The 111,679-nt window shown below is 64.0% G+C and carries 111 protein-coding genes, 1 other RNA gene and 1 riboswitch (1 of these 113 running past the window's edge); of the genes, 72 read left to right on the forward strand and 40 right to left on the reverse strand.

Annotated elements, in window-relative coordinates; genetic code table 11:
- Positions 1-729 carry the 3' portion of a glycolate oxidase subunit GlcE gene (gene glcE, locus NRS07_RS04865; protein ID WP_259211534.1) on the forward strand. Its footprint begins 318 nt before the window's first position, so 729 of the gene's 1,047 nt are visible here — the last part of the coding sequence; its start codon lies off the left edge, out of view; its stop codon occupies positions 727-729.
- A complete protein-coding gene (gene glcF, locus NRS07_RS04870) occupies positions 729-2,003 on the forward strand; it encodes a glycolate oxidase subunit GlcF (RefSeq protein WP_259211537.1) in 1,275 nt (424 codons plus the stop codon). The genes glcE and glcF overlap by 1 nt, the downstream gene beginning before the upstream one ends.
- Here glcF and NRS07_RS04875 read toward each other — a convergent pair.
- Positions 2,000-4,096 (reverse strand): TonB-dependent siderophore receptor, encoded by a 2,097-nt coding sequence (locus NRS07_RS04875; protein ID WP_259211539.1) that lies wholly within the window; start codon positions 4,094-4,096, stop codon positions 2,000-2,002. The genes glcF and NRS07_RS04875 overlap by 4 nt on opposite strands.
- Positions 4,097-4,286: 190 nt before the next feature.
- On the opposite strand from NRS07_RS04875, the gene NRS07_RS04880 reads away from it, so the two are divergent.
- Positions 4,287-4,592, forward strand: coding sequence for a hypothetical protein (locus NRS07_RS04880; protein WP_259211540.1), 306 nt, complete (start codon positions 4,287-4,289; stop codon positions 4,590-4,592).
- A gap of 27 nt (positions 4,593-4,619) precedes the next feature.
- Here the strand turns inward: NRS07_RS04880 and NRS07_RS04885 are convergent, their stop codons facing one another.
- Complete coding sequence (locus NRS07_RS04885; protein ID WP_259211542.1) at positions 4,620-5,099, reverse strand: glutathione peroxidase; 480 nt, start codon at positions 5,097-5,099, stop codon at positions 4,620-4,622.
- Between the two features lie 171 nt (positions 5,100-5,270).
- Between NRS07_RS04885 and NRS07_RS04890 the strand changes: the two genes are divergently transcribed.
- Complete coding sequence (locus NRS07_RS04890; protein ID WP_259211543.1) at positions 5,271-7,520, forward strand: TonB-dependent receptor domain-containing protein; 2,250 nt, start codon at positions 5,271-5,273, stop codon at positions 7,518-7,520.
- Between the two features lie 67 nt (positions 7,521-7,587).
- On the opposite strand, the gene NRS07_RS04895 is transcribed toward NRS07_RS04890, so the two are convergent.
- The 3 genes from NRS07_RS04895 to NRS07_RS04905 form a co-directional block, all read right to left on the reverse strand.
- Positions 7,588-9,291, reverse strand: a complete 1,704-nt coding sequence (locus NRS07_RS04895; protein WP_259211544.1) for a methyl-accepting chemotaxis protein — start codon at positions 9,289-9,291, stop codon at positions 7,588-7,590.
- Between the two features lie 301 nt (positions 9,292-9,592).
- Positions 9,593-10,729: a PilT/PilU family type 4a pilus ATPase gene (locus tag NRS07_RS04900; protein ID WP_259211545.1), complete on the reverse strand. Its 1,137-nt coding sequence runs from the start codon at positions 10,727-10,729 to the stop codon at positions 9,593-9,595.
- Between the two features lie 9 nt (positions 10,730-10,738).
- Positions 10,739-11,782 carry a type IV pilus twitching motility protein PilT gene (locus tag NRS07_RS04905; protein ID WP_259211546.1) on the reverse strand — a complete coding sequence of 348 codons (1,044 nt, stop codon included), beginning with the start codon at positions 11,780-11,782 and terminating at the stop codon, positions 10,739-10,741.
- A 77-nt stretch (positions 11,783-11,859) separates the two neighbouring features.
- Between NRS07_RS04905 and NRS07_RS04910 the strand changes: the two genes are divergently transcribed.
- Both NRS07_RS04910 and proC read left to right on the forward strand, forming a co-directional pair.
- Positions 11,860-12,561, forward strand: a complete 702-nt coding sequence (locus NRS07_RS04910; protein WP_259211547.1) for a YggS family pyridoxal phosphate-dependent enzyme — start codon at positions 11,860-11,862, stop codon at positions 12,559-12,561.
- 18 nt (positions 12,562-12,579) lie between these two features.
- A complete protein-coding gene (gene proC, locus NRS07_RS04915; protein WP_259211548.1) occupies positions 12,580-13,395 on the forward strand; it encodes a pyrroline-5-carboxylate reductase in 816 nt (271 codons plus the stop codon).
- Between the two features lie 58 nt (positions 13,396-13,453).
- On the opposite strand, the gene NRS07_RS04920 is transcribed toward proC, so the two are convergent.
- The 5 genes from NRS07_RS04920 to ubiA form a co-directional block, all read right to left on the reverse strand.
- A complete protein-coding gene (locus NRS07_RS04920; protein WP_307729919.1) occupies positions 13,454-15,658 on the reverse strand; it encodes a S8 family serine peptidase in 2,205 nt (734 codons plus the stop codon).
- A 271-nt stretch (positions 15,659-15,929) separates the two neighbouring features.
- Positions 15,930-16,232, reverse strand: a complete 303-nt coding sequence (locus NRS07_RS04925; RefSeq protein WP_259211549.1) for a hypothetical protein — start codon at positions 16,230-16,232, stop codon at positions 15,930-15,932.
- A complete protein-coding gene (locus NRS07_RS04930; protein ID WP_259211550.1) occupies positions 16,222-16,599 on the reverse strand; it encodes a phage holin family protein in 378 nt (125 codons plus the stop codon). The genes NRS07_RS04925 and NRS07_RS04930 overlap by 11 nt, the downstream gene beginning before the upstream one ends.
- 16 nt (positions 16,600-16,615) lie before the next feature.
- Positions 16,616-16,936, reverse strand: a complete 321-nt coding sequence (locus NRS07_RS04935) for a YqjD family protein (protein ID WP_259211551.1) — start codon at positions 16,934-16,936, stop codon at positions 16,616-16,618.
- Positions 16,937-16,990: 54 nt separating this feature from the next.
- Positions 16,991-17,845: a 4-hydroxybenzoate octaprenyltransferase gene (gene ubiA, locus NRS07_RS04940; RefSeq protein ID WP_259213009.1), complete on the reverse strand. Its 855-nt coding sequence runs from the start codon at positions 17,843-17,845 to the stop codon at positions 16,991-16,993.
- 157 nt (positions 17,846-18,002) lie between these two features.
- Between ubiA and NRS07_RS04945 the strand changes: the two genes are divergently transcribed.
- A complete protein-coding gene (locus NRS07_RS04945) occupies positions 18,003-18,467 on the forward strand; it encodes a YaiI/YqxD family protein (RefSeq protein WP_259211552.1) in 465 nt (154 codons plus the stop codon).
- 21 nt (positions 18,468-18,488) lie between these two features.
- Here NRS07_RS04945 and NRS07_RS04950 read toward each other — a convergent pair whose 3' ends face one another.
- A complete protein-coding gene (locus NRS07_RS04950; RefSeq protein WP_259211553.1) occupies positions 18,489-19,436 on the reverse strand; it encodes a hydrogen peroxide-inducible genes activator in 948 nt (315 codons plus the stop codon).
- A gap of 173 nt (positions 19,437-19,609) precedes the next feature.
- On the opposite strand from NRS07_RS04950, the gene NRS07_RS04955 reads away from it, so the two are divergent.
- Together NRS07_RS04955 and NRS07_RS04960 are read left to right on the forward strand one after the other, a co-directional pair.
- A complete protein-coding gene (locus NRS07_RS04955; RefSeq protein ID WP_259211555.1) occupies positions 19,610-20,791 on the forward strand; it encodes a PilT/PilU family type 4a pilus ATPase in 1,182 nt (393 codons plus the stop codon).
- A gap of 6 nt (positions 20,792-20,797) precedes the next feature.
- Positions 20,798-21,271, forward strand: a complete 474-nt coding sequence (locus NRS07_RS04960; protein WP_259211556.1) for an adenylyltransferase/cytidyltransferase family protein — start codon at positions 20,798-20,800, stop codon at positions 21,269-21,271.
- A 63-nt stretch (positions 21,272-21,334) separates the two neighbouring features.
- Here NRS07_RS04960 and NRS07_RS04965 read toward each other — a convergent pair whose 3' ends face one another.
- On the reverse strand, positions 21,335-22,057 hold the full coding sequence (locus tag NRS07_RS04965) for a PEP-CTERM sorting domain-containing protein (protein WP_259211557.1): 723 nt from the start codon (positions 22,055-22,057) through the stop codon (positions 21,335-21,337).
- A 417-nt stretch (positions 22,058-22,474) separates the two neighbouring features.
- Positions 22,475-22,562, forward strand: a riboswitch (cyclic di-GMP riboswitch).
- A gap of 97 nt (positions 22,563-22,659) precedes the next feature.
- Between NRS07_RS04965 and NRS07_RS04970 the strand changes: the two genes are divergently transcribed.
- Positions 22,660-24,447, forward strand: a complete 1,788-nt coding sequence (locus NRS07_RS04970) for a S8 family serine peptidase (protein ID WP_259211558.1) — start codon at positions 22,660-22,662, stop codon at positions 24,445-24,447.
- 148 nt (positions 24,448-24,595) lie between these two features.
- Here the strand turns inward: NRS07_RS04970 and NRS07_RS04975 are convergent, their stop codons facing one another.
- Genes NRS07_RS04975 through NRS07_RS04985 form a run of 3 tightly spaced genes read right to left on the reverse strand, consistent with a single transcriptional unit; the run spans position 24,596 to position 27,745 of the window.
- Complete coding sequence (locus NRS07_RS04975; RefSeq protein WP_259211559.1) at positions 24,596-25,333, reverse strand: ABC transporter ATP-binding protein; 738 nt, start codon at positions 25,331-25,333, stop codon at positions 24,596-24,598.
- On the reverse strand, positions 25,326-26,528 hold the full coding sequence (locus NRS07_RS04980) for an FtsX-like permease family protein (protein WP_259211560.1): 1,203 nt from the start codon (positions 26,526-26,528) through the stop codon (positions 25,326-25,328). The genes NRS07_RS04975 and NRS07_RS04980 overlap by 8 nt, the downstream gene beginning before the upstream one ends.
- Positions 26,529-26,533: 5 nt before the next feature.
- Positions 26,534-27,745, reverse strand: coding sequence for an efflux RND transporter periplasmic adaptor subunit (locus NRS07_RS04985; protein WP_259211562.1), 1,212 nt, complete (start codon positions 27,743-27,745; stop codon positions 26,534-26,536).
- Between the two features lie 275 nt (positions 27,746-28,020).
- On the opposite strand from NRS07_RS04985, the gene NRS07_RS04990 reads away from it, so the two are divergent.
- The 3 genes from NRS07_RS04990 (at position 28,021) to NRS07_RS05000 (ending at position 31,365) form a co-directional block, all read left to right on the forward strand.
- Positions 28,021-28,665, forward strand: coding sequence for a PEP-CTERM sorting domain-containing protein (locus NRS07_RS04990; protein WP_259211563.1), 645 nt, complete (start codon positions 28,021-28,023; stop codon positions 28,663-28,665).
- Positions 28,666-28,815: 150 nt separating this feature from the next.
- Positions 28,816-29,109 (forward strand): hypothetical protein, encoded by a 294-nt coding sequence (locus NRS07_RS04995; RefSeq protein WP_259211564.1) that lies wholly within the window; start codon positions 28,816-28,818, stop codon positions 29,107-29,109.
- 135 nt (positions 29,110-29,244) lie between these two features.
- The gene (locus tag NRS07_RS05000; RefSeq protein ID WP_259211565.1) at positions 29,245-31,365 is read left to right on the forward strand and encodes a prolyl oligopeptidase family serine peptidase; all 2,121 of its coding nucleotides are present in this window, start codon (positions 29,245-29,247) and stop codon (positions 31,363-31,365) included.
- Between the two features lie 54 nt (positions 31,366-31,419).
- On the opposite strand, the gene trmL is transcribed toward NRS07_RS05000, so the two are convergent.
- Positions 31,420-31,890, reverse strand: coding sequence for a tRNA (uridine(34)/cytosine(34)/5-carboxymethylaminomethyluridine(34)-2'-O)-methyltransferase TrmL (trmL, locus tag NRS07_RS05005; protein ID WP_259211566.1), 471 nt, complete (start codon positions 31,888-31,890; stop codon positions 31,420-31,422).
- A gap of 22 nt (positions 31,891-31,912) precedes the next feature.
- Positions 31,913-32,677, reverse strand: a complete 765-nt coding sequence (locus tag NRS07_RS05010) for a ComF family protein (RefSeq protein ID WP_373889856.1) — start codon at positions 32,675-32,677, stop codon at positions 31,913-31,915.
- 61 nt (positions 32,678-32,738) lie between these two features.
- Here NRS07_RS05010 and NRS07_RS05015 point away from each other — a divergent pair, with 61 nt between their 5' ends.
- Positions 32,739-33,665: a methyltransferase domain-containing protein gene (locus NRS07_RS05015; protein ID WP_259211567.1), complete on the forward strand. Its 927-nt coding sequence runs from the start codon at positions 32,739-32,741 to the stop codon at positions 33,663-33,665.
- Positions 33,666-33,736: 71 nt separating this feature from the next.
- Here NRS07_RS05015 and NRS07_RS05020 read toward each other — a convergent pair whose 3' ends face one another.
- A complete protein-coding gene (locus NRS07_RS05020) occupies positions 33,737-33,943 on the reverse strand; it encodes a hypothetical protein (RefSeq protein ID WP_259211568.1) in 207 nt (68 codons plus the stop codon).
- Between the two features lie 49 nt (positions 33,944-33,992).
- Between NRS07_RS05020 and coxB the strand changes: the two genes are divergently transcribed.
- From coxB to NRS07_RS05050, 6 genes are all read left to right on the forward strand, one after another.
- Positions 33,993-35,180 (forward strand): cytochrome c oxidase subunit II, encoded by a 1,188-nt coding sequence (gene coxB / locus NRS07_RS05025; protein WP_259211569.1) that lies wholly within the window; start codon positions 33,993-33,995, stop codon positions 35,178-35,180.
- 29 nt (positions 35,181-35,209) lie between these two features.
- Entirely contained in the window at positions 35,210-36,811 is a 1,602-nt protein-coding gene (gene ctaD, locus NRS07_RS05030; protein WP_259211570.1) for a cytochrome c oxidase subunit I, read from the forward strand.
- 2 nt (positions 36,812-36,813) lie between these two features.
- A complete protein-coding gene (locus tag NRS07_RS05035; RefSeq protein WP_259211572.1) occupies positions 36,814-36,924 on the forward strand; it encodes a cytochrome oxidase small assembly protein in 111 nt (36 codons plus the stop codon).
- A gap of 1 nt (position 36,925) precedes the next feature.
- The gene (locus tag NRS07_RS05040; protein WP_259211573.1) at positions 36,926-37,501 is read left to right on the forward strand and encodes a cytochrome c oxidase assembly protein; all 576 of its coding nucleotides are present in this window, start codon (positions 36,926-36,928) and stop codon (positions 37,499-37,501) included.
- Positions 37,501-37,725: a DUF2970 domain-containing protein gene (locus NRS07_RS05045; RefSeq protein ID WP_259211574.1), complete on the forward strand. Its 225-nt coding sequence runs from the start codon at positions 37,501-37,503 to the stop codon at positions 37,723-37,725. Before NRS07_RS05040 ends, NRS07_RS05045 begins: the two co-directional genes overlap by 1 nt.
- Positions 37,726-37,883: 158 nt before the next feature.
- A complete protein-coding gene (locus NRS07_RS05050) occupies positions 37,884-38,741 on the forward strand; it encodes a cytochrome c oxidase subunit 3 (RefSeq protein WP_259211575.1) in 858 nt (285 codons plus the stop codon).
- A gap of 28 nt (positions 38,742-38,769) precedes the next feature.
- Here NRS07_RS05050 and NRS07_RS05055 read toward each other — a convergent pair whose 3' ends face one another.
- Positions 38,770-38,970, reverse strand: coding sequence for a twin transmembrane helix small protein (locus tag NRS07_RS05055; RefSeq protein ID WP_259213013.1), 201 nt, complete (start codon positions 38,968-38,970; stop codon positions 38,770-38,772).
- Between the two features lie 33 nt (positions 38,971-39,003).
- Here NRS07_RS05055 and NRS07_RS05060 point away from each other — a divergent pair, with 33 nt between their 5' ends.
- The 7 genes from NRS07_RS05060 (at position 39,004) to NRS07_RS05090 (ending at position 46,222) form a co-directional block, all read left to right on the forward strand.
- Positions 39,004-39,756 (forward strand): SURF1 family protein, encoded by a 753-nt coding sequence (locus NRS07_RS05060; protein WP_259211576.1) that lies wholly within the window; start codon positions 39,004-39,006, stop codon positions 39,754-39,756.
- Positions 39,734-40,354, forward strand: a complete 621-nt coding sequence (locus NRS07_RS05065) for a cytochrome C oxidase subunit I (RefSeq protein WP_259211577.1) — start codon at positions 39,734-39,736, stop codon at positions 40,352-40,354. Before NRS07_RS05060 ends, NRS07_RS05065 begins: the two co-directional genes overlap by 23 nt.
- An 18-nt stretch (positions 40,355-40,372) precedes the next feature.
- The gene (locus tag NRS07_RS05070; RefSeq protein ID WP_259211578.1) at positions 40,373-41,485 is read left to right on the forward strand and encodes a heme A synthase; all 1,113 of its coding nucleotides are present in this window, start codon (positions 40,373-40,375) and stop codon (positions 41,483-41,485) included.
- A 77-nt stretch (positions 41,486-41,562) separates the two neighbouring features.
- Complete coding sequence (gene cyoE, locus NRS07_RS05075) at positions 41,563-42,477, forward strand: heme o synthase (protein WP_259211579.1); 915 nt, start codon at positions 41,563-41,565, stop codon at positions 42,475-42,477.
- 8 nt (positions 42,478-42,485) lie between these two features.
- Positions 42,486-43,070, forward strand: coding sequence for an SCO family protein (locus NRS07_RS05080; protein WP_259211580.1), 585 nt, complete (start codon positions 42,486-42,488; stop codon positions 43,068-43,070).
- Between the two features lie 114 nt (positions 43,071-43,184).
- On the forward strand, positions 43,185-44,243 hold the full coding sequence (locus tag NRS07_RS05085) for an AI-2E family transporter (RefSeq protein ID WP_259211581.1): 1,059 nt from the start codon (positions 43,185-43,187) through the stop codon (positions 44,241-44,243).
- 158 nt (positions 44,244-44,401) lie between these two features.
- On the forward strand, positions 44,402-46,222 hold the full coding sequence (locus NRS07_RS05090; protein WP_259211582.1) for an ABC transporter ATP-binding protein/permease: 1,821 nt from the start codon (positions 44,402-44,404) through the stop codon (positions 46,220-46,222).
- A gap of 35 nt (positions 46,223-46,257) precedes the next feature.
- On the opposite strand, the gene NRS07_RS05095 is transcribed toward NRS07_RS05090, so the two are convergent.
- Entirely contained in the window at positions 46,258-46,761 is a 504-nt protein-coding gene (locus NRS07_RS05095; RefSeq protein ID WP_259211583.1) for a hypothetical protein, read from the reverse strand.
- Between the two features lie 453 nt (positions 46,762-47,214).
- Here NRS07_RS05095 and NRS07_RS05100 point away from each other — a divergent pair, with 453 nt between their 5' ends.
- The gene (locus NRS07_RS05100) at positions 47,215-48,432 is read left to right on the forward strand and encodes a YeeE/YedE family protein (RefSeq protein WP_259211584.1); all 1,218 of its coding nucleotides are present in this window, start codon (positions 47,215-47,217) and stop codon (positions 48,430-48,432) included.
- A gap of 34 nt (positions 48,433-48,466) precedes the next feature.
- On the opposite strand, the gene NRS07_RS05105 is transcribed toward NRS07_RS05100, so the two are convergent.
- Both NRS07_RS05105 and nhaR read right to left on the reverse strand, forming a co-directional pair.
- The gene (locus tag NRS07_RS05105; RefSeq protein WP_259211585.1) at positions 48,467-49,807 is read right to left on the reverse strand and encodes a hemolysin family protein; all 1,341 of its coding nucleotides are present in this window, start codon (positions 49,805-49,807) and stop codon (positions 48,467-48,469) included.
- 56 nt (positions 49,808-49,863) lie between these two features.
- On the reverse strand, positions 49,864-50,772 hold the full coding sequence (gene nhaR, locus NRS07_RS05110; RefSeq protein ID WP_259211586.1) for a transcriptional activator NhaR: 909 nt from the start codon (positions 50,770-50,772) through the stop codon (positions 49,864-49,866).
- Between the two features lie 133 nt (positions 50,773-50,905).
- On the opposite strand from nhaR, the gene NRS07_RS05115 reads away from it, so the two are divergent.
- The 7 genes from NRS07_RS05115 to NRS07_RS05145 all read left to right on the forward strand — a co-directional run bounded on the left by NRS07_RS05115 (position 50,906) and on the right by NRS07_RS05145 (position 56,779).
- Positions 50,906-51,961, forward strand: a complete 1,056-nt coding sequence (locus NRS07_RS05115; RefSeq protein WP_259211587.1) for a DUF475 domain-containing protein — start codon at positions 50,906-50,908, stop codon at positions 51,959-51,961.
- A gap of 120 nt (positions 51,962-52,081) precedes the next feature.
- Complete coding sequence (locus NRS07_RS05120; RefSeq protein WP_259211588.1) at positions 52,082-52,657, forward strand: TerD family protein; 576 nt, start codon at positions 52,082-52,084, stop codon at positions 52,655-52,657.
- A gap of 60 nt (positions 52,658-52,717) precedes the next feature.
- Entirely contained in the window at positions 52,718-53,413 is a 696-nt protein-coding gene (locus tag NRS07_RS05125) for a TIGR00266 family protein (RefSeq protein ID WP_091877153.1), read from the forward strand.
- A 12-nt stretch (positions 53,414-53,425) separates the two neighbouring features.
- Positions 53,426-54,010: a TerD family protein gene (locus NRS07_RS05130; protein WP_259211589.1), complete on the forward strand. Its 585-nt coding sequence runs from the start codon at positions 53,426-53,428 to the stop codon at positions 54,008-54,010.
- 218 nt (positions 54,011-54,228) lie between these two features.
- On the forward strand, positions 54,229-54,624 hold the full coding sequence (locus NRS07_RS05135) for a GntR family transcriptional regulator (RefSeq protein WP_259211590.1): 396 nt from the start codon (positions 54,229-54,231) through the stop codon (positions 54,622-54,624).
- Positions 54,621-55,370, forward strand: coding sequence for an ABC transporter ATP-binding protein (locus tag NRS07_RS05140; protein WP_259211591.1), 750 nt, complete (start codon positions 54,621-54,623; stop codon positions 55,368-55,370). Before NRS07_RS05135 ends, NRS07_RS05140 begins: the two co-directional genes overlap by 4 nt.
- Positions 55,367-56,779, forward strand: a complete 1,413-nt coding sequence (locus tag NRS07_RS05145; protein ID WP_259211592.1) for a hypothetical protein — start codon at positions 55,367-55,369, stop codon at positions 56,777-56,779. Before NRS07_RS05140 ends, NRS07_RS05145 begins: the two co-directional genes overlap by 4 nt.
- A gap of 56 nt (positions 56,780-56,835) precedes the next feature.
- Here NRS07_RS05145 and NRS07_RS05150 read toward each other — a convergent pair whose 3' ends face one another.
- Both NRS07_RS05150 and NRS07_RS05155 read right to left on the reverse strand, forming a co-directional pair.
- Entirely contained in the window at positions 56,836-57,372 is a 537-nt protein-coding gene (locus tag NRS07_RS05150) for a nuclear transport factor 2 family protein (protein ID WP_259211593.1), read from the reverse strand.
- A 115-nt stretch (positions 57,373-57,487) separates the two neighbouring features.
- A complete protein-coding gene (locus NRS07_RS05155) occupies positions 57,488-57,913 on the reverse strand; it encodes a hypothetical protein (RefSeq protein WP_259211594.1) in 426 nt (141 codons plus the stop codon).
- Between the two features lie 156 nt (positions 57,914-58,069).
- Here NRS07_RS05155 and pstS point away from each other — a divergent pair, with 156 nt between their 5' ends.
- Positions 58,070-59,107, forward strand: a complete 1,038-nt coding sequence (gene pstS, locus NRS07_RS05160; RefSeq protein ID WP_259211595.1) for a phosphate ABC transporter substrate-binding protein PstS — start codon at positions 58,070-58,072, stop codon at positions 59,105-59,107.
- A gap of 188 nt (positions 59,108-59,295) precedes the next feature.
- Positions 59,296-59,856 carry a manganese efflux pump MntP family protein gene (locus tag NRS07_RS05165; protein WP_259211596.1) on the forward strand — a complete coding sequence of 187 codons (561 nt, stop codon included), beginning with the start codon at positions 59,296-59,298 and terminating at the stop codon, positions 59,854-59,856.
- 22 nt (positions 59,857-59,878) lie between these two features.
- Here NRS07_RS05165 and yghU read toward each other — a convergent pair whose 3' ends face one another.
- Entirely contained in the window at positions 59,879-60,721 is an 843-nt protein-coding gene (yghU, locus tag NRS07_RS05170) for a glutathione-dependent disulfide-bond oxidoreductase (protein WP_259211597.1), read from the reverse strand.
- A gap of 106 nt (positions 60,722-60,827) precedes the next feature.
- Between yghU and NRS07_RS05175 the strand changes: the two genes are divergently transcribed.
- From NRS07_RS05175 to NRS07_RS05185, 3 genes are all read left to right on the forward strand, one after another.
- Complete coding sequence (locus NRS07_RS05175) at positions 60,828-62,129, forward strand: TonB family protein (protein ID WP_259211598.1); 1,302 nt, start codon at positions 60,828-60,830, stop codon at positions 62,127-62,129.
- Between the two features lie 398 nt (positions 62,130-62,527).
- Positions 62,528-63,247 carry a hypothetical protein gene (locus tag NRS07_RS05180; protein ID WP_259211599.1) on the forward strand — a complete coding sequence of 240 codons (720 nt, stop codon included), beginning with the start codon at positions 62,528-62,530 and terminating at the stop codon, positions 63,245-63,247.
- A gap of 19 nt (positions 63,248-63,266) precedes the next feature.
- Positions 63,267-63,413, forward strand: coding sequence for a hypothetical protein (locus NRS07_RS05185; protein ID WP_259211600.1), 147 nt, complete (start codon positions 63,267-63,269; stop codon positions 63,411-63,413).
- Between the two features lie 203 nt (positions 63,414-63,616).
- Here NRS07_RS05185 and rpoH read toward each other — a convergent pair whose 3' ends face one another.
- The 4 genes from rpoH to ftsY form a co-directional block, all read right to left on the reverse strand.
- The gene (gene rpoH, locus NRS07_RS05190; protein WP_259211601.1) at positions 63,617-64,507 is read right to left on the reverse strand and encodes an RNA polymerase sigma factor RpoH; all 891 of its coding nucleotides are present in this window, start codon (positions 64,505-64,507) and stop codon (positions 63,617-63,619) included.
- Positions 64,508-64,975: 468 nt separating this feature from the next.
- A complete protein-coding gene (ftsX, locus tag NRS07_RS05195) occupies positions 64,976-65,911 on the reverse strand; it encodes a permease-like cell division protein FtsX (RefSeq protein ID WP_259211602.1) in 936 nt (311 codons plus the stop codon).
- Positions 65,908-66,582 (reverse strand): cell division ATP-binding protein FtsE, encoded by a 675-nt coding sequence (locus tag NRS07_RS05200; protein WP_259211603.1) that lies wholly within the window; start codon positions 66,580-66,582, stop codon positions 65,908-65,910. Before NRS07_RS05200 ends, ftsX begins: the two co-directional genes overlap by 4 nt.
- Positions 66,583-66,587: 5 nt before the next feature.
- Positions 66,588-67,721, reverse strand: a complete 1,134-nt coding sequence (ftsY, locus tag NRS07_RS05205) for a signal recognition particle-docking protein FtsY (protein WP_259211604.1) — start codon at positions 67,719-67,721, stop codon at positions 66,588-66,590.
- 253 nt (positions 67,722-67,974) lie between these two features.
- On the opposite strand from ftsY, the gene NRS07_RS05210 reads away from it, so the two are divergent.
- Entirely contained in the window at positions 67,975-68,175 is a 201-nt protein-coding gene (locus NRS07_RS05210; protein WP_259211605.1) for a hypothetical protein, read from the forward strand.
- A gap of 52 nt (positions 68,176-68,227) precedes the next feature.
- On the opposite strand, the gene NRS07_RS05215 is transcribed toward NRS07_RS05210, so the two are convergent.
- A complete protein-coding gene (locus NRS07_RS05215; protein ID WP_259211606.1) occupies positions 68,228-69,931 on the reverse strand; it encodes a thiamine pyrophosphate-binding protein in 1,704 nt (567 codons plus the stop codon).
- A 136-nt stretch (positions 69,932-70,067) separates the two neighbouring features.
- On the opposite strand from NRS07_RS05215, the gene rnpB reads away from it, so the two are divergent.
- Positions 70,068-70,421: RNase P RNA component class A (rnpB, locus tag NRS07_RS05220), an RNA gene on the forward strand.
- Positions 70,422-70,476: 55 nt separating this feature from the next.
- Positions 70,477-71,991: a glycerol kinase GlpK gene (glpK, locus tag NRS07_RS05225; RefSeq protein ID WP_259211607.1), complete on the forward strand. Its 1,515-nt coding sequence runs from the start codon at positions 70,477-70,479 to the stop codon at positions 71,989-71,991.
- A 25-nt stretch (positions 71,992-72,016) separates the two neighbouring features.
- Here the strand turns inward: glpK and NRS07_RS05230 are convergent, their stop codons facing one another.
- Positions 72,017-72,976: an AAA family ATPase gene (locus tag NRS07_RS05230; RefSeq protein WP_259211608.1), complete on the reverse strand. Its 960-nt coding sequence runs from the start codon at positions 72,974-72,976 to the stop codon at positions 72,017-72,019.
- Between the two features lie 456 nt (positions 72,977-73,432).
- Between NRS07_RS05230 and mraZ the strand changes: the two genes are divergently transcribed.
- From mraZ to lpxC, 19 genes are all read left to right on the forward strand, one after another.
- Complete coding sequence (gene mraZ / locus NRS07_RS05235; RefSeq protein ID WP_259211609.1) at positions 73,433-73,861, forward strand: division/cell wall cluster transcriptional repressor MraZ; 429 nt, start codon at positions 73,433-73,435, stop codon at positions 73,859-73,861.
- Between the two features lie 49 nt (positions 73,862-73,910).
- On the forward strand, positions 73,911-74,852 hold the full coding sequence (rsmH, locus tag NRS07_RS05240) for a 16S rRNA (cytosine(1402)-N(4))-methyltransferase RsmH (protein ID WP_259213017.1): 942 nt from the start codon (positions 73,911-73,913) through the stop codon (positions 74,850-74,852).
- Entirely contained in the window at positions 74,849-75,121 is a 273-nt protein-coding gene (gene ftsL / locus NRS07_RS05245; RefSeq protein ID WP_259211610.1) for a cell division protein FtsL, read from the forward strand. The genes rsmH and ftsL overlap by 4 nt, the downstream gene beginning before the upstream one ends.
- The gene (locus NRS07_RS05250; protein WP_259211612.1) at positions 75,118-76,905 is read left to right on the forward strand and encodes a penicillin-binding protein 2; all 1,788 of its coding nucleotides are present in this window, start codon (positions 75,118-75,120) and stop codon (positions 76,903-76,905) included. Before ftsL ends, NRS07_RS05250 begins: the two co-directional genes overlap by 4 nt.
- Complete coding sequence (locus NRS07_RS05255) at positions 76,905-78,437, forward strand: UDP-N-acetylmuramoyl-L-alanyl-D-glutamate--2,6-diaminopimelate ligase (RefSeq protein WP_259211614.1); 1,533 nt, start codon at positions 76,905-76,907, stop codon at positions 78,435-78,437. Before NRS07_RS05250 ends, NRS07_RS05255 begins: the two co-directional genes overlap by 1 nt.
- Before the next feature lie 26 nt (positions 78,438-78,463).
- A complete protein-coding gene (murF, locus tag NRS07_RS05260) occupies positions 78,464-79,846 on the forward strand; it encodes a UDP-N-acetylmuramoyl-tripeptide--D-alanyl-D-alanine ligase (protein ID WP_259213019.1) in 1,383 nt (460 codons plus the stop codon).
- A gap of 1 nt (position 79,847) precedes the next feature.
- Complete coding sequence (gene mraY, locus NRS07_RS05265; RefSeq protein WP_259211615.1) at positions 79,848-81,017, forward strand: phospho-N-acetylmuramoyl-pentapeptide-transferase; 1,170 nt, start codon at positions 79,848-79,850, stop codon at positions 81,015-81,017.
- Between the two features lie 3 nt (positions 81,018-81,020).
- On the forward strand, positions 81,021-82,520 hold the full coding sequence (gene murD, locus NRS07_RS05270; protein ID WP_259211616.1) for a UDP-N-acetylmuramoyl-L-alanine--D-glutamate ligase: 1,500 nt from the start codon (positions 81,021-81,023) through the stop codon (positions 82,518-82,520).
- A complete protein-coding gene (gene ftsW / locus NRS07_RS05275; protein ID WP_259211617.1) occupies positions 82,520-83,737 on the forward strand; it encodes a putative lipid II flippase FtsW in 1,218 nt (405 codons plus the stop codon). Before murD ends, ftsW begins: the two co-directional genes overlap by 1 nt.
- Positions 83,734-84,852: an undecaprenyldiphospho-muramoylpentapeptide beta-N-acetylglucosaminyltransferase gene (gene murG / locus NRS07_RS05280; protein ID WP_259211618.1), complete on the forward strand. Its 1,119-nt coding sequence runs from the start codon at positions 83,734-83,736 to the stop codon at positions 84,850-84,852. Before ftsW ends, murG begins: the two co-directional genes overlap by 4 nt.
- A complete protein-coding gene (gene murC, locus NRS07_RS05285) occupies positions 84,842-86,236 on the forward strand; it encodes a UDP-N-acetylmuramate--L-alanine ligase (protein ID WP_259211619.1) in 1,395 nt (464 codons plus the stop codon). Before murG ends, murC begins: the two co-directional genes overlap by 11 nt.
- Positions 86,233-87,204, forward strand: coding sequence for a D-alanine--D-alanine ligase (locus NRS07_RS05290; RefSeq protein ID WP_259211621.1), 972 nt, complete (start codon positions 86,233-86,235; stop codon positions 87,202-87,204). Before murC ends, NRS07_RS05290 begins: the two co-directional genes overlap by 4 nt.
- Before the next feature lie 6 nt (positions 87,205-87,210).
- Complete coding sequence (locus NRS07_RS05295) at positions 87,211-88,035, forward strand: cell division protein FtsQ/DivIB (protein ID WP_259211622.1); 825 nt, start codon at positions 87,211-87,213, stop codon at positions 88,033-88,035.
- Between the two features lie 13 nt (positions 88,036-88,048).
- Entirely contained in the window at positions 88,049-89,281 is a 1,233-nt protein-coding gene (gene ftsA, locus NRS07_RS05300) for a cell division protein FtsA (protein ID WP_259211623.1), read from the forward strand.
- A 145-nt stretch (positions 89,282-89,426) separates the two neighbouring features.
- Positions 89,427-90,623 (forward strand): cell division protein FtsZ, encoded by a 1,197-nt coding sequence (gene ftsZ / locus NRS07_RS05305; RefSeq protein WP_259211624.1) that lies wholly within the window; start codon positions 89,427-89,429, stop codon positions 90,621-90,623.
- Positions 90,624-90,791: 168 nt separating this feature from the next.
- Positions 90,792-91,295 (forward strand): peroxiredoxin, encoded by a 504-nt coding sequence (locus NRS07_RS05310; protein ID WP_259211625.1) that lies wholly within the window; start codon positions 90,792-90,794, stop codon positions 91,293-91,295.
- Between the two features lie 44 nt (positions 91,296-91,339).
- A complete protein-coding gene (locus NRS07_RS05315; RefSeq protein WP_259211626.1) occupies positions 91,340-91,789 on the forward strand; it encodes a GNAT family N-acetyltransferase in 450 nt (149 codons plus the stop codon).
- An 8-nt stretch (positions 91,790-91,797) separates the two neighbouring features.
- Positions 91,798-92,691 carry a DMT family transporter gene (locus NRS07_RS05320; RefSeq protein ID WP_259211627.1) on the forward strand — a complete coding sequence of 298 codons (894 nt, stop codon included), beginning with the start codon at positions 91,798-91,800 and terminating at the stop codon, positions 92,689-92,691.
- A 47-nt stretch (positions 92,692-92,738) separates the two neighbouring features.
- Positions 92,739-93,674: a UDP-3-O-acyl-N-acetylglucosamine deacetylase gene (gene lpxC, locus NRS07_RS05325; protein WP_259211628.1), complete on the forward strand. Its 936-nt coding sequence runs from the start codon at positions 92,739-92,741 to the stop codon at positions 93,672-93,674.
- An 8-nt stretch (positions 93,675-93,682) separates the two neighbouring features.
- On the opposite strand, the gene NRS07_RS05330 is transcribed toward lpxC, so the two are convergent.
- Positions 93,683-94,075, reverse strand: a complete 393-nt coding sequence (locus NRS07_RS05330; protein ID WP_259211629.1) for a DUF721 domain-containing protein — start codon at positions 94,073-94,075, stop codon at positions 93,683-93,685.
- A gap of 365 nt (positions 94,076-94,440) precedes the next feature.
- On the opposite strand from NRS07_RS05330, the gene secA reads away from it, so the two are divergent.
- The 4 genes from secA (at position 94,441) to NRS07_RS05350 (ending at position 99,396) form a co-directional block, all read left to right on the forward strand.
- Positions 94,441-97,224 carry a preprotein translocase subunit SecA gene (gene secA, locus NRS07_RS05335; protein WP_259211630.1) on the forward strand — a complete coding sequence of 928 codons (2,784 nt, stop codon included), beginning with the start codon at positions 94,441-94,443 and terminating at the stop codon, positions 97,222-97,224.
- Positions 97,225-97,747: 523 nt separating this feature from the next.
- Entirely contained in the window at positions 97,748-98,143 is a 396-nt protein-coding gene (locus tag NRS07_RS05340; RefSeq protein WP_259211631.1) for a hypothetical protein, read from the forward strand.
- 124 nt (positions 98,144-98,267) lie between these two features.
- Complete coding sequence (locus NRS07_RS05345) at positions 98,268-98,873, forward strand: HNH endonuclease (protein WP_259211632.1); 606 nt, start codon at positions 98,268-98,270, stop codon at positions 98,871-98,873.
- Between the two features lie 106 nt (positions 98,874-98,979).
- Entirely contained in the window at positions 98,980-99,396 is a 417-nt protein-coding gene (locus tag NRS07_RS05350) for a hypothetical protein (RefSeq protein ID WP_259211633.1), read from the forward strand.
- Between the two features lie 81 nt (positions 99,397-99,477).
- Here NRS07_RS05350 and NRS07_RS05355 read toward each other — a convergent pair whose 3' ends face one another.
- The gene (locus NRS07_RS05355; RefSeq protein ID WP_259211634.1) at positions 99,478-100,638 is read right to left on the reverse strand and encodes an IS30 family transposase; all 1,161 of its coding nucleotides are present in this window, start codon (positions 100,636-100,638) and stop codon (positions 99,478-99,480) included.
- Between the two features lie 228 nt (positions 100,639-100,866).
- On the opposite strand from NRS07_RS05355, the gene NRS07_RS05360 reads away from it, so the two are divergent.
- Together NRS07_RS05360 and NRS07_RS20335 are read left to right on the forward strand one after the other, a co-directional pair.
- Positions 100,867-101,082: a hypothetical protein gene (locus tag NRS07_RS05360; protein WP_259211635.1), complete on the forward strand. Its 216-nt coding sequence runs from the start codon at positions 100,867-100,869 to the stop codon at positions 101,080-101,082.
- Positions 101,083-101,360: 278 nt separating this feature from the next.
- Entirely contained in the window at positions 101,361-101,762 is a 402-nt protein-coding gene (locus tag NRS07_RS20335) for an energy transducer TonB (protein ID WP_373889857.1), read from the forward strand.
- A gap of 754 nt (positions 101,763-102,516) precedes the next feature.
- Here NRS07_RS20335 and NRS07_RS05365 read toward each other — a convergent pair.
- Positions 102,517-103,806 carry a D-amino acid dehydrogenase gene (locus tag NRS07_RS05365; RefSeq protein WP_259211636.1) on the reverse strand — a complete coding sequence of 430 codons (1,290 nt, stop codon included), beginning with the start codon at positions 103,804-103,806 and terminating at the stop codon, positions 102,517-102,519.
- A gap of 102 nt (positions 103,807-103,908) precedes the next feature.
- Between NRS07_RS05365 and NRS07_RS05370 the strand changes: the two genes are divergently transcribed.
- Positions 103,909-104,394, forward strand: coding sequence for a winged helix-turn-helix transcriptional regulator (locus NRS07_RS05370; protein ID WP_259211637.1), 486 nt, complete (start codon positions 103,909-103,911; stop codon positions 104,392-104,394).
- Positions 104,395-104,439: 45 nt separating this feature from the next.
- On the opposite strand, the gene NRS07_RS05375 is transcribed toward NRS07_RS05370, so the two are convergent.
- Both NRS07_RS05375 and NRS07_RS05380 read right to left on the reverse strand, forming a co-directional pair.
- Positions 104,440-105,447, reverse strand: coding sequence for an N-acetylmuramoyl-L-alanine amidase (locus NRS07_RS05375; protein WP_259211639.1), 1,008 nt, complete (start codon positions 105,445-105,447; stop codon positions 104,440-104,442).
- 21 nt (positions 105,448-105,468) lie between these two features.
- Complete coding sequence (locus tag NRS07_RS05380; RefSeq protein WP_259211641.1) at positions 105,469-106,194, reverse strand: transglycosylase SLT domain-containing protein; 726 nt, start codon at positions 106,192-106,194, stop codon at positions 105,469-105,471.
- A gap of 369 nt (positions 106,195-106,563) precedes the next feature.
- On the opposite strand from NRS07_RS05380, the gene argJ reads away from it, so the two are divergent.
- The 3 genes from argJ to NRS07_RS05395 are packed head-to-tail and all read left to right on the forward strand — an operon-like array spanning position 106,564 to position 109,109.
- Entirely contained in the window at positions 106,564-107,802 is a 1,239-nt protein-coding gene (gene argJ / locus NRS07_RS05385; protein ID WP_259211642.1) for a bifunctional glutamate N-acetyltransferase/amino-acid acetyltransferase ArgJ, read from the forward strand.
- Positions 107,803-107,806: 4 nt separating this feature from the next.
- Positions 107,807-108,697: an ATP-binding protein gene (locus NRS07_RS05390; RefSeq protein WP_259211644.1), complete on the forward strand. Its 891-nt coding sequence runs from the start codon at positions 107,807-107,809 to the stop codon at positions 108,695-108,697.
- Positions 108,690-109,109 carry an NUDIX domain-containing protein gene (locus tag NRS07_RS05395; RefSeq protein ID WP_259211646.1) on the forward strand — a complete coding sequence of 140 codons (420 nt, stop codon included), beginning with the start codon at positions 108,690-108,692 and terminating at the stop codon, positions 109,107-109,109. The genes NRS07_RS05390 and NRS07_RS05395 overlap by 8 nt, the downstream gene beginning before the upstream one ends.
- A 20-nt stretch (positions 109,110-109,129) precedes the next feature.
- Here the strand turns inward: NRS07_RS05395 and yacG are convergent, their stop codons facing one another.
- The 4 genes from yacG to NRS07_RS05415 form a co-directional block, all read right to left on the reverse strand.
- Positions 109,130-109,312 (reverse strand): DNA gyrase inhibitor YacG, encoded by a 183-nt coding sequence (gene yacG / locus NRS07_RS05400; protein ID WP_259211647.1) that lies wholly within the window; start codon positions 109,310-109,312, stop codon positions 109,130-109,132.
- Positions 109,313-109,337: 25 nt separating this feature from the next.
- Entirely contained in the window at positions 109,338-110,093 is a 756-nt protein-coding gene (gene zapD, locus NRS07_RS05405) for a cell division protein ZapD (RefSeq protein WP_259211648.1), read from the reverse strand.
- Positions 110,094-110,187: 94 nt separating this feature from the next.
- The gene (gene coaE / locus NRS07_RS05410; protein WP_259211650.1) at positions 110,188-110,805 is read right to left on the reverse strand and encodes a dephospho-CoA kinase; all 618 of its coding nucleotides are present in this window, start codon (positions 110,803-110,805) and stop codon (positions 110,188-110,190) included.
- A gap of 1 nt (position 110,806) precedes the next feature.
- Positions 110,807-111,679, reverse strand: a complete 873-nt coding sequence (locus NRS07_RS05415; RefSeq protein ID WP_259211652.1) for an A24 family peptidase — start codon at positions 111,677-111,679, stop codon at positions 110,807-110,809.

Here is a 111,679-nt window from a genome sequence, read left to right on the forward strand (position 1 = left end):
CGCGCCAGCAGCGGTGGCGTGCGCGATTTCGTGCTGGGCGCCAAGCTCCTCGATGGCAAGGGCGAGGTGCTCAATTTTGGTGGCCAGGTCATGAAGAACGTGGCCGGCTACGATGTCTCGCGCCTGCTGGCCGGTTCGCTGGGCACGCTCGGCCTGCTGCTGGAAGTGTCGGTGAAAGTGCTGCCCAGGCCGGTTGCCCAAACCACGCTGCGGATCGCCATCGGCGAGGTCGACGCGATCCGCATGCTCAATCAATGGGGTGGCCAGCCGCTGCCGGTTTCCGGCAGTTGCTGGTACCAGGATTGCCTGTGGGTGCGCCTGGCGGGCGCGGGGGCGGCGGTGGACGCGGCCGTGCATGGCATCGGCGGCGACTTCGTGCAAGACTGCGATGCGTTCTGGGCCAGCGTGCGCGACCAGCGGCATGGGTTCTTCGCCGGCGAGGAAGCCTTGTGGCGGCTGTCGGTGCCGTCGACCACGGGCGCGCTTGTCCTGGGCGGGGAGCAATTGATCGAATGGGGCGGAGCCCAGCGCTGGCTGCGCACCGGGCTCGATGCCGCCACCATCCGCAGCACCGTGTCAGCCATTGGCGGCCACGCTACGCTGTTTCGCGGTGGCGACAAAGCCTGCGGCGTGTTCCAGCCGCTGCAGCCGGGTATTGCCCGCATCCACCAACGCCTGAAGGCGTCCTTCGATCCAGCCAACGTGTTCAACCCGGGACGAATGTACTAATGCAAACCAACCTGGCCGACTTCATCAAGGGCACCGCCGACGGCATTGAAGCCGAAGCGATCCTGCGCGCCTGCGTGCACTGCGGTTTTTGCACCGCCACCTGCCCGACCTACCAGTTGCTGGGCGACGAACTCGATGGCCCGCGCGGGCGCATCTACCTGATCAAGCAAGTGCTCGAAGGCGCGCAGCCTACCCGCAAGACCCAGCTGCACCTGGACCGCTGCCTCACCTGCCGCAATTGCGAAACCACCTGCCCGTCGGGCGTGAAATATGGCCGCCTGGTCGACATCGGCCGCCGCGTGGTCGACCAGCAGGTGCCGCGCCCATTGGGCGAGCGCATCAAGCGCTCCACGCTCAAGCAGCTGCTGCCGCGCAGCGCGCTGTTCACACCCGCGTTCAGGGCAGGGCAGGCGCTGCGCCCGCTACTGTCGACTACGCTGCAAGACAAGCTGCAGCCGGCGCGCCAGGCCGGCGCCTGGCCGGATTTTTCCGTTAATCGCGGGCACGCGCGCAAGATGCTGGTGCTCGACGGCTGCGTGCAGCCGGCGATGGCGCCGAACATCAATGCCGCGGCGGCGCGGGTGCTCGATGCGCTTGGCGTCCAGCTGATGGTAGCCCCCAGGGCCGGCTGCTGCGGCGCGGTGCGCTACCACCTGAATGACCAGGCGGCGGGCCTGGACGACATGCGCCGCAACATCGATGCCTGGTGGCCCTATGTGGAACAAGAACAGGTCGAGGCCATCGTCATGACCGCGTCCGGCTGCGGCGTCACGGTGAAAGAATACGGCCACCTGCTGGCGCACGATCCGGCCTATGCCGCCAAGGCCGGGCGCATCGCCATGCTCACGCGCGACCTGTCCGAGATCCTGCCCGAGTTCGAAGAAGAATTGGCCGCGAAGCTGCAAGGCAGGATCACCACGCGCGTAGCCTGGCATCCGCCATGCACGCTGCAGCATGGCCAGCAAATCCGCGGCAAGGTAGAGGGCCTGCTGCGCGCCGCCGGCGTCGACGTGCGCCTGTGTGCCGACAGCCACCTGTGCTGCGGCTCGGCCGGCACCTATTCGGTGCTGCATCCGGAGATCGCGCACGCACTGCGCGAGCGCAAGCTGGCCAACCTGGCGGCGACCGGCGCCGACGAAATCGTCTCGGCCAACATCGGCTGCCTGAGCCACCTGCAATCGGGGACGCAGACGCCGGTGACCCACTGGATCGAGCTGATCGACCGGGCGCTGGCCCCGCAAGAGGCCAGCGCCCGAGGCACTAGCGGGGCTTAGAAGCCCGCGTGGAGCGACAGTTTCACGCTGCGTGGTGCGCCTGGCGTGATGTTGTTGTCGTTGTGCGCCGACGCGTAGTACTTCTTGTCGAACAGATTCTCGACGTTGAGCTGCAGGCGCAGCTGCTTGTCGATGCGGTAGTACAAGGCGCCGTCGACCCGGGTGAACGATGGCAGCATCGTGGTGTTGGTGGTCGACGTGTACAGGCTGTCGCGGTACACCACGCCCAGTCCCACGCCCCACTGCTGGTTGAGGTTGTAACGGTTCCAGAGCGAGAACGTGTGTTTCGGGACCATTGCCAGCTTGGCGCCGGAACGCACAGTCGCGGACTGGTTGGCGGTCAGTTCGGCGTCCTGGTAGGCATAGCCGCCCATCACGTTCCACGATGGCGTCAGCTGGCCGGCCAGCTCCAGTTCCAGGCCACGGGTGGTCTGGCCATCGACCAGGATGCTGGTGCCGGTCACGGGGCCGGGCACGACCACGTTGGTACGGTCCAGCTTGTAGACCGCCGCACTGGCCGACAGCGACTGGTGGAGGTCCCACTTGACGCCGATTTCGGTGTTGTCGAACTGTTCCGGTTCAAACGCGCGATTACTTGCCGTCAGCGAGGTCAGCTGGTCGCCGGCACGCGGAACATAGGCCCGGCTGACGCTCGCGTACACGGACATGGCCTCGAGCGGCTTATAAATCAGACCGGCGCGGGGGGAGAACGGCGTATCGGTCACCTTGAAGGCGCCATTGCTCCCTGCCAGGCGGTTGCGGAAATCGACGCTGAAACGGTCGTGGCGCAAGCCTGCCACCACATGCCACTGCGGCGACAGTTCGATATGGTCTTGCAAATACACCGAGGTGATATTGGCAACGCTATGGTTGCTCGTGGTCGGCGCCGGGAACGCCACCGTGGCCGTATAGCGTGGGTCGGTGGCTGCCACCGATGGGCTGGCGGCCGGGAAGACGCCGGCGCGCCGCACGTTGTCGGTTTCCTGGCGGCCCAATTCCAGGCCGGCGGCCAGCTTGTGCCGTACGCTGCCGGTAGAGATCGTGTAGTTCAGGTCGGTCTGGTTGAACCGGTTGCGGCGCTGCGTAGCGTCGTGGTAGGCACCAATGCCCAGGCGGCCCGTCGTTGGGCTAACAGAGCTGTTGGCATACACATTCTGGTAGAACTTGTCGTAGTCGGCGAAGCGGGTGCGGTTACGCAATACCAGGCCATTGGCGAAACCATGCTCGAGATAGGCGGTCAAGGCGTCGACGCGAACGGCGGTCGGGCTTTGTTCGGCGTTGCCGAAGAAGGTGGACACGTCGGTCTCGAACGGGCGTCCGTTAAACGAAGGAATGCCACGGTCGGCGATGCGGTCGTCGCGGAAATGCTCGTAGCCGACACTGACGCTGGTGTTGGCCCCGGCCTGCCAGGTCATCACCGGATTGATGCCCTTGCGCTCGATCTCCACCCCATTGCGGTAGCTGTCCGATTGCTCGGCCATGGCGTTGATGCGCAGTGCCACGTTGGCATTGACCTGGTCTCCCAGGTCGACGGCGACCCGTTTGTGGTCGTGCGAGCCGACCGTCACGACTGCTTCGCGAATCCGTTCCCCACCAGCCTGCTTGCTGGTCCGGTTGATCACGCCGCCCGAACCGCCCCGGCCGAAGATCATGGCGTTGGCGCCCTTGACCGCCTCGACCCGCTCGATATTGTAGAAGTCCCGGTAATACTGGACATCATCCCGAATACCATCGATATAGAAGTCGCCGGTCGAGGCGTTGCCACGGAAAACCGCCGCATCGCGGTTGCCTTCGCCCTGCGCGGTCACGATGCCGGGGACGTAACGGATGGCGTCGGCAATGCTTTGCATGGCTTGGTCGTCCATCAGTTGCCGGGTAATCACGGTCACGGCCTGCGGAACGTCAAGCAGGGGCGCATCGCTCTTTAATGCCTGCACCGGCCGGTTGTCGACATAGCTCGATTCGAACGGTGCGGTAACTTGCACTTTGGGAATGACTCGGCTTTCATCATCGGCATAGCCGACACTGGAAATGAGGGTACCGGCAACTGCAAGCGCGATGCGCGAGGGGGAAAGCGTGAACGACTTGGGCATGGTTTTTATTTGAATGAGAATGATAACAATTCTCATTCTATTTCAAGATGGCGTCTTTATGCAAGTTGAAAACGAGCGTCGCAGCCGCACTGGCAGCCGCAGTGGCCAGCATGTTGGTGTACTCAGGATAGGCACGCTTCGCCTATACTGGCCGCTGGTCTGCATCTTCAGAAAGTTGATTGTGAGTTTCGTGTTTCAGCTCGTCCGTGACGACGAAGGCTTGCCACCCATGGTGGTGTTCGAAGACTCTGCCACGCCCGGCTTCGTGCCGGTGTGGGAGGCGGTCGGCGTCTACGACGCGCTCTACAACAGCGACGGCCAGCGCGCCCGTGTGGTCTCGCGCGCCATTGCCCACGGGCTTGACCGCTTGCTGGCCGATGCCACGCTGGCCGGGCTCATGCCACCCGGCCTGTCGGCTGCGGTCGCCGTGCGCTTCCTGGAAAACGTCAACCGCGCCTGCGTCACGCACGGCGCTGCCTGGATCCAGACCCGCTGATCGTTCTTGCCCTGGCGGCGATCGGCCTTACACCAGCAATGCTTCGATGTCGGCACCGATCTGCGCCGGGGCCGTCGTCGGCGCGTAGCGCCTGACGACCTGGCCATCGCGGCCGACCAAAAACTTGGTGAAATTCCATTTGATGGCTTGCGTTCGCAGCACGCCAGGTTGCTCGCCTTTCAGGTGCTGGAACAGCGGGTGCGCGCCGTCACCGTTGACGTCGACCTTGGCAAACAGCGGAAAGCTGATGCCATAGTTCGTCTTGCAGAACGCGTCGATCTGGGCCTCGGTGCCCGGTTCCTGCTTGCCGAACTGGTTGCACGGAAAGCCCAGCACTGCCAGCCCACGCCCGCCGTACTGCCGGTGCAGCGCTTCGAGCGCCCGGTATTGCGGGGTGAAGCCGCAGGCGCTGGCGGTGTTTACGATGAGCAGCACCTGGCCGCGGAAACGCTCCAGCCGGACGGGCTCGCCGTCCAGGCCGGAAGCGGTGAAATCGAAGACGTTCATGTTGCCGTTCTGGTAAGTAGCAAAACGCTCAGTGTAAGGCTTGCAGGGCAACGCGTCCGCACAAGTTGCTGTTTCTGCTGTTTCTACTGTTTCTGCTGACATTGTTTGTTACATGCGCAAAGCGGTCTCCATGCGACAATCGCGCTCGCCTCAACTGCTCATTCGCTATCCATGTCCACCACCCGTTCCAACGTAATATTCGTCGGCCCACGCCACCCCCGGATGACTTTGCTGGCCCAGCTGGTCGCCGGCACGCTGCTGGCGCCGCTGGCGGCGCTGGCCCAGCAGGCGCCGGCGCCCGCCGGCCAGCCCGTGCCGGTGGAGTCCACTGTCACCGTCACCGCCACCAAGGCCACCAATCGCATCGACCGCCAGTCGTATGACGTCAAGGCCGACCCGGCCACGTCGAACGACACGGTAGCCGATACCCTCAACAAGGTGCCGTCGGTGGCGGTGGACGGCGAAGGCAATGTCACGCTGCGCGGGCGCGGCAACGTGCAGATCCTGGTGGACGGCAAGCCGTCGGCGATGATGCAGGGCGAGAACCGCGCCGCGGCAATCAGCGCGCTGCCAGCGGGCGATCTGGAATCGGTGGAAGTGATCAACAACCCCGGCGCGCAGTTCGGCAACGAAGGCGGCGGCGGGCCGATCATCAACCTGGTGATGCGGCGCGAGCGCAGCCCCGGCGGCTTTGGCGTGGTCAATGCCAACCTCGGACCGTCCGGGCGCTATAACGCATCGAGCTTTGGCAGCTACAACGCTGGCCGCATGAGCGTTCAGGGCGGCGTGTTCCGCCGCCACGACGGGCGCGATGCCAGCGGCGAGACCCGGCGCGAACGCATCGATCCGCTCACCGGCGCGATCGCGCCCAGCACCCAGTTTTCTAACGGAGCGAACACCGTCGACGCGGCTGGCTTCCACGGCGGCATGACCTATAACCTGGGCGACAAGGATGTGGTCGGCGTCACGCTGGGTTATTCGCAGAACGACAACCATGCCGGCTCGACCGAAGCCTACCGCAGCTTGAACTCTGCCGGCGTGGTCGACAGCGACTACCTGCGCAGCAGCCAGCGCGACTCGGAGAACCGCAACTTCAGCCTGGGCACGCGCCTGGAGCACAAGGGCGACCGGCCGGGCGAAGTCTTCAAGCTCGACCTGCGCCTGTCGGGGACGGACGCGGACAGCGAGGCGCGCTACGCCAGCGCCTACACGGTGCGCCCAATTAATGCCAGCGCGGACAACAGCCGCCAGGACGCCCGCAACGACACCCGCCTGGCCGATTTCACCGGCGACTACGAGCTGCCGGGCAAGCATGGTGTCGCCAAAGTGGGCTACAAGCTGGCGCGCAGCCGCAACGTGTTCGACAACGCCTATTTCGACATCGACCCGGCTTCACAGGCCGAACGCGTGAACGGCGCGCGCACCAATCGCTTCGAATTGACCGACACCACGCTCGCGCTGTACGGCAGCTACCAGTGGCGCATCGACAGCAAATGGGGGGTGCTGGGTGGCCTGCGCGCCGAATATGCCGACCTCGACCTGAACCAGGTCACCACCGGCGAGCGCGCGACCAACCATTATTTCGATGCGATCCCGAGCGCCTTTGTCACCTACGGCCTGTCCGATGACACCACGCTGCGCCTGAGCTACGCGCACCGTATCCGCCGTCCGGGCGCAAGTGAGCTCAATCCCTTCGTCATCTACCGCGACGAGCTCAATGTTTCGTCGGGCAACCCCAACCTGAAGCCGACCGATTCCGATTCGCTGGAACTCGGTATCGAAACCAAGTTGGGCAAGGTCGACACCAATGTGCGCCTGTACGCGCGCCGCGACAGCGAGCTGATTTCGGAGCGCCGCCTCTTGCTGGCCAACGACGTGCTCCTGACCACCCGCGAGAACGCCGGCAGCAGCCGCTCGGGCGGGCTTGAATTTAACTTCAGCGGCCGCGCCACGCCGAAACTGATGGTCAACGTGAACGGCAATATCGGCTATTCCGAGCAGACCGTGTTGGGCAGCGCGCGCGACGATATGCGCAGCGCGACGACGGTCAGCGGCCGGGCGCGCCTGAGCTACCAGATGGATGCGGCCAACAGCTTCCAGCTGATGCTCAACGCCCAGGGCAAGACCCTGTTCGGCGAAGGCTATCGCGAGCCGGTGCGCACGGCCGACGTCAATTACCGCCGCGCCCTGAGCCCGGCCCTGAGCCTGGTGGTGAATATCAACGACCTGTTCGACTCGCAGAAGATGGAGACGATCACCGAGACCGACCGCCTGCGCGAATACAGCATTCGCCGTACCGGCGGGCGCATGGCCTATGTCGGCTTGTCGTACCGCTTCGGCAGCTTTGGCAGCGCCGGCGGGCAGCGCCGGCCGATGATGTTCGGTGGGCCGGGTGGCCACGGCGGCGGCCCAGGCGGTTGATGGTTGCCGGGTAGGGCGATTGGGCCTACCCGGCGCTAGCGGATGCTCGAACCAACCTGGACGGGCATCAGAAGGTTTCCCACTCGGTTTCGTTTTCCACCTTGCGCGCAGCCGCGCCGCGCGTGGCCGGGCGAGCTGGCGGCGCGTCCAGGCGCTTGGCCGGCGCGCTGCGCTTGATCGGGGCGGGGGCTGCCGCCGTGCGCGCCGGGCCATCGCTGTTGACCTTGAAGACCGACACCAGCTGCGCCAGTTTGCCGGCCTGTTCCTGCAGTGATTCGGCGGCGGCCGCCGCCTCTTCGACCAGCGAGGCATTCTGCTGGGTCACCTGGTCCATCTGGCTCACCGCCATGTTGATCTGCTCGATGCCCGACGTCTGCTCCAGGCTGGCCGAGGTGATCTCGCCCATGATGTCGGTTACCCGACGCACGCTGGCCACGATCTCGTCCATGGTGCTGCCGGCGTTGTCCACCAGCTTGGCGCCGGCGTCGACCTTCGACACCGAATCGTCGATCAAACCCTTGATTTCCTTGGCCGCCGCCGCCGAGCGCTGTGCCAGGGTACGCACTTCCGATGCCACCACGGCAAAGCCGCGTCCCTGCTCGCCGGCGCGGGCCGCTTCGACGGCCGCGTTCAGCGCCAGGATATTGGTCTGGAAGGCGATGCTGTCGATGACGCCGATGATGTCGACGATCTTCTTCGACGAATCATTGATCGAGGCCATGGTGTCGACCACTTCCGAGACCACCATGCCGCCGCGTTCGGCCACTTCAGAGGCCGAAGACGCAAGCTGGTTGGCCTGGCGCGCGTTGTCGGCGTTCTGCTTGACGGTCGAGGTCAGCTCTTCCATCGACGACGCGGTTTCTTCCAGCGAGCTGGCCTGCTCTTCGGTGCGCGAGGACAGGTCCAGGTTGCCGGTGGCGATCTGGCCAGATGCAGAAGCGATGGCATCGGTGCCCTTGCGCACGTCGCCAACGATCTGCGCCAGGCTGTCGCGCATGGTCTTCATCGCATACAGCAAGCTGGTGGTGTCGCCCTTGTGCACCGCGACGTCGACGGTCAGGTCGCCAGCGGCGATACGGCTGGCGATTTCGCCGGCATAGGCCGGTTCGCCGCCCAGCTGGCGGGTAAGGCTGCGGGTGATCAGCACGCCGATGGCAACGCCGACGGCGACACTGCCCACCACCAGCATGATCATCAGCAGGCGGCTCGATTGGTACAGGGAGGCGACGGCGGCGGCAGCATCGCCGGCATTTTGCTCCTTGACCTTGGTCAGTTCGGTCATGCGGGCGTCGGCCGCCGTGCCCGCGGCGGCGGCGCCGAACAGGTAGTCGACCGAGGCGCGGCTCTCTTGCAGCGCATCGGCCTGGGCCAGTGTTGCCGCCTGCGCGACATGCGACTCGTAGGTGCGCACTTCGACGTCCAGCAAGGCAAACAGGCGCTTGCCGCTGTCGGTGTAGAACAAGGGGCGTGCCTTGTCGAGATTGAGCTTCAGGCCGGCGCGCGCGGCATCGATGCCCGCGCTGGCGGCCTGGCGGTCCTTGTCGGTGGACGACAGCATCATGGTGCGTACGGCACGCCCAAGAGACACCAGGTTGATATTGGCTTCCTTGACATACGAAATGCCAAGCAATTCTTTTTGGTATAGCGACTCGGTACGTTCGCTGATCTGGGACATGTTGTAGATGCCAATCGCCGCCACGATGGCGCCGAGCAGGGTGACGACCAGGAAGCCTGCGATCAGGCGGGTGCCAACTTTCATTTTCTTGAACATGCTGTTTCCAATTAGATAAAGGATGGGACGGTCATGCGTTCGGCGATGCCGATATCGTGCGGGGGCAGCAGGCGTGCGATGCTAGCGAACACCCGGCGCGGGCATGCGACGTCTTTACGATATCAGTATGTCGCTTAATTTCCAAGCGGCAATGGACTTATGCGCCAGGGATACAATCGGGCAGTGGCGCAGTAGATACAAAAACGCAGTTATGGGCGCCGCGACTGCGCGAGCCGGCCGCAAATGACAGCGGGGCGGAGGCGCCATGCGCCGTCCGCCCCGCCAGATACTGTCTGCTGCATCAGACGATTCCGAGATGCTCCATGCCGGCCGAGAAATCGCGGTTCTTCGCGTGCTTGCTATTGAGCTTGATGTTCAGGCGCAGGTCGTTGACCGAATCGGCATTGCGCAGCGCGTCTTCATACGAAATCTTGTCGGCCTCGTACAGGTCGAACAGCGCCTGGTCGAAGGTCTGCATGCCCAGTTCGCGCGACTTTTTCATGATCTCCTTGATCTCGTGTACGTCGCCCTTGAAGATCAGGTCAGACACGAGCGGGGAGTTGAGCAGGATTTCGATCGCCACCACGCGGCCCTTGGCTTCCTTTTTGGGAATCAGGCGCTGCGACACCAGGCCCTTCATGTTCAGCGACAGGTCCATCAGCAGCTGCTGGCGGCGCTCTTCGGGGAAGAAGTTAATGATGCGGTCGAGCGCCTGGTTGGCGCTGTTGGCGTGCAGCGTGGCCAGGCACAGGTGGCCGGTTTCGGCAAAGGCGATCGCATGCTCCATGGTTTCGCGGTCGCGGATCTCGCCAATCTGGATCACGTCTGGCGCCTGGCGCAGGGAGTTTTTCAACGCCGCTTCGAAACTGTCGGTGTCGACGCCCACTTCGCGCTGCGTGATCACGCAGTTGCGGTGCGGGTGCACGAATTCGACCGGGTCTTCGATCGTGATGATGTGGCCGTAGCTGTTCTCGTTGCGGTAGCCGACCATCGCGGCCAGCGTGGTCGACTTGCCCGAACCGGTGGCGCCGACCAGGATCACCAGGCCGCGCTTGGCCATGATCACGTCCTTCAGTACTGGCGGCAGCTCGAGGTCTTCAAACCGCGGGATGGTGGTCGTGATCGTGCGCAGCACCATGCCTACGCTGCCCATCTGCATAAAGGCCGAGACGCGAAAGCGCCCCAGGTCGCCAGGGCTGATCGCGAAGTTGGCCTCTTTGGTGAGCTCGAAGCCGGCCGCCTGCTTGTCGTTCATGATGGCGCGCGCCAGGTCGTTGGTGTGGGTGCCGTTCAGGGGCTGGTTCGACACCGGCGTCATCTTGCCGTCGATCTTGATGGCGGGCGGAAAACCGGTCGTGATGAACAGGTCCGAGCCGCCCTTGCTGGTCATCAGGCGCAGCAGGTCGAACATGAATTTGGATGCCTGGTCGCGTTCCATGATGTGACCTTAACCGAGGAAGTTTTCTGGAATCTTGGCGGCGGTGCGGGCGGCGGCACTGGAGATCACGTTGCGTCGCACCAGGTCGGTCAGGTTCTGGTCGAGCGTCTGCATGCCGACATTGCTGCCGGTCTGGATGCTCGAATACATCTGCGCGATCTTCGCTTCGCGGATCAGGTTACGGATCGCGGGAGTGCCGATCATGATCTCGTGCGCAGCCACGCGCCCCAGGCCGTCCTTGGTCTTGAGCAGGGTCTGCGAAATCACGGCCTGCAGCGACTCCGACAGCATCGCGCGCACCATCTCTTTTTCCTCGCCGGGGAATACGTCGACGATACGGTCGATGGTCTTGGCGGCCGACGAGGTGTGCAGGGTGCCGAACACCAGGTGGCCGGTTTCCGCCGCCGACAGCGCCAGGCGAATGGTTTCCAGGTCGCGCAGCTCGCCCACCAGGATCGCGTCCGGGTCTTCGCGCAGCGCCGAGCGCAGCGCGTTGCTGAACGATAGCGTGTGGGGGCCTACTTCGCGCTGGTTGATCAGGCATTTCTTGGAATCGTGGACGAATTCGATCGGGTCCTCGATGGTCAGGATGTGGCCGTACTCGTTTTCGTTCAGGTGGTTGACCATCGCCGCCAGCGTGGTCGACTTGCCCGAACCGGTCGGGCCGGTCACCAGCACCAGGCCGCGCGGGCGCATGGCCAGTTCGCCGAAGATCTTCGGCGCATTGAGCTCTTCGAGCGACAGGATCTTCGAGGGAATGGTGCGCAGCACCGCGGACGCGCCGCGCTCCTGGTTGAATGCGTTGACGCGAAAGCGCGCCAGGCCGGGAATGGCGAACGAGAAGTCGCATTCCAGAATCTCTTCGTACTGCTTGCGCTGGCCGTCGTTCATGATGTCATAGATCATGCCGTGCACGTCCTTGTGCTCGAGCGGCGGCAGGTTGATGCGGCGCACGTCGCCATGCACGCGGATCATCGGCGGCAGGCCGGCCGAGAGGTGCAGGTCCGAGGCCTTGTTCTTCACGGAGAACGCGAGCAGTTCTGAAATGTCCATCTATAATCCTTTTGCTATGAGTGGTGTCCGGCGAACTGCCTCGTCTCGACTCAAAATATTTCCTATAGAAAATCATTATGTCCACAATCGCCGCCAACTTGCAAGCTGTCGAAGCGACAATCCATGCCGCCTGCGCCCTGGCCGGCAGGCGCTCATCCGAGGTCTTGTTGCTGGCCGTATCGAAGACCTTCCCTGCGCAGGCGGTGGTCGAGGCAGCGGCGGCGGGACAGCGCGCCTTCGGTGAAAACTACCTGCAAGAAGCGCTCGACAAGATGCAGGAAGTGGCGCGCCTGCAACCGGATGTGCCGGTAGACTGGCATTTCATCGGCCCGATCCAGAGCAACAAGACACGCCCGATCGCCGCCAGTTTCCAGTGGGTGCACACGGTGGAGCGCCTGAAGATCGCGCAGCGCCTGTCCGAACAGCGCCCGCCCGAGCTCGGGCCGCTCGATATCTGCCTGCAGGTCAATATCAGCGGCGAAGCGAGCAAGAGCGGCGCAAGCCAGGCCGAGTTGCCGCAACTGGCGCGCCAGGTGGCGCAGCTGCCGAACTTGCGCCTGCGCGGCCTGATGGCGATCCCCGAAGCCAGCACCGACGAAGCCCGGCAGCGCGCGGCGTTCGCGCGTTTGCGGGCACTGTTCGACGCGCTGCGCGCCGATGGCCTGCCGCTCGATACGCTATCGATGGGGATGTCGGGTGACCTGCGCGCCGCAGTGCTCGAGGGCGCGACCATCGTGCGGGTCGGCAGCGCCATCTTCGGCGCGCGCCACTACGAGTAACTCCAACCAAGGAATCGAATGAAGATTGCATTTATCGGCGGCGGCAACATGGCCACGGCCCTGGTCGCGGGCCTGTCCGGCCAGCACGCCGGCGCCGGCAGCGTGCATGTGGTCGACCCGAACCTTGAAGCGCGCGCGCGCCTGGCCAGCCAGTATGGCGTCAGCACGGGCGAGTGCGTCGACCTGCAGGTGGCCGGCTGCGACGTCGTCGTGCTGGCGGTAAAACCCCAGCAGATGCGCGAGGTCGCCGCGGCGCTCAAGCCGCAGTTGGGCGACCAGATGCTGGTACTGTCGATCGCCGCGGGAATCCGGATTGCCGATCTGTCGCGCTGGCTGGGGGGCTATACCCGCATCGTGCGCGCGATGCCGAACACGCCGGCGCTGATCGGCATGGGCATCACCGGCATGGTGGCGATGCCCTCGGTCGATGCGGCGCAGCGCCAGGCCGCCGACGACGTGATGCGCGCGGTAGGCCAGACCGTCTGGCTCGAACGCGAAGAGCTGATCGACCCGGTGACGGCGGTCTCGGGCAGTGGTCCGGCCTATGTCTTTTATTTTCTGGAAGCGATGCAGCAGGCTGCCATCGAGATGGGCCTGGATGCGCAGCAGGGGAAAGAACTGGCGCTGGCCACCTTTACCGGTGCGGCGCAGCTGGCGGCGCAATCAAGCGACCCGGTAGAGTTGCTGCGCCAGCGCGTCACGTCGGCCGGTGGCACCACGCATGCAGCCATCGTGAGCATGGAAGCATCGGGGGTGAAGGCAGCCATCGTCAAGGCCATGAAGGCGGCCAGCGCGCGCGGGCGCGAGCTCGGCGACGAGCTCGGAAAGGATTAAGAAAGTTCCAAGCGCCAGGCGCTGCGGCCAAGACCGCATCGCCTGGCTGTTCAGCGGCTTACTTGCGGCCGATGGTTGCCTGTTTCACTGCCGCCTGGGAGCCGTCGTCCACGGCGCGCACTTCCACCGTCCACGGGGCCTTGCCCGACAGCGTCAAGGCTTTCGAGAACACCAGCGTATCGCCCTGCTGCACGAATGCTGATTTGCCGAAGGTATGCAAGACCTTGCCGTCGCTGGTCACCACCTTGACCTGCGCCACGGCCACGCTGGCCACGCCATTGGCGTCCTTGACCTTCGCGTCGACGGTGACCGGCTGGCCGCCACTGACCCTGGTGCTGCCCAGGGTCAGCTCGGCGGTCGGCGGCACATTGTCCGGCACCGTTACCTCGTACTTGCCGGTGTAGTCGGTGGACACCAGATTGACGCGCCCGTCGACCCGCACATGCCACTCGCCGGCCGCCGGAAACTTGACATCGACCGAGCGGTATTTCTGCACCGTGGTCAGGCCGGCCGACTGGGCGGCGAAGCCGACACCGGTGGCCGGATCGACGCCTGGCGGGTAGAGGCTGATGTAGAGGTTATTGCCTTCGAGCGCCCAGGAGGCGTCGGCGAACAGCTTCATGGCGCCCGGTTCCACGGTGACCTTGTGCAGGCCATACCCGGTATTGGTCTGGAACGAATTCAGCGCGGCGGCGCCCGAGTAGCTACCGCCGGAAACGCGCACCGGACCCGGATTGAACTTCACCAGGTCGTCCGACGTGACCGCCAGCGGAATGTTGCCGGCCTTGACGGCGTCGACTGCCTTGCGCGTGTCCACGAAGCCGGCACCGGCATCATGGGTGTCAAAGCCATCCATGACCTGCTTGTTGGCGGTGACCTCGAGCAGGCGGATGACGTCCAGCGGCGCCAGGCGCGGCCCGCCCTTGACGTCCTGGGCCTGGTGCACCAGCGCCGCGATGCCGCTCACATGCGGGGTGGCCATCGAGGTGCCGGAGGCGGCGCCATAGTTGGTGCCCGATGCCGTCATCGGATGCACCGGATTCTGCGCCGAGACAATGTTCTCGCCTGGCGCCACGATCGACGGGCGATCGATGCCAAGCGGCTTGGCAGCGTGGTCCCAGGCGGCCTGCTCTTCGGCGCTGGCGGCCAGGAACAGCTTCAGGTTGGCCAGGGCCAGTTCGCGGTCATGGTTGCCCTCGGGCCGTCCACGTGACGAGAAACCGGTCATGCCAAAGGCCTTGTTGGTGGCACCGATGCCCAGGCCATACGGGGCATTCGAGTACGGGTTCATGGTGTTCGGGCTGGCGCCATCGTTGCCGGCGGCGAAGATCGACAGGATGCCGGCCTCGAAGGCCAGGCGCGATGCCACGTTGGTCGAGCGGTTCGGATTGAACGCTTCGTAGGTCGAGCTGCCCCAGGAGTTGCTCAGCACGCGAATGTCGGCGATGCCGTCGCGCTTGCTGACGATGACGTGGTCATAGGCTTCCAGCGTGAACGGCAGGTTGATGCCGGCGCTGGCGCCATAGCTGATGATGTCGGCCTTGGGTGCCATGCCGCGCAGGTTGCCGTCCGAATCGACGCCGGTGCCGGCGATGGTGCCGATACAGTGGGTGCCGTGGCCGTATTCGTCGGTGTTCCAGTTGGTGCCGAGGCCGTCGATGTTGCGCTCGACTATCGAGGTCTCGACGTCGATGCCGTTCGGCGTGAGCGACACATAGACCTGGCTCGGATCGGTGCCGAGCGCGCCCGCCACCTCGTAGTTCTTCCTCACGTTGCCCAGGTCCGGGTGCAGGCCGTCGGCGCCGGTGTCGATGATGGCAACGGTCACGCCCGAGCCGTCCAGGCCGAGCACGCGCTGCACTTCCTCGGCGCCGGTCATGACGCGGCCTTCGGCGTTGAACAGGCGCTGCGAGCGGCTCGGCTCGATAAAGCGGGTCTCGGCCCAGCCGGCTACCTGGCCGATCTCGGCCTTGGTGAGCAGCACGCGCGCCATCGGCAACACCTTGTAGGTCTTGACCTTACGTCCCAGCACCGAGAGCCGCGCCGCGCTCTCCTTCTTGTCGAAGACGACGATGACGTCGTAGTAGACGTTGGCCAGCTGCTGGTTCAGCTCCTGGGCAAACTGGCTGTCGATCCTGGCCGAGGCGAGGGTGCCGCTAACGACTGGCACCAGGCCAGTGGTAGAGGCGGTGGCCTGGCCATGGGCGCCGAGCGCCATGACGAGTGCTGCAACGAGGGAAAAACGACGACGGGATGATCTCACTATGATGCTCCTCTTGGGATGTTGTTGTCTCCGGGATGCTTCAATTCGAACACGGCATTTCCATGCTGCCGCCTGCCAAGTATTACTTTTGGCATGTCGCGAGGTCAAACGTGCATACATACTGCAGAGAAATATTTTTACAAATGGTAAAAATTGTTGTATTTGCACAAATGCTCTATCGTGTGCGCGAATTGATGTGTTATGGGGGGCGCTAGGGAGGGGAGGGGTGCAGCAGGGAGGGGAGCGCCCCATCGCAGATGAGGCGGGTGCTTCAATGAACTTCGAAGCCTTTCCAGCGCAGTACCGGTAGCAGGCGCCGGGCGAGCTGGTAGGCCGACATGGCGCCGGTGGCGATGCCGACCGCCCATTTCGGCCTGAAGATGAACAAGCCGGCTGCTACGCCGGCGGCTACCAGTGCAGTCTTGCGGTGCTCGACCATGACGGCCGGGATGGTGCCCAGTGCCGCCGGCGAGGCAAGCGAAGCGTATCCATAAGCGACCTGCGCGCGCTGGTCGGCACAGCGTTCCACCAGCGCGGCGCGGCGCGCGGCCAGCGTGTCGGTCTTAGAGTTCATGGATGGATTCCCCCTTGAGGGCGCCGGCATCCTTGCGCAGTTCGGCCAGCGTGGCGCCCAGCATCGGCGGGCGCGCTTTGAGCCCCGCGCGCACGCGGCTCACGGCCCATGCGCTGCCCAGTACAAACAGCACGGTCATGCCACCGACTGCCAGCAGGCGGTGGCTGTCCCAGAACAGCACCAGTACGAACAGCACCGCGAGCAGCAAGCCGACAAAGGCCAGCACGGCCGCTGCCAGCGCCCAGGCCAGGTAACCCAGCAGGCGTGCGGTCTCTTCCTGCAACTCGATGGCCGCCAGTTCGAGCCGCGTACGCAGCAGGTCCAGCGTGCTGGCGCCCAGTGTCTTGATGTCCGCAATGATGCTCATATGCGCCGTCCCGGGATTAGCGGCGTGCGATCAGCATGCCGATGACCACGCCGACCGCAGCGCCCAGGCCCACCGACTTCCATGGATGCTCGTGCACATATTCATCGGTGACCTTGGCCGCCTCTTTGGTCTTTTCGACAACCGTCTGCTGGTATTCGCCCAGGCTGTCCTTGGCGCCAGCCAGGGTCTGCTCGAACTTGGCCTTGGCTGCCTTGAGCTCGTCGCCGGTCAGGTGGCCGCTATTGCGCAGCCAGACTTCGGCATCATGGATCACGGTTTTCAGGTCGGACATCAGCTGGTCGCGGGTGCCGGTTTGGGTAGGGATCTTTTCCATCATGATAGGGAGCCTCGTCAGTGAGAATGCGGTTAATTGGATGCCTTTTGTGCAATATTACCTGAATGTATAGTCGAGTGCGACACCTGCGAACAGTGCGGCCCCCAGCCAGTTGTTATGGCGGAAGGCCTTGAAGCAGTCCATGCGCTCGCGCCCACGGATCAGGGTGTAGTGATACAGCGCGATGGCGGCCGCTACCACGACCCCGGCCACGAACCACCAGCGCAGCCCCAGCACCCAGCCGCATACCAGGTCGATCGCCAGCGCCGCGCCGTAGCAGAGCATGACGGCGGCCACGTCAAAGCGGCCAAAGGTGATGGCCGAGGTGCGGATGCCGATCCTGAGGTCGTCGTCGCGGTCGACCATTGCGTATTCGGTGTCGTAGGCCACCGCCCAGAACACGTTGGCCAGCAGCAGCCACCAAGCCACCGCCGGCACCGCGTTTTGCACGGCGGCGAAGGCCATCGGGATGCCGAAGCCGAAGGCAATGCCGAGGTAGGCCTGCGGGATCGCGAAGAAGCGCTTGAAATAGGGATAGGTGCCGGCCACGACCAGCGCCGCCACCGAGAGCTGCTTGGTGAGCGCATTGAGCGGCAAGATCAAGACGAAGGCGACCAGCGCCAGCAGCGCCGCCACCGTGAGCGCTTCCCAGCCACGGATCTTGCCGCTGGTGAGCGGACGGTCATGGGTGCGCTTGACGTGCTTGTCGAATTCGCGGTCGGCGTAGTCGTTGATGGCGCAGCCGCTCGATCGCATCAAGGCGGTGCCGAGCACGAAGATGGCCAGTACCTGCAGGTCGGGCACGCCGCCGGAGGCCATCCACAACGCCCACAGGGTCGGCCACAGCAGCAGCAGGATGCCGATCGGCTTGTCGGCCCGGATCAGGCGGAAATAGAGCGCCAGCTTGTTCATCGCAGTCATCGGTACACGCGTCTTGGCAGGCAAGAACTGTTGAGCAGAAGTCAGCGATTCTATAACTTTTGGGCTGGAGCAGCGACCAGCCTGGCGCCAGGACGGCCGCGGGCTTGCCGTACAATCGTCACCCCGCCAACCTTTTCCACTATTCATCATGCACATCTGGGTCGATGCCGACGCCTGTCCGGGCGTTATCAAGGACATCCTGTTCCGCGTTGCCGAGCGCACGCAGCTGAATCTCACCTTGGTGGCCAATCAGCTGATCCGGGTGCCGGGTTCGCGCTTCATCCGCGCGCTGCAGGTGCCGAGCGGGGCCGATGTGGCCGATGCCGAGATCGTCGAGCGGGTCAGCGCCGGCGACATCGTCGTCACCGGCGACATTCCGCTGGCGGCACTGGTGCTGGAAAAAGGCGGGCTGCCGCTCAATCCGCGCGGCGAGTGGTATACCAAGGACACCATCGCCCAGCAGCTGACCATGCGCGCCTTTATGGAAGAACTGCGCGGCAGCGGCGTCGATACCGGTGGCCCGGCCGCCTTCAGCCAGGCCGATAGCCGCAATTTCGCCAATGCGCTCGACCGGCAGCTGGCGCGTTCGCGCGCCCAGCCACCCAAGCCCTAAGCCTGAACCTGCGCAGGGGACTCAGGCAGCCGCTTCGAGCTTCACCATGTCCACGCCCGGCAGCTTGCACTCGGCCACCGCGCGCGCGACCGCCTCGATTGCCGCGCGCCGGGTAAAGCTCTTGCGCCAGATGAGCACGACGCGGCGCGACGGCGCCGGATGGGCCAGGGGAACATAGGCCAGCAGGCCGTGGGGATCGTGCATGTCGGCTACCGAGGCCCGCGGCAGCACGGTCAGGCCGATGCCGCTGGCCACCATGTGGCGGATGGTCTCGAGCGACGAGCCTTCGAAGGTACGCTGCATGCCATGGTCCATCGCCGGCGACGAATAACGCGCCATTTCCGGGCACACTTCCAGTACCTGGTCGCGGAAGCAATGCCCCGCGCCCAGCAGCAGCATGGTTTCCAGCTTCAGGTCGTCAGCCGGAATTTCCTGGCGCCCGGCCCAGGGATGGGTGCGCGGCATGGCCACCACGAAGGGTTCGTCGTACAGGGTCTGCATCGACATGCCGTGCTCGGGCAGGGGCAGTGCGACGATGGCGGCGTCGAGTTCGCCCTGGCGCAGCATTTCGAGCAGCTTGTGAGTGAAATTTTCTTGCAGTACCAGCGGCATCTGCGGCACCTTGTCGATCAGCTTGCGCACCAGCGGCGGCAGCAGATAGGGGCCGATGGTGTAAATCACGCCCAGGCGCAGCGGGCCGGCCAGCGGGTCCTTGTTCTGTTTTGCCAGTTCCTTGATGGCCGCGGTCTGCTCGAGCACGCGTTCGGCCTGGGCCACGATCTGCGCGCCCAGTGGCGTGACCGATACTTCTGAGCCGCCGCGCTCGAACAGCGTCACGCCAAGCTCGTCTTCGAGTTTCTTGATGGCGACGGAGAGGGTCGGCTGGGCCACGAAGCAGGCTTCGGCGGCATGGCCGAAGTGCCGGGCGCGCGCCACGGCCACGATATATTTCAGCTCGGTCAGTGTCATAGGTGTTCGGTCCCAGGATTATGCGGCTGTATTGACGGCAATCCTGACGCAATGTTGGCGTATATTCAGCCAGATTTCAACAAAATTGCATCATTAGCGAGAATCTTCGCCGTCGAATCATAGACTATATAATTGCCGGGCAGGATTTCACCCTGCGCTCTTGAGAGGCGTTCATGTCTTCGACCTTCGGCCCGGCGGAAGCCCAGGCCTATATCCACAAGCTGCTGACCGTGATGCACCACCAGGGTGGGTCCGACCTGTTCATCTCCAGCGATTTTCCACCCAGCATGAAGTACCAGGGCGCGATGAAGCCGCTGAGCCAGCAGCGCCTGTCCGGCGAAGTGACGCGGGCGCTGGCCCTGTCGCTGATGAACGAGCGCCAGCGCGCAGAATTCGAAGCCGAGATGGAATGCAATTTCGCGATCTCGCTGCCCGGGGTATGCCGCTTTCGCGTGAACGTCTTCGTGCAGCAGCAAAGCGTGGGCATGGTGGTGCGCACGATCGCCTCCGAAATCCCGAATTTCGAAAAACTCGACCTGCCCGAGGTGCTCAAAGAGGTTGTCATGACCAAGCGCGGCCTGGTGCTGGTGGTGGGCGGCACCGGGTCCGGCAAGTCGACCACGCTGGCGGCGATGATCGACTACCGCAACAGCCACTCGGCCGGCCATATCATCACGGTCGAAGACCCGGTGGAATACGTCCACAAGAACAAGAATTGCCTGATCACCCACCGCGAGGTCGGCGTCGACACCCATTCATGGCACAACGCCCTGAAGAACACGCTGCGCCAGGCGCCCGACGTGATCCTGATCGGCGAGATCCGCGACACCGAAACCATGGAGCACGCGATCGCCTTTGCCGAGACCGGCCACCTGTGCCTGGGTACCCTGCACGCGAACAATGCCAACCAGACGCTCGACCGCATCATCAACTTCTTTCCGGAAGAGCGGCGCAACCAGCTGCTGATGGATTTGTCGTCGAACCTGCGCGCGGTGGTCTCGCAACGCCTGGTGCGCACCGAGGACGGCAAGGGCCGCAAGGCCGCCATCGAGATCTTGCTCAACACCCCGACGATCGCCGAGATGATCCTGAAAGGGAACTTCCAGAACATCAAGGACATCATGCACAAGTCGCGCGAACTGGGCATGGTCACCTTCGATGGCGCGCTCTATGAGTTGTACAACAAGGGCCTGATCGGCTACGACGAGGCGATCCGCAACGCCGATTCGGCCAACGGCCTGCGCCTGCAGATCAAGCTCTCGGGCCAGCGCAAGGGGCCCGATGGCGGCGCCGGCCAGTCTACCGAACTGTCGATGGCCGCCGACGAAGAACCCGACGACACACCAACTACCTGATCATTCATGCCTACTTTTGAAACCAAGATCTGCACCCGCGCCGAACTGGCCGGGCGCATCGCCGCATTGCCCAAGCCGGTGGTGCTGACCAACGGCGTATTCGACATTTTGCACCGCGGCCATGTGACCTACCTGGCGCAGGCGCGCGAACTGGGGGCGTCGCTGGTGGTGGCCGCCAATACCGATGCCTCGGTCAAGCGGCTGGGCAAGGGCGACGACCGCCCGCACAATAGCCTGGCCGACCGCATGGCGGTGCTGGCCGCGCTGGAGTCGGTGAGCCTGGTGGTGGAGTTCGACGAGGACACCGCGCTCGAAGTGGTGCAAGAGGCCAGGCCCGGGATCTACGCCAAGGGCGGCGACTACGACATGACCGCCATTCCCGAAGGGCAGGCGGTGCTGGCCTATGGCGGGCGGGCGGTAGCGATCGATTTCGAGCACGACCGCTCGACCACCAGGCTGGTGGCCAAGATCAGGGGATGAAACACAGGCCCGCCGGTTGAAGAACTGGCGGGCCCCGTTTGTTGCGAGCGCGTGCAGGCTCGCTCAAGCCTTGGCGTTACGGCGGCGGCGCAGCGCCGTCATGCCAATCATGCCCAGGCCGAGCAGTGCAATGCTGCCGGGTTCGGGAATCTGGTTGCTGCCTCCACCGCCTTCATCTTGCGCCACCGTAAAGAAGCTATCGGGAGAGCCCTGCGCGTTTGCCACCGATGCCGCCAGCCCGAAGCGGTTGGTCGCGGCGAAGAAGTTGCCGGCGCTAATGGCGTTGAGGCTGGTCTGGTCGAACACGAAGACAATGCCCGAATTGCCGTTGCCGACCTGGGTTGCCGAATAGTTGATCGGACCTGCCAGGCCTGTGGAGTACAGGATAGCGCCAGTAGCAGAATAAATGGTCAGGTTCAGCGAGTTGAGCGTGATGCCGTTGGTAGCGGCGTTGCCCGGTTCATTGGGATTGAAGATCAGCCTCAGGTCGGCTGCGCTGGCGAAATTCAACTGCCCGAAGGAGTAAGTTGCATTCTTGCTGACGCCGGGCGAGACGTTGCCTGCAACGACATCTTGAGTGCCTGTCCAGGTCACGCTGCCGGTGGCGGTCGTGTTGTTTCCGTTCGGCTTGAGCGACAGGAGGGAGCTGACGTTACCGTAGCCTGTTCCACTCAAATCGACCACGTCGTTCGGAGCGAGCGGGTTGATCAGGCCTGCGTGACCGGTGGCGGTAATGCCCAGCAATACTGTTGCAGCGATTAACTGCTTGATTTTACTTTGATTCATCATTATTCCTTTCAGGAATTCATTGCCTGGTTTTAATAGAATCGCATTTCCATTGATACAGATGATGCCAAGAGCATTAAATCGTTGATTATTATCAATACGCTCGTTGGTGTATTTTCAGTTAATGCATATTCCATACCATCAAAACTAAAAGTATATAAATCAGGTGGTTACGGGCAAGCGTGTAGAGCGTCAAGAAGGGTTTGTAAAAATTGTCGACAACATTGATGCGAATCTAGTTGGTAGCTAGAAATGAATATTTACAATAAGTTTTGATGGTCTAAGATTGTGCTTTATTTATTCGTTGGCAAGAGTATTGTTCAAAATCATATCAGATGATGATTTATCGTGAAAAAACGACACCCAGGATAATACAAGTTGCCTTCAAGAATTAATGCGATTAAGATTTACTGCAGTAACTGAAAAGGGCAAACCGCGCGAAAGTGCGGGACGCAAAGTCACGGTCTACCGGGCGCCAACGCCCCATGACGGCAGGACTGCCAGTGCAAGAACGTTCCCGACTTACGGCCCTGCGGTCCTTTGTCGGAAAGGCGTGTGCTTCGTGCCGGCAGTCCTGTTGAGAACATCCAACAGGACATGCAATGAAAACTTCTACTCCATCCATTACGCTGCTGGCCCTGGCCATTGCAGCACTCGGCACCACCCTTGCCCCTGTTGCAGTTGCGGTGCCACCCGGAGAACCTGGTCTGATCAAGGGCCGTGTGCTGGTCGCGTTGCGCGAGGGCGTGACGCCGGAAGCGTTCGACAAGATCATCGACGTGCCCGGCCACAAACGCTACAAACTGGGCCAGAGTGGCCTGTATGTCATCGATCTTCCGGGCAACGCATCGGAACGCGCGGTGCTGGCGCGCCTTTCCCATAATCCGCACGTCAAGTCGGCCGAGCAGGACCGCCTGGTGAAAAGTACGCTCGCCGTGAACGACCCTTACATCGGCAGCGCCTGGCACCTCGGCAAGATCGGCGCCAGTAGCGCCTGGGACACGGCGCAGGGCGCCGGCGTGACCATTGCCATCCTCGACTCGGGCATCGATGCGGGCCACGCCGATCTCGCCCCCAACCTGGTGGCCGGCTACAACGTCTACGATTCCAATACCAACCTGGCCGACGTGTGCGGCCATGGCACTGCGGTCGCCGGCGCCGCCGCCGCGGTCAACAACAACGGCATTGGCGTGGCCGGGATTGCGGGCCGCTCGCGCATCATGCCGGTGCGGATTGCCTATCGCCAATCCGACGGCAGCTGTTACGCGTCGTACAGCACTGTCGCGCGCGGCTTGACCCATGCTGCCGACAATGGCGCCCGTATCGCCAACATCAGCTACGGTGGCGTGAGCAACAGCAGCTCGGTGACCAGCGCCGCCAACTACATGAAGTCCAAAGGTGGCCTCGTGTTCGTTTCGTCCGGCAACACCGGCACCGACCAGGGCTATGCGGTCAACGCCTCGATGATCGTGGTCGGCGCCACCGACAGCAATGACAACCGAGCCGGCTGGTCCAGCTTTGGCCGCTTCGTGTCGCTGTCCGCACCCGGCAGCGGTATATGGACGACCCAGATGGGCGGCGGCTACGGCGCCGTCAACGGCACCTCGTTCGCCAGTCCGGTAGCGGCCGGCGTGGCCGCCCTGATGATGTCGGCAGCGCCATCGCTGAGCGCCAGCCAGGTCGAAAGCCTGCTGTTCTCGAGCGCGGTCGATCTCGGCACTGCCGGGCGCGACAACGATTTCGGTTACGGCCGGGTCGACGCAAAGGCAGCGGTACTGGCTGCACAGGCCGCGGTCCAGAAGGTCGACAGCACGGCTCCGCTCGCAGCAATCGCTGCGCCGCTGGGCAGCAGCACAGTGTCGGGCCTGGTCGCCGTCGATGCCAACGCCAGCGACAATGTCGGGGTGACGCGGGTGGAACTGCAGGTCAACGGCACCACGGTGGCCAGCGAAACCAGCGCACCCTACGGCTTCAGCTGGAACTCGGCCGGTGTGCCTAACGGCATGAACAACCTGGTCGTCGTCGCCTATGACGCCGCCGGCAATGCGGGACGCTCGGCCACCGTGGCGGTCAATGTCGCCAATGCGGCACCGGCGCCCGTGAATTCGCCGGATACCACCGCACCGATCGTTCGTATCGTCAACCCGGTGCCAGGCGCCGTCGCCGGCAACGTCTCGGTCAGTGTCAGCGCCACCGACAACCTTGGTGCGGCGGCCCTGTCGTCCCAGTTGCTGGTCGATGGCCGCGTGGTCGCCAAGGGCACCGGTGGCAGCCTGTCGTATAACTGGAATACCCGCAAGGCGGGCGCCGGCACGCATACGATCCAGGCCACCGTGCGCGATGCCGCCGGCAATGTGGGCAGCGCCACAGTGAGCGTCACCACCCGCTAAGCCACGCGCGTCGTCGCCTCACGCGCCCGGTGCTTGCACCGGGCGTTTTCCATTGATGCGCCGTTGAGGCGCACTCCGCGAGGGGCAAGAGGCCGGCGGCAAGCTCACGGCAGTGAGCGAAGCGCAAGCAGCCCTTTCAGTTCCGCGGCTAGCGCCGCTCCTGGCTAGCAGCCGTATCGCTCTCGATGCTGCCATCGACCAGGGTGATGGTGCGGTCGCACTGTCCGGACAAGCGCGCATCATGGGTCACCAGCAGCACCGCGCAGCCGAACTCGCGATTAAAGCGGCGCAACAGCTGAAAGACTTCGGCGGCCGATTTGCTGTCGAGATTGCCGGTCGGCTCGTCCGCCAACAGCAGCGCGGGACGGGTGACCAGCGCGCGCGCCACCGCCACCCGCTGCTGCTGGCCGCCCGAGAGCTGGTCGGGCTTGCGTTGCTCGAGCCCGGCCAGGCCAACCTCGGCCAGCAGGGCGCGCGCCTGCGCGGCCTGCGCCGGCGTCGGCTTGCCGCTGGCGGCCATCAGCGGCATCAGCACGTTTTCCAGCGCCGTGAAGGCCTGGATCAGGTGGTGGAACTGGAACACGAAGCCGATCGCGCTACCGCGCAGCGCGGTGCGGCGGGCTTCTGCCATGCCGCGCGTGGGTTCGCCCAGCAGGAACAGCTCGCCCGCGGTCGGCTGGTCGAGCAGGCCGATCACGTTGAGCAAGGTACTCTTGCCCGAGCCGGAGGCGCCCACCAGGGCGGCGAAGTCGCTGCGCTGCAGGCGCAGGTCGAGCCCGTGCAGCACCTCGATTTCGGTCGGCTTGCCCACGTTATAGCTCTTGCGCAAGCCTTGCAGGCGCAGCACTTCCTGGCCGCGATCGGGTGCGACATCGTGCTCAGACATGGCGCATCGCTTGCACCGGATCGAGGGCCGCGGCGCGCCGGGCCGGCACCGCCGCCGACAGGGTGCCGGTGACGGTTGCCAGGGCCGCGGCGCCGGCCAGCAGCCAGGGATCGACCGGGATCAAGAACAGCTTCGGACCGAAGGTATTGAACGCGCCCACCAGGCCATAGCCGGCCAACCCGCCCAGCAGCGAGCCGGCCAGGCCGAGCAGCGCGCCCTGCACCAGGAACACGCGCAGCATCTGCCCGCGGGTCGTGCCCATCGCGCGCAGGATGCCGATTTCGCGGGTGCGCTGGACCACGCTCACCGACAGCACGCTGGCGATGCCCAGCGCCACGCTCAGGGCCACGAAGCCGCCGATCATTTGGGTCGACAGGCTCTGCGAGCGCAGCGCGTTCATCAGTTGGGCGTTGGTTTCCATCCAGCTTTCCACTTTCAATCCGGTCAGGCGCGCCAGGCGCGCCGCGATCGCGCGTGCTTCGAAGATGTCGTGCACCGTCAGGTCGATGACGGTGGCCGCGCCAGGCAAGTCGAGCAGCGACTGCGCCTGCTTCATGTCCAGGTAGACGTAGCGTGAATCGAGTTCGCGCACGCCCAGCTCGAAGATGCCGGCCACGTTCAGCACGCTCTCGCGGCCCTGGCCGCCGTCCAGCCGCAGTTTATCGCCAACCCGCATGCCAAGGTCGCTGGCGAGCTGCTTGCCGATCACGGCGTCGCCGGCGCCGATGCGAAAGCTGCCAGCCACGATGTCGTCCTGGATCGGGATAATGCGCCCGTAGCGCTGGGCGTCGATGCCCACCAGCGCCACCGATTCGAGCGCCGCGCCGCGGCGCGCAAAGGCCGGGCCCGAGATCAGCGGCGAGACGGCCTTGATGTGCGGCAGGGTGTCGAGCACGTCGCGCACCTGCTGCCAGTTGTTGATCGAGCGCAGGCGCTGGCTGCGTTTGCTCTCCAGCAGCAAAGCGGTGCTGCCCACGGCAGGCGGCACTACCCGGTTGAATTCTTCCGTGGGTTGTACCTTGATATGGGCCTGGGTGCCCAGGGTGCGACCGATGATATTGGCCTGCAGCCCTGTGATCAAGGCCGTGAGAAAGACGATCACGGCCACGCCGACGGCGATGCCCACCAAAATCAGCGTGCTCTGCGTCCGGCCTTCGCGCAGGAAGCGGGTAGCGATGGTCCATTCGAGCCACATCGCGATCAGTCCAGCTTGACCGGCAGTTCCTGGCGCGTGGCCGGGTCGGCCGGTACGGCGGCGGCGGTCACGCGGACCCGGTCGCCCGGCGCCAGCGTGGCGGGCGGGTCGGCCAGCACCCAGTCGCCTGCCTTGAGGCCGGCGCTGGCTTCGGTCTGCACCAGCCCGCGCAGGCCGAGTTCGACCCGGCGCCGTTCGGCGCGGCCGTGCTCCACCACCCACACCTGGCCTTGCCGGCCGTTGACCGCCAGCAGCGCGTCGTTCGGGACCGCGAGCGCGCGCGCGCGCCGGCCGGTTTCCACGTTGACCGAGACGGTCATGTCCTGGCGCAGGAAGGCGGGCGCCGGACGCACCGTCAGGCGCAGCTCCACCGTGCCGCGCTGCGGATCGACGCTTGGCGCGATAAAGCCGAGCGTGGCCGCGAACGGCTGCAGTGGATAGGCGTCGGCGATGCAGGTGGCTTGCTGGCCGATGGCCAGTACGCCCAAATTCTTTTCGTCCACCGGTACCAGGATCTCGGTGTCGCCGCTGCGGGCGATCTCGAACAGGATGCGACCTGGCTGCACCAGGTCGCCCGGTTCGGCATTGCGGGTCAGGACAGTGCCGCCGACTTCGGCGCGGATCGTGGTCTTGGCCAGCTGGGCCCGAACATTGGCGAGCCGGGCGCGCGCCGCGGCTTCGCCCGGATTGCCCGGCACCAGCGCCTGAACGGTCAGGCGCGCCTGCTCGAGCGCGGTGCGGGCCACGGTTTCGGCCTGCGCCGCCTGCTCCATGGTTTCGCGGGTGATCATCTGGCGCTGGAACAGTTTGCGGCGGCGGTCGGCTTCGCGGCTGGCCTGGGCCAGCCTGGCCTCGGCTTCGCGCAGGCTGGCCTGGGCCTGCGGACGGGTCGACTGCTGCAGCTGGGCCAACTGGGCCTCGGCTTCGCGCACGGCCGCTTCGAGATCGTCGGCGCGCAGGATCGCCAGCACGTCGCCCGGCCGCACCACGTCGCCCTCGCGCACGCGGCGCTCGAGCACCACCGCGGTGACCGGGCTGCCAACCTGGGCGCGCGAGACCGCCGCCACCCTGCCGGTAGCCACCACCGTCTGCACCATCGGCCGCGCCGTTAGCTGGTAGGCGTCCAGCACCGGGCCGCGCATGCCTTGCCAGCTCCACCAGGCCAGGCCGGCCAGGATCGATCCAACGGCAATCACAGGCAAGGAAGGTCGTTTCACGGGCGCCCTGACATGAATGAGACGGGCAATTTTACCCGATTGCATGGGGGGAAATTCCCGGTGCCGGCATGCCAGCAGTCTCGGGGGCGTCACCATCGGCCATGACATGCTCATGGATGAAACGGATTTTGTCGAAGAAAATTACACCTGCGGTAGCGCCGATATCGATACTGATTTAAATCAATGACTTGTGGTGTGGAATGTTTTTTGCTTCATGGTAGATTCACTCCGAATGAGAGTGCTACCCACGCAAAAGGATTCACATGAAGACTTTAATGAAAAAAACCATCGCACTCGGCGTTCTGTCATTTGCCGCAGTCGCTGTCCATGCAGGGACGGTTTCGACCGATGATGCCTTCACGGGCGCCAGCATTAACGATTTCAGCGGCGGCGCGCATGCTGCAAGTTCATTCGACGGCTCGCTGGTAGACCCGTTTGGCGTTACCTTCTTTAGTACCGACGTTGCCGGAACCACGGGCTTCTTGAACTTTTCAACGGCAGCGGCGGTGACCCTGTCGGGCATTCACTTGTTTGCGCAGAGCGATGGCGAGTTTTTCGGCAATCGACGCTCGATGAGCGCTTTTCGCTTCCTGGCCGACATTGATAACGACGGCGTGTATGAAACCACACTGGTGGACGTTGGCGTAGATACCAATTACGGCAATGCGCAAACTTTCAATGATCTTGCCCCGGCCCAGGATGCGCTGGAAGCAGCCTTTCGGTTCGGCCGCAATGTGACCGCAAGCCGGTTCCGCTACGAAGTCGAACAGGGCGTCACGTTTGGCAGTTTTGCCGGCGTGCGCGTGCAGGAAATCGATGCCATCGCCGCAGATGTGCCGGAACCGGGTTCGTTCGCCTTGCTAGGGCTGGGCCTTGCCGTACTGGGACTTCGCGGACGTAAGCGGGCCGCTCGCGCCTAGGTAATCATCGATGACCGGCGCTGGCTGCCCCGCGGCCCTGGGCGACAGCACCGGCCTCGCACGCGCGCCCCAATACCTCGCCCACTGTATGATCGTTCCATGGCTTGCCAGCCTCAAGTTGGTTTAATCGATCATCCAGGGAGAATCCCCATGCGCACGTTAATATTCATGACAGCCGGCGTCTTGAGCCTGCTCGGCTGCACGACTCCGCAAGAACAGGCACGCAAGCAGCAAGTCGAGATGGAGCGCATGATCGCGCGCTATGGGCCGGCCTGCACGCAACTCGGCTTTGTCGCCAATTCCGATCCTTGGCGCAATTGCATTATCCAGTCGGCGACCAGGGACGACGTCAACCGTGGCGGCGTATCGACATCCATTTTTGGCGGCTGGGGCAGCGGCGGGCGTGGTTCCGGCATCGGCATCGGCATTGGCGTAGGGCGCTAGCAGGGGATCGTCTTCGATCGGATAGACGCGATTTGGCCAGTGCCGGGCGCGGGTTTCTCCGCACGCGGCCAACTACCGAGGCATGCGACTCTGGTTATGGCAATATTGCAATATTAATATTCCAGAGGAGACCCCATGCCCGGCCTTGCCCGTCTATTTAGCGGCGTCATGTTAACGGTGGCCGCAGCTACCGTCACCGCCGCGCCGCCCGTCGCGCGCGTCGAACCCGTCACCGACACCCATTTTGGCGAACAGGTGCTCGACCGCTACCGCTGGATGGAGAACGACAAGGACCCGGACTGGCTGCCTTTCCTGAAGAACCAGAACGCCCATGCGCGCTCGGTGCTCGACGGGCTGCCGCTGCGCGCCGAACTGCTCAAGCGCATCGGGCAGCTGTCTGGCGACATCACCGCGCCGGCCGCGGTCCAGCGCGCCGGCGCCCGCACCTTCTACCAGCAACGCCCGGCCGGCACGAACAACTTCAAGCTATTTGTGCAAGAAAACGGCAAGAGCCGCCTGCTGGTCGATCCGACCCTGCTCGACACCGCCACCAGCCATTATTCGCTCGACTGGTGGAGCGCCTCGCCCGATGGCAGCAAGCTGGTGGTCGGCCTGTCGAAGGACGGCAGCGAAGATTCGGTGCTGCAGATCATGGATGTCGCCAGCGGCGCGATCCTGCCCGAGCGTATCGCCGATACCCAGAGCGCCAGCCCGAGCTGGCTCGAGGACAGTTCCGGCTTCTTCTACAACCAGCTCACCGGCAAGGTGAACACGCCCGAGCGCTTCCTCGACTCGCGTGCGCGTTTCCACCGCCTGGGCGACGATCCGTCCAAGGACCTGGTGCTGATGGCGCGCGGCCACGACCCGGCCGTGAGCTACGACAAGATCCAGATGCCGCTGATTGTCGCCACGCCGCATTCGCGCCATGCGCTGCTGGTGCTGGCCGACGTGCGCCAGGAGCAGCGGGTGCTGGTCGCGCCGCTGCAAGACGTCCTGAAGGGCAAGGCGCGCTGGAAGAAGGTGGCCGATTTCAGCGATGAAGTGACCTATGCCGACCTGCATGGCGACGACCTGTACCTGCTGTCGAACCGCGGCCATCCGCGCGGGCGCGTCCTCAAGACCAATGCGGCCGCGCCCTCGCTGGCGCGCGCGCGCGAAGTGCTGGCGCAGTCGAAGCTGGTGCTCCAGGACCTGAGCCGGGCCGCTGACGGCTTGTATATCCGCGCCATGGACGGCGGCATCGGCAAGGTGCTGCGCCTCGACGCGAGCGGCAAGCTGGCCAACATCGCCTTGCCCTTCGACGGCACGGTGGGCAGCCTGGTGGCCGATCCGGACGCGCCGGGCGCGCTGATGCTGCTGTCGGGCTGGCTTACGCCGACCGGCATCTGGCGCATCGGCGCCGACGGCCAGGTCGCCGACACCGGCATTACGCCCAGGCCGGCGATCGACGTCAGCGCCTACACCACCGAGCGCCGCTTCGCCACCGCCAAGGACGGCACCAGGATTCCGTACAGCCTGATTTACAAGAAAGGCCTGCAAAAGAATGGCCGCAACCCGGCCTTCATTTCGGCCTACGGCAGCTATGGCGCGGCAGCCTACACACCGGCCTTTGCCGGACGCGCGCTGGCGCTGATCGACCGGGGCGCCATCGTAGGCTTCGCCAACGTGCGCGGCGGCGGCGAGTACGGGCGCGACTGGCACCGCGCCGGCCAGCTGGAGAACAAACCGAATACCTGGCGCGACCTGATCGCCGTGGTCGAAGACCTGCATACCCGGCGCTATAGCGCGCCGCGGCATACCGCGATCGGCGGGCGCTCGGCCGGCGGCATCCCGACCGGCATGGGCCTGGCCGAGCGCCCGGACCTGTTCGCGGCCGTGGTATCGGGCGTGGGCTGGCACAATCCGCTGCGTTACGTGGCAGAGCAGAACAGCTTTGCCGAAGAGCCGGAGTGGGGCGCGATCACCGACCGCGCCGGTTTCAGGGCGCTCAGGAGCATCGACAGCTACCAGGCGGTGAAGGAGGGGGTGAAATATCCAGCGGTGCTGCTGACCACCGGCGTCACCGACCCGCGCGTAGCGCCTTTCCACCCGGCCAAGATGGCGGCCCGCCTGCAGGCTGCCACCGCCAGCGGCAAGCCAGTGCTGCTGCGGGTCGACTTCGACGCCGGCCACGGCATGGGCTCGACCCGCGCGCAGCAAGACCAGGAGTCGGCCGATACCTTCGCCTTCATCCTGGCGCAGACGCAAGGGGAATAACGACCCTGCACCTGCACCTGGACCTGGACCTGGACATGGGGTAGCAGCCCGCGTTCAGGCGCCGCCGGCGTAGCCGTTCTGGCGCCAGGCCTCGTACACCACCACGGCGACCGTGTTCGACAGATTCAGGCTGCGGTTGTCGGGCATCATCGGCAGCCGGATCCGCTGCTCCGGGGCGAAATTGTTGCGCAGGGCAGGGTCGAGCCCGCGCGACTCGGGGCCGAACACGAACACGTCGCCCGGCGCGAAGCGCGCATCGGCGAACGGGGACGAGCCGTGGGTGGTCAGCGCGAACATGCGCGCCGGGTCGGGCTGGACCGCGGCCATGAACGCCTCCCAGTTCTTGTGCACCTTCATGCCCGCGTAGTCGTGGTAGTCGAGTCCGGCACGGCGCATCTTGGCGTCGTCCAGCGCAAAGCCGAGTGGCTCGACCAGGTGCAGCTGCGCCCCGGTATTGGCGCACAGGCGGATGACATTGCCGGTATTCGGCGGAATTTCAGGTTCGACCAGTACGACGTGGAACAACGCGTTCTCCTTGTTTTTAAAATCAGTGCGGCGGGGTGCGGGCGAACACCAGATTAGTGACGCGCGCCGCGCCAGCGGCCTTCAGTACCCGCGCCAGTTCATCGAGGGTATGGCCGCTGCTCATGACGTCGTCGACCACCCCGACGTGGCGCCCACGCAGGCTGGCTTCCCCTTCTGCAAGGGCAAAAGCCCCGCGGACGTTGCTGCGCCGCTGGCCCGGCGCCAGGCCCGATTGCGCTGCCGTCTCGACCTGGCGCTGCAGCAGTTGCGGCGCCAGGGCAATGCCGAGCGTGCGCGCCAGCGGGCGCGCCACTTCCAGCGCCTGGTTGTAGCCGCGCTCGGCCAGGCGGCGCGGCCCGAGCGGTACCGGACACAGGACCTCGGGCAGCACCAGGCCGTCGCAGGCCAGGGCGGCATCGTGCAGCCGGCGCGCCATCCATGGCGCCAGCGCCAGCCGGGCGCCAAACTTCAGCTGCAGCACCAGCCGGTCTGCCGGAGCGGTATAGTCGCAGACGGCGAGCGTAGCATCGAACGCCGGCGGCGCGGCCAGGCAGGCGCCGCAGTAGCGCCCGGTGTCCCGGGTGCCGACCGGGTTGGCGCAACAGGGGCAGCGCGCCGGGCCGCCGCTCACATGGGCCAGCGCGCAGGGCGGGCAGACCGCATCGTCCCCGGCCATGCCGCACAGCACGCAGCTCGACGGCAGGAGCGTGCGCAGCAGCCTGGCGCGCAGGGCAAGCGCCCAGTGCGCCAGGCAAGGCATCATGGCATTGGACATCCGCTGTGGCATCGGCTTTGATTCACGCAACCATGTACACTCCGCCATTATCTCATTTGTCCGCTTGACTACCATGGCTTCCCCGCAATCCCCTTCCAAGATGAGCGCGCCGATCGACGGCGCGCGTGTGCGCCGCCTGTTCGCCGCGCCTGGCCGCATCGCGCCGTCCGATTTCCTGCGCCGCGAGGTCGCGGCGCGCATGCACGAGCGCCTGCAGCTGGTGCGGATCGTCCCGAAACAGGTGCTCGATGCCGGCTGTGGCGCCGGCGCCGACCTGGCGTTATTGCAGAAAACCTATCCGGCGGCCCAGATCCTGGGGCTCGATGCGGCCCCCGCCATGGCGGCCTCGGCCGCTTCAGCGGGTGCCGCCCCCGGCATGCGCTCGCTGAACCAGATGCTCAGCCGCTTGCTGCCGGCCAAGGCCGGAGTCGACGTGTTGTGCGGCGATTTTGGCGACCTGCCGTTCGGCCCGAACTCGCTCGACCTGCTGTGGTCGAACCTGGCGCTGCATTGGCATCCGCAGCCCGACCGCGTGTTTGCCGAATGGCGTCGCGTGTTGCGCGTAGATGGCCTGTTGATGTTCTCCAACTTCGGCCCCGACACGTTTTCTGAACTGCGCACCGCCTTTGCCGCCATGGACGAGACCCCGCATACCTTGCCTTTCGTCGACATGCACGATTTCGGCGACCAACTGGTCGAAGCAGGCTTTTCCACGCCGGTCATGGACATGGAGCGAATTACCGTGACCTACGACAGCGCCGGTGCGCTGCTGGCAGATGTGCGCGCGCTGGGCGGCAACCCGCTGGCCACGCGCCGGCGCGGGCTGATCGGGCGCGCTGCCTGGAGACGCATGCTCGACGTGCTGGAAGCCGGGCGCCGCCCGGATGGCAAGCTGGGGCTGACTTTCGAGGTCATCTTCGGCCATGCTTTCCGCCCGGCACCGAAGACCACGGCGGCCGGCGAAGCCATCGTGCGTTTCCAGCCGCGCAAGCCTCAATAACTGCCAGCAACAACATCGCCCGATTTTCCTTGAATAAAAATTACTGATTTGATTATAATCAGTGGCTATTTTTATCGTCCGGACGCGAAAAGCGCTGAAAAAAGCAGCAGAACCGGCGGAAAATAGAAATGAATTGCAGCATCCGCAGAGCCGCCGGCTCGGGTGACGACGGTGTCACCCGAGCCTGCGTATGGTGTTTCCACCGTTGCGTAGCGCACTACGCGGCCGGAGGATGAGTAATTTGCGACATTGATTCGGAGCGGCGGCAGTTTGTCCATGGAATTGTCGACCGTTAAAAATATTTTATTTTGGGTGGTTGGGGACAACATGACATACGCAACGCGACTTGGGGCCACGATGTTCGGCCTCGCAGCAACGGCCGGCTTCCCAGCATGGGCGGAACCGGTCATCACGGGCCGGCCGGTGGAACACCAGCTGAACATGCAGATCCCGGTGACCGCCGTTGGCGCTGAAATCTACGACCTGCACACATGGATGATGATCGTCTGCATCGTCATCTTCCTGGGCGTGTTCGGTGTCATGTTCTATTCGGTGTTCAAGCACCGCAAGTCCAAAGGTCACCAGGCTGCTACCTTCCACGAATCCACCGCTGTCGAAATCGCCTGGACCATCGTCCCCTTGCTGATCGTCATCGGCATGGCGCTGCCGGCCACCAAGACCGTGGTCGCCCTGAAAGACACCTCGAACGCCGACATCACCATCAAGGCCACCGGCATGCAGTGGAAATGGGGCTACGACTACCTCAAGGGCGAAGGCGAGGGCATTGCCTTCTTGTCGAACCTGTCCACGCCGCGCGCCCAGATCGGCCTGCCGGGCGAGCCGTCGACCGAAGCACGTGGCGAAAACTACCTGATGGAAGTCGACAACGAGATGGTGGTCCCGGTCGGCAAGAAGATCCGCATGATCTTCACCGCCAATGACGTGATCCATGCCTGGACCATCCCGGCATTTGGCATCAAGCAAGATGCGATTCCCGGCTTCGTGCGCGACGGCTGGTTCAAGGCCGACACCATCGGTACCTACCGCGGCAACTGCGTCGAACTGTGCGGCAAGGACCACGCGTTCATGCCGATCGTGGTGCGCGTGGTCTCGGATGCGGATTACGCCACCTGGGTTGCTACCAAGAAAAAGGAAATGGCGGCGCTGGCCGACGATCCGACCAAGGTCTGGACCATCGACGAACTCAAGACCAAGGGCGAGCAGGTCTACGCTGCCAATTGCGTTGCCTGCCACCAGGCCAACGGCAAGGGCGTACCGAATGCCTTCGCGCCGCTGGACGGCTCGTCACTCGTGATTGGGCCGAGGCATCCGCAGATCGATGTCCTGCTCAATGGCCAGGATACCCCGCGCTACGCCTCGGCGATGCCGGGCTGGAAGCAGCTGACCGACACCGAGATCGCCGCAGTGATCACCTATACCCGCAACGCCTGGTCGAACAAGACTGCGGAAAACATCGTACAACCGGCCGAAGTGCTGGCTGCGCGCGGCAAGTAAGTAAGACTAGTTAGCTCAGGGATATCGACATGACTACCAGCACCATCGATCACGCACACGACGATCACCACGGCCACGACCACGCGCACGACCATCCGACCGGCTACCGCCGCTGGCTGTTCGCCACCAACCACAAGGACATCGGCACCCTCTACCTGTGGTTCTCGTTCATCATGCTGCTCTCGGGCGGCGTGCTGGCCCTGATGATCCGCACCGAACTGTTCGAGCCGGGCCTGCAGTTCTTCCGCCCCGAGTTCTTCAATCAGCTCACCACCATGCATGGCCTGGTGATGGTGTTCGGCGCGATCATGCCGGCCTTTGTCGGCTTCGCCAACTGGATGATCCCGCTGCAGGTGGGCGCTTCGGACATGGCCTTCGCGCGCATGAACAACTTCTCGTTCTGGCTGCTGCCGCCAGCGGCGCTGCTGCTGGCTGGCTCGTTCTTCTCGCCAGGCGGCGCCACCGCCGCCGGCTGGACGCTGTATGCGCCCCTGTCGACCCAGATGGGCCCGGGCATGGACATGGCGATTTTCGCGATGCACATCATGGGCGCGTCGTCGATCATGGGTTCGATCAACATCATCGTCACCATCCTGAACATGCGCGCCCCCGGCATGACCCTGATGAAGATGCCGATGTTCTGCTGGACCTGGCTGATCACCGCCTTCCTCCTGATCGCCGTGATGCCGGTGCTCGCGGGCGCCATCACCATGACCCTGACCGACCGTCACTTCGGCACCTCGTTCTTTAACGCCGCCGGCGGCGGCGACCCGGTGATGTACCAGCACATCTTCTGGTTCTTCGGCCACCCCGAGGTCTACATCATGATTCTGCCGGCCTTCGGTATCGTCTCGCAGATCATCCCGGCCTTTGCGCGTAAGCCCTTGTTCGGCTACGCCTCGATGGTGTACGCCACCGCCTCGATCGCGATCCTGTCGTTCATCGTCTGGGCCCACCACATGTTCACCACCGGCATGCCGGTGACCGCGCAGCTGTTCTTCATGTACGCCACCATGCTCATCTCCGTGCCGACCGGCGTGAAGGTGTTCAACTGGGTCGCCACCATGTGGAAGGGCTCGATGACATTCGAAACCCCGATGCTGTTCGCGGTCGGCTTCATCTTCGTGTTCACGATGGGCGGCTTCACCGGCCTGATCCTGGCGGTGACGCCGATCGACATCGTGGTGCACGACACCTATTACGTGGTGGCGCACTTCCACTACGTGCTGGTGGCGGGCTCGCTGTTCGCGCTGTTCGCCGGCTTCTACTACTGGGCGCCGAAGTGGACTGGCCACATGTACCCGGAAGGCCGCGGCAAGATGCACTTCTGGCTGTCCCTGATTACTTTCAACGTCACCTTCTTCCCGATGCACTTCCTGGGCCTGGCCGGCATGCCGCGCCGCTACGCCGATTACGCGACCCAGTTCACCGACTTCAACATGATCGTCTCGATCGGCGCCTTCGGCTTCGGCCTGTCGCAGGTCTACTTCTTGTTTGCAGTGGTGCTGCCAACTATCCGTGGCGGCAAGAAGGCAGAAGCCAAGCCATGGGATGGCGCCGATGGCCTGGAGTGGACCGTGCCGAGCCCGGCGCCGTTCCATACCTTCGAAACCCCGCCACTGGTGAAGTAATCATGACCCGCAAGGACCAGAAGAAGGGCAACCTCAAGACCGCGCTGGTCCTGGGCGGGATCGCGCTGCTGTTTTTCGTGAGCGTGTTCGTCAAGTTCACGCTGCTGAGCTGACATGACGCCGATCAACACCCGGATTCGCCGCCTGAACCGCTCCACGCTGGGAAAACTGGTCGTGGTGGCGGTGATGATGTTCGGTTTCGGTTATGCGCTGGTGCCGATGTACCGCCAGATCTGCGAAGTACTCGGCATTAACGTGCTCACGCAGGGCGAGTTCGTGGCGGCGCCGACCAATACGCAGATCGACAAGTCGCGCACCATCGTGGTCGAACTCGACGGCAATGCGCAGGGACCATGGCGGTTCCGCCCGACCACGCGCAGCATCGAAGTGCATCCGGGCGAGCTGGCCACCGTGACCTACGAGGTGGTCAACACGCAGGGCAGGACAGTCAAGGCCCAGGCGATCCCGAGCTATGCGCCGCAGCAGGTCACGCCGCACTTCAAGAAAGTGGAATGCTTCTGCTTCCAGGAGCAGACGCTAGCCGCCAACGAAGCGCGCCAGATGCCGGTGGTATTCTTCATCGACCCGGCGCTGCCGCGTGACGTGAAGAACATCACGCTGTCGTACACCTTCTTCGAGATCGGCGGCGCGATCAAGGCGGCAGCCGCGCCTGGCGCGCTGGTCAAGTAATGAATAAACAGCCGGACGGCAAGCCAGCGCACCAGCGCAAGGCAAGTTTCCTGGCCACGATGAAAGCGGTGTGCTGGTCCTTCTTCGGCGTGCGCAAGCGCAGCGATTACGAACGCGACGCCGCCACCCTGAACCCGGTGCACGTGGTCATTGCCGCACTGATCGGGGCAGCGGTGTTCATCGGCCTGATCCTGCTGGCAGTGCGGTTCGCGGTGTCGCAATAAGAACCTACTGGGATAGGTTCTAAGAACGATCAAGGACGAAGTCGCTCTACGGACTGCGTCAACAAACGAAAACGACGGTATCCCGGCGCGCGCCGGGGGCCTGGTTTAGCGATTCAGAGTGACCCAACAATTCAAAGAGTTTGCTTGAGGAGATGAAGATGAGTTCGCCACACACCGTGCCACATTATTTCGTGCCAGGTCCTTCCAAGTGGCCTATGGCCGCCGGCATTTCGATGCTGGTGACCATGCTGGGCGCGTCGGCCTGGGTCAACAGCGTGTCCTGGGGTCCGGCCGTGTGCCTGGTCGGCATCGCCGCCATGCTGGTCGTGCTGTATTTCTGGTTCGGCGACGCCATCGGCGAATCCGAATCGGGCCTATATAGCCGCAATATCGACGTGTCGTATCGCTGGTCGATGGCCTGGTTCATCTTTTCAGAAGTGATGTTCTTTGCCGCCTTCTTCGGCGCGCTGTTCTATGCCCGCGCAATCTCGATGCCCTGGCTGGCCGACCTGGACCACAAGTTCATCTGGCCCGACTACGCGCCGACCTGGGGTAACGCCGGTCCGGCTGGCGTGATCGACAACTTCCAGACCATGGGTCCGTTCCCGATCCCGACCATCAACACCGCGCTGCTGCTGCTGTCGGGCGTGACCCTGACCATTTCGCACCATGCGCTGCGCGCAGGCCACCGCGCCAAGACCGCGATCTGGCTCGCCGCGACCATTTTCCTGGGTGCGATCTTCATGGGCTTCCAGGTCTATGAATACATGCACGCCTACCAGGACCTGAACCTGAAGATGACCTCGGGCATCTACGGCTCGACTTTCTTCATGCTCACCGGTTTCCACGGCTTCCACGTGACGATGGGCGCGATCATGCTGTCGGTGATCCTGTACCGCGTGCTCAAGGGCCACTTCACGGCCGACAATCACTTCGGTTTCGAGGGCGCCGCGTGGTACTGGCACTTCGTCGACGTCGTGTGGCTGGGACTGTACGTGGTGGTGTACTGGCTGTAAGCGCGATGGCGCGGCCGGCGGGGTTCGCTCAGCGAATCCCCGTCGGCGCGATCCACCCCATCTTGTAGGCGCCGAGCAGGCACAGGAACAGGGTGATCGACAGCCCGACCCGGATCGCCAGCGCGTGCACGGTGCGGTTGCTCTGCCCCTTGTCGCGCATCAGGAAAAACAGCGCCGACGCGAGGCTGGCAAGGATCAGGATGAAAGCGATGGCGACGAGCAGTTTCATGGTGGGCAAGGAAAAGGTTGAGGCATCATTGTAATGCGGTTCGCGTTCCATTTTCGCCTCATTCCCTTCATTGCCGCGCTGGCTCTCGCCATACTCGGTATCGTGCTCGGCAACTGGCAGGCGGGCAGGGCAGCCCAGAAGCAGGCCGTGCAGGAACAGCTCGACGCCCGCGCCGCCGAGCCGCCGGTGGCACTGGCTGCCGCACTGGCGCCGGCAGCGGCCGCCGCCGGCGAACTCGCCTACCGGCGCGTGACCGTCACCGGCGAATTCGTCGGCAACTGGCCGATCTTCCTGGCCAACCGCCCAATGGCGGGCCGTCCCGGCTACTATCTCGTGATGCCGTTTAAAATAGCCGCATCGAACACCCATGTGCTGGTGCTGCGCGGCTGGCTGCCGCGCACTGCGCAGTATGGCAAGCTGCCGGCCTTCGATACGCCGGCCGGCACGGTCACGATCGAAGGCACCGTGGTTGCCTCGGCCGGACAGGTGATGAACCTGGGCCAGGCACAGTCGGTGGCGCCGGGGGCCATCGTCCAGAACATCGAGCCGGCCGCGGTTGCCGCTGCGCTGAAACTGCCGCTGCAGCCGTTCTTCGTGCAGCAGACCGGGCCCGGCGAACCGGGCGAGACCCTGCAGCGCGCCTGGCCGTCGCCCTCGAGCGGCATCGACAAGCACCGCGGCTACGCCTTCCAGTGGTATGCACTGGCGGCGATGGCCTTTCTCTTTTTTGTGATTGCCGGATTCCGGCCAGGTTTAAGAAAAAATGGTTCAAGAACAAGTAACTGATCCATCCACGGCAGACCAGCGCAAACGCAGGCTGGGCCGCTGGAAGCTGTTCGCCGTACTGATGGTGTGCGCGGCGCCGCTGATCCTGTCTTACCTGACCTATTACGTCATCAAGCCGACCGGCCGTACCAACTACGGCACGCTGATCGACCCGCGCCAGCACCCGATCCCCCCGATGGCCAGCACCACCCTCGACGGCCGTCCGGCAAAGCTCGAGCAATACGCCGGCAAGTGGATCATGCTGAAGGTCGGCGGCGGCGAATGTGCCCAGGCTTGCCAGGAGCAGCTGTTTGCCATGCGCCAGTGGCGCACCATGCAGGGCAAGAACCGGGACCGCGTCGAGCGCGTCTGGCTCGTGCTTGATGACAAGCCGCTCGACACCATGACGATCCGCCAGTACGACGGCATGCACCTGCTGCGCGCGCCGCAGGGCGCCGTCACCGCGTGGCTGCCGACCGACAGCGGCACCGCGGCGAGCGAGCATATCTACCTGATCGACCCGCTGGGCAACCTGATGATGCGCTTTCCGCTCAACCCAGACCCGCGCAAGGTCTACAAAGACATCGCCAAGCTGCTCAAGGCGTCGGCAATCGGCTAAGGGCGCGGACCAACAACCATGGAATTGTCGACTTTGCTGCAGTTGGGCCTGATGGGCGTGCTGGTCGCGACCCTGCCGCTGGCCATGGTCTGGATGTCGGCCGATGCCAACAAGTTCCGCAAGCTGGTCTGGGTGGCGGTCTTTCTTACCTTCGACCTGATCGTGTTCGGCGCCTTTACCCGCCTGACCGATTCCGGCCTGGGCTGTCCGGACTGGCCGGGTTGCTACGGCATGGCCAATCCCTTCCTGGCGCACGAGCAGATCGCGGCGGCCGAGGCGGCCATGCCGACCGGCCCGGTCACCGTGGTCAAGGCCTGGATCGAGATGATTCACCGCTACCTGGCCATGGGCATCGGCGTGCTGATCATGGCGCTGCTGTTTACCGCGATTGTGCAATGGCGCAAAACCCGGGCCCAGGCCTTCAGGCCGGGCATCCCGCTGGCGCTGTTCGTGTTCGTCTGCATCCAGGGCGCGTTCGGCGCCTGGACCGTCACCCTCAAGCTGCAGCCTATCATCGTGACCATCCACTTACTGCTCGGTATGGGTTTGCTGGCAATGCTGGCCTGGCTGGGCGGACGCGAAGACTTTCTGTTGCATCCGCCGCCGCGCGCCGGCGACAATGCCAGCTTGCGCGGCATTCGGCGGCTGGCGCTGCTGGCCGCCGTGGTAATTACCGCCCAGATCGCGCTGGGCGGGTGGGTGAGCACTAACTACGCGACCATGGCTTGCGATGAATTCCCGCTGTGCGATGGCCAGTTGATGCCGCCCATGGACTTCGAGCACGGCTTTACGCTGTGGCGCGAACTGGGCAAGACGGCGGCAGGGAACTACCTGCCGTTTTCGGCGCTGGTCGCGATTCATTGGGTACACCGTAACTTCGCCATCGTCGTGGTCGGCGTGCTTGCGCTGCTGGCCTGGCGCGCCTGGGGCCAGCCCTATCTGGCGCGCCAGGCGCGCTGGCTGGCCCTGTTGATGGTGGTGCAGCTGGCAACCGGCATCGCCACCGTGTATCTGGATTTTCCGCTTGCCATAGCGGTGTTGCATAACGCCGGGGCGGCGCTGCTGGTACTGCTGGTGACCATGTTAAACTACCGGGTGAACTACCAATTAGACGTGAACGGCGCGCAGTGAATGCCGCGCCGACCATTGCCGCAGCGGAGGCCGCAGCCGCAGCGGCGCCCGCGCTTGCCAGCACCAGCACCCCATCGATGACGACCCAGACCGCCCTGCACAAACCTCCGAGCCGCGTTGCCCAATACTGGGCACTGACCAAACCACGGGTGACGCAACTGGCCGTGTTCTGCGCGGTCATCGGGATGTTCCTTGCCACCGACGGTTTTCCGGGCTGGCAGGTGCTGGTGGCCGGTACCATCGGCATCTGGCTGCTGGCCGGCGCCGCCTTTGCGGTGAACTGCCTGGTCGAGGCCAAGATCGACGCCAAGATGGCGCGCACCGCGCGCCGTGCGACCGCCATGGGCGAGCTCACCAATACCCAGACGATCATCTTTTCCACCCTGGTCGGCGGCCTGGGCATGCTGGTCCTGTACGCCTTTGTCAATCCGCTCACCATGTGGCTGACCTTTGTCACCTTTGTCGGCTACGCCTTTATCTACACCATGCTGCTCAAGCCAGCCACGCCGCAGAACATCGTCATCGGCGGCCTGTCCGGCGCCATGCCGCCGGCGCTGGGCTGGGCTGCGGTAGCGGACGCGGTGCCGATGCAGGCCTGGCTGCTGGTGCTGATCATTTTCGTCTGGACCCCGCCGCATTTCTGGGTGCTGGCGATGTACCGCCGCGACGACTATGCGCGCTCGGGCCTGCCGATGCTGCCGGTGACGCACGGCATGCAGTACACCGGCCTGCAGGTCTGGCTCTACACGATCGCACTGTGCGCCACAACCTTGCTGCCGTTCGCGGTCGGCATGAGCGGCCTGATCTACCTGGCCGCAGCGGTTGTGCTCAATATCGGGTTTTTGCGCCATTCGTGGCGCGTGCACAAGCACTACAGCGACCTGGCCGCGCGCAATGCGTTTACCTGGTCGATCATTTACTTGTCGCTGCTATTTGCCGCACTGCTGGTCGACCATTATTTCAAGTTCCAGGTATCCGTTCTGACATCGTAGGATCCGACATGAAAAAACTTTTGAGCGCACTGGTCGTGGCATTGGCGGTGCTGGGTGCCGGCTGCGACAAGCTGGCCAACAAGACCCCGAGCTTCAACAATACCGACGTCACCGGCCTGGACTATGCCAAGGGCTTTTCGCTGCTTGATCACCATGGCAAGCCGCGTACCCTGCAAGACTTCAAGGGCAAGGTGGTGGTGCTGTTCTTCGGCTACACCCAGTGCCCAGACGTCTGCCCCACCACGATGGTCGAGATGGCCACCGTGCTGAAAGAGCTCGGCCCTTCGAGCAAGGACGTGCAGGTGCTGTTCGTCACGCTCGACCCGGAGCGCGATACCCAGGAACTGCTGGCCGCCTATGTGCCGGCCTTCCACCCGAGCTTTATCGGCCTGTACGGCGATGCCGAAGCCACCGCACGCACCGCCAAGGAATTCAAGGTGTTTACTGCCAAGGTGCCTAGCGGCGAGGGCAACTACACGGTGGACCACACGTCGGGCAGCTATGTGTTCGACCGCGATGGCAAGCTGCGCCTGTTCGTGCGCCACGGCCAGGGCGCCGGGCCGCTCGCGGCCGACCTGCGCCAGCTGCTGTAATGGTTGTCATGGGCGCGCCGCTGCAAGCGCGCCTTGGTGTGCCTTAGCGCGCCTTGGCGCGCCGCCGCTTGCTCTGCTGTTATGATGGTGTAAACACTCATTAACAGGGATGGCATGGAACAACGCGCAGGCAGGAACTATCCACGTATAGCGATCATCGTCCTGCTGATACTGGGCTGCCTCTACGTTCTCAGGCCGTTCCTGGCCGCGATCGTGTTCGCAGCCTGCGTGGTGATTTCTTCCTGGCCGCTGTACCTGCGCCTGCTGTTTGCCATGAAGGGACGCCGCACCCTGGCTGCCCTGACCATGACGCTCACGCTGACGCTTCTGGTCATCATCCCGCTGGCCATGGTGGCCTATAACCTGGCCGACGACGTCGCCACCGGCTTTACCCACCTGCGCCACGCCATCGAGCACCGCGAATTGTTGCCGCCGCCCTGGGTGCGCGGTATTCCGCTGGTGGGCGACACCATCGACACCTATCTGCGCCAGCTGGTGGCCAGCCGCGACCAGATGATCGCGCTGGCCCAGCGCATGCTGGAACCGGCGCGGCGCTATCTGCTCGCCGGCGGCCTGATGCTGGGCACCGGCGTGGTGCAGCTTAGCCTGGCCGCTTTCGTCAGCTTCTTTTTCTACCGCGACGGCATGTCACTGCTCCAGGCCATCAACGTGGCGATGCGCCGGATGATGGGCGAGGGCGCCGACACGGTGGCCACTACCATCAGCCAGACCGTGCGCGGGGTCATGTACGGCATGCTCGGTACCGCGCTGGCGCAGGCGGTGGTGGCGGCGATCGGTTTCGCCATTGCCGGTGTGCCCGCGGTGCCGCTGCTGTCGGTACTGATCTTTGTATCCTCGCTGATCCCGGTCGGCCCGCCCATCATCTGGGGCGGCGCGGCGATCTGGCTGTTCTTGCAGGGAGAAACCGGCTGGGGCATTTTCATGGTGATCTGGGGCACCTTCCTGATCAGCGGGGTCGACAACGTGGTGCGCCCGATGCTGATCAGCCTCGGCAGCAGCTTGCCCTTCCTGCTTACGCTGCTAGGTGTACTGGGCGGGGTGATCGCCTTCGGTTTCGTCGGCATGTTCATCGGGCCGACGCTGCTGGCCGTGGGCTATTCGCTGATGAGCGAGTGGACCGGCACCCCCTACGCGGCAATGCGCAAGAATTAGCAGGGACTAGCAGGGACTAGCAGGGCAAAAACTTTTCCAATAGCAATGGTGCTATGTCTGATTTCGCACTGAACTATTCAGTGCCTCGCCGTATGCTTGGGACATGATCCGCACTTGCCTGGCATGCCGGATCTGCACCCCAGTTCACGGAAACGACCATGCCTACCACCGCCAGCACCAGCGCCGCGCCCGACCAGAACGCGGCCGCCCCCAAGAACCGTCGCCGGGCACCGCTGTCGCTCGCTGCATGGAAACAATTTGTCGCTGTCGCCAGGCCCTACTGGCTGGGCGACGAGAAAAAGAAGGCTTGGTCGCTGCTGGCGCTGTTGATCGTCCTGATGCTGGTCGAGACCAAGTTTGCCGTCATGCTCAACAACGAGGCCGGCGAGATGACCTCGGCGCTGGCCGGCAAGGATGGCGGCCGCTTCTGGGCCTCGGTCCGGGCCTGCCTGTTCATCCTGGCCTTTGCGATCCCGATCTACGCCTTCTATTACTACATGCGCGACAAGCTGGGCAACCAGTGGCGGCGCTGGCTCACCAGCCGTTTCCTCGACAGCTACCTGGCCGGGCGCACCTACTACGCGCTGGGCGCGAGCAGCGAGATCGACAACCCCGACCAGCGCATCAGCGAAGACATCAATTCGTTTACCGGCAGGTCGATCCACTTCCTGCTGATCTTCCTCGGTTCGATCATGCAGCTGGTGGCGTTCAGCGCCGTGCTGTGGTCGATTTCCCACCTGCTGGTGGCCGTGCTGGCGCTGTACGCGCTGCTGGGCACCGTGGTCGCCCTCTGGGTCTTCGGCAACCCGCTGATCCGCATGAATTTCTGGCAGCTGCGGCTCGAGGCCGATTTTCGTTTCAGCCTGATGCGCCTGCGTGAAAACGCCGAATCGATCGCTTTCTACCGCGGCGAAGCGCAAGAGCGCGCCCACATCGACGGCAAGTTTGACAAGGTCATCGGTAACTTCGCACAGCTGATCAAGAAGCAGCGCTCGCTCAACCTGTTCCAGCGCACCTTCAGCCAGCTCACGCTGGTCTTGCCCTTCATGATCCTGGCCCAGGGCGTGCTGTCGGGCGAGCTGGAGGTGGGCCGCGCAATCCAGGCGGCCGGCGCATTCGGCGCCGTACTCTCGGCCGTGGGCCTGATTGTCGATAACTTCGAGAGCCTGAGCCGCTTCGTGGCGGGCATCGACCGCCTGCACGGCTTGACCCGGCTGGTGCTGCCGGACGATCCGGCCGCTACCGCCGGCTCCGCCGCTAAGGACCAGCACCCGCGCATCGGGCGCCGCCCGGCCGCCCACCTGGCGCTGGCTGCGCTCACGCTGCATCCGCCGCAGTCGGCACGGGTCTTGATCAAGGAGCTGAGCTTGAACCTGAAGCCGGGCGACGCACTCTTGATTACCGGCGACAGCGGCTGCGGAAAAAGCTCGCTGCTGCGCGCGATCGCGGGCCTGTGGCATACCGGCAGCGGCGAGATCCACCACCCGCCGCTGGAGGAGCTGTTCTTCTTGCCGCAGCAACCCTATCTGCAGCACGGCAGCCTGCGCAGCCAGCTGATCTATCCCAGCGCGCAATCGAATCTTGGCGACGCCGAGCTACTGGACATCCTGGACCAGGTACACCTGCCGCACCTGGCCGCGCAAGTAGGCGGACTGGACGCCGAGCAGGACTGGGAAAAACTGATGTCGGTCGGCGAGCAGCAGCGCCTGGCCTTTGGCCGCGTGCTGGTGCACCAGCCGGGTATCGTGATCCTGGACGAAGCGACCAGCGCGCTCGACAGCGCCAACGAAGCTTCGCTCTATGCGCGCCTGCGTGAAAGCGGCACCACGGTCATCAGCATCGCCCACCGCGCCGCGGTGCTGCGCCACCATACCCATGTGCTGCAGCTGCAGGGGGAGGGCGCCTGGGAGTTGCACGACGCGGGGAGTTTTCAGTTCGACCGGCCAGTCGCCGGCGTGCAGGTGGCGGCGGCGGCCTAGGCGGCCTTGAAAGACCGCGCGCCGCGCTCCGTGAATCAAGGCGTCGCGCACGCCAATGTGCTCACCACGCGTCGTGCGCGTTGGGCCGCCTCGGCGTCCGGTGTTGGCAGGTGCACGGCGAACGACAATACCCGCAGCGGTTGACGTTCGCCGTCGACGTCCACGACATACCACACCGGCTCGCCATCGCTTGCTGTCGCCGTGTAATTGATCCGGAAAAATTTCTTCGAATTAACAAGCAACGTGTCACCAGGCGGGACGGCAAACTTCACGCTGGTTCCGGCCGGCATGGACAACACGTTGCGGATGGCCGACAGGCCGCCGATCTGCTCGCCGATGCGTTGCACGTGACAAGCAGCAAGGTCGTTGCCTGGGCCCGCCACAAACAAGGCAGCGGCATCGTGGTAGCGCTGCTGCTTGAGCGCGTCCATGAAACGCGCGGCGAGCGTGAGGGCATCGGCTTCATCCTGGGCAAGGGCGGGGCGCGACAAGGCAAGGCAGACGGCAAGTACGGCCAGGCGGGCAAGAGAATGTTTCATGAGGCGCTAGGCTTTCTTCAAAGTTTCCATACCTATTGGATTGGACGCCATTGCTCGCCAGGCTATCGAGCGTCATCCGTATTCAGGGCGCTCAGGTCAGGCGCAGATTTGCCTGATGTTTCCTGGTGTCTCGGCAGTAGCCTGGGCCGGAACCATCGCGTCGGCTATCTACATTGGGCTGCCGTGCCACACATGAGTTTATAGCGTCTGGCCACGTGAATCTTCACCAATTGCCACCTCAAACGCAGATGTGATGCCGCACTAGCCTGGAGGGCATACAAAAAACTGCCCGCCCGACACGCTCGAGCCCGCTCGGCAGAGCCGACCACGCTACGCGTTATCGGCTGCATGAGCAAGCCGCGGCGTAGGCTCAGCGCCGAGTCGTGCCAGCCTCAGCACAGAACCGCGAAACGCGCGAAAATAGCGCCTCACTTTTCTGGCAGGCTTACCTTCATGATCCCTCCGGCTTCTCCGATCCTGGCGCGCAGCGCCGCCATCAACCCCAAGCCGCTCGCGCTGTCGCTGGTCTTCATCGTGCTGGGCGCCTGGTACCTGGCGCAGGCCGCCAGCTGGCGCCAGTCGGCCTTGTTCGTGGTCGGCGCGCTGCTCGGGCTCGCGCTCTACCATGCGGCCTTCGGCTTCACGTCGGCGTGGCGGGTCTTTATCGCGGACGGGCGCGGCGCCGGGTTGCGCGCGCAGATGCTGATGCTGGCGGTGGGGGTGGCGCTGTTCTTTCCGGCGCTGGCGGTGGGCTCGCTGTTCGGGACCCCGGTCAGTGGGCTGGTCTCGCCTGCCGGCACCTCGGTGATCGTGGGCGCCTTTATCTTCGGCATCGGCATGCAGCTTGGCGGCGGCTGCGCTTCGGGCACGCTGTACACGGTCGGCGGCGGCAGCACGCGCATGATCGTCACGCTGATCTTCTTTATCGTCGGGTCGGTGATCGGCACCGCCTACATGCCGTTCTGGACCTCGTTGCCGCAGCTGGCGCCGATCTCGATGGTGAGCTCGCTGGGACTGGCGCCAGCGCTGGCGCTGAACTGGGGCATCTTCGCGCTGATCGCGGTCGTCACCATCGTGGTCGAAAAACGCCGCCACGGGCAACTGGTCGCCGCGCACGTGCAGCCGCCGCATGCGTCGCCGTGGCTGCACGGCCCGTGGCCGCTGGCGGCCGGCGCGCTGGCGCTGGTGCTGCTTAATTTCGCGACGCTGGCGCTGTCGGGCAAGCCCTGGGGTGTCACCTCGGCATTCGCGCTGTGGGGCGCCAAGGCGGCGGCGGGTATCGGCATCGACACCGCGAGCTGGGCCTACTGGTCGACCAAGGCGAATGCCGCGGCACTGGCCGCGCCGATCACGCAGGACAAGACTTCGGTGATGGATATCGGCATCGTGCTCGGTGCGATGGCGGCGGCGGCGCTGGCAGGGCGCTACGCACCGGTGTGGCGCTTGCCGCGGCGCTCGCTGGTGGCGGCGGTGGTGGGCGGCCTGCTGCTTGGCTTCGGCGCGCGCCTGGCCTATGGCTGCAACATTGGCGCCTACTTCAGCGGCATCGTGTCGGGCAGCCTGCATGGCTGGCTGTGGCTGGTGGCGGCCTTTATCGGCAATGTCGCCGGCACCCGATTGCGGCCGCTGTTCGGGCTCGAGGTCGAACGGCTCAAGCCGACCGCCTGCTAAGACGAGTGCAAGCGCCTGGCCGCGCCAGGCGCCATCATTCGTGGTTGTCGTCGTCCTCGGCGCGCTCGCGGCGAGGGTAGACCTTGACCAGCAGGATGCGCGGCCCGTTCATTTTCTTGACCACCACGTCGAAGTGCGGAAACTCGATGCGCTGGCCCTGCTTGGGGATGTCGCCCAGTTTTTCCATCAAGAGGCCACCGACCGATTCAACATCGTCCAGGCCCATCTCTTCGTTGTCGATGTCGATCCCGAGCACGCGCTCGAGCGAGAAGATCGGCAGGCTGGCCTTGCCGATCCAGGTGCCGTCGGCCTGCTTGAGCCAGTCGTTCTCGTTCATGCGGAATTCGTCGCGGATCTCGCCGACCATGGCGCCGAGCAGGTTGTCGAGCGTGATGAAGCCAACCGGGCGCTTGCCCTTTTCGCCGATCAGGGCGAAATGCGGCGCGCCGCTGCGAAAACGCCGGAAGATGTCCTGCGCCGGAGTGCGCGCCGAGATCGTCTCGACCGGGCGCAGGTGCTGCTTCAGGTCGCTGACCGGGCGGCCGGCCTGCTGGGCGAAGAACAGGTCTTTCAGGTGGATCACGCCCAGCACTTCTTCGCCATCTTCATCGAAATACGGGTAGCGCGAAAAGCGGTTGCGGCGTACCGTTTCCATGTTTTCCTCGAAGCTGCGACTCGCATACAGCGCGCTGACCTCGTTGATCGGGCGCATCAGATCGGATACCGCCAGCTGGCTGAAGTCGAGCGACTGGGCCAGGATATTACGCTCGTCGGTGGTGAACTTCTCGCCCGGCGTGCTGGTGCGCAGGATCAGTTTCAATTCTTCCGTGGAGTAGTGGGTGTCATGGCCTCCGGCGCCGGCCAGGCCGGCTATGCGCAGCACCAGGTTGGCGCTGGCGTTGAGCACCGCAATGGCCGGGTACATCGACCAGTAGAACGCATACAGCGGAATCGCGGTCCACAGGGCCACCACTTCGGGCAGGCGGATCGCCAGCGTCTTGGGGGCCAGCTCGCCGACCACGATGTGCAAGAAAGAAATGACCGAGAAGGCGACCACGAAGGAAACGCCATGGATCAGTTCGGGGGAGCTCACGCCCAGCATCGCGAATAGCGGCTCGAGCAGGCTGGCAAAGGCCGGCTCGCCCACCCAGCCCAGGCCCAGCGAGGCCAGGGTGATGCCGAGCTGGCAGGCCGAGAGGTAGGCATCGAGCTGGCCATGGACCTTGCCCAGGATGCGTCCGCGCAAGCCGCTGGTCTTGGCGATGGCGCGTACGCGCGTCTTGCGCAGCGTGACAATGCTGAATTCCGCCGCCACGTAGAAGCCGTTCAGCGCCACCAGGAACAGGGCAAGACCGAGAAATAAAAAGTTTTCCATTGAAGAGAGTGAAGTAAAAAAAGGCAATGCCGACCGGCATTGTACAGCTCACCAGCTTACGATCCGGCCAGCACGCCCTTGTGGGCCGCCGAGAGAATGGCTTCGACGGCCGGATGCTTGATCTTGCGTTCGTTCGAAACGGCGTAGAAGTGCTCGCGCACTTGCGGCACGCGGCCGATGAGCAGCGCGCCGAATTGTTCTTCGATATCATGGGCCAGGGCCGCCGGGGCAAAGAACAGGCCCAGGCCGCGCCGTCCGAAGGTGGTGAGCAGGGCGTTGTCTTCGAATTCGCCGACCACGTCCGGGCGCACGCCCTGCAGCTCGAACCATTCGTCGATCTTGCCGCGCAAGGCATTATTGCGTGTTGGCAGCAGGAACGGCGCGCCGTTCAGCGACCGCGGAAAATCGCGGCCGTGCGCCGCGGCGAGCGCTGGCGCACCGACCACGATGGTCTCGCTGTCCGATAATAGGTGGCTGAACACGCGCAAGGTCGTGCCCGAACGTACGGCGCGGTCGGTCAGCACCACATCGAGCTTGTGCAGGGCCAGGTCGGCCAGCAATTCGTCGAATTCGCCCTCGTAGCACACCAGCCGTACCGGGCGTGCAAGCTGCGTGGCGATCTCCAGCAGCCGATAGGCGGTAAGCTTTGGCAGCGAGTCGGAAATGCCGACCGTCAGGCGGATGCGGGTACTGTCCGATTCGGCCATGGCTTCCTGCATCTGCTCGCCGAGCAAAAAGATCTGGTCGGCATACGATAGCGCCGTGCGGCCAGCCTCGGTCAGGTTCATGCGCCGGCCTTGCTGGGCGAACAGGGCCCGGCCCATCGCCTGCTCGAGCTGGGAAAGCTGGGTGCTGACAGTCTGGATTGCCAGGCCCAGGCGCTCGGCCGCGCGCGTGATGCTGCCTTCCTTGGCCACCACCCAGAAATAGTAAAGATGGCGAAAGTTCGGAGGGGTATGATTCATCTCTTCGGTTTTTATGAAGTAATTCTTCGATTATCTTCGCTTTTTCAATATCTTGTCTTGGTTTACACTGTTTGACTAATTACCTAACGGGGGAAATAAAAATGATTCAATTTGGCAAGTGGGGAAATCACGCATGAAGCACTTTACCTGGTCTTTCGTTGTCACTGCCGTCTGTCTGGCACTGGCGGGCTGGTGGGGGTACAGCAACGCCGGTATCTCCGGCATGCTGACCGCAGTCGGCGTGGCCGCCATCCTGTCGGTGATGGAAGTGTCGCTGTCGTTCGACAATGCCGTGGTGAACGCCTCGGTCTTGAAGGGCTGGAATGAATTCTGGCTCAAGCTGTTCCTGGGCCTGGGCATGATCATTGCCGTGTTCGGCATGCGCCTGGTGTTCCCGCTGGTGATCGTCGCGGTCGCGGCCGACCTTGGCATCATGGAAGTCTGGAACCTGGCACTGACCGATCCAAAAGGCTTCTCGTCGCACCTGACCAACCACCATGCGGAAGTAGCGGCCTTCGGCGGCATGTTCCTGCTGCTGGTGTTCCTGAATTTCTTGCTCGACGATGAGAAAGAAGCGCACTGGCTCGGCAACTTCGAGCGCAAGCTCGGCTCGCTCGGCAAGGTCTCGTCGATCGCGGTGCTGGTTGCCCTGGGCACATTGATGTTCGCCATGGGCTGGGTCGAAGAAGCGCAGAAGATGGTGGTGTTGATGGCTGGCCTGTGGGGCATCCTGGTGTACATCGGTGTCGACATGATCAGCGGCCTGCTCGAAAAGAGCGAGTCCGACGAAAGCAGCAATGTGGGCAGCATGGTCAAGAGCGGCGGTATCGGCGGCTTCCTGTACCTTGAGGTGCTTGACGCGTCGTTCAGCTTCGACGGCGTGATCGGCGCCTTCGCGATCACCCAGGATGTCGTGATCATCATGCTGGGCCTGGCCATCGGCGCGATGTTCGTGCGTTCGATGACGGTCTACCTGGTTCGCCAGGGCACGCTGGACGAATATGTCTACCTCGAGCACGGCGCGCACTACGCGATCGGCATCCTGGCCGTGATCATGCTGGTGAGTATGAAGTACCACGTGCCTGAGCTGTTCACTGGCCTGATTGGCGTGGCCTTCATCGTGGCTTCGCTGTGGAGCTCGCTGCAGTACAAGAAGAAGCACGCGGCTCTCGAAGAAAAACTGGCATAAGCAGGTGGGGCGTCCACATGGTGCGCCCCTGACGAACCGCACGGCGAGTGGCAGAACACCAGCTTGCTGTGCGTCTACCCCGGTGTTCACAAGTAGTACTTATTTAGGAGAGTCACAATCATGGCAATCAGTCTGCAAAAAGGCGGCAACGTCAACCTGTCGAAAGAAGCTCCTGGCCTGACCCGACTAAAGGTCGGCCTCGGTTGGGACACCCGCGCCACCGATGGCGCTGCGTTCGACCTCGACGGCGCGGTATTCCTGCTCAATGCCTCGGGCAAGGTACGCTCGGATAGCGACTTCATCTTCTACAATAACCTGAAATCGACCGACGGTTCCGTGGTCCACTCGGGCGACAACCTGACCGGCGAAGGCGAAGGCGACGACGAAAGCGTGTCGATCGACCTGTCCAAGGTGCCGGCCGATATCGACAAGATCGTACTGGGCGTGACCATCCACGACGGCGAAACACGCCGCCAGAACTTCGGCATGGTCGGCAAGGCCTTCATCCGCTGCGTCAATGCCGGCAACGACAGCGAAATCGCCCGCTATGACCTGTCCGAAGACAGCTCGACCGAAGCGGCGATGATCTTCGGCGAGGTGTACCGCAACGGCGCCGACTGGAAATTCCGCGCGATCGGCCAGGGCTACGCGGGGGGCCTCGGACCACTCGCCAGGAACTACGGCGTCAACGTATAACTATCAACCGCTGCCCGCGCCGCAAGGTGCGGGCAGCAGGTCGCACACCAGGGAGTCCAAATGCCAGTATTTACCGTGACCGGGGATGTCGATCCCTTCCTGCATGTCTCGATGCGACGCGGCGAAACCATCTATTGCGAGTCCGATGCAATGGTCATGATGGAATCGACGCTCGACCTGAAGGGCAAGATGAAGGGGGGCCTGGGTAGCGCACTGATGCGCACCTTCGCCAACGGCGAATCGTTCTTCCAGCAGCACATCGAGGCTACGCGTGGCGATGGCGACTGCCTGCTTTCGCCAACCCTGCCGGGTGCGATGCAGGTGGTCGACGTCGGTCCGAACAACTACATCATCAGCGACGGCGCGTTCGTCGCGGCGACCAACGGCGTCGAGCTCAAGGTCCGTACCCAAAGCCTGGGCAATGCCCTGTTCGCGCAAAGCGGCGGTTTCTTCGTCACCGAAACGGGCGGCAGCGGGCAAGTGGTGGTGTCGGGATTCGGGTCGATGTCGATGCTGGATGTGGAGCCGGGCAAGGACGCGATCATCGACAACGCCCACGTGGTGTGCTGGGACAGCACGCTGCGCTACGAAATCTCGATCACGACCGGCACCAGCGGCGGTTTCCTGGGCAACCTGATCAACAGCCAGACCAGCGGCGAGGGCATGGTATTGCGCTTCTCGGGCAAAGGAAAGGTCTACGTATGTTCGCGCAACCGCAATGCATTCAAAGCCTGGATGCAACAGCCAGCGCGCTAAAGGAGAAAATGTATGTCAGTTAATCTGCAAAAAGGCCAGAAGATCTCGCTCGACAAGGAAGCCGGCGGCGCCCTGTCGCGCGTGACCATGGGCCTGGGCTGGGACGTGGCCAAGTCGAAGGGCTTCTTCGGCTTTGGCGGCGGCCAGGGCGCCGCGGTCGACCTCGACGCATCGGTCGTGATGTTCGACGAATCGAACCGCGTGGTCGATACGGTCTGGTTCCGCCAGCTCAAGAGCAAGGATGGCAGCATCACCCATACCGGCGACAACCGCACCGGCGCCGGCGACGGCGACGACGAGCAGATCACGGTCGATTTGTCGAGCGTGCCTGGCACGGTGAAGTCGCTGGTCTTTACGGTGAATAGCTTCACCGGCCAGAACTTCTCGACCGTCGAAAACGCCTACTGCCGCCTGCTCAATGCGAGCAACAACCAGGAAGTGGCGCGCTTTAACCTGTCGGTGCAGGGTTCGCACACGGCGCAGATCATGGCCAAGCTGTACCGCCATGGGGGCGAATGGAAGATGCACGCGATCGGCGAAAACGGCTCCGGCCGCACCTTCGACGACCTGATGCCGTTGATTACGCCGCATCTGTAATTTGTTGTAAATTTAGAAAGAGCCGGGCTTGCCCGGCTCTTTTTTTCGCCAACCCGCGCTGTGAGCGCCAGCCCGGGCATCGCTCGCCAGCGACCGCCGCCCACCCGCACTGCATGAACTGCTCCGTTCCCTGAGCAAACAGCTTGACAGTCGAACACCGCAGAGTTACTGTATTAGTCACCTAATACACAAATACAAAGCTCCGCGCTTATCAGCCCATGCCAACCCAAACTCCGCAGCTGTTTTCGATCACGCCCGGCTCGGCCGAGCCGATCTATCGCCAGCTGATCGAACAGGTTCGCCGCCTCGTGGCGGGCGGCCAGATGGCGCCGGGCGACGCACTGCCGTCGGTGCGCGACGTCGCCCAGGCGCTGGCCGTGAACCCGATGACCGTTTCCAAGGCCTATGGCCTGCTCGAAGTCGAAGGGCTGGTCGCGCGCCGCCGCGGCCTGGGAATGATCGTTGCCGACCGCCCGCGCACGGGGCAGGGCGGCGGGCGCGAAGCGCTGCTGCGTCCCACCCTGGAGCGCGCGGCGCGCGAGGCGCGCGAACTCGAACTCGATCCCGACACTGTCATTACCCTGTTCACCCACATCCTGAAGGAAGCATCGTGACCGCACCCTCCATCGATATGCGCGACGTATCCAAGCATTTCGGCAGCGCCATCGTCCTCAATAGCCTCGACTGGGAAATCCGGCAGGGCCAGGTCATCGGCCTGCTGGGGCGTAACGGCGCCGGCAAGTCGACGCTGATCGAATGCCTGCTCGGCCTGCGCGAGCCCGACGGCGGCCGCGTGCGACTGTTCGGCCAGGATGTGGCTGCGCTGTCCGACGCCAACCGCGCCCGTATCGGCTACGTGCCGCAGAAATCGGGGCTGTTCGAATGGATGACGCCGCTTCAGCTGCTGGACTATTTCAAGGCCATGTACCCGCGCTGGAACACGGTCAAGGTCGACGCCTTGCTCGAACGCTGGGGTTTCAATGTGCTGATGCTGAACACGCCGATCGGCAGGCTGTCGGGCGGCGAGCAGCAGCGCCTGTCCATCATTCGCGCCCTGGCGCACGATCCGGAACTGCTGGTGCTGGACGAGCCGGTGTCGGCCCTGGACCCGGCCGGGCGCCGGTCCTTTCTGGCCGAACTGGTCGATGGCGTGATCGAGCGCGGCACCACGGTGCTGTTCTCGACCCACATCCTGACCGACCTCGAACGGGTGGCGCTGGACGTGGCTTTCCTGAAAGACGGCCGCATCGCGCTGCAAGGCCCGCTCGACGAACTGCTGGAAGGCGCGCGCGGCGCACTGGGAGGCCAGCGCGCCGCCCCGGTAAGCCTGGAAGACCTGTTCATCAAGGTGACGCAATGAACGCGCGGCTGCATGACTACCGGGTGCTGTGGCGCGCCGCGCTGTCGCATACCGCTCGCGTGGACTCGGCCGTCGTGCGCTGGGGCGCCGCCTTCATTGCGATCGTCGTCTGCCTGGCGGCGTGGCTCGACCAGGGGCTGCGCGCCGCACTGGTGCTGCTCTGGTGCCTGGCGTGCGCCATGGTCTTGATAATATGGACCTGGTGCTTCATACCGGGCGCGGTGGAACTTGGCGCGCCAGCCAACGCCAAGCTGGTGCCCGGCATGCGCCGGCGCCTGGTTGAATTGGCCTGCATGGTCTGGTTTGCCGCGATCGCAGGGCTTGCCCTATCCTCGCTCGCCGACATCGGGCCCAGCGCCCCCTGGCTACTCTGGATCATGCTCGGCACGATCGGCAGCGCCTTGCACGCCGCAGGACACGGCTTTGGCGCGCCGCTGATGGTGGCAACGTGTTTCGGCGCGGTGGTGCTGGGCCAGGTTCCGGCAACACTGCATGCGGCGCTGTCGCCGCCATGGATCGCGGCACTGGCGCTGTTGGCCGGTGCCGCGATCGTCGTGGCGGCGGGCGCGCTCTTTCCCGAGGCGGGTGAGCGTCACTGGCGCATGATCGAGCGACGACTGCGTTTGCAACCCGGGCCAGGCAAGGCCGACCCGTTGCTGCAAGGGTTTGGCGGCGCCCGGGTCAAGCGCTGGTATGCCGCCAGCCTGCGCCGCGCATGCGCCCGGCGCGATGGCCGTGGCCTGGTGTTACATGCCCTCGGTCCTGCGCACCACCTGGGCGAGCTCTCGGCGGGGCTGGGCGCGCTGGCTGCCGTACTGGCCGTGATAGCCGTCTTCACGACATGGCACGACGGTGCCGATGCCGCGACCGGGCTGGGCTGGTTGTTCGGCAGCCTGCTGCTGATCGTCCCGATGGCGACGACGCTGCGCCTGAACGGGCTGGTGGCTGCCTATCCGGCCGAACAGGCACTGGTGCGACTGGCTCCGGCCATGCCCGGCACAGCCGCGACATTCAACCGCCACCTGGCGCGCACGCTCGTGCTGCAGGCATTCAAGGCCTGGTCTCTCGGTACCGGAGCCTGCCTGCTGCTGGCAGTGCTGGGCACTGGCGATGCCTCAACCCTGGTGCGCGTGGCCAGCATCTGCTGCTTGACGCTGCCGCTGGTGGCGGCGCCGCTGCGCAACCATGCCATGCGGTCGCCCTTGCCCTTCTTGATGCCCATGCTGCTACTGGCGGCATCGGTTGCGGCAAGCATCGCCATCGGCATGGCGGCACGGGCAGTGACCGGCGTGCCGGCGATGCCGGTCGCGGCGCTCGCCAGCATCGCCTTCGCGGCCTGGGCCGTCAGGCGCGGTCTGCGCATGGTGGACGGTTCGCCGTTTGCCTTTCCGGCAGGGCGGATCGACTAGGCCGGGCGCACGCCGTGCTCGTCAAGGGGAGCGGCGGCCCGGCCGGAGGCGAACGGCTATTTGCTGGCCCTGGACGGCGCCAGCGCCGGATCGTCCTCCATCGACCACACGACGGCGGCGATCTTCCAGCCAGCCTCGGTGCGCACCATCTGCCAGCTTTCCTTGCCCCAGTTCTGTACTTTGCCGTCGGCTAGAAAGCTGTAGTCGAACCAGACCTGGGCCACGTCGCCATCGCTGTCGATGCGCACGTTGTCGAAGGTTTCGGCGCGCGGCTTGGTGGCCTTGACGATGCTCTCGATGAACTTGCGCGGCGAGCTGTTGAAGTATTTCGGGGGACGCGGCAATGCCGGATCGGGACGGTTGGCGTACTCGCGTTCGACCGCACGGTCGGTGAATACGCCAGTCCAGGTAATGCCCTCGTGCAGGAACAGCCCCATGAAGCTGGCCGTGTCCTTCTTGATGATCGCGGTGCGGAAGGTTTCGACGATCGCGTCGATCTGCTGCCTGTCGGCGGCTGGCGTCTGGGCCAGGGTTTGCGGCGTGGCCAGCAACAGGCCGAGGGTCAGGGCGCTTGCAGAAAAGAAGGATTTCACGGTGTCTCCAGGGTGGGGAAACCGTTGAGTATAGCCATCGCTTGTGCCCGAAGAGTCACCGAAACTCACCGCGTTGAGCGCCCGGTCCATTCTGGGGGCGATTCCTGCAAGTGGCTTACTGCGCGTATACGTTGAACGTGACTGGATACGCCATCGGCCCCGACGCTGGCGCACCGGCCAGGCGGCGCGGCGGCGGCGGGGTCAGGTGGTCGAGTTCGATGCGCGAGCCGCGCAGTGCTGGCGGCATATAGCCCGGCTGGCCCGGCACCAGGTAAAAGGCCTGCGCCACGCTGCCGATGCGCAGCGTGAAGCGGTAGCTCAGGCGCCCCGGCCAGATGCAGCGCGCGTTCTCCGGGCAGCGGCTGTCGTCGGCGCCTTCGTAGGTAATGCGCACGCGCTCGGCCAGCGGCAGGGTCTGGTGTTCGGTCATGGTGTAGCGCGCCTCGGGCAGGCGGTCGTGGGTGGTGGCGCAGCCGCTGGCAAGCAGGGCGGCGCAACCCAGGGTGAACGGCAGGGTGGTGGCGCGGAGCAGGGGGCGCATGCGGGTCATCCGTTTGTATTTTTAGAATGTCCATCATAGCAAACCCTGCCTGCGCGGTCGCGCGCGCACGGCGTCACCAGCCGGTCATATTTGGTGACTAGACTTTGCTGCGTGGTCCAAAGCACACCCCTCAACCAGGAATAGGAATACGCATCCATGTTCAAGAAGATCCTCGCCGCTGCCGCCACTACTGCCGCCGTGCTCGCCATGTCGGCTTCTTACGCTGCGGACATGACCGGGGCCGGTGCGACCTTCCCGTACCCGATCTACGCCAAGTGGGCCGAGTCGTACAAGAAAGCCACCGGTAACGGCCTGAACTACCAATCGGTCGGCTCGGGTGCCGGCATCAAGCAGATCAAGGCCCGCACCGTCGACTTCGGCGCGTCGGACATGCCGCTCAAGGCCGAAGACCTGGCAGCGGGTGGATTGATGCAATTTCCTGCCATCATGGGCGGCGTGGTCGCCGTGGTAAACGTCGAAGGCATCGTCCCGGGCCAGCTCAAGCTTACCGGCCCGGTCGTGGCCGACATCTACCTGGGCAAGATCACCAAATGGAACGCGCCGGCGATCGCCGCGCTCAATCCGGGCGTGAAGCTGCCCGATGCCGACATCACCGTGGTGCATCGTGCCGACAGCTCGGGCACGTCCTTCCTGTTCACCGATTACCTGGCCAAGACCAGCGCCGACTGGAAGAGCCAGGTCGGCGCCGGCACCGCGGTCAAGTGGGCGGTGGGCGTGGGCGGCAAGGGCAACGAAGGCGTGGCCGCCAACGTGCAGCGCATCAAGGGTTCGATCGGCTATGTCGAGTGGGCCTATGCCAAGAAGAACAAGCTGTCGCACACTCAGCTCAAGAACAAGGATGGCGTGTTCCTGCAGCCGGACGACGATGGTTTCAAGGCCGCCGCTGCCGGCGCCGAGTGGACCAGGGCGCCGGGCTTCGGCGTGGTGCTGACCGACCAGGCCGGCAAGCAGAGCTGGCCGATCACCGGCGTGTCCTACATCCTGATGCATCGCACCCAGGCCGACCCCAACAAGGGAGCCGAAGTGTTGAAATTCTTCGACTGGGCCTTCAAGAATGGCGCCCCATCCGCCGCCGAACTCGACTACGTGCCGATGCCGGCCTCGGTCGTCAAGCTGGTCCAGGCCAACTGGAAAGCCCAGCTCAAGGATGGCGCGGGCAAGGCGATCTACTGATGTTCGGCGGCCGGGGCCGGTGGGCGGGGACACTACCCCAGCCTCGGCCCCGGCCCCAGCTCCTGCCTCCTCACGACCGCGCATTGCGCCGGTAGGTGTTTCCTTCTAGAATGACCGCTCCCCGTGGGGAGTAGCCTGTATGCGCGCCTTGCGCTTGGCGAGACCATCGGCGCCCAACAGGCAATCCCATGACCTATACCGCACTGCTGTTTCTCGCCCTGGCGATGTCGACCGACGCCTTTGCCGCGGCCATCGCCAAGGGCGCCGCCCTGCGCAAGCCAACGCTGCCGCAGGCGCTGCGCATTGGCCTGCTGTTCGGCTGCATCGAAACCATCACGCCGCTGATCGGCTGGGCCCTCGGCTCGCTGGCGGCCGACGCCATCCGCCAGTGGGACCACTGGATCGCTTTTTTCCTGCTGCTGGGGCTGGGCGGGCGCATGATCTGGCTGTCGTTCGGCGCAGACCAGGCCGAAGAATCGGCCGCTTCTCAAAAAACGGTGGTGCTGGTACTCACGGCGGTGGCCACCAGCATCGATGCGATGGCGGTCGGGGTCGGCCTGGCCTTTGTCGACGTCGCGATCGTGCATGCGGCGCTGGCGATCGGGGTCTCGACCACGGTCATGGTGACCATCGGCGTGCTGCTGGGGCAGCGCCTGGGCGCCGTGGCCGGACGCAACGCCGAACGGGTCGGCGGCGTGGTGCTGATCTTGGTCGGCACCACCATCTTGATCGAACACTTGTCGGCTTGAGGCCGATCCAGGCCGTGGCTGATCAGTCGAGGTCGGCCGCATCGTGGCGCTCGGCCACCTGCTCATCGGGATTGCCGAATACCCGGTTGACCTTGCGGCCCCGGATCACGGCCGGACGCGCCCCGATCTCGTCGGCCCAGCGGCGCAGGTGCGGGTATTCGTGCACCGACAGGAATTCTGCGGCTTCGTAGAGCTCACCGCGCACCATGGCGCCATACCATGGCCAGATGGCCATGTCGGCGATCGTGTACGCGTTCCCGGCTACATACTGGTGATGCGCCAGCTGGCGTTCCAGCACGTCGAGCTGGCGCTTGGTTTCCATCGCATAGCGGTCGATCGGGTATTCCAGCTTCTCGGGCGCGTAGGCATAGAAATGACCGAAGCCGCCACCGACGAATGGCGCCGAGCCCATCTGCCAGAACAGCCAGTTCATGGTCTCGACCCGCGCCACGCCTTCTTTTGGCAGGAAGGCGCCGAACTTCTCGGCCAGGTAGACCATGATCGAACCCGATTCGAAGACGCGCACCGGCTCGGGGCCGGTGCGGTCGACCAGGGCCGGGATCTTCGAATTCGGGTTGATATCGACAAAGCCGCTCGAGAACTGTGCGCCTTCGTTGATGCGGATTAGCCAGGCATCGTACTCGGCCTGAACGTAGCCGAGCGCGATCAGCTCTTCGAGCATGATCGTCACCTTCACGCCATTGGGCGTGCCCAGCGAATACAGCTGCAGCGGATGCTTTCCTACCGGGAGTTCGGCCTCATGGGTGGGGCCGGCGACAGGGCGGTTGATGCTGGCAAACTTGCCACCGGAAGTGGTAGGTGGCGTCCATACCTTGGGCGGGACATAGGTCGATTTGTCGGTCATGGGGGTTCCTTGTTGTGCCGGATGAAAGGTCCATTCTATCCGCGCTGTCCGCGCGTCAGTGACAATCCGAGTAAATGTAGCGCTGCAAGAAGGGTACATTGATGGCATGAAAATCGCTCTCCTTTTCCTGGCTGCCGCTGCCATTCTCCCTACGCCCGCAGTCGCCGCCCGCCTGCAGAGCGCGCAGCAGGTCGTGGCGATCGACCTGAATGCCTGCCCACGTCCCGACTACCCTGCTGCCGCACTGGCGCAGCGTGCGGCGGGCAAGACGACCGTGGAAATGCAGATCGGCGAGCGCGGCCGGGTCACCGATGCGCGCGTGCTGGTGTCCAGCGGCAGGGCGGATCTCGACGAGGCAGCGCTGGCGAACATTCGCCACTGTGTCTTCCATGCGGTACTTGCCACCAACGACACGCCGACCGGATGGCTCAAGACGCAATACGTCTGGATACCTGGCGCTGCCAAGAGCGCGGCAGCAGATGGCCAGGCCCAGCTGGCCAGCACCAGGGCACTGGCGGCATCGGGAGACCCGGTGGCGCAAAACAGATTGGGGGCGTGGTACGAGAACGGCACCTACGTCAAGGCCGACCTGGCGCGGGCCGCAAGCTGGTACCGCTTGGCGGCGCAAAACGGCAATGCCATCGCGCAGAACAACCTCGGCGTACTGTACAACCGTGGCGCCGGCATGGTGCGCGACCCCAAACAAGCCGCCTACTGGTACGCGAAAGCGGCAGAGCAGGGACACGGCTGGGCGCAGGCAAACCTGGCACATTTTTATCGGTTCGGGACGGCCGGGGAAGTAGACATCGAGAAAGCGCGAGACTGGCTGACGAAAGCTGCCGAGGGTGGACTACCGGCCGCACAGGTAAGGCTGGGCCTGCAGCTGATGGAAGGCGCGCGCGCCGACGAGGAGCGCGTGGCTGCAGCGGCGTGGATCGCACGCGCCGCAGCCCAGGATTACCCCCAGGGCATCTACTATCTCGGCCGCAGCTTCGAGCTGGGCCTTGGCAACCCCCAGGACGACGCGCAGGCAGGCGCCCTGTACCGCAAGGCGCTGGGACGCAGCGAGGGGAGGGCCGAAACCGCGCTGGGTAGCTTAATCGAGGCCGGACGCGCCGCCACGGCCAGTGAAGACGAGGTCGCCAAGCTGTACCAGAAGGCCATGCGGTCGCGTTACGGGGCCGCCTACTACCAATATGGCCTGCTGCTGGAAAAGCGCGGCGATGATGGGCTGGCGGCGGCGGTGTTCCGGCAAGGCGCGGAAATCGGCGACTGCGGGGCGGTGCTCAGATACAGGCAGTCGCGACAAGCGCCGGAGACCCCGTCCGCTGCTGGAATGTCGGAAGCCCAGCTGGAACTGCGTGGCCGGATGTGCGCGGCGAAGTTGGAAATGGCGCCACGGCTTTGATGTGGCGGCTGGTGGAACAAGAGTTTCTTGGCTTTTCTATGCAGTGGCGCCACCACCAGCCCCCAAGCCGACTCAAGAGCAGACTGTTGTTGTAAAAAAGAAGAAGAACATATTGGATTAACTTTCGAATCAGATCAGCGAAGCGCCAAGTCTGAACCGCTGTGAATAACTGACGAACTCAATATCGTGCGCCTGCTTTGGGACGATACCAGTTGGCCGCCAACGGCAGAGCTTTTCGTTTGACAATCTGCGTTCACGCGTCTGGGCGGTTTCGGCCAGGAGCGGCCCATCATTTGTTGTTTGCCGTTCGAGCCACGTATTGCACCGCTTATCGCATTTTCCCCTACCTCAACGATCAAGATGTTAATTTGTGCCACCTTTTCTAGTGAGGAGTCACTGTGTACATCCGTTCGTTCTTGTTTCTATTTGCTGTCGCCGGTAGCGCCTGTGCCGGTGACGGCTTCGAAGTCAGTCACAAATCTGATTCCGCCCAAGCCAAGCCCATGGCCTGGAGCTTGCAGTTGTTAGAGAAAGGCAAGCACGTGTTCGACAAGCGCGGGCCAAAGAAGGCACCGGGAGCCACGTTAAGCTTTCGCCTGCCGAAAGTTGATGTAGACCAGGGGGAAAATCAAGTCGTGATCGTCCGCGCGGATCGTCGTATTCCGGTGACTATGCTTTCGAATAACACTTTCGTGCTTGGACAAGACAACTTGGGGAAAAGCAGCGATGCATTAGTCGTTGTAAACAGAAACTTCCCAAAAGGTGAATTCAATCATCCATTAGTGCAAGTGCGCTCCCCCGGCCTGCCAGGCGGTGTCCGGCGTATGGGCGATCTGCGCCTAAGCTGCGAGGCACAAATGGAAATGGCGAAGGGAGAAGGATTCAAGTTTCGCGCGCTTGTCGGGGCTGTGAACATGTTCGGCTTCGATATATGCAAGGAGCTCGAGATCACGAAACTTGATGCGCCGTCGAGCAAGTACGACACTGTGACGGTCGAGGACGGCAACCGTCGTCTAGTGCAGGCAGCCAAAGACAAGAACGTGGTGGAGTTGGGCGACAACGCCTGGTCTGACGATGCCCGTATCAGCTACACCCTGAACGGCAGCCTGGTCGAATAAGCTTGTCCATTGCTGCGCCATGTCATTCGCCCATGACGGTTTTGCCCAGGGCAATGTCGAGGTCGAGCAGCAGGCGCCTGGCGAAAGGGCGCATCGGCGCCTTGGACGGGTCGTGGCAAACCAGCCTGGTTGCCGTCGCGATGGCATCGTCATCGATGTTGCGTGATTATCCGGGCTTCTACGCCAGCGCTTTCTAGGCTCAGTTAATGGTCTATGTGTCAATAAGCGGCGCTGCTGGCGCACATGTTGTCGAGCACGGCGGATACCGGCGAGTTCGTCACGCTACTGGCCCAGCGCTGATGGCAGGATTTGCCGCGCCCATAAAAAAACCCGCCGAAGCGGGTTTTTTGCGCGATGCGGTTACTGGCGTTAGACGAACGCCGTCAACGCACCCTTCATCTTCTTGAGCGCCGCCGATTCGATCTGGCGGATACGCTCGGCCGACACGCCGAACTCTTCGGCCAGCGTGTGCAGCGTGGCGCCGGAGCCGTCGTCGTTGGCCAGCCAGCGCGCTTCGATGATGCGGCGCGAACGCGGATCGAGCTTGCCCAGCGCGGTTTCCAGGCCTTCGGACTGCAGGCGGGTGACGGCCTCGGCTTCCAGCACCTTGGTCGGCTCCTGCTTGTCAGAAGACAGGTAGGCGATCGGGGCGAACTTGTCGTCGTCGTCGTCGGTGGGCGACTCGAGGGCGATGTCGCGGCCCGACAGGCGGGTTTCCATCTCGATCACTTCTTCGCGCTTGACGTCGAGCATCTTGGCCAGGTCGTCGACCTGGGTAGGCGTCATCGCATCGAGGCCCACCTTGTTGCTGCGCAGGTTGAAGAACAGCTTGCGCTGCGCCTTCGTCGTTGCGACCTTGACCAGGCGCCAGTTCTTCAAGATGTATTCATGCATCTCGGCCTTGATCCAGTGCATCGCGTACGACACGAGGCGCACGCCCTGGTTCGGGTCGAAACGCTTGACCGCCTTCATCAGGCCAATATTGCCTTCTTGAATCAGGTCAGCGTGCGGCAGGCCATAGCCGAGGTAGCCGCGGGCAATCGACACCACCAGGCGCAGGTGCGACAGCACCAGTTTTTGCGCCGCGTCCAGGTCGTTATCGTCGCGCAGCCGCCTTGCCAGCGATTGTTCTTCTTCGTGGGTCAGCATCGGCAGGCGATTGACGGCCGAGATATAAGCATCAATATTGCCGAGAGTGCCAGTAAACCCCAGTTCCAGGGCACGGCTGCCGGTGGGAACCAATGCGGATTGTGCGGACATATTAGTTTCCTCGTAGTAGTCTTACTGCATCCAAGGTGTCACGGACACATGTCTCGGTACACTCAATCACTGCCTGTTTCTGGATGCTTTACTTGATTTTCGCTCGTATCAAACCATATATTAGCACTCTCCCACAGAGAGTGCCAGACGACCATCGGTTTCTGGAAGTCGATTAAGTTTGGCTAAAGTATTGCTCTATGGAATCAAAAAAGACAGTGTTTTAACTGTAGAGCAGACGCTTGCTGTTTTGTTGATGCGGCTCAAATGTGAACGCGAGTGTGCTGGAAAATCCCAAAAGACAGATTAAAGGGGCTAGTTATCGGCTTCTGTTGAATGGCGCACGTAAGGCGCGCAAGCCCTGTAGGAGCAGGGCGCGTCTGCGCGTAGGGATGGGCGGCTAAGCCGTAAAAGAAAACGTAAGCGTAAGCGCCTGCGTGGGCAGATCTACCGCCCACGCAGCACTATTGGCTACTGCACGCGCGCCAGGTGACGCTGCACCGACAGCATGGCACCGATCAAGCCCAGGCTGGCGCTGATGGCCAGCAGAGCGCTGGCTTCCAGCGCGCCGAGCGGCGCCAGCTGGAATTCAGAGGCATACAGCCTGGCAAATTCGGCAATTGCCCCGTTCAGTGGTGCCAGCCCCAGCATGACCACGCCGAGCGCCACCGCGCCGGCGGACAGGCCGAGCAGGGCGCCGGTGTAATAAAACGGGCGGTGAATGAAGTTATCGGTCGCGCCCAGCAGCTTGGACACCGTGATCTCTTCTTTCTGCGTCAGCACCTGCAGGCGGATGGTGTTGAACACCACCGCGATCACCACGATACCCAGGGTGACGGCCAGCAGCAGTAGCGCCAGCCGCAGGATGCCCAGCAGCGCGGCCAGGCGCTTGACCCAGGCCGAGTCGACCTGCACCGTGTCGACGCCGGGCAGCGCGCGCAGCTGCTCGACCATGGCGTCGACTCCGCCGGCGCCGGCGCCGGCCGAAAAACCGTCGAGCTTGAGCACATAGCTGTCGGGCAGCGGATTTTCGCCGAGGGTATCGAGCACGCCGCTCAGGCCGCTCTTTTCCTTCAGCCCGGCCAGTGCCTCCTCGCGCGCCACGAAGTTGACCGACACCTTGCCGTTGCCGCCGACGTTGGCGGCGGCAATGCTGCCAATCTGCGGCGCCAGCGCGGCGGCCTGCTCGCGCGGGGCATCGAGCTGCATGAACAGGCTCACTTCCGGATCGACCGACAGCTGCTGCGACAGCGGCCGCACGTTATCGAGCAGGGTAATGCCGGCGAAGGGCAGGGTCAGCGCCAGCGCCACGACCAGCACATTGAACAGGAAACTGCCGGGCGACTTGCGCACGCTCGAGAGCGCGGAGCGCAGCGCGAAACGATGCTGGCGGATCCACGGGCTCATGCCGCACCTCCAGTGTGCCCGGCATCGACCAGCATGCCATGTTCGAGGCGGATCACGCGTCCGGCGGCGTCGAGCACCTCTTCGTCGTGGGTCGAGATCACGCAAGTGACGCCAACGGCGTTAAAGGCGCGCAGCGCGTCGAGCACGCGGTCGGCCGCGGCGCGGTCGAGGTTCGCGGTCGGCTCGTCGGCCAGGATGATCTGCGGGCGGTTGACGATGGCGCGCGCAATCGCCACGCGCTGCTGCTCGCCGCCGGACAGTTCCAGCGGCAGTGCCCTGGTGCGCTCGAGTAGTCCGACCTTGTCGAGCGCGGCGCGGGCGCGGCCCTCGGCCTGCGTCCGGTGGGCGCCGGTGACCAGCAGCGGCAGCATCACGTTGGCCAGGATATTGCGGTCGTTGAGCAGGCGCTGGTGCTGGAAGATCAGCCCCAGGTTACGGCGCAGGAAGGGAATGCCGGCTTTCTTGATGCGGCCGATGTCCTGGCCATTGACGGTGACGATGCCGCTGGTGGGACGTTCGACCGCGGCCACCATCTTCATCAGGGTCGACTTGCCGGCGCCGGACGGGCCGGCCAGGTAGACCAGTTCGCCCTTGGCGATATTGATGGTGACGTCGCGCAGCGCGAACGCATCGGTGGAGTACTGCTTGGAGACGGACTGGAATTCGATCATCGGTCTTATCCCAGCAGCGCTTCGACGAATTCTTCGGCATCGAAAGGCTGCAGGTCGTCGAGCTTCTCGCCAACGCCGATGAAATACACCGGTACCGGCCGGGTACGCGCGATCGCGGCCAGCACGCCGCCCTTGGCGGTACCATCGAGCTTGGTGATCACCAGGCCGGTGAGCTGCAGCGCGTCGTCGAAGGCCTTGACCTGCGCCAGCGCGTTCTGTCCGGTGTTGCCATCGATGACCAGGAGCAGTTCGTGCGGGGCGCCCTCCATGCCCTTGCCGATCACGCGCTTGATCTTCTTGAGTTCTTCCATCAGGTGCAGCTGGGTCGGCAGGCGGCCGGCCGTATCGACCATGACCACGTCGGTGCCGCGCGCCTTGCCCGACTGGACCGCGTCGAACGCCACGGCGGCCGGGTCGCCCGAGGCTTGCGAGATCACGGTGACGTTGTTGCGCTGGCCCCAGACCATCAGCTGCTCGCGCGCGGCGGCGCGGAAGGTATCGCCCGCGGCCAGCAGTACCGACTGGTCGAAGCGCTGCATGTGCTTGGCCAGCTTGCCGATGGTGGTGGTCTTGCCGGCGCCGTTGACGCCCGAGATCATCATCACGAGCGGGTCGTGGCGGCCGAGCTCGAGCGGCTTTTGCAGCGGCATCAAGAGCTCGATCATGAGCTGCTTGAGCGCGACCTTGACGGCGGCGGCATCGACCAGCTTGTCTTCCTTGACCTTGCGCCGCAGGGAGCTCAGCAGAAAGTCGGTGGCGTCCATGCCGGCGTCCGCCATCAGCAGCGCCGATTCGAGTTCTTCGTACAGGTCTTCGTCGATGCGCGCGCCGACGAACAGCAGCGACAGGTTGCTCGACGTCTTGGACAGCCCGGCCTTCAGGCGTGTCATCCAGGACTGTTTTCGCTCCTGCTCGGTGGTCGGGCGTTCGGCCGTTTCCGGGAACAGTTCGGCGATGTCCTGCGGGGCAGGGGCGAACGGGCGGGCGTCGAGCGCGCCGGGCACGAACATCGGCGCCGCAGCCGCAGGCGCGGGGGGTGATGCTGGTGAAACAGGGGCTGGAGCGGAAGCGGGCGCGGCGTCGACGGTCGGCTCGGGAACCTGGGTCTCCGGCTTCTTTCTTTTGAAGAAACTAAACATAGTGGGGGGTAGCGATTCCTGCGCGCATGCCGGAGGATTCCGGCGATGAAAAAATGTGCGAATATTTTACCAGAGCAGCAAGATTTTCCCTCAAGTGCCAGGAACGCCCGGTAAAGCTGTTCGATATGCATTTTTTGTGGCGCGGGCGCTGAAACCGGCAAGCTGCTCAACCGTGCGTGTCTGGAATCCGACGGCGAGTTGCGCTACATTGAGCGCAGCGAGTACATCAGGCTTCATCAACGACGGGGGTGCCGTGAAACTCACGAACTTTCTCAAGCGTCTGATCTATGGCGACAATGCCCTGGATGGCCGCGCTGCCACCTTGCGCAATATTATCGTGTGGGTCTTCATCGCGCTGGTGGCCCTGTTCTTCACCAATCCATCGGGCGAGCCGGTCAGCTTCTTCGACAAACCGATCCCGCTGCCAGCCGAGCTGGGCCTGGAGCCGCGATAGTCGCGATAGTCGCGGCTCCAGGATCGTCGCTTTAAAGATTGTAACTTTTAAATCAGCGCCCGGCCTGTGCCGCTTGCGCCGCCTCGCGCATGCTCTCCAGCGTCGCATTCGGCGTAATCAGATTGCCGTCGTAGCGCAGTTCTATCACGGCCGGCAGCTGGTGCTCGTTCGCATGGGCCAGCGCGCGCTGCAGGGCCGGCGCGAATTGCGCCGTGGTCTCGACCACCTCGCCGTGGCCGCCATAGGCGCGCGCAAGCAGGGCAAAATCCGGATTGTGCAAGCTGGTGCCCGACACCCGGCCCGGATAGGTTTTTTCCTGGTGCATGCGGATGGTGCCGAACATGTTGTTATTGAAGACCAGGATCACCACCCCGGCCCGGTACTGCACCGCGGTCGCCAGTTCCTGCCCGCTCATCATGAATTCGCCATCGCCGGCGAAGGTCACCACGGTGCGTTCCGGGTGCACGATCTTGGCCGCGACGCCGGACGGCACGCCATACCCCATCGCGCCATTGGTGGGCGCAAGCTGGGTGCGCATGCCGCCATAGCGATAGAAGCGGTGCGCCCACGAGGCGTAGTTGCCGGCACCGTTGGTAATGATGGCGTCGCGCGGCAACGCGGCCATCAGGTCTTGCACCACCTGCCACAGGTCGAGCGGCGCGCCGCCGTCGCGCAGCAAGGGCGGCTGCGCCTGGAAGGCGGCCAGTTCGGCCTTGGCTGTCTCCACGCTATCCTTCCATGCCGCGGCATCGACCGGCTCCATCGCGGCCAGCATCGCGCAGGCCTGCGGCGCGCCGCTGGCGATCATCAACTCGGCCTGGTAGACGCTGCCCAGTTCTTCCGGGTCGGCGTGGATATGCACCAGGCGCTGGCGCGGCACCGGGGCGGCCAGCAGCGTATAGCCGCCGGTGGTCATTTCGCCCAGGCGCGGGCCAATGGCGATGAGCAGGTCCGCGTCGGCTACGCGCGCCGCCAGCTTCGGGTTGATGCCGATGCCGACGTCGCCGATATAGTTCGGATGCGCGTTGTCCATCAGGTCCTGGAAGCGGAAGCTGCAGCCCACCGGCAGGTGATTGGCCTGGGCAAAGCGCGCCAGGTCGGCGCAGGCCTGCGCGTTCCAGGTGCCGCCGCCCAGCAGCAGCATCGGACGCTGGCTTTGCGCCAGCAGCGCGCGCAGCGTGTCGATCTGCGCCTGCGAGGGCGCGGCCTGCACCGGCTGGTAGGCGCGGGTGTCGGCCACCGCCGCTTCGGTGATCAGCATGTCTTCCGGCAGGGCCAGCACCACCGGACCGGGGCGGCCGCTGGTGGCCACCTGGAAGGCGCGCGCCAGGTATTCCGGAATACGGTCGGCACGGTCGATCTGGGCCACCCACTTGGCCATCTCGCCGAACATGCGGCGGTAGTCGATTTCCTGGAAGGCTTCGCGGTCGATGAAGTCGTTGCCCACCTGGCCGATGAACAGGATCATCGGGGTCGAATCCTGGTAGGCCGTGTGCACCCCGATCGAGGCATTGGTCGCGCCCGGGCCGCGGGTGACGAAGCAGATGCCCGGCTTGCCGGTGAGTTTGCCGTAGCTCTCGGCCATGAACGCCGCGCCGCCTTCCTGCCGGTTGATCACGAAGCGGATGCTGGAGTCGTGCAGCGCATCGAGCACGTCGAGATAGCTCTCGCCGGGTACGCCGAAGGCGGTATCGACGCCGTGGATCGCGAGTGCATCGACCAGGATCTGGCCGCCGGTGCGGGAAGGGTGCGTCATGGTTCGGTCATCCTTGCTGGTTGGGTAACGGATGATTTTATGCCAGCCTCTGCGTTGGGGCTTTTGAAATGGCGACACGAAGTTTCAGAAAACGCGACGCCGGGCGGGCCGTCCCGATCGGTTACAATGCCCCCGTGAAGCAGGCCAGGCAGCCGCTGGCCGGTACCTTCGGGTACTGGCGGGAGGAAGGTCCGGACTCCATAGAGCAGGGTGACGGTTAACGGCCGTCCGCTGAAAGCCGCCACGCGCAAGCGACGGTGGTATAAGGCGAGGAACAGGGCCACAGAGACGAGCGTATTAAGTTACGGTGAAACGCGGTAACCTCCACTCGGAGCAATTCCAAATAGGCACGCGTTGATGTTGCTCGCGGAGCGTGCGGGTAGGAAGCTTGAGCGCTGGAGTAATTCAGCGCCTAGAGGAATGGCTGTCCAAGCGGCAACTCGCAAGGGAAACCGCTACACAGAATCCGGCCTATCGGCCTGCTTTACACTGAATTTGCAGTTCGCCAGAACGTGTCCCGAGCTGGTCAGCCCGTGGGGTCAACGATGCAGAAATACATCCTGGCCCTCGACCAGGGCACCACCAGTTCGCGCGCGATCGTGTTCGACCGCCAGGGCCATCCGGTCGCCTGCAGCCAGCAGGAATATCCCCAGCATTTTCCCCGCCCCGGATGGGTCGAGCACGACGCGCTCGACATCTGGCGCACCCAGCTTGCCTGTGGCCGCGACGCCTTGCGCCAGGCCCGCATCGATGCTTCCCAGGTGGCCGCCATCGGCATCGCCAACCAGCGCGAAACCACCGTTTTATGGGACCGCGCCAGCGGCGAACCGCTGGCGCGCGCCATCGTCTGGCAAGATCGCCGCACCTCCGACGCCTGCGAGCGCTTGCGGGCGCAAGGCGCCGCGGCCGAGATCGGGCAACGTACCGGCCTCGAACTGGATGCCTATTTTTCCGCCACCAAGCTGCAATGGCTGCTCGAGCACGTTCCCGGGGCGCGCGCCCGCGCCGAGCGCGGCGAGCTGGCCTTTGGCACCGTTGACAGCTGGCTGGCCTACCGGCTGTGCGCACGCCATGTCACCGACACCAGCAATGCTTCGCGCACGATGCTGTTCAACATCCACACGCTGCGCTGGGACGAAACGCTGCTGGCGCTGTTCGACATTCCCGCCGCCGTGCTGCCCGAAGTCGTCGCCAGTTCCGGCAGCGTGGGTCTTGCCGCGCCAGAGTGGTTCGGCGCGGCCATCCCGATTGCCGGCATCGCCGGCGACCAGCAGGCCGCCACCTTCGGCCAGGCCTGCCACCGCCCGGGCCTGGTCAAGAACACGTATGGCACCGGCTGCTTCATGCTGATGCATGCCGGCAGCGCTCCCCCCGCTTCGCGCAACCGTCTGCTCTCGACCGTCGGCTGGAGCCTGGACGGGGCCGCCGGCGCCAGCACCTACCTGCTCGAAGGCAGCGTCTTCATGGGCGGGGCCACGGTGCAGTGGCTGCGCGACGGCCTGGGCATCATTGCGCACGCCAGCGACGTGGAAGCGCTGGCCATGAGCGTGCCCGATAGCGGCGGCGTGATGCTGGTACCGGCCTTTACCGGCCTGGGGGCGCCGCACTGGGACCCATATGCCCGCGGCGCCATGGTTGGCATGACGCGCGGCACCACGGCCGCCCACATCGCGCGCGCGGCAGTCGAGGCCATCGCCTACCAGAGCGCCGAACTGCTGGGCGCAATGCAGAACGATGCGGCCTGCCCGGTGCTGGAAATGCGCGCCGATGGCGGCGCCGCCCGCAACGATATGCTGATGCAGTTCCAGGCCGACCTGCTGGGCATTCCGGTGCTGCGCCCACGGGTGCTCGAGACCACGGCGCTGGGCGCCGCCTACCTGGCCGGGCTGGCGGTGGGCTACTGGGACTCGATCGAGGAAATCGGGCGCCAGTGGCAGGCCGAGCGGCGGTTCGAACCCGCGATCGATGCCGGCCAGCGCCTCGAGCGCATGGCGCGCTGGGCGCGCGCGGTGGAGCATGCCAAGGCCTGGGAAGCGCCCGGCCAGGGCCAGGAGCGCTGAAGCAGGGCTGCGGGTCGTTGCGCCGTCAAAAACCGATGCGCGACTTGCCCGGCCCCGGCCGCAGGCGGATGTCGCTCGCCGTGAGATGTCCGCGCCCGTTCGCCACCGCGTGGCCGAGGCCGTCGAGCAGGGTCTTGCGCAGATCGCGCGGCGACGCCAGGGCCAGCCGGTCGAGCACACCGTTGGCCAGGCTGTCGTCGAAACCCGCCAGGTTCAGTTCGCGCAGCAGCGCGCGGTAGATGCGCCGCGCGATGCCGGCGGCCTGCTCGGGCGTGGGCGCCGGCACCTCGTAGACCGCCATGCGATCGAGCAGCGGGGCAGGGATGCCCGCGGTGGAATTGGCCGTGAGTACCCAGAAGATCCGGCTCGCATCGAGTTCGACGTCGATGAATTCGTCGCGGAAGGCGCACGCGGTTTCCGGCTCGAGCAGCTGGTAGAGCGCCGCCAGCGGGTCGGACTGCGACGAGCCGCTGGCTTTTTCGACTTCGTCGAGCACCACCACCGGATTGGCATAGTGGCCGCGCACCAGGCGCTCTGCCACCTTGCCGCATTTGGCCCCGCGCCAGCTGGCCGAACTGCCGGTGATGACGAAGCCGGCCGACAGCGCATTCATGCTGATCAGTTCGCATTCGGTCTGCATGATCCGCGCCAGGCGCCTGGCAAAGTGGGTCTTGCCCACGCCCGGCCCGCCCAGCAGCAGGATGGGCATCAGGTTGAATCGCCCCTGGCCTTCCTGGCCGGCGTGCGCCAGGCGCAGGTAGCGCGCCAGGTCGCCCAGGACTTCGTTGAAATTGGGGCATTCCTCGAGCAAAGGATCGAGGGCGCGGATCGACGAGGGGGTGGTGACGAAGCGCTCGGCCCCGGTTTCGAGCATGCGCTCGTAGAACGCCTCGAGCTCCGGAGAGCGGCCGCGGCTGCGCTCGAGCGCCTGCTGGACATCGGCCAGGTCGTAGACCGCACAGGTGCGGGCAAGGGTAATGCTCACAGCTTCCTCCTTGGCAACAGACAAGCTGCGCATGGCAGCCCATCGGCTGGACATGGCCAGCGCCTGGCAATGATCCTAGCGCTTCCGGAAGAGCGCCGCAATCGTCAAAACAATCAATGCTGCATTGAAAGATTTGTTATGGAAAAAGCGAGTGTCGTACGAGTGGGATATTTATCAACAGAAATTATTGCCCTAGCAAGTGAGGTGCAACCTTCACTCCGTTTCCTAAGTGACTGATTTAGGAGACATTTTAGATTGACACAGGTTCAACAGACGCTGCTAAGTCATTGGTTTCATTAGAAAATTTTAGATTTTACTGTTGTGAATTCGCTTGACCACCAACATTGATTCCAATAAAGTGGGAAGCAGTGTGAAAAAGTGTCGTTTTGTGGGGGAGTTTCCTCGCATGAGCGACTAAAAAATTCTAAATTGATAACTCTCCAAGCTAGGTAATCTGTGTTCCAGGGCGCGTCAGCGATCAATCTCGATGCCAAAGGCAGGATGTCAATCCCGGCAAAGCATCGTGACGCCTTGACTGTCCAGTGCGAAGGCCGGATGACGCTGACCAAGCACCCGCACGGTTGCCTGTTGTTCTTCCCGCGCCCGGTCTGGGAGCAGCACCGCGACCAGATCGCCGCCTGGCCCATGTCGGCCAGGGCGTGGCAGCGCATTTTCCTTGGTAACGCCTGCGATGTCGAGGTCGATAGCGCCGGCCGCGTGCTGATCTCGCCCGAGCTGCGCGCCGCCGTGGGGCTGGAAAAAGAAGTCATGATGCTCGGCATGGGCACCCATTTCGAGATCTGGGATGCCGCCAAGCTGGCCGAGAGCGAAGCCGAGGCCGTGGCCGGCGGCATGCCTGATGTCCTTTCCAATTTCTCTTTCTGAGGCACCGATGACGGAAACAACGACGGTGCCCGAAGGTATGCCTGCCGGTATGTCTGATTACCAACACCGCACCGTGCTGCTCGACGAGGCGGTCGATGCGCTCAACCTGGTGGGCGAACGCGTCAACGGTATCTATATAGATGGGACTTTTGGTCGTGGTGGCCACAGCCGTCTGCTGTTGTCGCGCCTGGGTCCGCAGGGACGCCTGTTTGCGTTCGACAAGGATTTGCAGGCCATCGACACCGCCGCCCAGATCGACGACCCCCGTTTCACGATCGTGCATGACAGCTTCGCCACGATGCGCGAGGCGCTGGCCGCGCGCGGCATCACCCAGGTCGACGGCATCTTGCTGGACCTGGGCATTTCGTCGCCCCAGGTGGACGACGCCACCCGCGGATTCAGCTTCCGCCAGGACGGCCCCCTCGACATGCGCATGGATACCACGCGCGGGATGTCGGCGGCCGACTGGCTGGCCATCGTGCCGGAACAACAATTGGAAAAGGTGATACGAGATTATGGAGAAGAGCGGTTTGCTTTCCAGATTGCAAAGGCGGTTGCAGCTCGCCGGGCAGTCGAACCAATTTCGACCACACGACAGCTTGCCGCAATCGTGGCACACGCGGTCAAGACTCGGGAAAAAGGCAAGGATCCGGCAACCCGGACCTTTCAAGCTATCCGGATTTTCATCAATAAAGAGCTTGAAGACCTCGAACAGGGCTTGATCGCGGCCTACGCCATGCTGGCGCCGGGCGCCCGCATGTCGGTGATCAGCTTCCACTCGCTGGAAGACCGCATGGTCAAGCAGTTCCTGGCCTCCAAGGCCAAGGTGGAGCAGCCCGACCGCCGCCTGCCGATCCGCGCCGTCGACCTGCCGCAGCCGCTGATGAAGCTGATCCACAAGACCAAGCCGTCCGACGCCGAGGTGGGAGACAATCCGCGCGCCCGCTCGGCGGTGCTGCGCGTGGCCGAGCGTCTCGGGAGCGCGCCATGAACGTCAAGCTTAATATCGTGCTGACGGCGGCGCTGGTGCTGTGCGCGCTGTCGGTGGTCAATGCCCGCTACCAGGCGCGCCACCTGCTGATCGAAGTCGAACGCCTGCAGCAGCAGTCGCGCCAGCTCGACATCGACTGGGCCCAGCTCCAGCTCGACCAGTCGACGCTGGGCAAGAACGAACGTATCGAACAGATCGCACGCACCGACCTGAACATGGCTCCGCTGACCCCGGCCCGCACCCAGTACCTGACCGAAGGGGCGCAATGAGCCGGTCGAACGCGCGGGTCGAACGACGCAGCACCTCGCGGGTAGCCGCGTCCAAGGGCGTGGCCTTTTCAAAGAGCCCCCTGCTGGCCGTGAACGTGCCGACCTGGCGTTCGCGCCTGGTGCTGTTCGTGATGTTCGCGGCCTTCGCCGCGCTCGCCGTGCGCGCGCTCTGGCTGCAGGGCATGTCGACCCAGTTCCTGCAAAAGCAGGGCAAGAGCCGCTACGAGCGCACGCTCGAATTGCCTGCCACGCGCGGCAAGATCATGGACCGCAATGGCGCGGTGCTGGCCTCGTCGCTGCCGGTCAAGGCGGTGTGGGCGATTCCCGAAGACGTGCTCGCTTCGCCGGCCGACAAGATCACCGCCCTGGCGCGCCTGCTCGACATGCCGGAAGCCGACCTGCGCAAGAAGCTCGACTCCGACCGCACCTTCGTCTACCTCAAGCGCCAGGTCGAGATGCCGGTCATCGCCCAGATCGAGAAGCTCAAGATCGACGGCATCGACACCCGCAAGGAATACAAGCGCTTCTACCCGCAGGGCGAAGTGATGACCCACATGGTGGGCTTCACCAACGTCGAAGACGTCGGCCAGGAAGGCATGGAGCTGTTCCACCAGAAGACCCTGGTCGGCGTGCCGGGCAGCCGCCGCGTGATCAAGGACCGTCTGGGCCACATCGCCGAAGACCTGGGCATGTTCCGCGAACCGCACCAGGGCAAGGACCTGACCCTGTCGGTCGACAGCAAGCTGCAGTACATCGCCTTCACCAGCGTCAAGAACGCGGTCGAGAAATTCAATGCGCAGGCTGGCGCCGCCGTGCTGCTGGACGTGCAAACCGGCGAAGTGCTGGCCCTGGCCAACTACCCGACCTATAACCCGAACGACCGCTCCAAGCTCACCGGCGCGCAGCTGCGCAACCGCGTCATCACCGATACCTTCGAGCCGGGCTCGACGCTCAAGCCGATCACGGTGGCGCTGGCGCTGGAAAAGAAGCGCGTCACGCCCGATACCGTGTTCGATGTCTCGGGCGGACGCATCGTGGTGGGTGGGCGCACGATCCGCGACATGCACCCGAAAGATGCGCTCACGGTCGGCGGCATCATCCAGAAATCGTCGAACGTCGGCACCGTCAAGATCGCCCAGATGCTGCAACCCCAGGACATGTGGGAGCTGTACACCAAGCTCGGTTTCGGCCAGGCGCCGCGCTACGGCTTCCCGGGCGCCGTCGCCGGCCGCGTGCGTCCATGGAAATCATGGAAGCCGATCGAATACGCCAACATGTCGTTCGGCCACGGCCTGTCGGTGTCGCTGCTGCAGCTGGCGCGTTCGTACATGGTGTTCGCACGTGACGGCGACATCATTCCGCTGTCGTTCGTGAAGGTAACCGACAAGCCCGCCGGCCAGCAGGTGATCTCGCCCAAGACCGCCGCCCAGGTGCGCACCATGCTCGAATCCGTGGTCGGCCCGGACGGCACCGCCTCGAAGGCCCAGGTGGCCGGCTACCGCGTCGGCGGCAAGACCGGTACCGCCGAAAAGATCGTCAACGGCCGCTATTCGAAGACCGACAACATCGGTTATTTCGTCGGTATCGCGCCGATGTCCAAGCCGCGCTTCGTCATCGCCGTCATGATCGACAACCCGCGCGGCGCCCTGCGCACCGGCGGCAGCGTCGCCGCGCCAACCGCCGCCGACCTGGCATCGAACGCGCTGCGCGCCGCCAACGTGCCGCCCGACTCCTCGGTGACCGACATCATCATTCCTGAAATTCCCCTCGAGGAGAGCATGTGATGGCAAGCTGCCTGAACGACATCTCCCAATGGATCCTTGCCGCCGCGCCGGGCGCGCGCCTGGTTTCCGACTCGCGCCGGGTAGCCCCGGGCGACGTGTTCTTTGCCTATCCGGGCGAGGGCGCCGATGGCCGCGACTATATCGGCGCGGCCATCGCCGCCGGCGCCGCCGCGGTCGTGCATGAAGCCGATGGCCATGCCTGGAACGAGGCGCATGCGCTGCCGCACCTGGCCGTCGCCGGGCTCAGGCAGCAGGCCGGGCCGATCGCGCACGCGGTATTGCAGCAACCCGACGCGGCCATGTTCACCGTGGCCGTCACCGGCACCAACGGCAAGACTTCTTGCGCGGTGTGGCTGGGCCAGGCGCTGGCCCGCCTGGGCGAGACCGCGGCCATGATCGGCACGCTGGGCGTGGGCATCGCCAAGGGCCGGGCCGAACCGCGCTTCGACGCCACCGGCTACACCACGCCAGATGCGGTGCTGCTGGCCCAGACCCTGGCCGAACTGCGTGCCCAGGGCGCGACCGCGCTGGCGATCGAAGCCTCGTCGATCGGCCTGGTGCAGGGCCGGATGAGCGGCATGCACGTCGACGCCGCCATCTTCACCAACCTGACCCGCGACCACCTCGACTTCCATGGCGACATGGAGCGCTACGAGGCGGCCAAGCTGATGCTGTTCGAGTGGAACGGCTTGAAGTCGGCCATCGTCAACCTCGACGACCCGGCCGGGCAGCGGCTGGTTGCGCACCTGCGCGCCAAATTCCCCGCGCTGGCGGTCACCGGCTATACGCTGGGCGACGCCGCCGCGCAACCGGCCATCGACGGCGTGGGCATGCTGCGCGCCGCCAACCTGCGCAGCCGTCCGGCGGGCACCGAATTTGTCGTCGACACCCCGCTCGGAAGCGCCACCGTCAAGTCGCACCTGGTCGGCCACTTCAATGTCAGCAATGCGCTGGCGGTGCTCGGCGCGCTGCTGGCCAAGGGCGTGGCGCTCAAGGCCGCGGTGGATGCCGTCGAAGCGCTGCAGCCGGCCCCCGGCCGCATGCAGCAGATCGGCGGTCAGGACGCGCCCATGGTGGTGATCGATTATGCACACACGCCGGACGCGCTGGAAAAAACGCTGCAGGCACTGCGCCAGGTAGCCACCGAGCGCGGCGGCCAGTTGTGGTGCGTGTTCGGCTGCGGTGGCGACCGCGATCCGGGCAAGCGCCCACAGATGGGCGCCATTGCACAAGCGGCCGACCAGGTGGTGGTTACCAGCGACAACCCACGCAGCGAAGAGCCAGGCGGCATCATCGCCCAGATCGTCGCCGGCATGGACAAGGACCATGGCGGCAGCTGGCAGGCGGTCGAAGACCGCGCTACCGCCATCCTGGTGGCGGTGAAGAACGCCGGCAAGCAGGACGTGATCCTGCTGGCAGGGAAGGGCCACGAGCCCTACCAGGAAATCAAGGGCAGGAAAATGCCGTTCTCCGATCTCGATCACGCTACGCTCGCCCTGAGCGCGCGGATGACCATGATGAGGACTCACTGATGGGTATCCAGATGCAGGGTACGCAGATGCGCGCGTCGCTGGCACAACTTGCCGCGTGCATCCCCGGCGCGCGGCTGGTGGGTGCGGATGCCGCCGTCGAGGGCGTCTCGACCGACAGCCGCAGCGCGCCGGCCGGCGCCCTGTTCGTCGCGCTCAAGGGCGAGACCTTCGACGCGCATGGTTTCCTGGACCAGGTCGCCGGCCGCGGCGTGGCCGCGGTCGTGGTGCATGCGCTTCCCGACGGCTGGACCCTGCCTGCCATCGTGGTGCCCGATACCCTGGTGGCGCTGGGCCGGATCGCCAATTTCTGGCGCGCCAGGCATGCCATTGCCGTGATCGGCGTGACCGGCTCGAACGGCAAGACCACGGTCAAGGAAATGATCGCTTCGATCCTCGCCGCCGCGTTTGGCGAGGACGCGCGCCTGGCGACGCAGGGCAACCTGAATAACGAGATCGGGGTGCCATTGACGCTGCTGCGCCTGGGTAGCCAGCACCGCGCGGCCGTGATCGAGATGGGCATGAACCATCCGGGCGAGATTGGCCGCCTGGCCGCGATTGCACAGCCTACGGTGGCCATGGTCAACAACGCCCAGCGCGAGCACCAGGAATTCATGCACACCGTGGAAGCGGTGGCGCGCGAAAACGGTTCCGTGCTGCAGGCCCTGCCGCCCGACGGCGTGGCGGTGTTCCCGGGTGACGACACCTATACTGACCTGTGGCGCGAGATGGCGCAGTGCTCCACCCTGACTTTTGGCCTGAGCCCGGCGTGCGACGTGCGGGCAAGTTTCGTCGCGACCGGTTTCGGCAACGAACTGACCGTGACCGCAGGCGGCGCCCGCTACACGCTGGCGCTGGCCGCAGCCGGCGAACACAACGTGCGCAATGCGCTCGCCGCATTCGCCAGCACCCTGGCCGCCGGCATCCCGGCCGAGGCCATCGTGCGCGGCCTGGAAGCGTTCGCGCCGGTGGGGGGGCGCCTGCAGCGCAAGCAGGCCGCGGGCGGCGCCACCGTGATCGACGATACCTACAACGCCAACCCGGATTCGATGCGCGCCGCGATCGACGTGCTGGCAGCCTGCCCGGCCCCGCGCATCCTGGTGGCGGGCGACATGGGCGAAGTCGGCACGCAAGGCAGGGAGTTTCACGAAGAAGTCGCTGCCTATGCGAAGCAGCAGGGCATCGAGACCGTGCTCGCCACTGGCGAACTGGCGCGTTTCATGAGCGCATCGGGAGCACGGCATTACGAACAGTTCGACGAATTATTGGCAGCACTGGATGCAATCCTGGGCGGCAACGCTGGTGCCAAGAGCGAGGCGACTGTGCTGGTGAAGGGCTCGCGTTTCATGAAGATGGAACGCGTGGTCCTGCACCTGACCGGACACACTACTACTGGCAAGGACGCCCACTAATATGCTTCTCTGGCTCGCCCAATACTTCCAGGACTATATCGGTCCGCTGCGCGTATTCAACTACATTACCTTCCGTGCGGTGTTCGCCACCATCACCGCCATCGCCATCGGCCTGATCTGCGGTCCGGCCGTGATCCGCAAGCTCACCGAGCTCAAGGTTGGCCAGGCGGTGCGCACCTACGGCCCGCAGACCCACCTGGCCAAGCATGGCACCCCGACCATGGGCGGCGTACTGGTGCTGATCTCGATCGGCATCTCCACCTTGCTGTGGTGCGACCTGTCGAACCGCCTGATCTGGCCAGTGCTGGTCGTGACCATGGGCTTCGGCGCGGTCGGCTGGGTCGACGATTACCGCAAGGTGGTCTACAAGGATCCGGAAGGCATGCCTTCGCGCGAAAAATACTTCTGGATGTCGCTGGTCGGCATCGCCTCGGCGCTGTATCTGGCGTTCTCGGTGTCGGCCGCGAACCCGTGGGAAGTGCTGCAACTGTTCTACGCCTGGGTGCAGTCGGGCTTCTCGATGACCCTGCCCCCCAAGGCCGACCTGATCGTCCCGTTCTTCAAGTCGATCAGCTATCCGCTGGGCGTGTGGGGCTTCATCGCGCTGACTTATTGCGTGATCGTCGGTTCCAGCAATGCGGTCAATTTCACCGACGGCCTCGATGGCCTGGCAATCATGCCGACCGTGATGGTCGGTGGCGCCCTTGGCCTGTTCGCCTACCTGACCGGTAGCGCGACGTTCTCGAAATACCTGTTGATCCCCTACATCCCGGGCGCCGGCGAACTGCTGATCTTCTGCGGCGCGATGGCGGGCGCGGGACTGGCCTTTCTCTGGTATAACGCGCACCCGGCGCAGATGTTCATGGGCGACGTCGGTGCGCTGGCGCTGGGCGGCGCGCTCGGCACCATCGCCGTCATCGTGCGCCAGGAAATCGTCCTGTTCATCATGGGCGGCGTGTTCGTGGCCGAAACCCTGTCGGTGATCATCCAGGTGACCTGGTTCAAGTACACCAAGCGCCGCTACGGGCTTGGCCGCCGCGTGTTCCTGATGGCGCCGCTGCACCACCATTTCGAACAAAAAGGCTGGAAAGAGACCAAGGTCGTGGTCCGTTTCTGGATCGTGACCATGATGCTGGTCCTGGTCGGCCTGTCTACCCTGAAGCTGCGCTGAAGAATGAACTACCACGGTAAATCGGCACTCATCCTGGGTCTGGGCGAATCCGGGCTGGCGATGGCGCAATGGCTGGCGCGCGCTGGCGCGCGCGTGCGCGTGGCCGACACGCGCGCCGAGCCGCAGCGCCTGGCGGCCCTGCGCCAGGCCGTGCCGGATGCCGAATTCGCCGGCGGCGAATTTACCGCGGCCTTGCTCGACGGCGTCGACTTCGTTGCCGTCAGCCCGGGGCTGGCCCCAGGCCGCGAGCTGGCCGCGCTTGTGCCGGCCGCGGACGAACGCCAGATCCCGGTGTGGGGCGAGATCGAACTGTTCGCGCAGGCGCTGGCGCAGCTGCGCCTCGAGCGCGGCTACGCGCCCAAGGTCATCGCCATCACCGGCACCAATGGCAAGACCACCGTTACCAGCCTGACCGGTTTGCTGTGCCGCCGCGCGGGCCTGTCCACGCGCGTGGCCGGCAACATCAGCCCGGCCGCGCTGGACGTGCTCAGGGAAAGCCTCGACCAGGACAATTTGCCGCAGGCCTGGGTACTGGAGCTGTCGAGCTTCCAGCTGCACACGACCTTCAGCCTGCAGGCCGATGCCGCCACCGTGCTGAATCTCTCCCAGGACCACCTCGACTGGCACGGCAGCATGGATGCCTATGCGTCTGACAAGGCGCGCATCTTCGGGGCCGATACCGTGCGCGTACTCAACCGCGACGACGCCCACGTGATGCGCATGGCCAAGCCTGGCGCGCCGGCCTTTACCTTTGGCACCGGCGAGCCGGTCGAGGCAAACAGCTTCGGCCTGCTCGGCGAGCGCGGCGTGCTGTGGCTGGCCAATGCCGTCGAGAGCGGCGACGAGCCGCTTCGCAAACTGAAAAAGGGCGAGGCGGCGGCGCCCATGGACATCACGGTCAGCCGCCTGATGCCGGCCGACGCGCTCAAGATTCGCGGCTTGCACAATGCCTCGAACGCACTGGCCGCGCTGGCGCTGTGCCGTGCCTGCGGCCTGCCGCTGGCGCCGCTGCTGCACGGCTTGCGAGAATATACGGGCGAACCGCACCGCGTCGAACTGGTCGCATCCATCGACGGCGTCGACTACTACGACGACAGCAAGGGCACCAACGTCGGCGCCACCGTTGCCGCGCTCGATGGCCTGGGCCAGGCCTTTGCCGGCCAGGACCAGCAGATCGTCCTGATTGCCGGTGGCGACGGCAAGGGCCAGGACTTCGCGCCCTTGGCGCTGCCCGCGTCGCGCCACGTACGCGCCGTGCTGCTGATCGGCCGCGATGCGCCAAGCCTGCGCGCCGCCATCGAGCCGACCGGGGTGCCGGTATTCGACTTGCCGGGCTTGCCGCAAGCCGTGCTCAGGGCCAGCGGCCTGGCGCGTCCGGGCGACTGCGTGCTGCTGTCCCCGGCCTGCGCCAGTCTCGACATGTTCGACAACTATGCGCACCGCGCGCAGGTGTTCGTCGATGCCGTGCGCGACATCGCCCTGGAAAAAGGCCAGGACATCTGATGGCCTTCCAGCTTCCATTCAAGTTTTCGGGTTCTGCCAGCGACGCCTCGATCGAGGCGCGCAGCCGGCCATCGAAGATGATGGACTACGACCAGCCGCTGGTCTGGGTCACCGTGCTCTTGATGCTGTTCGGCCTGGTGATGGTGTATTCGGCCTCGATCGCGCTGCCGGACTCGCCGAAATTCGCCTACCTGGGCGACAAGAACGAATTCTTCCTGTATCGCCAGGCGATGTACATCGCGGTATCGATGGCGGCGGCGGCGGTGGCCTTCCAGGTGCCGGTCGCGGTATGGCAGAAATATGCCCCGATGCTGTTCATCGCCACCTTGTTCTTGCTGACGCTGGTGCTGATTCCGGGCATCGGCGTGTCGGTCAATGGTGCGCGCCGCTGGCTGCCGCTGAAGATCATGAACCTGCAGCCGTCCGAAATCATGAAGATCGCCGCCGTCCTGTACGCCGCCGACTTCACGGTACGCAAGCAGGAATACATGCACAAGCTGACCAAGGGCTTCCTGCCGATGATGGTGGCGATCGGCCTGGTGGGCGGCCTGCTGCTGCTCGAGCCAGACCTTGGCGCCTTCGGCGTGATCGTCTGCATCGCCATGGGCATCCTGTTCCTGGGCGGAATCAACATCGTCTGGTTCGGCGGCATCGGCGCGCTGCTGGTGCTGATCTTCACCACCATCATCGCGCTCTCGCCCTTCCGCCGCGCCCGCATGTTCGCCTACCTCGACCCGTGGGAGAAGGGCAATGCGCTCGACAAGGCCTATCAGTTGACCCATTCGCTGATCGCCTTCGGGCGCGGCGAGTTCTTCGGGGTGGGCCTGGGCGGCAGCGTCGAGAAGCTGTTCTACCTGCCCGAAGCGCACACCGACTTCATCATGGCGGTGATCGGCGAAGAACTGGGCCTGGCTGGCGTGCTGGTGGTGATCGCGATGTTCTACTGGCTGGTCAAGCGCGCCTTTGACATTGGCCGCCAGGCGATCGCGCTCGACCAGATCTTCGCCGGCCTGGTTGCGAAAGGCATCGGCATCTGGATCGGCGTGCAGACCTTCATCAACATGGGTGTGAACCTGGGCCTGCTGCCGACCAAGGGCCTGACCCTTCCCTTGATGAGCTTTGGCGGTTCGGGCGTGCTGTTCAACTGTGTCGGCCTGGCGATCCTGCTGCGCATCGACTACGAGAACCGCGTGCGCATGCGGGGAGGTCGGGCATGACGCAAGCTACACCGAAACGCCTGATGATCATGGCGGCCGGCACGGGCGGCCACATCTTCCCCGGCATCGCGATTGCGCAGACCATGCGCGCGCGCGGCTGGGAAGTCAGCTGGCTGGGCACCGCGCACGGCATGGAAGCCGAGCTGGTGCCGAAAGCCGGCATTCCGATGGACACCATCGATTTCGCCGGCCTGCGCGGCAAGGGACTCAAGCACACCATCACGGGCGCCTTCAAGATGGCCGCCAGCTTTGCCACCTGCCGCCGCATCCTGGGCCAGCGTGCGCCGAACGTGGTGCTGGGCATGGGCGGCTATGTGACGGTGCCCGGCGGGATCATGGCGCGCGCGCGCGGCGTGCCGCTGGCGCTGGTCAATGCCGATGCCGCGCTGCTGCTGTCGAACAAGACCCTGGCCCCGCTCGCGCAGCGCGTGCTGTTCGGCTTCCCGGCCGATTTCGGCGGGGCGGCGAACAAGGCGGTGGTCACCGGCAACCCGGTGCGCCAGCAGATCCTCGACCTGGCGGCGCCCGCCGAACGCTTCGCGGGCCGCAGCGGTCCGCTGCGTATCCTGGTCGTTGGCGGCAGCCTCGGCGCCAAGGTTTTGAACGACAGCGTGCCGGCGGCGCTGGCCCTGATCGACCCGGCCCTGCAGCCGGCAGTGCGCCCGATCGTGACCCACCAGTCGGGCAAGAAGAATATCGACGCGCTGCGCGCGGCGTATGCCCAAGCCGGTGTCGAGGCCACGGTCGTCGATTTCATCGACGACATGGCAGCGGCCTATGCGCAAGCCGACCTGGTGATCTGCCGCGCCGGCGCGATTACCGTCTCTGAGCTGACCGCAGCCGGCGTGGCCAGCGTACTGGTGCCGTTTGTCGCCAGCACCACCAGTCACCAGCGCGACAACGCGCTCTGGATGGCAGGGCAGAAGGCGGCCGTCTACCTGCCGCAGGGCGAACTCAATGCGCAGCGCCTGGCAAGCCTGCTGCAGAACACCACGCGCGCCGATTGCCTGGAAATGGCGCAGGCGGCGGCAAAGGTGGGCAAGCGCGACGCCAACGAAGCGATCGCACAAGTATTAGAGCAACTGGCTGGACAGGCAAACAACCATGAAACATAAGATCAAGAACATCCATTTCGTCGGCATCGGCGGCAGCGGCATGAGCGGCATCGCCGAAGTGCTGGTCAATCTCGGCTATAACGTATCGGGCTCCGACCTGGCGAGCAACGCCGCCAGCCAGCGCCTGGCCGAACTGGGCGCGCGCGTCTTTATCGGCCATTCGGCCGAGCACGTGAGCGGCGCCGACGTGGTGGTGACCTCGACCGCCGTCAACGACACCAATCCCGAGGTAGTCGCGGCGCGCGCCGCCAAGGTGCCGCTAGTGCCGCGCGCGATCATGCTCGGCGAACTGATGCGCCTCAAGCGCGGCATCGCCATTGCCGGCACCCATGGCAAGACCACCACCACCAGCCTGGTCGCCTCGGTGCTGGCTCAGGGTGGCATGGACCCGACTTTCGTCATCGGCGGCAAGCTGACCGCCGCCGGCGCCAATGCCAAGCTGGGGCAGGGCGACTACATCGTGGCCGAAGCCGACGAGTCGGACGCGTCTTTCCTGAACCTGTCGCCGATGATCGAGGTGATCACCAACATCGACGCCGACCACATGGAGACCTACGAGCACGATTTCGAAAAGCTCAAGGCCGCCTTCGTGCACTTTACTCACCGCCTGCCGTTCTACGGCCGCGTGATGCTGTGCATCGACGACCAGCACGTGCGCTCGATCCTGCCGCAGGTGACCAAGCCGGTGACTACCTACGGCTTTTCGAGCGACGCCGAAGTGCGCGCCTTCGATGCCTACGCCGAGGGCGTGCACATGCACTTCACGGTGCGCCAGCAAGGCTACCCCGACACCAAGTTCGTGCTGAACCAGCCGGGCATGCATAATGTGCTCAACGCCTGCTCGGCGATCGCGATCGCGCGCGAAATCGGCATCGACGACGCTGCCACCGCCCAGGGCCTGCTGGAATTTCGCGGCGTCGGACGCCGATTCACCCGCTACGGCGAAGTGGACTTGCCAGGCGGCGGCAGCTTTACCCTGGTCGACGATTTCGGCCACCATCCGGTCGAAACCGAGGTCACCCTGGCCGCGGCGCGCGCCGCCTATCCGGGCCGGCGCCTGGTGCTGGCGTTCCAGCCGCACCGCTACAGCCGCACCCGCGACCTGTTCGAAGATTTCGTGAAAGTGCTGGCGACCCCGGACGTGCTGCTGCTGGCCGAAGTCTATCCGGCCGGCGAGGCGCCGATCGTGGCTGCCGACGGCCGCGCCCTGGCGCGTGCGCTGCGCACCGGCGGCAAGACCGAGCCTATTTTCGTGGAAACGATCGCCGAGATGCCTGCCGCCATCCTGAACGCGGCGCGCGACGGCGACGTCGTCCTGACGATGGGCGCCGGCTCGATCAGCGGCATCCCTCACCAATTGACCAATGCAAAGGCTTCATCGTGAACGCAACCACTCCTACCTTTGACGCGGCAGCCTTCGGCAAGGTCGGCGTGCTGTTCGGCGGACGCTCCGCCGAGCGCGACGTCTCGATCATGTCCGGCACCGGCGTGCTGGCCGCGCTGCAAAGCCGCGGCATCGATGCCCACGCTTTCGATCCGGGCACGCAGGACCTGACCGAACTGGCAGCGCAAGGCTTCGACCGCGTCTTCATCGCGCTGCACGGCCGTTATGGCGAAGACGGCAGCCTGCAGGGCGCGCTCGAGCAGCTCGGCATTCCGTACACCGGCAGCGGCGTGATGGCCTCGAGCGTAGGCATGGACAAGATTGCCACCAAGAAGATCTGGAAGTTCGACGAGATCCCGACGCCCGACTACGTGTCGATCGACCAGCACACCGACCTCGATAAAGTGCTGGTCACGCTGGGCCTGCCGCTGATCGTCAAGCCGCCGCTGGAAGGCTCCACCATCGGCATCACCAAGGTGACCGAAGCTGCCCAGCTGCGGGCCGCGGTGGAACTGGCCGCCGGCTTCGACGAGGTCGTGCTGGCCGAAGAATTCGTCACCGGCCGCGAATTCACCGTGGCCGTGCTGGGACAGGGCGCCAGCGCGCGGGCGCTGCCGATCGTCGAGATCGTGGCCCCGGAAGGCAATTACGACTACCAGAACAAGTACTTTACCGACGACACCCACTACCACTGCCCGGCGGAGCTGGACCCTGTATTGACCGAGGAAATCCAGCGCCACGCCGTGAACGCCTACCGCGCGCTCGGTTGCGAAGGCTGGGGCCGGGTCGACGTGCTGGTACGCGAAAGCGACATGCGTCCGTTCTTGTTGGAAGTGAATACCTCGCCGGGCATGACGTCGCACTCGCTGGTGCCGATGGCCGCGCGTGCGCAGGGCATCAGCTACGAGGATCTGTGCATCGAGATCCTGGCCTCGAGCCGCCTGAAGATCCCGAAAGCGAAAGGTTAAGCAGCGATGTGGCATGACGTGCGCGCCCTCAATGCAAGCGCCAGCGCCCTGGTGGCGCTGACGGTGCTCGCCGGTCTGGCGTCGGGCGTGTGGTGGCTGTCGCAGCGCCCCATGTTCTCGCTGCGCGCGGTGACGGTGGAGAGCATGTACGGGATCGACCTGCGCCACGTGAACGAACTGACGGTGCGCAACGGCGTCATCGGCAAGATTCGCGGCAACTTCTTCACCGCCGACCTGGAGCAGGTGCGCGCGACCTTCGAGACCGTGCCCTGGGTGCGCCGCGCCACGGTGCGGCGCGAATGGCCGAACCAGCTGGTGGTCGAGGTCGAGGAGCACGAGGCGCTCGGCACCTGGGGCGAGGATGGCCGCCTGCTGTCGGTCAAGGGCGATGTGTTTACCGCCAACCTGGCCGAGGCCGACGACGACCACGCATTGCCTGGTTTCGACGGCCCGCAAGGGACCGAAAAGGAAGTATTGGCCCGCTTTACCGAGCTGCGTTCGCTGTTCGCGCCGGTCCAGCTGGCGCCGCTGCACCTGTCGCTCTCGAGCCGGTATGCCTGGACCGTGAAGCTGGACAATGGCATGAGCGTGGCGCTGGGGCGCGAGCAGGACCGCGACACGCTCAAGAAACGCGTGCAGCGCCTGGTCGGGGTGTACCCGCAACTGGTCGCGCGGCTGCAAGAAGGCCGTATCGACACGATCGACATGCGCTACCAGAACGGGCTGGCGCTGTCGTCGGCGGCCTTGAGCGTGCCGCTGGATGTGACCAAGCCGGTGAAGCCGGCAAAAAAAACGACAACTCCGATCAATAAGACAACCAAGCAAACATAAGCAGGCAACAGCAATGACAAAAGACGCGAAGAACCTGATCGTCGGCCTCGACATCGGCACCTCGAAGGTGGTGGCGGTGGTGGCCGAAGTGATGTCCGACGGACGCCACGAGGTGATCGGCCTCGGTCAGCACGAGTCGAAAGGGTTGAAGAAAGGCGTGGTCGTCAACATCGAGGCCACCGTCGAGTCGATCCAGCGTGCGCTCGAGGAAGCGGAGCTGATGGCCGACTGCAAGATCCGCAATGTCTATGCTGGCATCGCCGGCAGCCATATCCGCTCGTTCAATTCGAGCGGCATGGTCGCGATCAAGGACAAGGAAGTCACCGCCACCGACGTGGCGCGCGTGATCGAGACCGCCAAGGCGGTGAACATCCCGACCGACCAGCAATTGCTGCACACGGTGCCGCAGGAATTCATCGTCGATAACCAGGAAGACGTGCGCGAACCGATCGGCATGAGCGGCATTCGCCTGGAAGTGCGCGTGCACATCGTCACCGGTGCGGTCTCGGCAGTGCAGAACATAGTAAAGTGCGTGCGCCGTTGTGGCCTCGAGGTCTCGGACCTGATCCTGCAGCCGATGGCCTCGGCCGACGCGGTGCTGACGGTCGATGAGAAGGAACTGGGCGTGGTGTTGATCGACATTGGCGGCGGCACCACCGACATCGCGGTGTTCTCGGACGGCGCGATTCGCCACACCGCGGTACTGCCGATTGCCGGCGACCAGATCACCAGCGACATCGCGATGGCCTTGCGCACGCCGACCGGCGAAGCCGAGGACATCAAGATCCGCTACGGCGTGGCCAAGCAGGTGCTGGCCGATCCGGGCGAGACGCTGGAGGTGCCGGGGCTGGGCGACCGCGGTCCGCGCGCCTTGTCGCGCCAGGCGCTGGCGGCCGTGATCGAGCCGCGCGTCGAAGAACTGTTTGCAATGGTGCACACGGTGGTGCGCGATTCCGGCTACGAGGGCGTGCTCTCGTCGGGCATCGTGCTCACCGGTGGCAGCTCGATCATGCCCGGCATGATCGAGATGGCCGAAGACATTTTTCTCAAACCGGCGCGCCTGGGCACGCCGGACTACCGCGGCCAGTTGGCCGACGTCGTGCGCAGCCCCCGCTACGCCACGGTGCTCGGTTTGCTGCTGGAAGCGAAGAAGCAATACCTGCGCGGTCACATCGTCACGCGCCAGGATGGTTCGGTGAAGGCAGTCTGGCAGCGCATGAAGGAATGGATAGCAGGGAACTTCTAAGACACTAAATTTTTAGTACGACAGCAACAAATCGTTCACGGGTCAAGATTTTTTAAATACAATCGCTGTTTCCGGTTGCGGAGCCTGCCAGGGGCCTGGCAAATCTCCTCGATCGAGAAGCGGCACTGAATATTGGGAGTTCATCATGGAGTTCGATATGGTCGATAACGCAGCACTGGGAACCGTCATCAAAGTTGTCGGCGTCGGCGGCGCCGGCGGCAACGCGGTTCAGCACATGATCAATAAGGGTGTGTCCGGTGTCGAGTTCATCGCCGCAAACACGGATGCGCAGGCACTTGCAGTGTCGGGCGCGAATAACATCATCCAGATCGGCGACTCCGGCCTGGGCGCTGGCATGCGTCCGGAAGTGGGCCGCCAGCTCGCCGAGCAGACCCGTTCGCGCATCGAAGACGCGCTGCGCGGCGCGCACATGGTCTTCATCGCTGCCGGCATGGGCGGCGGCACCGGTACCGGCGCCGCGCCGATCGTCGCCGAAGTGGCCAAGAGCATGGGTGCGCTCACCGTTGCCGTGGTCTCCAAGCCGTTCTCCTACGAAGGCGACAAGTGCATGCAGGTGGCGGAAGCCGGCCTGGAAGAGCTGAGCAAGCACGTCGACTCATTGATCGTCATCCTGAACGAAAAACTGGAAGACATCTACGAAGACGAAAGCATGCTCGACTGGATGAAGCACGCCGACGACGTCCTGAACAACGCTGTTGCCGGTATCGCCGAGATCATCAACGTGCCGGGCCACATTAACGTCGACTTTAACGACGTCAAGACCATCATGAGCGAGCAGGGCAAGGCCATGATGGGTACCGCGACCGCCGCCGGCGTCGACCGCGCGCGCATCGCCGCCGAACAGGCCGTGGCCTCGCCGCTGCTGGACGGTATCGACCTGTCGGGCGCCAAGGGCGTGCTGGTCAACGTGACCGCCAGCCGTGGCCTGAAGGGCAAGGAAATCAAGGAAGTCATGGCCGCCGTGCGCGCCTTCGCCGCGCCGGACGCGTCGATTGCCCAGGGCATCGCCTACGACGACGAGATGGGCGACGAGATCCGCGTGACCGTGGTCGCGACCGGCCTGGGCAAGGCCAAGAAGATGCAGCTGGTGCAGCCGCAGCAGGTGCTGCGCACCGGTACCTACAATGCCCCGATGATGGCCAGCGCGTCGGCGGTGGCTGGCGGCCTGACCATGGGCCAGGCCAGCAGCGACGCGCAGAGCGGCATGAAGCAGCCGGCCGTGTGGCGCCGCGAGCAGGCGTCCGAGCAGGTGCAGGCCATGCAGCGCAACGGCGTCGAGACCTACGACATTCCAGCCTTCCTGCGCAAGCAGGCCGACTGATTGTCGAGTCGGTAGGGAAGTGGAAGGGCCAGCGCAAGCTGGCCTTTTTTCGTGGTGCCGTCGATTCCAGTGTATTTCACGGAATTTCAGTGCGCGAGCCCATCGCCTGCAAGCTCTGTCCACATCGGCGATAATTGCCGGATTCTCAAAACAACAAGGAGTACACCCATGACCATCCAGATCGGCGATCGCCTGCCGGAAGGCACCCTCGCGGAATTCATCGAGACTGAAACCGCAGGCTGCGCGCTCGGCCCGAATACTTTCCAGGTCAGCGAACTGGCCAAGGGCAAGAAGATCGTCATCTTCGGCCTGCCGGGCGCCTACACCCCGACCTGCTCGGCCCAGCACGTGCCGGGTTACGTCCAGCACGCCGAGGCACTCAAGGCCAAGGGCGTCGATGAAATCTGGTGCATCTCGGTCAACGACGCCTTTGTGATGGGCGCCTGGGGCCGCGACCAGAAGGCCACCGGTATCGTGCGCATGATGGCCGACGGTAACGCCGCATTCTCGAAGGCGCTGGGCCTGGACGCCGACTTCTCGAAGCACGGCATGGGCACCCGCTCGCAGCGCTACTCGATGCTGGTCGAAGATGGCGTCGTCAAGCAGCTCAACGTCGAGACCTCGGGCTTCGAAGTCTCGGGCGCCGACAAGATGCTCGCACAACTGGCGTAAGCGCCGCTACCTGCAAACGGCGCCTCGGCGCCGTTTTTCATGCCATGATCATCAATGCCGAAACCCCCGACCAGCCAGAGATCCGCTGCCTGCTAGACCAGCTCGATGCGGTCTGCGCGGCGCTGTATCCGGTCGAATCGCACCACCCGATGAATATCGCCTCGCTGCTGGCAGACGACGTGCTGTTTTTGGTCGCGCGCGGCAGCGACGGCGCCGCGCTCGGCTGCGTGGCGCTGGTGCGGCGCGAGGGCTTCGGCGAGGTCAAGTGCATGGTGGTCGACCAAGCCATGCGCGGGCGTGGCACCGGGCGTCGGCTGCTCGAGCAGCTGGCGACCTTTGCCAGGATGTCTGGCGTGCGCGCGCTCAAGCTGGAAACCGGCATCCGCCAGCTAGAAGCGATCAAGCTGTACGAGCGCTTTGGCTTTACCCGCTGCGCCCCCTTCGGCGCTGGCCAGCCGGACCCGCTGAGCCTGTTCATGGAAAAGCAGCTGTGAAGCTTGGCATGAAGCTTGACATGAAGCGGCCCGCCGGCAACCTGTACAGCATTTACGCGATGGTGCTGGCCGTGTTCATGTTTGCCCTGATGGACACGGTCATGAAGCTGCTTACCGAGCGCTATCCGGCGATTCAGGTGGCGGCGCTGCGTTCGCTCACCTCACTGCCGCTGGTAGCGATCTACGTGGGCGTGCGGGTCGGTTACCGCGACATCTTCAAGATCCGCTGGCCGCTGCACCTGATGCGCGCGGTGCTCGGCATCGCGATGCTGACCCTGTTTGCGTTTGGCATCCGCAATCTGTCGCTGGCCGAGGCCTACACGATTTTCTTCGTCTCGCCCGCCCTCATCACGGCGCTGTCGGTGTGGTTCCTGAAAGAGCGCGTGGGCGCGGCGCGCTGGATCGCGATCGCGGTCGGTCTGGGCGGCGTGCTGGTGGTGCTGCGCCCGAGCGGCGCTGGCTTCCTGACCATAGGCGGGCTGGCCATTCTCGGCGCGGCCGCCATGTACGCCATATCGGCGATCACGGTGGGCATCCTGGCGCGCACCGACCGCAGCGAACATATGGTGTTCTGGCTGATGGTGATGGTGGCGGTTGGCGCCAGCGCGCTGGCGGTGCCCGGCTGGGTGGCGCTGAGCACGGCCGACCTGCCGCTGCTGGCGGCCCTGTCGCTGACCGGCTTCATCGGCCAGCTGGCGATCACCGAAGCCTTTGCCAGGGGCCAGGCCTCGAGCATCGCCCCCTTTGAATACACCGCGCTGGCCTGGGCCGTGGGGCTGGATTGGCTGCTGTGGCAAACCCTGCCCGACCGTTACACCATGCTGGGCGCTGCCATTATCATCGGCAGCGGGCTGTATCTGCTGCGCCACGAGAAAAGACACGTCGAAGCCGAGCATCCGTAGAGGTGGCCCCGGCAGCAAGCACAAAAGCGCTGGGCTATAATCGCCGGATGCTGAAACAACGAACCATCAAACAGGTCGTGCGCACCACCGGTGTCGGCGTCCACTCTGGCACCAAGGTCGAACTGACCCTGCGTCCGGCCGCGCCGGGGGCCGGCATCACCTTCCGCCGCGTCGACTACGACCCGGTCGTCGCCATCGCCTGCGCCGCCGACGTGGTCGGCGAAACCCGCATGGCCACGGTCCTGATCAAGGACGGCGCGCGCGTGTCCACCGTCGAGCACCTGATGTCGGCCTGCGCCGGCCTGGGTATCGACAACCTGACCGTCGATGTCACTGCCGAGGAAATCCCGATCATGGACGGCTCTGCGGCATCCTTCGTCTACCTGCTGCAGCAGGCCGGCGTAGAAGAGCAGGACGTGCCAAAGAAATTCATCCGCGTGCTCAAAGAGGTCGAGATCCGCCAGGGAACCGGCAGCGGCGAAAAATGGGCGCGCCTGTCGCCTTACGAGGGCTTCAAGCTCGACTTCTTCATTGAATTCAATCACCCGGCGGTGGACGGCACCATGCAGCGCGCGGCGGTCGACTTCGGCGACGTGTCGTACGTGCACGACGTGGCGCGGGCGCGCACCTTCGGCTTCATGCAGGACGTGGAAACCCTGCGCGGCATGGGCTTGGCGCGCGGCGGTTCGCTGGAAAACGCCATCGTGATGGACGAGTACCGCATCCTGAATGCGGACGGGCTGCGCTACGACGACGAATTCGTGCGCCACAAGATCCTGGACGCGATCGGCGACCTGTACATCGTTGGCCACCCGCTGCTGGCCAGCTACGCGGCGCACAAATCCGGCCACGCGCTCAACAACGAACTGCTGCGCAAGCTGCTGGCGCAGCCGGATGCCTACGAGATGGTCGAATTCGATTCGCTCGAGGCTGCGCCGCCGTCATATGTTCGGCAGATGACGCGCGAGTGGGCCCAGACCTGAGTGCTCGATTAGCGCCGTTTCTGCGCCAGCCGGCGCAGCGCCGCCACCAGGTCCTTGTTCTGCGTGGTGTCCTCGAGTGACTGCGCCAGGTCTTCGAAGGCCTGCACCGCCGTGGGCGGCAGTTCGAGGCTGCGCATTTCGGGTTTTTGCGGCATCGCCCGCGCTACCTGTACCTTGAGCTTGACCGATTCCACCTGCCAGCCACGCCCGAGCAGGGCAGCTTGCAGCTTGGGTGCCATCTGCTTGACCCGCGCCGCCACCGCCGAACTGGGTACGGCCAGCACCAGGGCCCCGTCCTGGAACGAGATCACGTCGGTGTTGCCGGCTAACGCAGGCAAGATGGCGGCGCAATCGGATTGCAGGCGCGCCATGCGCATGGCGGCGGGCAGCAGGCTGGCCATGCGCTCATTGCCGCGCAGGAAATCTGTCGCGACAATCGAAGTCTGGCGATTTTTGGTACCGTAGATATGCACTGGGCGGGAGTGAAGGTCGATATGCCGCAACATAGCATATAAACCGGCATGGAATCGCTCAAGCTTGCGCAAACGCGTCCCGGCTCCCCGCACCGCATGCGCTGGAACGACGCGCTTTAGTGCAATTTGATAACATTCTACGACCCAACAGTCTTGTTATCCTGCCCACTGTCCCCAAGTGTGGCCGGATCGCATGATAAAATCAGTAGCTTTTTGCCATAGGCGGTCTTCGGCGGATGTGTGTCACCGTCCTCCCGGGCTCTTTTTCGCGGCGTATTTTTTGTAGAGTTAGCATGTCATTCCTGACCCAGATTTTCGGCAGCCGTAATCAGCGTCTGCTCAAGCAATACCAAAAGACCGTGCGTCAGATTAACGCGCTCGAGCCGCAGATGGAAAAGCTGCTCGATGCCGAGCTCCAGGCGAAGACTCCCGAATTCAAGGACCGCCTGGCCAAAGGCGAGTCGCTCGACGACATCTTGCCGGAAGCGTTCGCCGTCTGCCGCGAAGCGGCCAAGCGCGTCATGAAGATGCGCCATTTCGACGTCCAGCTGATCGGTGGCATGGTCCTGCACCAAGGCAAAATCGCCGAGATGGGCACGGGCGAGGGCAAGACCCTGATGGCGACCCTGCCGGTCTACCTCAACGGCCTGGCCGGCAACGGCGTGCACGTCATTACCGTCAACGACTACCTGGCACAGCGCGACGCCGAGTCGATGGGGCGCCTGTACAGCTGGCTGGGACTGTCCACCGGCGTGAACCTGTCGCAGCTCGACCACGACAGCAAGCAGCAAGCCTACGCCTCGGACATCACCTACGGTACCAACAACGAATTCGGCTTCGACTACCTGCGTGACAACATGGTCTTCGATGCGCACGAGAGGGTGCAGCGCGGCCTTAACTTCGCCGTGGTCGATGAAGTCGACTCGATCCTGATCGACGAAGCGCGTACCCCGTTGATCATTTCGGGCCAGGCCGAGAGCCATACCGAGCTGTATCAGCGCCTGAACGAACTGCCGCCGCTGCTGACCCTGCAGATCGGCGAAGAAACCTCGGACGGCAAGGGCAAGATTGAAGTCCCGGGCGACTACCTGAAGGACGAAAAAGCCCACACCGTCTTGATGACCGAGGCCGGCCACGAAAAGGCGGAAAGCATCCTGACCCAGTGGGGCCTGCTGCCAGAAGGCGCCTCGCTCTACGATGCCGCCAACATCACCCTGGTGCACCACCTGTATGCGGCGCTGCGCGCCCACGTCCTGTACCACAAGGACCAGCACTACGTGGTGCAGAACAACGAAATCGTGATCGTCGACGAGTTCACCGGCCGCCTGATGACCGGCCGCCGCTGGTCCGATGGCCTGCACCAGGCGGTGGAAGCCAAAGAAGGCGTGCGCATTCAGAACGAGAACCAGACCCTGGCCTCGATCACTTTCCAGAACTACTTCCGCATGTACAACAAGCTGGCCGGCATGACCGGCACGGCCGATACCGAAGCCTACGAATTCCAGGAGATCTACGGCCTCGAAACCGTGGTCGTCCCGCCAAACCGGCCGTCGCAGCGCAAGGACCGCCAGGACCAGGTCTACAAGTCGGCCGACGAAAAATACAACGCGATGCTGATCGACATCCGCGACTGCTACGAGCGCGGCCAGCCAGTGCTGGTCGGTACCACCTCGATCGAGAACTCCGAGCTGCTCTCGGGCATCCTGACCAAGGCCAGCCTGCCGCACAACGTGCTTAACGCCAAGCAGCACGCCCGTGAAGCGGAAATCATCGCGCAGGCCGGCCGTCCAAAGATGATCACCATCGCCACCAACATGGCCGGCCGTGGTACCGACATCGTGCTGGGCGGCATGGTCGAGAAGCAGATCCAGCTGATCGAAGCCAACCCTGCGCTGGCCGACAGCGAGAAGGCAGCCCAGTCGCAGACCTTGCGCGACGAATGGCAGTCGCTGCACGACCACGTGGTGAACGCCGGCGGCCTGCACATCATCGGCACCGAGCGCCACGAGTCGCGCCGCGTCGACAACCAGCTGCGCGGCCGTTCCGGACGCCAGGGCGATCCGGGCTCGTCGCGTTTCTACCTGTGCCTGGACGATCCGCTGCTGCGCATCTTCGCGGGCGACCGCGTGCGCTCGATCATGGAGCGCCTGAAGATGCCGGAAGGCGAGCCGATCGAGGCGGGCATCGTGACCCGTTCGATCGAGACCGCCCAGCGCAAGGTCGAGGCCAGGAACTTCGACGTGCGCAAGCAGCTGCTCGAATACGACGACGTCGCCAACGACCAGCGCAAGGTGATCTACACCCAGCGTAACGAGCTGCTCGAATCGACCGAGATGACCGACCTGATCGTCTCGCTGCGCGGCGGCGTCTTCACCGACGTGGTGCGCGCCCACGTGCCGGCCGAGTCGGTGGAAGAGCAGTGGGATATCCCGGCGCTGGAAGCGACCCTGGCCGACGAGTGGAACCTGCAGCTGCCGCTGCAGCAGATGCTCAAGGACGATCCGAACCTGAACGACGACGACATCCTCGAGCGCGTGCTCAAGGCGGCCGAAGCATCGTACGAAACCAAGGTTGCCGTGGTCGGCAAGGAGTCGTTCGGCGGCTTCGAGCGCAACGTCATGCTGCAAAGCGTCGACACGCACTGGCGCGAACACCTGGCGGCACTGGACCACCTGCGCCAGGGTATCCACCTGCGCGGCTATGCACAGAAGAATCCGAAGCAGGAATACAAGCGCGAAGCGTTCGAACTGTTCAGCAACATGCTGGACCTGATCAAGAACGAAGTGGTGCGTACCGTGATGACTGTGCGCATCCAGAGCCGCGAAGAAGTCGACGCGGTCGAGGCGGCGCTGGCGGCCCAGGCGGCGCAGCTGGAAAACGTCAACTACCAGCACGCCGACTTCAACCCGTCGGCAGCGCCCGAAGAGCTGCTCAACCCGAACCCGCAAGGCGACGGACCCGAGCCGGTATCGGCGGAAGACCACAGCACCTACCTGGGCGTGAAGGTCGGCCGCAACGATCCTTGCCCTTGCGGCAGCGGCAAGAAGTTCAAGCAGTGCCACGGCAAGCTGGCGTAATCGGCGGGTGAGTGGTAATGACGAACGGCCGGGGAAACCCGGCCGTTTTTTTACGTGTGCGTGCTTGCTGCGAGCTTGGGTCCGACCTTCATCGGGGTGACATTGATTGAGAGTGCGCGAAAGACGACAGTGCCGGATCTGGCCACTTCACCAAAAACCGTCGTTGGCGCCGCTGGCGCCTGCTGTGTACTCTCCTATTTTGTGCGACATTCGAATAAGATCCGCCACAAAACTGCAAAGTCAGACACGGTAAGCAAGAGCTGCCGGTGCCCTGCGGCTTGGCGTGTCAGCAACAAGCTCGTACACTGAGCCATGCTGAACTTCCGCTGTCGGCCCAGGCTGTGTAAAAACGCGAAGTCGCCGCCATGCCGACGGCACGCGACCACTTAAAACGCGCGCCATGGCGTTTTCTCGATGCCGGAAATGGTGAAGCGACCCCTGAAAACACGCGGATCTCGCGTTTTTACACAGCCTGGCCAAAAGCGGACCTACAAGGGAGTTGAACTTTTTAGGAAAATCGCACATGAAGGTGATCGCGGCACTGAGCGCAGTTCTCTTAATTCCATTAGCTGCGATATTTGGAACCAACGCCAGCTCAGCTCAGACAGAGCTAGTGCCAACTGCTCTTTCTATTCTTCTATTCGTAGCAGGTACTTCGCTTATTTTAGGATTGGTTTTCGGGCGTTCGGCACTTCGCAGTGCTACAATTTTCGGCGGCTTGTCCCTATTCATCATGTGGTTGCCGCTACAGTATTACGCGACCGAGGAGTCGATGATTTGCTCGGGCATTGCTCTGGTCCTTATTGTCGCCACTCAAGTCCTGTTGTTCCTGGCCGGCGGATGTAATCGTAAGAGAGAAACTGCCACGGCGATCCCTGCCCTCGTAGGTCCGTTTCGGGTCGATTTCGGCCGTTCATGACAGTCTTTGATTTTTCCGCCTTGGCAAACTGCTATTCTGAGCCTAACGGCCGGGCTCGGCCATAATCAGATACTGACAGACTACGACAACCTTGCTTTTGATTCCCGACCTTACAACGCTAACGATGCGCCATTCGATTCTCACGCCAATCCCCGAATTAGAAGAGGCCGCATTGCTCCTTGATGTTGCAGCAAATGCCATCATTGCGGGGGAACAGCACGTGGCAGCCACGCTGATTAAACAGGCCGACATTCCTGAGATCATGGTCTACGCCAAGCGGGCTGTAGGACCGTTGAGTGTAGATGTACATCGTGTTCTTCGTCGTCCGAAGTGTTTGCCTAAGGCCGAACGTGATCCTTTGCGAATGCCAAGCCAGCGAGAACAAAGAACGATATTTTCGCGCGACGGGTGGCGATGCCGCTTTTGCGGTACAAAAGTCATCTGCAAGTTGGCCAGGTCGTTGATTACTCGCGCTTTCGCAATTGAGTCGAACTGGACTAGTGCTGAATTCCAGCGGCACGCAGCCTTATATGCGCTCGCGTCGTCGCTCGACCACGTCATACCCCATGGCCGCGGAGGAAAAAATGAGTACGAAAATTATGTGACGTCGTGCTATTGCTGCCAGTTCGGTCGCGGCGAATGGACAATCGAAGAAGCGGAACTTGAAGATCCCAGGTTAAGAGCGCCGATTGTAGACAGGTGGGACGGGTTAGCCCGACTGGTGACGTAGCATCATGCCGCGGTTGTCTCAGTCTGCAATGGGTCGAAACCGGCCTGACCGCGAACGGCCAATTTCGGCCACAAGCGGTCGTTCAACAGCCCTAACAGGTAAGACAATGCAACCGTATCGAATTTTTCTGACGCTAATTTTTGCAGGTTACGGCTGCGCTGCGGCTGCTGAGCAATCGGACAGCGTCGGCAGTACGAAGCTGCCGGCCGGAGCCGTGCTGATGTGTGGAGAGCATGTCGTTGGCGATGCTTCCGCCAAGCCTATACACATCGACTGGCAGGCATTCGGTCTCCATGAGGATATGGACAAAGTTGCGCAGTTCTACCAGGTGCAGTTCGGTCAACCAACGGCTCGGGATGATATTGGACGCTACACCTGGAGGTCCAAAGGTGCACACAGCGAGTTGATATATGCAGTGCAGCCTTCGTCAACCGCTGGCCCATGGTCTGGATGTTCAACCGATTCATCGAGATTCAAAACAATTGTGTTGATTTCCAAAGGGATCTGGGCGACTAAACCCTAACTATCTCTCGCACACAGCCAAGAACCGCTCTGTTTAAGGGCGAATAGTCCTGCTGTCGAATGTCTGCAATGGGTTGTGGATTCAACCGGTCGATGCAACACACTCATGAAATCGCTGCGCGGGTGTTTCGTAGTTGAGTGTCTTCCTGGGCCGCTCGTTCAGCTGCCTTGCCACCTCATCGAGCTTCTCCTGTGGATACGCCGAGAGGTCTAAGCCTTTCGGAAAATACTGCCTCAAGAGTCCGTTGGTGTTTTCGTTCGAGCCGCGTTGCCAAGGATGGTGAGGATCGCAAAAATATACCTGGATATGGGTGTCCAGAGTGAAGCGCTTATGGTCAGCCATTTCCTTCCCGCGGTCCCAGGTCAACGATTTATAGAGCTCCTGTGGCAGTTTACGCGCATTGCTGATGAGTGCGTCGATCACCGATGCGGTATCTTTGCCGGCCACTTTTACCAGCATGACGTAGCGTGTCTGACGTTCGACAAGTGTAGCGATCTGGCTGTTGTGGCTACCGAACAGCAGATCGCCTTCCCAGTGCCCGGGTAGCGCGCGATCCTCGACAGCAGCGGGACGCTCGCTGATCGAAACGGTGTCAACGATCCTGCCGTGGTTGTCGGTTTTTTGCGTGTGATGGCGGGAGCGACGCATGTTCCGGCTGCGCCGCAAGTGCTCCAGCAATTCCTTTTTCAGGGCGCCACGGGCCTGAATATAGAGGCTACGGTAGATGGTTTCGTGTGACACCTGGCAGTCCTCGTCACTCGGGTACACCTGCTTTAGCCAGCCGGCTATTTGCTCGGGCGACCAGTGCAGCTGGAGTTTGCCGGCGACGATGTCAGCCAGCGCTCGATTCACCACCAGCTTACACGGCTTGGGACGCCGCGCTCGATCCCAGGCACGTTGGTCGGCCTGGTTTGCGCGATATCCTTCCAGACCGCCATTTCGCTTCATCTCGCGAGACACTGTCGAAGGTGATCTGCCGAGCGACGCGGCGATCGAGCGGATGGAACAGCCTGCTACGACCGAGCGGGATATTTCTTCGCGCTCGGCCGCCGTTAGCGCCAAGCGTGAGCGACATCGTTGTGCTGGACATATTCCACCTGTTTCGGCCAGAATCCGCATGACTGACGAGTGGTTTCGGTCAAACAGCTGGGCAATCTTTTGAAGCGCATCGCCCTGGCGCCATCGCTCCCACATCAGTGCCTTCTGATTATCTGAGTAATAGATGCGAGGTTTCCGTTTCATGTGAACACTCCTCCATAAGTCTTAGAGTGTTGCGTTCACCGGTTGAATCCACAGTCGGATCCGGTCCTTCGTGACAGTCTGCGATTTTTTGGCCGTGATGACTGCTATGCCGAGCTTAGCGGCCGAGTTCGGCCAAGAGCGGTCATTCGCACCCGTCAATGTCGACACACTTTGGTTGTCCGAAACTATACTGTGTAGTGAGCCATAACGAATACTGGGGATAAGGTGTTGTCAAAATTGATGATTCTGGCAGGAGCTTTTTTGGTGGGCCTTGGAGGTATTTACATTGGGCACCGAATTGAGGGTGAAATGTCTATGATCGCGATTGTTGCATTCGCTATCGGCATTATTTGGTTGTCGCAGGCGCCTGTAGTTGCATTGCGCGAACGCGTACAGGAATTAGAGTCGAAGTTGGGCGGCAGTTCGTCAGTTGACAATGCATAACCGTCCGCTTTGGGGCCAGGCTGTGTAAAAACGTGAGATCCGCGTGTTTTCAGGGGTCGCTTCACCATTTCCGGCATCGAGAAAACGCCATGGCGCGCGTTTTAAGTGGTCGCGTGCCGTCGGCATGGCGGCGACTTCGCGTTTTTACACAGCCTGGGGCGGTTCCTGCCCTTCGTGACCGTCCGAGACTTTTTTGTCCTAGCAAGATTCTAAGCTGAGCTGAACGGCCGGCTTCGGCCAACAGCGGACGTTCATACAGAAGCAGGCACTGTCAAACTATGAAAGGAAATCGGGTGATAAACATTGCTTATTCGGCTGTAAAAGTCCTGATTCTTGCTAGTGTCGGGTCCGTGTTCGCACCGATTAATGCGGGGGCTAGCGACAAGAGTACTCCGGTCGAGACCACTGCCGAAGCAGCCGGAAACGTTAGGAAGATCTGCGACCGCCCTGAGTACCCTGAACACGAGCTTAAGCAGAATCATCAAGGGGTAACCGGGCTTCGGTTCCTTGTAGGCACGGACGGCTATGTGAAACGGGCAGTAATCCACAAATCATCCGGTTACCCAGCACTGGATGAGGCTGCGCTCGTAGGACTCTCTAAGTGCCGCTTTAAACCCCTCTTGGAGGATGGAAAAGCTGTCGAGAAATGGCTTCCGATTCAATACGTCTGGAAACCATAAAGAAGACCAAGTGTCCGCTTCGGGTCGATTCCGGTCGGTCGTGATCGTCCGTTACTTTTCCAGACTGACACAGTGCTATGCTGAGCCGAACGGCCGGGTTCGGCAACAAGCAGACTCTAACGCTGTCTTCCTTGGAGAACTATGTACCCGCTAGCAGCGATTTTCAGCGCAGCTCTTACATCAATCGCAATCGCCATTGCGTTGTCGCTGAGTCCTAATCTCTACTCGTTCTCAGGGATAGTCGTACCGATTTTTGCCGCAGTAGGGGGCACGAGTTTAGTTTTGGGCTTTGTTCTAGGGCGAGCCCTGCTACTTCCCTCGATAGTCGCAGAATGCCTTGTCCTGATCATAGGTTGGCTATCAACGCTGCTTTACGCAACACAGGCGTATTTGCAAAGCTCCGTCCTCGCCCTTGCTGCAGGATTCGCGAAAGTCAGCGTCGGTTATCTGACCGGATCTCGCCTTCGATCCAGTCTCAACTCCATTAAGCGACATCAGGTGAAATGACAGCTTTGGGTCGGATCCGGTCCTTCATGACCGTCCGCGATCTTACAACCCTGGCGACCTACTAAGCTGGGCTTAAAGGCCCATCCGCCAGAATCGGTCGGCTCCACAGGAGAGCTAGTGGCAGCCTTGATTATTAGCCAACACCTACGGCTACCGGCGAAGGCGGGAACACTGCCATGGGCATTGTTCTCCCCCCCCAATTTTGCATGCGCACACTGAGCGTCAACGAACACCGCCAACGCCCGATTTACGCCTTCGCCAACTCCAGTTCGCCACCACGCGCGCCATTGCCCGCATAACGGAACACCGCCAGGTCGTCGGCCCGGATCTCCGGCTGCTTGCCGCTGACCAGGTCGGCGATCACGCTGGCCGAGCCGCAGGCCATGGTCCAGCCCAGGGTGCCGTGGCCGGTGTTGAGGAACAGGTTGCGCAGCGGCGTGGCGCCGACCACCGGGGTGCTGTCGGGGGTCATCGGGCGCAGGCCGGTCCAGAACACGGCGCGGCTGGTGTCGCCGGCGCCCGGGAACAGGTCGTTGACGACCATTTCCAGGGTCTCGCGGCGGGCCGGGTTCAGGGTGGTGCTGTAGCCAGAGATTTCAGCCATGCCGCCCACCCGGATGCGGTCGTCGAAGCGGGTCACCGCGATCTTGTAGGTCTCGTCGAGGATGGTCGATACCGGAGCGCGGCTGGGCTCCAGGACCGGCACCGTGATCGAATATCCTTTGAGCGGGTAGACCGGCACGTCGACCAGGCCCTTGAGCAGCAGGCGCGAATAGCTGCCCAGCGCCAGCACGTAGCGGTCGCTCGTAAGTACGCCCTTGGCGGTCTGCACGCCAGTGATCTCGCCACCGCTCGTGTGCAGCGCGTCGATGCTGGTGTCGAACTCGAAGCGCACGCCGAGGTCGCGCGCCATCGCGGTCAGGCGGGTGGTGAACAGCTGGCAGTCGCCGGTCTCGTCGTTTGGCAGGCGCAGGCCGCCGACCAGCGAGGCGTGCGCGCCCAGCGCCGGCTCGGCCCGGGCCAGGTCGCGGCCGGTAAGCAGCTCGTACTCGACGCCGGCCTGCTGCAAGATGGCGATGTCCTTCGCCGCGTTGTCGAGCTGCTTCTGGGTACGGAACAGCTGCACCGTGCCCTGGTCGCGGCCTTCGTATTCGATGCCGGTTTCAAGGCGCAGTGCGCGGATGCGGTCGCGGCTGTACTCGGCCAGGCGCACCATGCGCTCCTTGTTGACCGCATAGCGCTCGGCGCTGCAGTTGCGCAGCATCTGCCACATCCACTGCAGCTGGAACAGCGAGCCGTCCGGGCGGAACGCCAGCGGCGCATGGCGCTGGAACAACCAGGCCGCGGCCTTGAGCGGAATGCCGGGCGCGGCCCAGGGCGAGGCGTAGCCGGGCGAGATCTGGCCGGCGTTCGCAAAGCTGGTCTCCAGGGCGGGGCCGGGCTGGCGGTCGACGACGGTGACGTCGTGGCCGGCCCTGGCCAGATAATAAGCCGTGGTCACGCCGACCACGCCGCTGCCCAATACGAGAACGCGCATGTAAATTCCTGGAGAAAATGCGGGATTTAGAAAAGATTGCCATCCTACCGCGGGTGGTGGAATAATTGATCCTGTTATTACACCGGTTTTTAGTGATAAATCATGCGCGTCCAGAAGAATTCCAGCCGTGTCCTCGACAAGATCGACCTGCACATCCTGCGCATCTTGCAGGACGATGCGCGCATCGTCATGAAAGACCTGGCCGAGCAGGTGGGCTTGTCGCTGACGCCCTGCATCGAGCGGGTCAAGCGAATGGAGCGCGACGGCGTGATCGCCGGCTACCATGCTCGGATCAATCCGCAGGCGATGGGACTGCAGATCCTGGTGTTCGTGGAGATCACGCTGCACCAGAAATCCGAAAAGGCGTTCGACCGCTTTCGGCGCGCGATGCTGGGCATCGCCGAGGTAATGGAATGCCACCTGGTGTCGGGCGACTTCGATTACCTGATCAAGGCGCGCATCGCCGAAATGTCGGAATACCGCCGGCTGCTGGGAGAGATCCTGCACGTGGCCGACGCCGGCCAGTCGAAGAGCTATGTGGTGATGGAAGAGCTCAAGGAAACGCTGGCGCTGTCGATTCCGCGCTGATAAACGACAGCGTGGGCGCCGGGGCGCCCACGCTGTCAAACATCCCTACCAGGCCATCTTGTTCCAGGTAGCTTCGCCCACCACGCCGTCGGCGGCCAGTCCCTTCGAGGTCTGGAAATTGCGCACCGCGGTCGCCGTGGCCGGGCCAAAGGCGCCGTCCACCGCGATGCCCGCGCCGCTTTCATTGAGCTGGCTTTGCACCGCGCGCACCTTGGCGCCGGAGTCGCCCTGCTGGGTCAGGATGATCAGCGCCGGCCAGGTGGCGTTGCCGACGATGCCGTCCGCGCCCAGGCCATGCGAGGACTGGAAGTTCTTCACCGCGTTCTGGGTGGCGGTATCAAAACTGGCATTGACGGTGAGCGCGTAGCCCCATTGCTGCAGCAGGTACTGGATGGTGCGAACCCGCTCACCGGAATTGCCGTACTGGACCAGCGGCCAGGTAGCGCTGCCGCCACCTCCGCCGCCACTGCTGCCCGCGACCAGCGACTGGTAGCGCGGCCAGTCCCAGCCCGAACCGGGGTCGGTGTGGCTCTGGCTGGCGTAGTTGACGTGGCCCTTGACGTTGTACAGCGAATCGGCCGGCACCGCGTTCCAGCCGCTGCTGCCGTTATAGACCTTCTGCGCCAGGCTGCGCGACGCGAGGATGTCGCGGGTGAGCGCGGCCGAGGCGTTGTACATGGCGGTGGTGTACCAGACCGACGGGTTGGCGACATAGCCCTCGTGCTCGATGCCGACGGTATAGTTGTTCGAGTTCCCCACATGCCAGGCCTTGTCCGATTCGTTCACCATCTGCGTTACCTGGCCGTCCGACGAGCGGATGACGTAGTGCGCGCTGACGCCGGCGCTGCAGTTCTGGAACCACGAGATCGAGCCCGCATACGAGCCCTGGGTGGTATGCACGGCGACATGGCTGATGGCGGCGCTGCGGCTGGAATAATTACAGCTGGCGGCCGGGTTCCAGACGGCCGGCGGATAGTCGGTCGAGGCAAGCGCTGGTTGGACCGACGCAAAAATGCACAGGCTTGCGAGCAAGCCCTTGAACATGGTTTTCATGGTGTCGTCTCCGTGGACTTGTTATTTTTTGGTCGGGCTGTCGTTGAAATCGGGCGCCGAAATCTTCGGGTCGGGCGTGCCGGTTTCGATCGTGATGCGGCGTGCGGACAGTTTTTTCAGCTTGTCCTTGCCGTAGGCTTTCTCCATCTCGACATGCTTCTGGTCGATCTCGAACTTGTCGCTGCGGCGGCCTTGCCGGATCGCGGTCAAGACTTCGTAGCTGTAGATCTGGGCGATCTCGGGCTGGGGAATGCCGCTGTAGCGGGCCACGGCGCTTTCCCAGTCGGCCAGAGGGAAGGCCTTGTTCTTGCGGGCGCCGTGCCGGGCCAGCAGGGCGGCGGCGGCGCGAATATTGGTGCGGGTGTCGGTGGCCGCCTGTTCTGGCGTGACCCGCAGCAGCGCCGCGCCCTGGATCAGGGACTGGCCAAAATGGGCGTCGTTGCGCAGGCCCATGATGCCGTAGCTGATCGGCATGCCGTGGTGCGATTCGACCTCGACCTCGGGCTCGCCGTTGTTCTTGCGCTGGCCCTTGGGCACGTGCGGATGCCAGCGCGTCTCCGCGTAGGCGATCGCTTGCAGCAACTCCACCGGCACGTCGAATTCTTTCGACGCGTCTTTAAAATACTGCTGGTACTGCTTGGCCGACACGGTCAGCTCGGCCGGCTTGCCATCCGCGAATGCGAGCGGCGCGCCTGCCAGGGCGGCGCAGAGCGCGACCAGCAGCCGCGCCTTTACGGTGTGCTTCATTGTTGTCTCCAGTCTTATAGGATATGCCCCGGCGGGGTGCCCGGGCGGGTGCCCAAAAGACGGCTGGAACACGGCGAAACGGCATGCCGCTGCAGGTCTGCTTTTGGCGCATGTCGAGTATATGCACAGTCCTGATCCACAAATCGTAAGAGATTGATTTAAAACAATATTTATGGGAAAAATGAATCGTGCGCAAGACACCCCCCTGAACGCGCCATGAGCCTGGATTAATGGGCATTAAATGGCGGTTATCGCCCCATGCGCCATGCCTGCATTTTCTTATGCCGGCCGTCAGTCGCTGCCCGGCTCGCGGCAGGCGCCGCTGGCAGTACAATATCGAATTCACCATTCTTCGAACACGAGATCGCCATGGCCGTCAATTCCCCCCTGCCAGTTGCAGCAGACCTGAAACCCGTCAACGGTATCGAGATCGGCTATGCCGAAGCCGGCATCAAGAAGCCCAATCGCAAGGACCTGCTGGTGATGAAGCTGGCCGAAGGCGCCACCGTGGCCGGGGTGTTTACCAAGAACCGCTTCTGCGCCGCGCCGGTCCAGGTGAGCCAGGCCAACCTGGCCGCGATGAAGGCGGGCGGCAAGCCGATCCGCGCGCTGGTCGTCAACACCGGTAACGCCAATGCCGGTACCGGCGCATCGGGCCTGGCCAATGCGCAGGCGACGTGTGCCGAAGTGGCAAAGCTGCTCGGCCTGGATGCCCAACAGGTGCTGCCGTTTTCCACCGGCGTGATCCTCGAGCCGCTGCCGCTGCCGAAGATCGTCGCCGGCCTGCCGGCCGCGATCGGCAACCTGACGCTGGATAACTGGTTCAATGCCGCCGAGGCGATCATGACCACCGACACCCAGCCCAAGGCGGCGTCGCGGTGCGTGACCATCGGCGGGCACGCCGTGACCATGACCGGCATCAGCAAGGGCGCCGGCATGATCAGGCCGAACATGGCGACCATGCTCGGCTACCTGGCGCTCGACGCCAGGGTGGCGCAGCCGGTGCTCGACGAACTGGTCAGGCACGCGGCCGACCATTCGTTCAACAGCATCACGATCGACGGCGACACCTCGACCAACGACTCGTTCATCATCGTCGCCACCGGCGCCGGCAGCCTGGTGGTCGATTCGGTCGACTCCCCGGATTACGCCGCTCTGAAAGACGCCGTTACCGACATCTCGCGCAACCTGGCGCAGCAGATCATCCGCGACGGCGAAGGCGCGACCAAGTTCATCACCATCACGGTGGAGCAGGGCCGCAACATCGACGAATGCCGCCAGATCGCCTATGCGATCGCCCACTCGCCGCTGGTGAAGACCGCCTTCTTCGCCTCGGACCCGAACCTGGGCCGCATCCTGGCCGCGGTCGGTTATGCCGGCGTGGACGATCTCGATGTGACCAAGCTCGACCTCTACCTGGACGACGTCTGGGTCGCCAGGGATGGCGGGCGCAATCCGGACTACCAGGAACAAGACGGCCAGCGCGTCATGCAACAGTCCGAGATCACCGTGCGCGTCACGCTCGGACGCGGGCAGGCCGCGGCCACCGTCTGGACCTGCGACCTGTCGCACGACTACGTGACGATCAACGCCGATTACCGTTCGTGACCCCATGACGCCGCTGGAGCAATTCTTGCACCGCGCCGAAGCCCTGCTGGGGCGGCTGGAAGCGGTACTGCCGCCGGGCGCGCCGCGCGAGCCTGACTGGAAACGCAGCGTCGCCTTCCGCTGGCGCAAGCGCGCCAGCGGCGGCGGGCACTTCTTGCAGCCGGTGCTGCATGCCTCGACCATCCGCCTGGAAGACTTGCAGCACGTCGATGCGCAAAAGCGCCAGATCGAGCAGAACACCCGCCAGTTCGTGGCGCGCCGACCGGCCAACAACGTGCTCTTGACCGGCGCGCGTGGCACCGGCAAGTCGTCGCTGATAAAGGCCTGCCTGAACGACTTTGCCGGCCAGGGCCTGCGCCTGATCGAGGTCGACAAGGCCGACCTGGCCGATCTGCCCGACATCGTCGACCTGGTGGCGGGGCGTCCGGAGCGCTTCGTGGTGTTCTGCGACGACCTGTCGTTCGAAGAAGGCGAAGCCGGCTACAAGGCGCTGAAAGTGGCCCTCGATGGCAGCATCGCGGCGCAGTCGGACAATGTGCTGATCTACGCCACGTCGAACCGGCGCCACCTGATGCCCGAGAAGCTGTCGGACAACGCCAGCTACCGCCACGGCGAAGATGGCGACCTGCATCCCGGAGAGACAGTGGAAGAGCGCATTTCGCTGTCGGAGCGCTTCGGCCTGTGGCTGTCGTTCTATCCGTTCAGGCAGGACGACTATCTCGGCATCGTCGGGCACTGGCTGGCCAGCTTGGGCTGTACGCCGCAGCAGATCGAGGCGGCGCGGCCGGCGGCGCTGCAATGGGCCTTGCAGCGCGGTTCGCGCTCGGGGCGCGTGGCCTGGCAGTTTGCGAAAGACTATGCCGGCAAAATGCCGGACGATGGAAACAATGAGTAAAGCACCAGCAACACCGATCGACGTTGCAGTTGGCATCCTGATGCGCCCCAACGGCGACGTGCTGCTGGGCCAGCGGCCCGAGGGCAAGCCCTATGCGGGCTATTGGGAATTTCCGGGCGGGAAGGTCGAGGCGGGCGAGGATATCTTTCACGCCCTGCAGCGCGAGTTCGTCGAGGAACTGGGCGTGCGGGTGCTCAGCGGAGAACCATGGTGCTGCGTCGAGCACGTGTACGAGCACGCCCATGTACGCCTGTATTTCTACATCTGCCGCGCCTGGGAAGGCGAGCCGCAAGGCCTGGAAGGGCAGGCCTTTGCCTGGCAGGGCGCGTACAGCGTGGCGCCGCTGCTGCCAGCGACCATTCCGCTGCTGGAGTGGCTGGACCGGGTGCGCTTCGCACCGCGGCAAGCTTGACGGCGCCGAGGCCGGCGCAGTCAGTCGTCTGCCAGCGGATCTTTCAGTGTCTCGCTCGGGGCCGCGCCGGGTATCGTGTATTTTTCTTCGGCCCAGGCGCCGAGGTCGATCTGCTTGCAGCGTTCGGAGCAGAACGGGCGGAATTTGTTGGCAGGGGTCCATTCGACCTTCTTGCCACAGGTTGGGCACGCAACGACAGTCATACCATTACCAATCAAGAATCAAGCATCAGAAATTACACAGGGTCAGCTCGAAGGGCACGTCTGCTTCGAGTGCCTTGGGCTTGCAGTCGCCGTCCTGGCTGGTGAAGCGCACCCACAGCATGTATTTGTTGGCCGAGATCTCGGGGATCGCGCCCAGCGTCTCGTCGATCGACAAACGCAGCATCTGGTAGACCTTACCTTGCAGCATCTGCTGATAGCTGCCGCCACTGGCGAGCATCGCCGCCGGCGCGCCCGAGTCGCGCAGCAGGCGCAGCACCAGCGACAGCGCCTCGAACAGCGGCGCCAGCGGCGCGAACCACTTCATGATGTCGGCCTGGCGCTGGGCGCCCGGGCGTTGCTGCCATGCGTGGTAAGAGGGCAAATCGAATTCGGATGCGCCGCCGGGGATGATGGTGCGTCCGCGGATGCTCATCAGCCATTCGTTGTCGCGCACGTTCTGGCCGGTACGCCCCTGCGCCGCGACCAGGGCGCCGCCCACGCTATCGAGCTCGGCCAGTACGGCGTCGAGCGCCTCGGCCGCCACGTTCGGATTGCTGCGGTAGGCCATCAGGCTTTGCTTCTGGCGTTCGAGTTCCTGCAGCAAATCGGATTTCAGGTCGGCGCGCCCGGCCACTTCCAGCATGTCGAATATCGTGGCGAGTGCGACGTGATGCTGCATCGGATGTTCCTGATGCGCGAAGAACTTGAATTTTTCGTACAAGTCTTCCAGCCGTAACAACGTGCGAATCCGCTCGTTGAAAGGATATTCGTAGACGATCAAAGTAACATTCCCTTGGATGTGGGCTGGAGAGCAACCCTGTGATTCTGAACCATGCAGCGCAAAATTACAAATCCTGCATCGACTTGACGAGTTTTCATCCGGCCAGGCGCAAGTACTGGGCGTGCAGGGCGAGCACCTGGGGGCGCAGCGCGTCGAGCCCGTCGTCGTTGACGATGATGTCGTCGGCCGCCGCGCGCCGCTGTTCGCGGCTGGCCTGGGCCGCCATGATCGCGCGTACCTGCGTTTCGCTCAAGCCGTTGCGGGCCATGACGCGGGCGATCTGCACGTGTTCCGGGCAATCGATCGCCAGCACCCGCGTGACCCGTTCGCGCCACTGGCCCGATTCGATCAGCAGCGGCACCACGAACATCACATAGGCGCCGCCGGCGATGCTGGCCGCGGCCTGCGTGGCAGCGCGGATGCGTGGATGCAAGATGTTTTCAAGGCGCGCCCGCGCACTGGCATCGGCAAAGACCAGCTCGCGCATCCGGGCGCGGTCGAGGGCGCCGCTTGGGGTGGCGAAGTCGTCGCCGAACTCGGCCAGCAGGGCCGGCATCGCCGCACCGTGCGGCGCGGTGAGCGCATGGGCGATCTCGTCGGTGTCGATGACCGATGCGCCAAGGGCGGCGAACATGTCGGCCACGGTGGTCTTGCCGCAGCCGATGCCGCCGGTCAGGCCGACCGAGAACGCCGTGCTAGGTGGGTTGGCCATCTCAAGCCACCAGCACGCCTTGCAGCCACGCGCTGATGGCGCTGCCGTAGAGCAGGGCGATCAGGCCGGCGGCTGCCAGGTAGGGGCCGAAAGGAATCGGCTTGTCGCGCCCGCGCTTGGCGAACACGATCAGGCTGATGCCTACTACTGCGCCGACCACCGAAGAGAGCAGGATAATGGTCGGCAGCATGGCCCAGCCCAGCCAGGCCCCCAGCGCCGCCAGCAGCTTGAAGTCGCCATAGCCCATGCCTTCCTTGCCGGTGACCAGCTTGAACAGCCAGTACACCGCCCACAGCACCAGGTAGCCGGCAGCGGCGCCGATCACCGCGTCCTGCAGCGGCACAAAGGTGCCATGCAGGTTCACCAGCAGGCCGGCCCACAGCAGCGGATAGGTCAGGTCGTCCGGCAGCAGCTGGGTGTCGACGTCGATGAAGGTCATGGCCACCAGCAGGAACAGGAACAGCAATGTGGCCAGTCCCGCCATGCCGCTGCCGAAGGTCCATACCAGCACGCCTGCCAGGGTTCCGGTAAGCAGTTCGACGGCCGGATAGCGCGCCGAGATCGGCGCCTTGCAGTTGCTGCACTTGCCGCGCAGCGCCAGCCAGCTGATGACCGGGATGTTTTCCAGCGCCGTGATCTGGTGGCTGCAATGCGGGCAGCTCGAGCGCGGCACCATCAGGTTGTAGCGCTCCTGGTGGGGCGCCGGCTTGCCGCTTTCCTGGGCCACGTAATTGTCGGATTCGCGCTGCATCATCCGGGGGATGCGGTGGATGACCACGTTCAGGAAGCTGCCGACGAGCAGCCCGAACAGGGCTGCCACGAGGGTGGCCGCCAGCGTGGCAGGCGGCGCGAACAGGATGGATTCCGGGGGCAT

Origin of the sequence: Massilia sp. H6, assembly GCF_024802625.1 — a bacterium.
GTDB lineage: Bacteria > Pseudomonadota > Gammaproteobacteria > Burkholderiales > Burkholderiaceae_D > Telluria.

Bases quoted from the DNA above. Each gene is read 5' to 3' on its own strand.
- glcF (WP_259211537.1), top strand. From the start codon at position 729: ATGCAAACCAACCTGGCCGACTTCATCAAGGGCACCGCCGACGGCATT.
- NRS07_RS04875 (WP_259211539.1), bottom strand. From the start codon at position 4,096: ATGCCCAAGTCGTTCACGCTTTCCCCCTCGCGCATCGCGCTTGCAGTT.
- NRS07_RS04885 (WP_259211542.1), bottom strand. From the start codon at position 5,099: ATGAACGTCTTCGATTTCACCGCTTCCGGCCTGGACGGCGAGCCCGTC.
- NRS07_RS04890 (WP_259211543.1), top strand. From the start codon at position 5,271: ATGTCCACCACCCGTTCCAACGTAATATTCGTCGGCCCACGCCACCCC.
- NRS07_RS04895 (WP_259211544.1), bottom strand. From the start codon at position 9,291: ATGTTCAAGAAAATGAAAGTTGGCACCCGCCTGATCGCAGGCTTCCTG.
- NRS07_RS04900 (WP_259211545.1), bottom strand. From the start codon at position 10,729: ATGGAACGCGACCAGGCATCCAAATTCATGTTCGACCTGCTGCGCCTG.
- NRS07_RS04905 (WP_259211546.1), bottom strand. From the start codon at position 11,782: ATGGACATTTCAGAACTGCTCGCGTTCTCCGTGAAGAACAAGGCCTCG.
- NRS07_RS04910 (WP_259211547.1), top strand. From the start codon at position 11,860: ATGTCCACAATCGCCGCCAACTTGCAAGCTGTCGAAGCGACAATCCAT.
- proC (WP_259211548.1), top strand. From the start codon at position 12,580: ATGAAGATTGCATTTATCGGCGGCGGCAACATGGCCACGGCCCTGGTC.
- NRS07_RS04925 (WP_259211549.1), bottom strand. From the start codon at position 16,232: ATGAACTCTAAGACCGACACGCTGGCCGCGCGCCGCGCCGCGCTGGTG.
- NRS07_RS04930 (WP_259211550.1), bottom strand. From the start codon at position 16,599: ATGAGCATCATTGCGGACATCAAGACACTGGGCGCCAGCACGCTGGAC.
- NRS07_RS04935 (WP_259211551.1), bottom strand. From the start codon at position 16,936: ATGATGGAAAAGATCCCTACCCAAACCGGCACCCGCGACCAGCTGATG.
- ubiA (WP_259213009.1), bottom strand. From the start codon at position 17,845: ATGAACAAGCTGGCGCTCTATTTCCGCCTGATCCGGGCCGACAAGCCG.
- NRS07_RS04945 (WP_259211552.1), top strand. From the start codon at position 18,003: ATGCACATCTGGGTCGATGCCGACGCCTGTCCGGGCGTTATCAAGGAC.
- NRS07_RS04950 (WP_259211553.1), bottom strand. From the start codon at position 19,436: ATGACACTGACCGAGCTGAAATATATCGTGGCCGTGGCGCGCGCCCGG.
- NRS07_RS04955 (WP_259211555.1), top strand. From the start codon at position 19,610: ATGTCTTCGACCTTCGGCCCGGCGGAAGCCCAGGCCTATATCCACAAG.
- NRS07_RS04960 (WP_259211556.1), top strand. From the start codon at position 20,798: ATGCCTACTTTTGAAACCAAGATCTGCACCCGCGCCGAACTGGCCGGG.
- NRS07_RS04965 (WP_259211557.1), bottom strand. From the start codon at position 22,057: ATGAATCAAAGTAAAATCAAGCAGTTAATCGCTGCAACAGTATTGCTG.
- NRS07_RS04970 (WP_259211558.1), top strand. From the start codon at position 22,660: ATGAAAACTTCTACTCCATCCATTACGCTGCTGGCCCTGGCCATTGCA.
- NRS07_RS04975 (WP_259211559.1), bottom strand. From the start codon at position 25,333: ATGTCTGAGCACGATGTCGCACCCGATCGCGGCCAGGAAGTGCTGCGC.
- NRS07_RS04980 (WP_259211560.1), bottom strand. From the start codon at position 26,528: ATGTGGCTCGAATGGACCATCGCTACCCGCTTCCTGCGCGAAGGCCGG.
- NRS07_RS04990 (WP_259211563.1), top strand. From the start codon at position 28,021: ATGAAAAAAACCATCGCACTCGGCGTTCTGTCATTTGCCGCAGTCGCT.
- NRS07_RS04995 (WP_259211564.1), top strand. From the start codon at position 28,816: ATGCGCACGTTAATATTCATGACAGCCGGCGTCTTGAGCCTGCTCGGC.
- NRS07_RS05000 (WP_259211565.1), top strand. From the start codon at position 29,245: ATGCCCGGCCTTGCCCGTCTATTTAGCGGCGTCATGTTAACGGTGGCC.
- NRS07_RS05010 (WP_373889856.1), bottom strand. From the start codon at position 32,677: ATGCCACAGCGGATGTCCAATGCCATGATGCCTTGCCTGGCGCACTGG.
- NRS07_RS05015 (WP_259211567.1), top strand. From the start codon at position 32,739: ATGGCTTCCCCGCAATCCCCTTCCAAGATGAGCGCGCCGATCGACGGC.
- NRS07_RS05020 (WP_259211568.1), bottom strand. From the start codon at position 33,943: ATGGACAAACTGCCGCCGCTCCGAATCAATGTCGCAAATTACTCATCC.
- coxB (WP_259211569.1), top strand. From the start codon at position 33,993: ATGACATACGCAACGCGACTTGGGGCCACGATGTTCGGCCTCGCAGCA.
- ctaD (WP_259211570.1), top strand. From the start codon at position 35,210: ATGACTACCAGCACCATCGATCACGCACACGACGATCACCACGGCCAC.
- NRS07_RS05035 (WP_259211572.1), top strand. From the start codon at position 36,814: ATGACCCGCAAGGACCAGAAGAAGGGCAACCTCAAGACCGCGCTGGTC.
- NRS07_RS05040 (WP_259211573.1), top strand. From the start codon at position 36,926: ATGACGCCGATCAACACCCGGATTCGCCGCCTGAACCGCTCCACGCTG.
- NRS07_RS05045 (WP_259211574.1), top strand. From the start codon at position 37,501: ATGAATAAACAGCCGGACGGCAAGCCAGCGCACCAGCGCAAGGCAAGT.
- NRS07_RS05050 (WP_259211575.1), top strand. From the start codon at position 37,884: ATGAGTTCGCCACACACCGTGCCACATTATTTCGTGCCAGGTCCTTCC.
- NRS07_RS05055 (WP_259213013.1), bottom strand. From the start codon at position 38,970: ATGAAACTGCTCGTCGCCATCGCTTTCATCCTGATCCTTGCCAGCCTC.
- NRS07_RS05060 (WP_259211576.1), top strand. From the start codon at position 39,004: ATGCGGTTCGCGTTCCATTTTCGCCTCATTCCCTTCATTGCCGCGCTG.
- NRS07_RS05065 (WP_259211577.1), top strand. From the start codon at position 39,734: ATGGTTCAAGAACAAGTAACTGATCCATCCACGGCAGACCAGCGCAAA.
- NRS07_RS05070 (WP_259211578.1), top strand. From the start codon at position 40,373: ATGGAATTGTCGACTTTGCTGCAGTTGGGCCTGATGGGCGTGCTGGTC.
- cyoE (WP_259211579.1), top strand. From the start codon at position 41,563: ATGACGACCCAGACCGCCCTGCACAAACCTCCGAGCCGCGTTGCCCAA.
- NRS07_RS05080 (WP_259211580.1), top strand. From the start codon at position 42,486: ATGAAAAAACTTTTGAGCGCACTGGTCGTGGCATTGGCGGTGCTGGGT.
- NRS07_RS05085 (WP_259211581.1), top strand. From the start codon at position 43,185: ATGGAACAACGCGCAGGCAGGAACTATCCACGTATAGCGATCATCGTC.
- NRS07_RS05090 (WP_259211582.1), top strand. From the start codon at position 44,402: ATGCCTACCACCGCCAGCACCAGCGCCGCGCCCGACCAGAACGCGGCC.
- NRS07_RS05095 (WP_259211583.1), bottom strand. From the start codon at position 46,761: ATGAAACATTCTCTTGCCCGCCTGGCCGTACTTGCCGTCTGCCTTGCC.
- NRS07_RS05100 (WP_259211584.1), top strand. From the start codon at position 47,215: ATGATCCCTCCGGCTTCTCCGATCCTGGCGCGCAGCGCCGCCATCAAC.
- NRS07_RS05105 (WP_259211585.1), bottom strand. From the start codon at position 49,807: ATGGAAAACTTTTTATTTCTCGGTCTTGCCCTGTTCCTGGTGGCGCTG.
- nhaR (WP_259211586.1), bottom strand. From the start codon at position 50,772: ATGAATCATACCCCTCCGAACTTTCGCCATCTTTACTATTTCTGGGTG.
- NRS07_RS05115 (WP_259211587.1), top strand. From the start codon at position 50,906: ATGAAGCACTTTACCTGGTCTTTCGTTGTCACTGCCGTCTGTCTGGCA.
- NRS07_RS05120 (WP_259211588.1), top strand. From the start codon at position 52,082: ATGGCAATCAGTCTGCAAAAAGGCGGCAACGTCAACCTGTCGAAAGAA.
- NRS07_RS05125 (WP_091877153.1), top strand. From the start codon at position 52,718: ATGCCAGTATTTACCGTGACCGGGGATGTCGATCCCTTCCTGCATGTC.
- NRS07_RS05130 (WP_259211589.1), top strand. From the start codon at position 53,426: ATGTCAGTTAATCTGCAAAAAGGCCAGAAGATCTCGCTCGACAAGGAA.
- NRS07_RS05135 (WP_259211590.1), top strand. From the start codon at position 54,229: ATGCCAACCCAAACTCCGCAGCTGTTTTCGATCACGCCCGGCTCGGCC.
- NRS07_RS05145 (WP_259211592.1), top strand. From the start codon at position 55,367: ATGAACGCGCGGCTGCATGACTACCGGGTGCTGTGGCGCGCCGCGCTG.
- NRS07_RS05155 (WP_259211594.1), bottom strand. From the start codon at position 57,913: ATGCGCCCCCTGCTCCGCGCCACCACCCTGCCGTTCACCCTGGGTTGC.
- pstS (WP_259211595.1), top strand. From the start codon at position 58,070: ATGTTCAAGAAGATCCTCGCCGCTGCCGCCACTACTGCCGCCGTGCTC.
- NRS07_RS05165 (WP_259211596.1), top strand. From the start codon at position 59,296: ATGACCTATACCGCACTGCTGTTTCTCGCCCTGGCGATGTCGACCGAC.
- yghU (WP_259211597.1), bottom strand. From the start codon at position 60,721: ATGACCGACAAATCGACCTATGTCCCGCCCAAGGTATGGACGCCACCT.
- NRS07_RS05175 (WP_259211598.1), top strand. From the start codon at position 60,828: ATGAAAATCGCTCTCCTTTTCCTGGCTGCCGCTGCCATTCTCCCTACG.
- NRS07_RS05185 (WP_259211600.1), top strand. From the start codon at position 63,267: ATGTCATTCGCCCATGACGGTTTTGCCCAGGGCAATGTCGAGGTCGAG.
- rpoH (WP_259211601.1), bottom strand. From the start codon at position 64,507: ATGTCCGCACAATCCGCATTGGTTCCCACCGGCAGCCGTGCCCTGGAA.
- ftsX (WP_259211602.1), bottom strand. From the start codon at position 65,911: ATGAGCCCGTGGATCCGCCAGCATCGTTTCGCGCTGCGCTCCGCGCTC.
- NRS07_RS05200 (WP_259211603.1), bottom strand. From the start codon at position 66,582: ATGATCGAATTCCAGTCCGTCTCCAAGCAGTACTCCACCGATGCGTTC.
- ftsY (WP_259211604.1), bottom strand. From the start codon at position 67,721: ATGTTTAGTTTCTTCAAAAGAAAGAAGCCGGAGACCCAGGTTCCCGAG.
- NRS07_RS05215 (WP_259211606.1), bottom strand. From the start codon at position 69,931: ATGACGCACCCTTCCCGCACCGGCGGCCAGATCCTGGTCGATGCACTC.
- glpK (WP_259211607.1), top strand. From the start codon at position 70,477: ATGCAGAAATACATCCTGGCCCTCGACCAGGGCACCACCAGTTCGCGC.
- rsmH (WP_259213017.1), top strand. From the start codon at position 73,911: ATGTCTGATTACCAACACCGCACCGTGCTGCTCGACGAGGCGGTCGAT.
- ftsL (WP_259211610.1), top strand. From the start codon at position 74,849: ATGAACGTCAAGCTTAATATCGTGCTGACGGCGGCGCTGGTGCTGTGC.
- NRS07_RS05250 (WP_259211612.1), top strand. From the start codon at position 75,118: ATGAGCCGGTCGAACGCGCGGGTCGAACGACGCAGCACCTCGCGGGTA.
- NRS07_RS05255 (WP_259211614.1), top strand. From the start codon at position 76,905: ATGGCAAGCTGCCTGAACGACATCTCCCAATGGATCCTTGCCGCCGCG.
- murF (WP_259213019.1), top strand. From the start codon at position 78,464: ATGCGCGCGTCGCTGGCACAACTTGCCGCGTGCATCCCCGGCGCGCGG.
- mraY (WP_259211615.1), top strand. From the start codon at position 79,848: ATGCTTCTCTGGCTCGCCCAATACTTCCAGGACTATATCGGTCCGCTG.
- murD (WP_259211616.1), top strand. From the start codon at position 81,021: ATGAACTACCACGGTAAATCGGCACTCATCCTGGGTCTGGGCGAATCC.
- ftsW (WP_259211617.1), top strand. From the start codon at position 82,520: ATGGCCTTCCAGCTTCCATTCAAGTTTTCGGGTTCTGCCAGCGACGCC.
- murG (WP_259211618.1), top strand. From the start codon at position 83,734: ATGACGCAAGCTACACCGAAACGCCTGATGATCATGGCGGCCGGCACG.
- murC (WP_259211619.1), top strand. From the start codon at position 84,842: ATGAAACATAAGATCAAGAACATCCATTTCGTCGGCATCGGCGGCAGC.
- NRS07_RS05295 (WP_259211622.1), top strand. From the start codon at position 87,211: ATGTGGCATGACGTGCGCGCCCTCAATGCAAGCGCCAGCGCCCTGGTG.
- ftsA (WP_259211623.1), top strand. From the start codon at position 88,049: ATGACAAAAGACGCGAAGAACCTGATCGTCGGCCTCGACATCGGCACC.
- ftsZ (WP_259211624.1), top strand. From the start codon at position 89,427: ATGGAGTTCGATATGGTCGATAACGCAGCACTGGGAACCGTCATCAAA.
- NRS07_RS05310 (WP_259211625.1), top strand. From the start codon at position 90,792: ATGACCATCCAGATCGGCGATCGCCTGCCGGAAGGCACCCTCGCGGAA.
- NRS07_RS05315 (WP_259211626.1), top strand. From the start codon at position 91,340: ATGATCATCAATGCCGAAACCCCCGACCAGCCAGAGATCCGCTGCCTG.
- NRS07_RS05320 (WP_259211627.1), top strand. From the start codon at position 91,798: ATGAAGCTTGACATGAAGCGGCCCGCCGGCAACCTGTACAGCATTTAC.
- lpxC (WP_259211628.1), top strand. From the start codon at position 92,739: ATGCTGAAACAACGAACCATCAAACAGGTCGTGCGCACCACCGGTGTC.
- NRS07_RS05330 (WP_259211629.1), bottom strand. From the start codon at position 94,075: ATGGCCAGCCTGCTGCCCGCCGCCATGCGCATGGCGCGCCTGCAATCC.
- secA (WP_259211630.1), top strand. From the start codon at position 94,441: ATGTCATTCCTGACCCAGATTTTCGGCAGCCGTAATCAGCGTCTGCTC.
- NRS07_RS05340 (WP_259211631.1), top strand. From the start codon at position 97,748: ATGAAGGTGATCGCGGCACTGAGCGCAGTTCTCTTAATTCCATTAGCT.
- NRS07_RS05345 (WP_259211632.1), top strand. From the start codon at position 98,268: ATGCGCCATTCGATTCTCACGCCAATCCCCGAATTAGAAGAGGCCGCA.
- NRS07_RS05350 (WP_259211633.1), top strand. From the start codon at position 98,980: ATGCAACCGTATCGAATTTTTCTGACGCTAATTTTTGCAGGTTACGGC.
- NRS07_RS05355 (WP_259211634.1), bottom strand. From the start codon at position 100,638: ATGAAACGGAAACCTCGCATCTATTACTCAGATAATCAGAAGGCACTG.
- NRS07_RS20335 (WP_373889857.1), top strand. From the start codon at position 101,361: ATGAAAGGAAATCGGGTGATAAACATTGCTTATTCGGCTGTAAAAGTC.
- NRS07_RS05365 (WP_259211636.1), bottom strand. From the start codon at position 103,806: ATGCGCGTTCTCGTATTGGGCAGCGGCGTGGTCGGCGTGACCACGGCT.
- NRS07_RS05370 (WP_259211637.1), top strand. From the start codon at position 103,909: ATGCGCGTCCAGAAGAATTCCAGCCGTGTCCTCGACAAGATCGACCTG.
- NRS07_RS05375 (WP_259211639.1), bottom strand. From the start codon at position 105,447: ATGAAAACCATGTTCAAGGGCTTGCTCGCAAGCCTGTGCATTTTTGCG.
- NRS07_RS05380 (WP_259211641.1), bottom strand. From the start codon at position 106,194: ATGAAGCACACCGTAAAGGCGCGGCTGCTGGTCGCGCTCTGCGCCGCC.
- argJ (WP_259211642.1), top strand. From the start codon at position 106,564: ATGGCCGTCAATTCCCCCCTGCCAGTTGCAGCAGACCTGAAACCCGTC.
- NRS07_RS05390 (WP_259211644.1), top strand. From the start codon at position 107,807: ATGACGCCGCTGGAGCAATTCTTGCACCGCGCCGAAGCCCTGCTGGGG.
- NRS07_RS05395 (WP_259211646.1), top strand. From the start codon at position 108,690: ATGAGTAAAGCACCAGCAACACCGATCGACGTTGCAGTTGGCATCCTG.
- yacG (WP_259211647.1), bottom strand. From the start codon at position 109,312: ATGACTGTCGTTGCGTGCCCAACCTGTGGCAAGAAGGTCGAATGGACC.
- coaE (WP_259211650.1), bottom strand. From the start codon at position 110,805: ATGGCCAACCCACCTAGCACGGCGTTCTCGGTCGGCCTGACCGGCGGC.
- NRS07_RS05415 (WP_259211652.1), bottom strand. From the start codon at position 111,679: ATGCCCCCGGAATCCATCCTGTTCGCGCCGCCTGCCACGCTGGCGGCC.